At 70.6% G+C, this 111,888-nt stretch carries 103 protein-coding genes, 11 pseudogenes and 1 riboswitch (2 of these 115 only partly in view); of the genes and pseudogenes, 58 read left to right on the top strand and 56 right to left on the bottom strand.

Features of this window, described 5'->3' with window-relative positions:
• Positions 1-1,101: the 3' portion of an alpha/beta fold hydrolase gene (locus SNOUR_RS35340; RefSeq protein ID WP_067355270.1), read on the top strand. The gene continues 174 nt to the left of window position 1, outside the view; the window shows 1,101 of its 1,275 coding nt (coding positions 175-1,275); the start codon falls outside the window, past its left edge; the stop codon is at positions 1,099-1,101.
• Between the two features lie 183 nt (positions 1,102-1,284).
• Here the strand turns inward: SNOUR_RS35340 and SNOUR_RS35335 are convergent, their stop codons facing one another.
• Together SNOUR_RS35335 and SNOUR_RS47550 are read right to left on the bottom strand one after the other, a co-directional pair.
• Positions 1,285-1,518 carry a hypothetical protein gene (locus tag SNOUR_RS35335; protein ID WP_067355268.1) on the bottom strand — a complete coding sequence of 78 codons (234 nt, stop codon included), beginning with the start codon at positions 1,516-1,518 and terminating at the stop codon, positions 1,285-1,287.
• A 14-nt stretch (positions 1,519-1,532) separates the two neighbouring features.
• Entirely contained in the window at positions 1,533-2,198 is a 666-nt protein-coding gene (locus SNOUR_RS47550; RefSeq protein WP_067355265.1) for a hypothetical protein, read from the bottom strand.
• Positions 2,199-2,496: 298 nt separating this feature from the next.
• Here SNOUR_RS47550 and SNOUR_RS35325 point away from each other — a divergent pair, with 298 nt between their 5' ends.
• Positions 2,497-3,327: a LysR substrate-binding domain-containing protein gene (locus SNOUR_RS35325; RefSeq protein WP_312636183.1), complete on the top strand. Its 831-nt coding sequence runs from the start codon at positions 2,497-2,499 to the stop codon at positions 3,325-3,327.
• Between the two features lie 97 nt (positions 3,328-3,424).
• Here SNOUR_RS35325 and SNOUR_RS43670 read toward each other — a convergent pair whose 3' ends face one another.
• The gene (locus SNOUR_RS43670; RefSeq protein ID WP_079143074.1) at positions 3,425-5,155 is read right to left on the bottom strand and encodes a mycolysin; all 1,731 of its coding nucleotides are present in this window, start codon (positions 5,153-5,155) and stop codon (positions 3,425-3,427) included.
• 211 nt (positions 5,156-5,366) lie between these two features.
• Between SNOUR_RS43670 and SNOUR_RS49320 the strand changes: the two genes are divergently transcribed.
• The 3 genes from SNOUR_RS49320 to SNOUR_RS35305 all read left to right on the top strand — a co-directional run bounded on the left by SNOUR_RS49320 (position 5,367) and on the right by SNOUR_RS35305 (position 7,958).
• Positions 5,367-5,873 carry an ATP-binding protein gene (locus SNOUR_RS49320; protein WP_067355262.1) on the top strand — a complete coding sequence of 169 codons (507 nt, stop codon included), beginning with the start codon at positions 5,367-5,369 and terminating at the stop codon, positions 5,871-5,873.
• A gap of 329 nt (positions 5,874-6,202) precedes the next feature.
• On the top strand, positions 6,203-6,847 hold the full coding sequence (locus SNOUR_RS35310) for a DUF4328 domain-containing protein (RefSeq protein ID WP_376738560.1): 645 nt from the start codon (positions 6,203-6,205) through the stop codon (positions 6,845-6,847).
• Positions 6,848-7,367: 520 nt separating this feature from the next.
• On the top strand, positions 7,368-7,958 hold the full coding sequence (locus SNOUR_RS35305; protein ID WP_067355258.1) for a histidine phosphatase family protein: 591 nt from the start codon (positions 7,368-7,370) through the stop codon (positions 7,956-7,958).
• Positions 7,959-7,985: 27 nt separating this feature from the next.
• Here SNOUR_RS35305 and SNOUR_RS35300 read toward each other — a convergent pair whose 3' ends face one another.
• The 4 genes and pseudogenes from SNOUR_RS35300 to mmsA all read right to left on the bottom strand — a co-directional run bounded on the left by SNOUR_RS35300 (position 7,986) and on the right by mmsA (position 11,036).
• Positions 7,986-8,261: a hypothetical protein gene (locus tag SNOUR_RS35300; RefSeq protein WP_067355255.1), complete on the bottom strand. Its 276-nt coding sequence runs from the start codon at positions 8,259-8,261 to the stop codon at positions 7,986-7,988.
• Between the two features lie 166 nt (positions 8,262-8,427).
• Positions 8,428-9,180, bottom strand: a complete 753-nt coding sequence (locus SNOUR_RS35295; RefSeq protein WP_067355252.1) for a CbtA family protein — start codon at positions 9,178-9,180, stop codon at positions 8,428-8,430.
• Between the two features lie 21 nt (positions 9,181-9,201).
• A complete protein-coding gene (locus tag SNOUR_RS35290) occupies positions 9,202-9,423 on the bottom strand; it encodes a CbtB domain-containing protein (RefSeq protein WP_039638686.1) in 222 nt (73 codons plus the stop codon).
• A gap of 37 nt (positions 9,424-9,460) precedes the next feature.
• Positions 9,461-9,608: riboswitch (cobalamin riboswitch) on the bottom strand.
• Between the two features lie 68 nt (positions 9,609-9,676).
• Positions 9,677-11,036: pseudogene (gene mmsA / locus SNOUR_RS35285) on the bottom strand (CoA-acylating methylmalonate-semialdehyde dehydrogenase).
• 658 nt (positions 11,037-11,694) lie between these two features.
• On the opposite strand from mmsA, the gene SNOUR_RS35280 reads away from it, so the two are divergent.
• The 4 genes from SNOUR_RS35280 (at position 11,695) to SNOUR_RS35265 (ending at position 16,613) form a co-directional block, all read left to right on the top strand.
• Positions 11,695-12,285, top strand: coding sequence for a CAP domain-containing protein (locus SNOUR_RS35280; protein WP_067355249.1), 591 nt, complete (start codon positions 11,695-11,697; stop codon positions 12,283-12,285).
• A 79-nt stretch (positions 12,286-12,364) separates the two neighbouring features.
• Entirely contained in the window at positions 12,365-12,664 is a 300-nt protein-coding gene (locus SNOUR_RS35275; RefSeq protein WP_067355248.1) for a trypco2 family protein, read from the top strand.
• Positions 12,661-15,465 carry a trypsin-like peptidase domain-containing protein gene (locus tag SNOUR_RS35270; RefSeq protein ID WP_079143073.1) on the top strand — a complete coding sequence of 935 codons (2,805 nt, stop codon included), beginning with the start codon at positions 12,661-12,663 and terminating at the stop codon, positions 15,463-15,465. The genes SNOUR_RS35275 and SNOUR_RS35270 overlap by 4 nt, the downstream gene beginning before the upstream one ends.
• A 125-nt stretch (positions 15,466-15,590) precedes the next feature.
• Positions 15,591-16,613, top strand: a complete 1,023-nt coding sequence (locus tag SNOUR_RS35265; protein ID WP_159425977.1) for a DUF6801 domain-containing protein — start codon at positions 15,591-15,593, stop codon at positions 16,611-16,613.
• Between the two features lie 44 nt (positions 16,614-16,657).
• Here the strand turns inward: SNOUR_RS35265 and SNOUR_RS35260 are convergent, their stop codons facing one another.
• From SNOUR_RS35260 to SNOUR_RS35250, 3 genes are all read right to left on the bottom strand, one after another.
• On the bottom strand, positions 16,658-16,972 hold the full coding sequence (locus SNOUR_RS35260; protein ID WP_067355244.1) for a hypothetical protein: 315 nt from the start codon (positions 16,970-16,972) through the stop codon (positions 16,658-16,660).
• A 154-nt stretch (positions 16,973-17,126) separates the two neighbouring features.
• Complete coding sequence (locus SNOUR_RS35255; protein WP_067355241.1) at positions 17,127-17,876, bottom strand: PIG-L deacetylase family protein; 750 nt, start codon at positions 17,874-17,876, stop codon at positions 17,127-17,129.
• Between the two features lie 47 nt (positions 17,877-17,923).
• Entirely contained in the window at positions 17,924-19,918 is a 1,995-nt protein-coding gene (locus SNOUR_RS35250; protein WP_067355239.1) for a bifunctional serine/threonine-protein kinase/transporter substrate-binding domain-containing protein, read from the bottom strand.
• A 130-nt stretch (positions 19,919-20,048) separates the two neighbouring features.
• Here SNOUR_RS35250 and SNOUR_RS35245 point away from each other — a divergent pair, with 130 nt between their 5' ends.
• The gene (locus tag SNOUR_RS35245) at positions 20,049-21,692 is read left to right on the top strand and encodes an amidase (protein ID WP_067355236.1); all 1,644 of its coding nucleotides are present in this window, start codon (positions 20,049-20,051) and stop codon (positions 21,690-21,692) included.
• A gap of 202 nt (positions 21,693-21,894) precedes the next feature.
• On the opposite strand, the gene SNOUR_RS35240 is transcribed toward SNOUR_RS35245, so the two are convergent.
• The gene (locus tag SNOUR_RS35240; protein ID WP_067359044.1) at positions 21,895-22,437 is read right to left on the bottom strand and encodes a GNAT family N-acetyltransferase; all 543 of its coding nucleotides are present in this window, start codon (positions 22,435-22,437) and stop codon (positions 21,895-21,897) included.
• An 89-nt stretch (positions 22,438-22,526) separates the two neighbouring features.
• On the opposite strand from SNOUR_RS35240, the gene SNOUR_RS35235 reads away from it, so the two are divergent.
• Positions 22,527-23,231 carry a TetR/AcrR family transcriptional regulator gene (locus SNOUR_RS35235; RefSeq protein ID WP_099055747.1) on the top strand — a complete coding sequence of 235 codons (705 nt, stop codon included), beginning with the start codon at positions 22,527-22,529 and terminating at the stop codon, positions 23,229-23,231.
• Here SNOUR_RS35235 and SNOUR_RS35230 read toward each other — a convergent pair.
• The gene (locus SNOUR_RS35230) at positions 23,189-24,091 is read right to left on the bottom strand and encodes a helix-turn-helix domain-containing GNAT family N-acetyltransferase (RefSeq protein ID WP_067355234.1); all 903 of its coding nucleotides are present in this window, start codon (positions 24,089-24,091) and stop codon (positions 23,189-23,191) included. The two genes, SNOUR_RS35235 and SNOUR_RS35230, sit on opposite strands and share 43 nt — an antisense overlap.
• 102 nt (positions 24,092-24,193) lie before the next feature.
• On the opposite strand from SNOUR_RS35230, the gene SNOUR_RS35225 reads away from it, so the two are divergent.
• From SNOUR_RS35225 to SNOUR_RS35215, 3 genes are all read left to right on the top strand, one after another.
• Positions 24,194-24,709, top strand: a complete 516-nt coding sequence (locus SNOUR_RS35225; protein WP_067359043.1) for a GNAT family N-acetyltransferase — start codon at positions 24,194-24,196, stop codon at positions 24,707-24,709.
• Positions 24,710-24,892: 183 nt separating this feature from the next.
• Positions 24,893-25,525, top strand: coding sequence for a TetR/AcrR family transcriptional regulator (locus SNOUR_RS35220; protein WP_067355232.1), 633 nt, complete (start codon positions 24,893-24,895; stop codon positions 25,523-25,525).
• Positions 25,526-25,607: 82 nt separating this feature from the next.
• A complete protein-coding gene (locus SNOUR_RS35215; RefSeq protein ID WP_067355229.1) occupies positions 25,608-25,838 on the top strand; it encodes a methyltransferase domain-containing protein in 231 nt (76 codons plus the stop codon).
• A gap of 110 nt (positions 25,839-25,948) precedes the next feature.
• Here the strand turns inward: SNOUR_RS35215 and SNOUR_RS35210 are convergent.
• Positions 25,949-26,947 (bottom strand): annotated as a pseudogene (locus SNOUR_RS35210) (extracellular catalytic domain type 1 short-chain-length polyhydroxyalkanoate depolymerase); the annotation flags it as partial.
• 430 nt (positions 26,948-27,377) lie between these two features.
• Between SNOUR_RS35210 and SNOUR_RS35205 the strand changes: the two are divergent.
• Together SNOUR_RS35205 and SNOUR_RS46565 are read left to right on the top strand one after the other, a co-directional pair.
• Complete coding sequence (locus SNOUR_RS35205) at positions 27,378-28,205, top strand: 3-hydroxybutyrate dehydrogenase (protein ID WP_079143071.1); 828 nt, start codon at positions 27,378-27,380, stop codon at positions 28,203-28,205.
• A 125-nt stretch (positions 28,206-28,330) separates the two neighbouring features.
• Positions 28,331-28,495: a hypothetical protein gene (locus tag SNOUR_RS46565; protein ID WP_159425976.1), complete on the top strand. Its 165-nt coding sequence runs from the start codon at positions 28,331-28,333 to the stop codon at positions 28,493-28,495.
• 86 nt (positions 28,496-28,581) lie between these two features.
• On the opposite strand, the gene SNOUR_RS35200 is transcribed toward SNOUR_RS46565, so the two are convergent.
• The 3 genes from SNOUR_RS35200 to SNOUR_RS35190 form a co-directional block, all read right to left on the bottom strand.
• Positions 28,582-29,103 carry a MarR family winged helix-turn-helix transcriptional regulator gene (locus SNOUR_RS35200; RefSeq protein WP_067355223.1) on the bottom strand — a complete coding sequence of 174 codons (522 nt, stop codon included), beginning with the start codon at positions 29,101-29,103 and terminating at the stop codon, positions 28,582-28,584.
• A 175-nt stretch (positions 29,104-29,278) separates the two neighbouring features.
• On the bottom strand, positions 29,279-29,755 hold the full coding sequence (locus SNOUR_RS35195; protein WP_067355220.1) for a (2Fe-2S)-binding protein: 477 nt from the start codon (positions 29,753-29,755) through the stop codon (positions 29,279-29,281).
• Positions 29,756-29,772: 17 nt separating this feature from the next.
• Entirely contained in the window at positions 29,773-32,142 is a 2,370-nt protein-coding gene (locus tag SNOUR_RS35190; RefSeq protein ID WP_174717928.1) for a molybdopterin cofactor-binding domain-containing protein, read from the bottom strand.
• 272 nt (positions 32,143-32,414) lie between these two features.
• Here SNOUR_RS35190 and SNOUR_RS35185 point away from each other — a divergent pair, with 272 nt between their 5' ends.
• Both SNOUR_RS35185 and SNOUR_RS48645 read left to right on the top strand, forming a co-directional pair.
• Positions 32,415-32,870 (top strand): spore-associated protein A, encoded by a 456-nt coding sequence (locus SNOUR_RS35185; RefSeq protein ID WP_159425975.1) that lies wholly within the window; start codon positions 32,415-32,417, stop codon positions 32,868-32,870.
• Positions 32,871-33,213: 343 nt separating this feature from the next.
• Positions 33,214-33,534 (top strand): annotated as a pseudogene (locus tag SNOUR_RS48645) (serine hydrolase); the annotation flags it as partial.
• Between the two features lie 159 nt (positions 33,535-33,693).
• Here the strand turns inward: SNOUR_RS48645 and SNOUR_RS43655 are convergent.
• Positions 33,694-34,057, bottom strand: a pseudogene (locus SNOUR_RS43655) (zinc ribbon domain-containing protein); the annotation flags it as partial.
• Between SNOUR_RS43655 and SNOUR_RS46560 the strand changes: the two are divergent.
• Together SNOUR_RS46560 and SNOUR_RS35175 are read left to right on the top strand one after the other, a co-directional pair.
• Positions 34,038-34,178, top strand: a complete 141-nt coding sequence (locus tag SNOUR_RS46560) for a hypothetical protein (protein ID WP_159425974.1) — start codon at positions 34,038-34,040, stop codon at positions 34,176-34,178. The pseudogene SNOUR_RS43655 and the gene SNOUR_RS46560 sit on opposite strands and share 20 nt — an antisense overlap.
• 278 nt (positions 34,179-34,456) lie before the next feature.
• Entirely contained in the window at positions 34,457-35,137 is a 681-nt protein-coding gene (locus tag SNOUR_RS35175) for a hypothetical protein (RefSeq protein WP_067355214.1), read from the top strand.
• A gap of 132 nt (positions 35,138-35,269) precedes the next feature.
• Here the strand turns inward: SNOUR_RS35175 and SNOUR_RS35170 are convergent, their stop codons facing one another.
• Positions 35,270-37,615 (bottom strand): helix-turn-helix domain-containing protein, encoded by a 2,346-nt coding sequence (locus tag SNOUR_RS35170; protein ID WP_079143069.1) that lies wholly within the window; start codon positions 37,613-37,615, stop codon positions 35,270-35,272.
• Positions 37,616-37,778: 163 nt separating this feature from the next.
• Between SNOUR_RS35170 and SNOUR_RS35165 the strand changes: the two genes are divergently transcribed.
• The 3 genes from SNOUR_RS35165 to SNOUR_RS35155 all read left to right on the top strand — a co-directional run bounded on the left by SNOUR_RS35165 (position 37,779) and on the right by SNOUR_RS35155 (position 40,434).
• Positions 37,779-38,840 (top strand): AfsR/SARP family transcriptional regulator, encoded by a 1,062-nt coding sequence (locus tag SNOUR_RS35165; protein ID WP_067355212.1) that lies wholly within the window; start codon positions 37,779-37,781, stop codon positions 38,838-38,840.
• Entirely contained in the window at positions 38,837-39,562 is a 726-nt protein-coding gene (locus tag SNOUR_RS35160) for a DUF6585 family protein (RefSeq protein ID WP_067355210.1), read from the top strand. The genes SNOUR_RS35165 and SNOUR_RS35160 overlap by 4 nt, the downstream gene beginning before the upstream one ends.
• Before the next feature lie 125 nt (positions 39,563-39,687).
• The gene (locus SNOUR_RS35155) at positions 39,688-40,434 is read left to right on the top strand and encodes a cutinase family protein (protein WP_067355207.1); all 747 of its coding nucleotides are present in this window, start codon (positions 39,688-39,690) and stop codon (positions 40,432-40,434) included.
• A 191-nt stretch (positions 40,435-40,625) separates the two neighbouring features.
• On the opposite strand, the gene SNOUR_RS35150 is transcribed toward SNOUR_RS35155, so the two are convergent.
• Positions 40,626-41,459 (bottom strand): GMC family oxidoreductase, encoded by an 834-nt coding sequence (locus tag SNOUR_RS35150; RefSeq protein ID WP_312634632.1) that lies wholly within the window; start codon positions 41,457-41,459, stop codon positions 40,626-40,628.
• A gap of 500 nt (positions 41,460-41,959) precedes the next feature.
• Positions 41,960-42,124: a hypothetical protein gene (locus SNOUR_RS46555; RefSeq protein ID WP_159425973.1), complete on the bottom strand. Its 165-nt coding sequence runs from the start codon at positions 42,122-42,124 to the stop codon at positions 41,960-41,962.
• An 806-nt stretch (positions 42,125-42,930) separates the two neighbouring features.
• Between SNOUR_RS46555 and SNOUR_RS47545 the strand changes: the two genes are divergently transcribed.
• Together SNOUR_RS47545 and SNOUR_RS46550 are read left to right on the top strand one after the other, a co-directional pair.
• Positions 42,931-44,910 carry a hypothetical protein gene (locus SNOUR_RS47545; protein ID WP_067355206.1) on the top strand — a complete coding sequence of 660 codons (1,980 nt, stop codon included), beginning with the start codon at positions 42,931-42,933 and terminating at the stop codon, positions 44,908-44,910.
• The gene (locus SNOUR_RS46550) at positions 44,870-45,283 is read left to right on the top strand and encodes a hypothetical protein (RefSeq protein ID WP_159425972.1); all 414 of its coding nucleotides are present in this window, start codon (positions 44,870-44,872) and stop codon (positions 45,281-45,283) included. Before SNOUR_RS47545 ends, SNOUR_RS46550 begins: the two co-directional genes overlap by 41 nt.
• Before the next feature lie 232 nt (positions 45,284-45,515).
• Here the strand turns inward: SNOUR_RS46550 and SNOUR_RS35135 are convergent, their stop codons facing one another.
• A complete protein-coding gene (locus SNOUR_RS35135; RefSeq protein ID WP_067355202.1) occupies positions 45,516-45,725 on the bottom strand; it encodes a hypothetical protein in 210 nt (69 codons plus the stop codon).
• Between the two features lie 440 nt (positions 45,726-46,165).
• Between SNOUR_RS35135 and SNOUR_RS35130 the strand changes: the two genes are divergently transcribed.
• Both SNOUR_RS35130 and SNOUR_RS35125 read left to right on the top strand, forming a co-directional pair.
• Positions 46,166-46,744, top strand: coding sequence for a methyltransferase family protein (locus SNOUR_RS35130; RefSeq protein ID WP_067355199.1), 579 nt, complete (start codon positions 46,166-46,168; stop codon positions 46,742-46,744).
• A 210-nt stretch (positions 46,745-46,954) separates the two neighbouring features.
• Positions 46,955-47,908 (top strand): IS481 family transposase, encoded by a 954-nt coding sequence (locus tag SNOUR_RS35125; protein ID WP_067359039.1) that lies wholly within the window; start codon positions 46,955-46,957, stop codon positions 47,906-47,908.
• On the opposite strand, the gene SNOUR_RS35120 is transcribed toward SNOUR_RS35125, so the two are convergent.
• A complete protein-coding gene (locus SNOUR_RS35120) occupies positions 47,905-48,621 on the bottom strand; it encodes a hypothetical protein (protein WP_174717927.1) in 717 nt (238 codons plus the stop codon). The genes SNOUR_RS35125 and SNOUR_RS35120 overlap by 4 nt on opposite strands.
• A gap of 306 nt (positions 48,622-48,927) precedes the next feature.
• Between SNOUR_RS35120 and SNOUR_RS35115 the strand changes: the two genes are divergently transcribed.
• Positions 48,928-49,395: a YfbM family protein gene (locus SNOUR_RS35115; RefSeq protein ID WP_312634624.1), complete on the top strand. Its 468-nt coding sequence runs from the start codon at positions 48,928-48,930 to the stop codon at positions 49,393-49,395.
• A 186-nt stretch (positions 49,396-49,581) separates the two neighbouring features.
• Here SNOUR_RS35115 and SNOUR_RS35110 read toward each other — a convergent pair whose 3' ends face one another.
• Positions 49,582-50,595 (bottom strand): hypothetical protein, encoded by a 1,014-nt coding sequence (locus SNOUR_RS35110; protein WP_067355197.1) that lies wholly within the window; start codon positions 50,593-50,595, stop codon positions 49,582-49,584.
• A 273-nt stretch (positions 50,596-50,868) separates the two neighbouring features.
• On the opposite strand from SNOUR_RS35110, the gene SNOUR_RS35105 reads away from it, so the two are divergent.
• The 4 genes from SNOUR_RS35105 to SNOUR_RS35090 are packed head-to-tail and all read left to right on the top strand — an operon-like array spanning position 50,869 to position 55,946.
• Positions 50,869-53,052, top strand: a complete 2,184-nt coding sequence (locus SNOUR_RS35105; RefSeq protein ID WP_067355196.1) for a HAMP domain-containing protein — start codon at positions 50,869-50,871, stop codon at positions 53,050-53,052.
• Between the two features lie 4 nt (positions 53,053-53,056).
• A complete protein-coding gene (pgsB, locus tag SNOUR_RS35100) occupies positions 53,057-54,376 on the top strand; it encodes a poly-gamma-glutamate synthase PgsB (RefSeq protein WP_079143067.1) in 1,320 nt (439 codons plus the stop codon).
• On the top strand, positions 54,373-54,855 hold the full coding sequence (locus tag SNOUR_RS35095) for a poly-gamma-glutamate biosynthesis protein PgsC/CapC (RefSeq protein WP_067355194.1): 483 nt from the start codon (positions 54,373-54,375) through the stop codon (positions 54,853-54,855). Before pgsB ends, SNOUR_RS35095 begins: the two co-directional genes overlap by 4 nt.
• Before the next feature lie 20 nt (positions 54,856-54,875).
• A complete protein-coding gene (locus SNOUR_RS35090) occupies positions 54,876-55,946 on the top strand; it encodes an NlpC/P60 family protein (RefSeq protein WP_067355193.1) in 1,071 nt (356 codons plus the stop codon).
• Between the two features lie 191 nt (positions 55,947-56,137).
• Here the strand turns inward: SNOUR_RS35090 and SNOUR_RS35085 are convergent, their stop codons facing one another.
• Positions 56,138-56,794, bottom strand: a complete 657-nt coding sequence (locus tag SNOUR_RS35085) for a hypothetical protein (protein WP_067355191.1) — start codon at positions 56,792-56,794, stop codon at positions 56,138-56,140.
• Positions 56,795-57,460: 666 nt separating this feature from the next.
• On the opposite strand from SNOUR_RS35085, the gene SNOUR_RS35080 reads away from it, so the two are divergent.
• From SNOUR_RS35080 to SNOUR_RS35070, 3 genes are all read left to right on the top strand, one after another.
• Positions 57,461-58,324 (top strand): isocitrate lyase/PEP mutase family protein, encoded by an 864-nt coding sequence (locus SNOUR_RS35080; protein WP_039638656.1) that lies wholly within the window; start codon positions 57,461-57,463, stop codon positions 58,322-58,324.
• Between the two features lie 179 nt (positions 58,325-58,503).
• Positions 58,504-59,655: a bile acid:sodium symporter family protein gene (locus SNOUR_RS35075; RefSeq protein ID WP_099055746.1), complete on the top strand. Its 1,152-nt coding sequence runs from the start codon at positions 58,504-58,506 to the stop codon at positions 59,653-59,655.
• Positions 59,656-59,944: 289 nt separating this feature from the next.
• Positions 59,945-60,814, top strand: a complete 870-nt coding sequence (locus tag SNOUR_RS35070; RefSeq protein ID WP_067355190.1) for an SDR family oxidoreductase — start codon at positions 59,945-59,947, stop codon at positions 60,812-60,814.
• A gap of 7 nt (positions 60,815-60,821) precedes the next feature.
• On the opposite strand, the gene SNOUR_RS35065 is transcribed toward SNOUR_RS35070, so the two are convergent.
• On the bottom strand, positions 60,822-61,181 hold the full coding sequence (locus SNOUR_RS35065) for an ArsR/SmtB family transcription factor (RefSeq protein WP_067359036.1): 360 nt from the start codon (positions 61,179-61,181) through the stop codon (positions 60,822-60,824).
• A gap of 105 nt (positions 61,182-61,286) precedes the next feature.
• On the opposite strand from SNOUR_RS35065, the gene SNOUR_RS35060 reads away from it, so the two are divergent.
• Positions 61,287-62,462: an MFS transporter gene (locus SNOUR_RS35060; protein WP_312634603.1), complete on the top strand. Its 1,176-nt coding sequence runs from the start codon at positions 61,287-61,289 to the stop codon at positions 62,460-62,462.
• Positions 62,463-62,583: 121 nt separating this feature from the next.
• Here the strand turns inward: SNOUR_RS35060 and SNOUR_RS35055 are convergent, their stop codons facing one another.
• The 3 genes and pseudogenes from SNOUR_RS35055 to SNOUR_RS48640 all read right to left on the bottom strand — a co-directional run.
• Positions 62,584-63,507, bottom strand: a complete 924-nt coding sequence (locus SNOUR_RS35055) for a ketopantoate reductase family protein (protein WP_067355187.1) — start codon at positions 63,505-63,507, stop codon at positions 62,584-62,586.
• Between the two features lie 251 nt (positions 63,508-63,758).
• Positions 63,759-64,190 (bottom strand): 3-hydroxyacyl-CoA dehydrogenase family protein, encoded by a 432-nt coding sequence (locus SNOUR_RS35050; protein ID WP_312634598.1) that lies wholly within the window; start codon positions 64,188-64,190, stop codon positions 63,759-63,761.
• Between the two features lie 127 nt (positions 64,191-64,317).
• Positions 64,318-64,365: pseudogene (locus SNOUR_RS48640) on the bottom strand (hypothetical protein); the annotation flags it as partial.
• A 329-nt stretch (positions 64,366-64,694) separates the two neighbouring features.
• Here SNOUR_RS48640 and SNOUR_RS48635 point away from each other — a divergent pair.
• Entirely contained in the window at positions 64,695-64,985 is a 291-nt protein-coding gene (locus SNOUR_RS48635) for a hypothetical protein (RefSeq protein WP_067355186.1), read from the top strand.
• A 149-nt stretch (positions 64,986-65,134) separates the two neighbouring features.
• Here SNOUR_RS48635 and SNOUR_RS35040 read toward each other — a convergent pair whose 3' ends face one another.
• On the bottom strand, positions 65,135-66,289 hold the full coding sequence (locus tag SNOUR_RS35040; protein ID WP_067355183.1) for an ABC transporter substrate-binding protein: 1,155 nt from the start codon (positions 66,287-66,289) through the stop codon (positions 65,135-65,137).
• Between the two features lie 480 nt (positions 66,290-66,769).
• Here SNOUR_RS35040 and SNOUR_RS35035 point away from each other — a divergent pair, with 480 nt between their 5' ends.
• From SNOUR_RS35035 to SNOUR_RS35020, 4 genes are all read left to right on the top strand, one after another.
• The gene (locus SNOUR_RS35035; RefSeq protein ID WP_067355180.1) at positions 66,770-67,261 is read left to right on the top strand and encodes a DUF2975 domain-containing protein; all 492 of its coding nucleotides are present in this window, start codon (positions 66,770-66,772) and stop codon (positions 67,259-67,261) included.
• Positions 67,261-67,542 (top strand): helix-turn-helix domain-containing protein, encoded by a 282-nt coding sequence (locus SNOUR_RS35030; RefSeq protein ID WP_067355178.1) that lies wholly within the window; start codon positions 67,261-67,263, stop codon positions 67,540-67,542. The genes SNOUR_RS35035 and SNOUR_RS35030 overlap by 1 nt, the downstream gene beginning before the upstream one ends.
• 292 nt (positions 67,543-67,834) lie before the next feature.
• Complete coding sequence (locus SNOUR_RS35025) at positions 67,835-68,992, top strand: FAD-dependent oxidoreductase (protein WP_067355175.1); 1,158 nt, start codon at positions 67,835-67,837, stop codon at positions 68,990-68,992.
• Positions 68,993-69,125: 133 nt separating this feature from the next.
• Positions 69,126-69,395 (top strand): hypothetical protein, encoded by a 270-nt coding sequence (locus SNOUR_RS35020; protein ID WP_067355174.1) that lies wholly within the window; start codon positions 69,126-69,128, stop codon positions 69,393-69,395.
• Positions 69,396-69,574: 179 nt separating this feature from the next.
• On the opposite strand, the gene SNOUR_RS35015 is transcribed toward SNOUR_RS35020, so the two are convergent.
• Positions 69,575-69,922, bottom strand: a complete 348-nt coding sequence (locus tag SNOUR_RS35015) for a darcynin family protein (RefSeq protein WP_067355170.1) — start codon at positions 69,920-69,922, stop codon at positions 69,575-69,577.
• A gap of 96 nt (positions 69,923-70,018) precedes the next feature.
• Between SNOUR_RS35015 and SNOUR_RS35010 the strand changes: the two genes are divergently transcribed.
• Positions 70,019-70,747 (top strand): TetR/AcrR family transcriptional regulator, encoded by a 729-nt coding sequence (locus SNOUR_RS35010; protein ID WP_067355167.1) that lies wholly within the window; start codon positions 70,019-70,021, stop codon positions 70,745-70,747.
• Positions 70,748-70,789: 42 nt separating this feature from the next.
• Positions 70,790-71,479: a formylglycine-generating enzyme family protein gene (locus SNOUR_RS35005; RefSeq protein WP_067355164.1), complete on the top strand. Its 690-nt coding sequence runs from the start codon at positions 70,790-70,792 to the stop codon at positions 71,477-71,479.
• Between the two features lie 159 nt (positions 71,480-71,638).
• On the opposite strand, the gene SNOUR_RS47540 is transcribed toward SNOUR_RS35005, so the two are convergent.
• Positions 71,639-72,079 carry a hypothetical protein gene (locus SNOUR_RS47540; RefSeq protein ID WP_174717926.1) on the bottom strand — a complete coding sequence of 147 codons (441 nt, stop codon included), beginning with the start codon at positions 72,077-72,079 and terminating at the stop codon, positions 71,639-71,641.
• A gap of 926 nt (positions 72,080-73,005) precedes the next feature.
• Between SNOUR_RS47540 and SNOUR_RS46545 the strand changes: the two genes are divergently transcribed.
• The 3 genes from SNOUR_RS46545 (at position 73,006) to SNOUR_RS34985 (ending at position 77,335) form a co-directional block, all read left to right on the top strand.
• Complete coding sequence (locus SNOUR_RS46545; protein WP_159425971.1) at positions 73,006-74,337, top strand: DUF6801 domain-containing protein; 1,332 nt, start codon at positions 73,006-73,008, stop codon at positions 74,335-74,337.
• A gap of 200 nt (positions 74,338-74,537) precedes the next feature.
• Positions 74,538-74,660 (top strand): hypothetical protein, encoded by a 123-nt coding sequence (locus tag SNOUR_RS48630; RefSeq protein WP_312634587.1) that lies wholly within the window; start codon positions 74,538-74,540, stop codon positions 74,658-74,660.
• On the top strand, positions 74,657-77,335 hold the full coding sequence (locus SNOUR_RS34985) for an NACHT domain-containing protein (RefSeq protein ID WP_159425970.1): 2,679 nt from the start codon (positions 74,657-74,659) through the stop codon (positions 77,333-77,335). The genes SNOUR_RS48630 and SNOUR_RS34985 overlap by 4 nt, the downstream gene beginning before the upstream one ends.
• 269 nt (positions 77,336-77,604) lie before the next feature.
• Here SNOUR_RS34985 and SNOUR_RS34980 read toward each other — a convergent pair whose 3' ends face one another.
• The 6 genes from SNOUR_RS34980 to SNOUR_RS34955 form a co-directional block, all read right to left on the bottom strand.
• Positions 77,605-78,723 (bottom strand): serine hydrolase domain-containing protein, encoded by a 1,119-nt coding sequence (locus tag SNOUR_RS34980; RefSeq protein ID WP_067355153.1) that lies wholly within the window; start codon positions 78,721-78,723, stop codon positions 77,605-77,607.
• Positions 78,724-78,964: 241 nt separating this feature from the next.
• Positions 78,965-79,225 carry a hypothetical protein gene (locus SNOUR_RS34975; protein WP_312636293.1) on the bottom strand — a complete coding sequence of 87 codons (261 nt, stop codon included), beginning with the start codon at positions 79,223-79,225 and terminating at the stop codon, positions 78,965-78,967.
• Between the two features lie 190 nt (positions 79,226-79,415).
• The gene (locus SNOUR_RS34970) at positions 79,416-79,772 is read right to left on the bottom strand and encodes a transcriptional regulator (RefSeq protein ID WP_099055745.1); all 357 of its coding nucleotides are present in this window, start codon (positions 79,770-79,772) and stop codon (positions 79,416-79,418) included.
• Entirely contained in the window at positions 79,772-80,020 is a 249-nt protein-coding gene (locus SNOUR_RS34965) for a hypothetical protein (protein WP_067355150.1), read from the bottom strand. Before SNOUR_RS34965 ends, SNOUR_RS34970 begins: the two co-directional genes overlap by 1 nt.
• A 276-nt stretch (positions 80,021-80,296) precedes the next feature.
• On the bottom strand, positions 80,297-81,352 hold the full coding sequence (locus SNOUR_RS34960) for a methyltransferase (protein ID WP_067355148.1): 1,056 nt from the start codon (positions 81,350-81,352) through the stop codon (positions 80,297-80,299).
• Between the two features lie 216 nt (positions 81,353-81,568).
• Positions 81,569-82,366, bottom strand: a complete 798-nt coding sequence (locus tag SNOUR_RS34955; RefSeq protein ID WP_079143063.1) for a hypothetical protein — start codon at positions 82,364-82,366, stop codon at positions 81,569-81,571.
• A gap of 531 nt (positions 82,367-82,897) precedes the next feature.
• On the opposite strand from SNOUR_RS34955, the gene SNOUR_RS34950 reads away from it, so the two are divergent.
• Positions 82,898-84,271 carry an alpha/beta hydrolase family protein gene (locus SNOUR_RS34950; protein ID WP_312634578.1) on the top strand — a complete coding sequence of 458 codons (1,374 nt, stop codon included), beginning with the start codon at positions 82,898-82,900 and terminating at the stop codon, positions 84,269-84,271.
• Positions 84,272-84,365: 94 nt separating this feature from the next.
• Here SNOUR_RS34950 and SNOUR_RS43620 read toward each other — a convergent pair.
• The 5 genes from SNOUR_RS43620 to SNOUR_RS34920 all read right to left on the bottom strand — a co-directional run bounded on the left by SNOUR_RS43620 (position 84,366) and on the right by SNOUR_RS34920 (position 90,769).
• A protein-coding gene (locus SNOUR_RS43620) for an IS5 family transposase (protein WP_312634576.1) occupies positions 84,366-85,297 on the bottom strand; the annotation gives its coding sequence in 2 pieces (ribosomal slippage) (positions 84,366-84,959 and positions 84,962-85,297; 930 coding nt in all).
• Positions 85,298-85,643: 346 nt separating this feature from the next.
• On the bottom strand, positions 85,644-86,750 hold the full coding sequence (locus SNOUR_RS34935) for a hypothetical protein (protein ID WP_159425969.1): 1,107 nt from the start codon (positions 86,748-86,750) through the stop codon (positions 85,644-85,646).
• A 297-nt stretch (positions 86,751-87,047) separates the two neighbouring features.
• Positions 87,048-87,938 (bottom strand): trypsin-like serine peptidase, encoded by an 891-nt coding sequence (locus SNOUR_RS34930; protein WP_312634574.1) that lies wholly within the window; start codon positions 87,936-87,938, stop codon positions 87,048-87,050.
• A gap of 375 nt (positions 87,939-88,313) precedes the next feature.
• Positions 88,314-88,964: a response regulator gene (locus SNOUR_RS34925; protein WP_067355138.1), complete on the bottom strand. Its 651-nt coding sequence runs from the start codon at positions 88,962-88,964 to the stop codon at positions 88,314-88,316.
• Positions 88,965-89,062: 98 nt separating this feature from the next.
• Positions 89,063-90,769 carry a histidine kinase gene (locus SNOUR_RS34920; protein WP_067355135.1) on the bottom strand — a complete coding sequence of 569 codons (1,707 nt, stop codon included), beginning with the start codon at positions 90,767-90,769 and terminating at the stop codon, positions 89,063-89,065.
• A 594-nt stretch (positions 90,770-91,363) separates the two neighbouring features.
• Between SNOUR_RS34920 and SNOUR_RS34915 the strand changes: the two genes are divergently transcribed.
• From SNOUR_RS34915 to SNOUR_RS34900, 4 genes are all read left to right on the top strand, one after another.
• Positions 91,364-92,026, top strand: coding sequence for a DUF4097 family beta strand repeat-containing protein (locus SNOUR_RS34915; RefSeq protein WP_067355133.1), 663 nt, complete (start codon positions 91,364-91,366; stop codon positions 92,024-92,026).
• 112 nt (positions 92,027-92,138) lie between these two features.
• A complete protein-coding gene (locus tag SNOUR_RS34910) occupies positions 92,139-93,383 on the top strand; it encodes a serine hydrolase domain-containing protein (protein WP_067355130.1) in 1,245 nt (414 codons plus the stop codon).
• A 126-nt stretch (positions 93,384-93,509) separates the two neighbouring features.
• Positions 93,510-95,222, top strand: coding sequence for an amidohydrolase (locus SNOUR_RS34905; RefSeq protein WP_067355128.1), 1,713 nt, complete (start codon positions 93,510-93,512; stop codon positions 95,220-95,222).
• Positions 95,223-95,272: 50 nt separating this feature from the next.
• Complete coding sequence (locus SNOUR_RS34900) at positions 95,273-96,043, top strand: helix-turn-helix transcriptional regulator (protein WP_067355126.1); 771 nt, start codon at positions 95,273-95,275, stop codon at positions 96,041-96,043.
• Between the two features lie 140 nt (positions 96,044-96,183).
• Here SNOUR_RS34900 and SNOUR_RS48620 read toward each other — a convergent pair.
• Positions 96,184-97,014, bottom strand: a pseudogene (locus SNOUR_RS48620) (alpha/beta hydrolase).
• Between SNOUR_RS48620 and SNOUR_RS48615 the strand changes: the two are divergent.
• Positions 96,928-97,164: pseudogene (locus SNOUR_RS48615) on the top strand (TetR-like C-terminal domain-containing protein); the annotation flags it as partial. The pseudogenes SNOUR_RS48620 and SNOUR_RS48615 overlap by 87 nt on opposite strands.
• 93 nt (positions 97,165-97,257) lie before the next feature.
• On the opposite strand, the gene SNOUR_RS34890 reads toward SNOUR_RS48615, so the two are convergent.
• Positions 97,258-98,475 carry a cytochrome P450 gene (locus tag SNOUR_RS34890; protein WP_067359031.1) on the bottom strand — a complete coding sequence of 406 codons (1,218 nt, stop codon included), beginning with the start codon at positions 98,473-98,475 and terminating at the stop codon, positions 97,258-97,260.
• A 507-nt stretch (positions 98,476-98,982) separates the two neighbouring features.
• Positions 98,983-100,395 carry an MFS transporter gene (locus SNOUR_RS34885; RefSeq protein ID WP_312634569.1) on the bottom strand — a complete coding sequence of 471 codons (1,413 nt, stop codon included), beginning with the start codon at positions 100,393-100,395 and terminating at the stop codon, positions 98,983-98,985.
• A 412-nt stretch (positions 100,396-100,807) separates the two neighbouring features.
• Between SNOUR_RS34885 and SNOUR_RS34880 the strand changes: the two genes are divergently transcribed.
• The gene (locus tag SNOUR_RS34880) at positions 100,808-102,031 is read left to right on the top strand and encodes a glycosyltransferase (RefSeq protein ID WP_067355120.1); all 1,224 of its coding nucleotides are present in this window, start codon (positions 100,808-100,810) and stop codon (positions 102,029-102,031) included.
• Between the two features lie 138 nt (positions 102,032-102,169).
• On the opposite strand, the pseudogene SNOUR_RS49600 reads toward SNOUR_RS34880, so the two are convergent.
• Both SNOUR_RS49600 and SNOUR_RS34865 read right to left on the bottom strand, forming a co-directional pair.
• A pseudogene (locus SNOUR_RS49600) lies at positions 102,170-103,143 on the bottom strand (AraC-like ligand-binding domain-containing protein).
• 434 nt (positions 103,144-103,577) lie between these two features.
• Positions 103,578-104,075, bottom strand: coding sequence for an NAD(P)-binding protein (locus tag SNOUR_RS34865; RefSeq protein ID WP_312634562.1), 498 nt, complete (start codon positions 104,073-104,075; stop codon positions 103,578-103,580).
• A gap of 9 nt (positions 104,076-104,084) precedes the next feature.
• Between SNOUR_RS34865 and SNOUR_RS49315 the strand changes: the two are divergent.
• The 3 genes and pseudogenes from SNOUR_RS49315 to SNOUR_RS34850 form a co-directional block, all read left to right on the top strand.
• Positions 104,085-104,210: pseudogene (locus SNOUR_RS49315) on the top strand (HTH domain-containing protein); the annotation flags it as partial.
• A gap of 233 nt (positions 104,211-104,443) precedes the next feature.
• Positions 104,444-104,941, top strand: coding sequence for a cupin domain-containing protein (locus SNOUR_RS34855; protein WP_079143057.1), 498 nt, complete (start codon positions 104,444-104,446; stop codon positions 104,939-104,941).
• 279 nt (positions 104,942-105,220) lie between these two features.
• On the top strand, positions 105,221-105,763 hold the full coding sequence (locus SNOUR_RS34850) for a hypothetical protein (protein WP_067355111.1): 543 nt from the start codon (positions 105,221-105,223) through the stop codon (positions 105,761-105,763).
• Positions 105,764-105,892: 129 nt separating this feature from the next.
• On the opposite strand, the gene SNOUR_RS34845 is transcribed toward SNOUR_RS34850, so the two are convergent.
• From SNOUR_RS34845 to SNOUR_RS34820, 8 genes and pseudogenes are all read right to left on the bottom strand, one after another.
• A complete protein-coding gene (locus tag SNOUR_RS34845) occupies positions 105,893-106,390 on the bottom strand; it encodes a GNAT family N-acetyltransferase (RefSeq protein ID WP_067355108.1) in 498 nt (165 codons plus the stop codon).
• 226 nt (positions 106,391-106,616) lie between these two features.
• Positions 106,617-107,078 carry an SRPBCC family protein gene (locus SNOUR_RS34840; protein ID WP_067355105.1) on the bottom strand — a complete coding sequence of 154 codons (462 nt, stop codon included), beginning with the start codon at positions 107,076-107,078 and terminating at the stop codon, positions 106,617-106,619.
• A 597-nt stretch (positions 107,079-107,675) separates the two neighbouring features.
• Positions 107,676-108,284, bottom strand: a pseudogene (locus SNOUR_RS34835) (NAD(P)H-binding protein); the annotation flags it as partial.
• A gap of 35 nt (positions 108,285-108,319) precedes the next feature.
• Positions 108,320-108,496: pseudogene (locus SNOUR_RS49310) on the bottom strand (MmyB family transcriptional regulator); the annotation flags it as partial.
• Positions 108,497-108,584: 88 nt separating this feature from the next.
• Positions 108,585-108,872 (bottom strand): TNT domain-containing protein, encoded by a 288-nt coding sequence (locus SNOUR_RS46530; RefSeq protein ID WP_067355102.1) that lies wholly within the window; start codon positions 108,870-108,872, stop codon positions 108,585-108,587.
• 53 nt (positions 108,873-108,925) lie between these two features.
• On the bottom strand, positions 108,926-109,369 hold the full coding sequence (locus SNOUR_RS34825) for an Imm63 family immunity protein (RefSeq protein ID WP_067355100.1): 444 nt from the start codon (positions 109,367-109,369) through the stop codon (positions 108,926-108,928).
• Between the two features lie 171 nt (positions 109,370-109,540).
• A complete protein-coding gene (locus tag SNOUR_RS46525) occupies positions 109,541-109,729 on the bottom strand; it encodes a hypothetical protein (RefSeq protein WP_159425966.1) in 189 nt (62 codons plus the stop codon).
• Positions 109,726-110,160, bottom strand: a complete 435-nt coding sequence (locus tag SNOUR_RS34820; RefSeq protein ID WP_159425965.1) for a DUF732 domain-containing protein — start codon at positions 110,158-110,160, stop codon at positions 109,726-109,728. The genes SNOUR_RS46525 and SNOUR_RS34820 overlap by 4 nt, the downstream gene beginning before the upstream one ends.
• 255 nt (positions 110,161-110,415) lie before the next feature.
• On the opposite strand from SNOUR_RS34820, the gene SNOUR_RS34815 reads away from it, so the two are divergent.
• Positions 110,416-110,958 (top strand): DUF2231 domain-containing protein, encoded by a 543-nt coding sequence (locus SNOUR_RS34815; RefSeq protein ID WP_067355096.1) that lies wholly within the window; start codon positions 110,416-110,418, stop codon positions 110,956-110,958.
• A 268-nt stretch (positions 110,959-111,226) separates the two neighbouring features.
• On the opposite strand, the gene SNOUR_RS34810 is transcribed toward SNOUR_RS34815, so the two are convergent.
• Positions 111,227-111,742, bottom strand: a complete 516-nt coding sequence (locus SNOUR_RS34810) for a MarR family winged helix-turn-helix transcriptional regulator (RefSeq protein ID WP_067355093.1) — start codon at positions 111,740-111,742, stop codon at positions 111,227-111,229.
• A gap of 38 nt (positions 111,743-111,780) precedes the next feature.
• Between SNOUR_RS34810 and SNOUR_RS34805 the strand changes: the two genes are divergently transcribed.
• Positions 111,781-111,888, top strand: partial view of a DMT family transporter gene (locus SNOUR_RS34805; protein ID WP_067355091.1) — the 5' end (the start) only. 795 nt of this gene lie beyond the right edge of the window; 108 of the gene's 903 nt are visible here — the first part of the coding sequence; it begins with the start codon at positions 111,781-111,783; its stop codon lies beyond the right edge, outside the window.

Genomic DNA, 111,888 nt, shown 5'->3' with positions numbered 1-111,888 from the left:
CGCCCGTCGGCCGCGTCGCCCGGCTGGCTGGCCCACGCGCTCAAGACGCACCGCGTACTGCTGCTCGACCAGCGCGGAACGGGCCGTTCCACCCCCGTCACGGCGCGAGCCGCCGCCGCCTTCCGGGAGCCGGCCCAACTCGCCGCCCACCTGGCCCACTTCCGGGCGGACGCGATCGTCGCGGACGCCGAACTGATCCGTCGCGAGCTGTGCGGCGACACCCCTTGGGAAACCCTCGGCCAGAGCTACGGCGGCTTCCTCACCCTCACCTACCTCTCCCAGGCCCCGGAAGGACTCAAGGCGTGCTACGTCGCCGGCGGCCTGCCCGGCCTGTCCGCCACCGCCGACGACGTGTACGCCCGCACCTATCCACGAGTACGCGACCGGGTCCGCGACTTCTACGCCCGCTACCCCGACGACGCCCGGCGCCTGCGCCGCATCGCCGACCTGCTCGCGGCGCAGGACGTCCGCCTGCCCGACGGCGACCGGCTCACCGTCCGCCGACTGCGGACCCTCGGCCTCCTGCTCGGCATGGGCGACGGGTTCGAGCGCCTGCACTGGCTGCTCGACGAGGCTCTGGAGAACAACGACGGCGAAGGCGAGTTGACCGACACCTTCCGCTACCAGGTGATGGCCCTGACCGGTTTCACCGACAACCCGCTCTTCGCCGTCCTCCAGGAGACCTTGTACGGACAGGGCGCCGGCCCCACCGCCTGGGCGGCCTCGCGCGCCCTCGACACCCTCCCCGAATTCACCGAGGACGCCGACCCGCTCCTGCTCACCGGCGAGATGATCTACCCCTGGATGTTCGAGGACATCCGCGGCCTGCGCCCCTTCACGGACGCCGCCGACCTCCTGGCCCGACGCACCGACTGGCCGCCGCTGTACGACCCGGCCCGCCTCGCCGCCAACACCGTCCCGCTCGCCGCGATCGTCTACCACGACGACATGTACGTCGACGCCGGCCTGTCCCTGGACACCGCCCGGACCATCGGCGCCGCCCGGGTCTGGGTCACCAACGAATGGGAACACGACGGGATATCGGCCTCCGGCGACCGGGCCCTCGCCCGTCTGATGGACCTGGCGACCGGCCGCGCCTGACCCCACCGGCCGCGCCGCGCCTTCCGCCCCGCTCCGGTCCCGTCAGCCGTGTCCGGTGAAGCGCCGCCCCACCCCGAGCCTGCGCAGGTGGTCCACTGCCGGCCCGGGGTCGGAGCGTGGCGCCGGTGCCCCGTTCACGTGGGTGGCCGATCACGTCCGCCAGACCCTCAGGGGTGACCTACGTCACCCCTGACCCTTCTTCTGTTTGTACAGTTCGAGGTCCCTGTTCACGAACAGTTGGACATAGCCGCAGTTCCAGCAGATCAGCCCGGTCGCCGACTCGTTCGCCCAGCTCAGGTTCATGAACTCCATGCCGGAGCTGTTGAGCTTCACCTCACGGTCCCTGAACAGATCGCCCTGGCAGAAGCTGCACTTGATCCACACGCCCCCCAGGGCCGCGCGAACAGGCTTGGCCATGACTGCACCTTTCCTCATGGGGCGCCGGAGTGGCGCACCCGTCTCGTACACAGACTGCGCGGCGAGCAGCATAGGCATCTCCCCGGACCGGGCCATGGGCCGGGCCGGCCTGTTACGCGGCCTTGAGCCGCTACCCAGGTGACCGGGCTGCTGCTGCCCGCGGCCTGGATGAAGACCTTTGCGGGGATGGCTATGAGGTGTTCCTGGTTGTTGCCCGTGTCGAGGTCGCGGACGACGCTGTAGCCGGTGTAGGTGGCGCCGTTGGCCCGACCCTCCAGATATCCCTTCTTGCCCTGCGGGACGTCGATCTCGACGTCCGTTTCCCGGGTGCTCTGCACCTTGGTGGTGGAGGTGGTGGAGTAGCCGTAGGTGAAGCCGGCCTCGCCGCCGACCGATCCGTTGCCGCCGCTGATGCTGGGCGTGATCTTGCCGCCCACCTCCCCGCCTTCGGTCGTGCTCTTCTCGTCGGCCACGGACGCCGTGACCTTGTAGGTGAGCTTGCCCTCGCCGGTGAGACCGTCACTGGCTCCCCGCTGCGGGTACTTCTCGTCGAGCTTGAACAGCGGGACGGCGCTCAGGCCGATGAGGGCGGCGGCGGGGATCATGATCCGCAGCCGGCCGCAGCGGTCGGCGAGCAGGCCCACGACCGGAGTGCCGAGGGTGAGGATGACGCCGGTCACGGCCGGTCGAGGGGTGACCGAGGGCGTGGAGGAGCGTGGCCGCCAACACGATGCCCTCGCGGGCGATCGTGCCGAGCAGGTGCTCGTCGGGGGCGTGCTGGAGACGGCCGGGGTAGGAGTGCGGCAGCCACAGCGTGGGCAGGCCGAGGATGTCGGTGAAGACGTGGTTGGGCAGTGAGCCGCCGATGTTGGGCAGTACGCCCCGCCCCCTGGAGGTCCGATGCAGCTCATGCCGGTGAGCCTGGCGTACTTTCTCGAAGTCGCCCGCACCGGGGCGGTGAGCGAGGCCGCGTAGAACCTGCTGGTCGCCCCCTCGGCGATCAGCCGGCAGATCGCCAAGCTCGAAGCCGGGGTCGGCGTCCTGCTGTTCGTCCGGCATCCGCGCGGAATGACCCTGACCGACGCCGGCTCACGCCTGCTGGCCCATGCCCGCCGCAGCGAGGCCGAGTCCGCCGCGCTCCTGACCGAACTGCGCACGGGTGGCGGCGCGGACGCCCGCCACGTCACCGTGGCCCGCTCGGAGGGTTTCGCGCGCCGCCTCGTGCCGCACGCGATGGCAACCTTCAGGCACGACCACCCGGACGTCACGTTCCACCTCGACCGCGTGCCCCACCAGGAGGCGACCCGCAGGGTGGCCGGGGGAATCGCCGACATCGCCGTCACCTACGCGATGGGCCCGCAGCACGACGTGCGGGTCGAGTGCTCCGTCGCGGTACCGATGGCCGCCATCGTCCCGCCCGGACACCCACTCGCGGGCCGGGAACGGGTCGGCCCGGCCGAACTGTGCGCGTACCCGCTCGCGCTGCCCCCGACCGGAACGACCCAGCGCGACCTCTTCGACACCGGTGTGCAACTGGAGAACCTGACCTTCCAGCCGGCCCTGGTCTGCGACGCGATGGCCACGAAGTACGAGTTCGTCCGCTCCGGCGGCGGTATCGCACTCGTCGGCAACCTGGGCGATCCGGCCCCGGTCGCCGAAGGCGTCGTCTACACACCGCTCGACCAGCCGGTCTTCCGCCGCCGCGAAGCCCAGGTGCAGACGATGCCCGGCCGTCGACTCCCCTGGGCGGCAACACAGTTCACCGGGTTGCTGGTCTCACTTCTGCGCCCCGCAGAACCCATGTCATGACTGTCCGGCGTCGCGTCCCGACGCCGGCTCACCGGGACACGGGCCGGGCCGACAGTCGGCCCGGCCCCTGGGGCTGTCCGGCTGACAGCAGCCGGTGTCAGTACTGGATGGTGTGGTTGTAGAGGATGTTCTGGGCCGTCGAGCCGCTGTCCAGGCCGTAGTCGGGCCGGTCGTTGACGAAGTACTCGCGGAAGCTGGACTGCCAGGTCCGGGACATCATGGTGTTGCTCTTCATCCAGCCGCCGTCGACCTGGGACCACAGGTCGACCAGCGCGGTGGCCACGCGGGCCTCACAGGCGTCGCCCGGGTCGATGCCGTTCGTGGAGCGGTCATTGGCGAGGTTCATGGAGCTGCCGTTGCCCCAGAAGTACGTGGTGTCGTTGAAGGTGTGGAACGCCACCGCGTTGGCGAAGCCCTCGGTCCAACCGCAGCTGGTGGAGGAGGTGCGGTTGACGTAGTGGGGCGAGCAGTTGCTCACGTTCGGCCACCAGCCCTTGTAGAGCTTGCCCATGAGGGCGTGGCCCGCTTCGTGGACGGTGGTGTGCTCGGAGTCGGGGTCGTTGTCCGCAAGGTGGATCTTGTCTTCGCCGGTGCTCCAGTACGTGCCGTCGGTGGAGCCGGGGTACCACTGGACGGTGATCGGGGTGCAGTGGCCGTCCTGCTGGCTGCTTGCCCAGCAGTTGGTCGTGGAACCGCGGTTCCACCACAGCTTGTTGAGGGTGTCGAGGGCGTGCCAGGCACGGCTCTGACCGTCGTTGGCGTACACGTTGCCCAGGCTGGTGCTGGACGAGATGTTGTTCATCGAGTACGTGGCGGTGGCGTAGAGGTGGCCGCCGCCGTCGACCACCGACCACATCCGTCCGGCCTGGGTCTGGAACTCCACCCATGCCTGGGGGGTGACGGAGGCGCTCGGGGTGTAGCAGAGGTTGAACCTGCCGTCCCCGTTGCCGGTCATCCCCGTGGCGAGCCTCTGCGTACCGCTGTCAGCGGTCGGCTTGCCCCACAGGGTGACGTTGACGTTGCTGACCGGCTCGTCCCGGTTGGCCTTACCGTTCCAACTGCCGCCCTCGGCGGACTGGAAGCGGTTGCGGAAGGTGCCGCTGACGCAGACCTGGGCGTCGGACGTGGCCGCGGCGGTGGCGCGCGGGGAGGCCGGGGCCGAGGCAGCCGAGGCACGGACGGGGACAGGAGCGGGGGCAAGGGACTTCGGGGTGACCGGCCGTGCCGTGCGGGCGCCGGGCTCAGGGCGGTGGACCGGGGCCGCCTCGGCCTTGGTGACCGAGACGCCCTCGCCGGAGGATCCCTTGGACGTGCCGACGGTGAGTTCCACCGAGTCGTGCGCGGCGCGGCGCGGGTCGGGGCGGTCGATGTCGCTGATGTCCGCCTGGATCTGGGCGGGTCCGGCGGCGACGGCCTCGACCTTGAGCGTGACGCTGTGGGTGCCCGGGGTGAGAGCGAGCGTCTGGCTGGTGTGCTGGCCGAAGGCGTCCGTCGTGGGCTCGACGAAACCGGAACCCCCGCCGGATATTCGGAGGGCGGGCGGAAGTTGGACGGACAGGCCGGCGTGCTTGACGTCGGCCTGTGCCTGGACGTCCACCGTGAGGGTGGCCTGCTCGCCGACAGCAGGCAGATGGTCGAGGGAAGCGGTGACGCCGAGGCAGCTGAGCGGCGCCTCGGAGTTCTTGGCCGCGGGGCGGATCGTGCAGCTGCCGCCGGTCGGGATGGTCGTGCCCGCGAACGCGGACGGCACCACGACGATCGCCAGACAGGCACCTACGCCTGCCAGTGCGGTGAGAGCGGCGGGTCTCGTGACCCGTATTCGGGACATGGGCATGCCTTTCTGCGGCGCGCACGACCGCGGTCCGACACGACCGGATCCGGTGCACGCGAGCAGAGTTGTGAGGGGGGTTGGGGCACTGCGCCCGGGGCGCTGCAGACGTTCGACCACTGAATTAACCGTTGGTCAGAGCAACACCATGGGTAACAGTGGCCCGAACCATATACCGATGGCCTGCGCATGTCATCGCTCCGTGCGGAAGATGTGGATCAGGTGCGCGGCAGACGCGGACGAGCCGTTGTCGCCGACGGGGTCGCGCCTCGTCGCCCGCACCCGCCTCACGGATCCCGAACACATCGCCGAGTGGGACCTGCCGTCCCACCCCTCGGCCGTGGCGGACGCCCGCGCCGAAGTCACCCGACAGCTGACCGGCTGGGGGCTGGACGAGCAGGCGTTCACCACCGAACTGATCCTCAGCGAGCTGATCACCAACGCCATCCGCTACGCCCCCGGCCCGATCAAGGTCCGCCTCCTATACGACCGGACGCTGACCTGCGAAGTGACCGACACCAGCAGCACCTCACCGCTACATCGCCCGAGGCAAGGTCATCTGGGCCGAGCAGGCCGTGACCTGAGAGTCCGTGACCTGACCGAGGCAGGGCAGCGGCCGTGCACACCGGCTGGTCCACCGCGCGGCTGTCCGGCTCCGCCACCAGCCACGGCGCCGGCTCGGCGCGGCCCCGGCGGCTTCCCGGCGGCAGGGCCGTGACCGGCCCGCGGCCCCGTTCGTCCCACCGGCTCCGGCGGCCTTTCCCGGTGGCTCTCCGTGCACCGGCTCCGCATCCGCCCGGTCTCCCCGTCTGATGCGCCCAGAGGCGTACGCGCGTGCTGAAGGACCTCTTCGATTACAGTGGCCCGACGGTCCGCTCGGACCCCGCCCCGGACGCGACGGCGCGCCACGGTGAGAGCCAGCAGTTCCTCCTCCCCACGGGCCACCCCGAATCTCCGCCCTCGATGCCCGACGCTCGTCGAGGGGCGAGGCGGGTTCGTCGGTGTCGGACGCGACGGGCCCCACCTCCCCTACGAAAGGTTGACCGCGTGAACGATCGCATGGCACCGCCCGCCCTGCGCCCGATCCGGGGAGCGGCCCTCTGCGCCGTCGCCGCCCTTGTCCTCGCCGGCGCGACGTGGGCGGCCAGGGCCGTATGGCAGGTCCAGCTCGCCGCGGCCGGACAGCCGCCGTCCGGGCCGCCGGACCAGGGCGGCGGCCGGCACCGCCCGCTGACCGCGCTGGAGAACGCGTACCACGTCGTCAGTGCCGTGGGAGACGCGGTCACGGTGCTGTGCGCGCTCGCCTTCCTGGCCTGGCTGTGGCGCGTCCGGGACAACGCGCGCACCCTGTCGGGACAGCGCCCGCGCTACGCCTGGCCGTGGGTCTACGCAGGCTGGATCGTCCCCATCGCCAACCTGTGGATTCCCCGGGGGATCGTCGTGGACATCCACCGCGCCAGCGCCCCCGGTGAGCGCTTGCCGCGCGCCGTGAACTGGTGGTGGGGCCTGTGGCTGGTCGGCTTTCTGGGCGGAGCGGGCCTGTACGCCGGCACCACGGACGCCGCCATCGCCCGCGCCTATACGAACGCGGCCCTGCTGCTGGTGGTCGATGCGGCCGTCGTCGGCGCGGCCGCGGCCGGCGTCTTCGTCGTCCGCGCCCTCACCGCGGTACAGCAAGATCACATGCACTAGAGGATGAGGATCCTGACATCACGCCCGGCTCTCAGCCGTTCCATCCCCTTGCCCTTTGCCGTCAATCCGGGGTGAGTCGCGCGGACCAAGCCGGGTCTTCGTCGGTCTTCGGCCAGCCGTGTCCGAGGACCGACCGTTCGCCCCTTCGAAGCAGTCAGGCGATACCCGCATCAGTGAGCGCCCGACTCGTGGAGCGCTGCCGGGCCGCACTGGTCGAGGAACTCGGCGTTCACCCGAGGCTGGTGGTGCCGAGGTTCGCACGGGGCGCCGCACGCGACGGCCGTCGGGCCACCGCTCCGACGGGCGGAATCCGTACCGCCGCGGGCCGCGAATCCGCGCAACCCGCGAATGATGCGGATGCTACTTTTGCCGACACCCGAACGGCCCGGACGCGGAGGTTCGCGACGGTCCGCCGAGCGGCACGGGATCACGGTCGTGCGGGCCGCCGCGGGACACTCACCTACGTGCCGTATCCCGTGGCAGGACGCAGTGCCATGCCCGAAGCAGGAGGAGCCACCGCGTGACCAGCCGCATCACCCTCATCTCACCGGCGATCGGCCCGTCGCTGCGGCAGGGCCGCTTCGACGACGGCGGTTCGCTCGACGCCGGCGGAGCGGCACAGGCCAGGGCGGCGGCCGGTGCCCTGCCGGCCGCCGGCCGGGTCCGTGTCTCGCCCAGCGTGCGCTGTCGGGAGACGGCCGCGGCGCTCGGCCTCGACGGCGACCCGTCGGGCCCGGAGCTCGCGGGCCTGGACGTCGGCCGCTGGTCGGGGCGGACCCTCGACGACGTGGCGGCGGCCGAGCCCGAGGCGGTGGCCCGGTGGCTGACCGAGCCCGGCGCGGCGCCGCACGGCGGCGAGTCGGTGCGGGACCTGTGCGGGCGTGTCGCGCAGTGGCTGGACGCCTGCGGCCGGGCCGACGGCAGGACGCTCGCCGTGGTCGAACCGGAGGTCGTACGGGCGGTGGTGGTACACGTGCTGGGCGCGCCCGAGGAGGCGTTCTGGCGGATCGACGTGCCCCCGCTCACGGCCACCGAGGTCAGCGGTCGGTCCGGGCGCTGGAACCTGCGGCTCGGGCGCGCCCTCGCCTCCGGCGCGGAGCCCGGCAGCTGACGGCTGCGGCGGGTGTGCCGCGTGGGGTCAGTGGGCCTCGTCCCGGTGGCGGCGGAGCAGCTCCGCGATCGCGCGGCGCAGGCGGTCGGTGTCGGTGCGGCCGTCGGGGCCACCGACCAGGGCCTCCAGCTCCGAGAGCAGTCGCTCGGTCCGTTTGACCTGCTGGGCGAGCACCCGTACCCGCGCGCTCTGGCCGCCGATCTGGCGGCGGCTCGCGATCAGTCGCTCGTACTCCTCAAGGGTCAGCGCCACCGCCGCACGGCCGCCGAGGGTGATGTGACGCGGCTGGGGGGTTCTGGCCATACGGCTCCTCCGCTCGTCGCCTCCGGCGGCCCCGACCCGTGCCCCGATCGGGCGGGCCGGACCGGCCCGCCCGTGGTGTGTGACCGTGACCTCCGTCGTCGTGTCCGGCATAACGCAAAAGGGCCCTCGGAGAGTTCCGAAGGGCCCTTTTGTGTCCCAAACCCGTTCAGTTCGAGGCGGGAACCGTGTGTCCGGACGAGGCTCTCGCCGGCGCGGGATGCAGCTGCCGCTCGGCCAACTCACCGAAGAGCAGCCCGAATCCGCCCCACAGCACGGCCTGGACGGCCAGTGCGGAGAGCCGGAACCGCCACAGCAGGGCGGCCGGGAAGTCCTTCGGCACCTCGTTGACGACCGGCAGGAACTGGTACGCCAGCCCGATCACGACGACGAAGGCGGCCACCGCGACCACGGTCGCCCACCAGGTGCCCAGGCTGGGCGCGAGGCGCTTGCCCAGCTGGGTGGCGGCGACCGCCAGGAGGACGCTGAGCACCATCATCAGGAAGTACAGCGTGGTGCGCTTGCCGATGGTGTCCGGGTCGCCCACCGACGGCGGGTTGGCCGGGTACTTCAGGAACGGCACGACGTACACGGCCAGCAGTGCGGTGCCGGACAGCAGCAGTGCGGTGGCCCGGGGGCCGAAGCGTCCGACGCGGCCGAGTGCGAAGCAGAAGGCGAGGGCGGCGATGCCGCCGAAGGCCACTCCGTAGACCAGGACGCCGGTGGCGAGACCGGCGGTGGACTGCAGAGTGCGGGAGACGACCTCCATCTCGTGCTCGTGGGAGTGGGCCTCCTCGAAACCGATCGCGCTGTTGACGCTCGGCTCACCGAGGACGTAGGCGACGACGAGGGCCAGCACGCCGGCGCCCAGGCCGGCGAGCATGCCTCGTACGAGCAGATTTCTTACCGTTGCGGAGTTCATGCGGCTGGGGCGTCCCTTGCGTCAGTGGCAGGGGAAACCGAGCAGGTGGCGGGCGTCGTGGACCCACTCGTGCACGTCGGTGCCGCTGAACACGGACGTGGCGCCCTGCTCCGCGCCCACGAAGTAGAGCAGGACGAGCATCAGAACGCCGAAGAAGACCGCCCACGGAGCGATCGCCTTCAGCGGCAGCGTGGCGGGAACGACGGGAGTGGTGGATGTCGGCTGGGCAACGGTCTGCGCCATGGCAGAACCTCCTTCTGGGAGTTCGCGTCCCATCTCGGTGGTGCACAGGACGAGGGCCGCGGGTCTGACTCACGACACACCCCCGGGGGGCGTGTCGCACACAGTGGCGCGACCGTGCCGGATTTCCACCGGCTTCCGCTTCGCCGTCGTCGCTATCGAAGAGAAGGTACCGCGTGTCAGGTGCATCGCCAAGGCCGGGCCAACGCTCCTGCGCCGCACCCGACGGGTGCGGCCCGGCCGGTGGCTGGACGGGTCAGCGGTGGGTGAAGCGGGGCGGGCGCTTGTCGACGAAGGTCACGGTCTTGGTGCGGGTATAGAAGCGGATGGCGTCCGGTCCGTGCTGGTTGAGGTCGCCGAAGCCGGAGCGCTTCCAAGCCGCCGAAGGTGTGGTGGGCGACCGGCACCGGAATGGGCACGTTGACGCCGACCATGCCGGTGTTCACCCGCCGGGTGAAGTCGCGCGCCGTGTCGCCGTCCCGGGTGAACAGGGCGACGCCGTTGCCGAAGGCGTGCTCGCTGGGCAGCCGCAGGGCCTCCTCGTAGTCGGCGGCGCGGACGACGGACAGTACGGGCCCGAAGATCTCCTCCTGGTAGATCCGCATGTCCGGCGTGACGCGGTCGAAGAGCGACGCCCCGGCGAAGAACCCGTCCTCGTGGCCCGGCAGGGCGAAGTCCCGGCCGTCGACGACGAGTTCGGCGCCCTCGGCCACCCCCGCATCGACATAGGAACGCACCCGGTCCACCGCGTCCCGGCCGACCAGCGACCCGAAGTCCGCCTCGGGGTCGTCGCTCCGGCCCACCCGCAGCCCTCCGATGCGCTCCGCCAGTCGCGCGACGAGCGCCTCGGCGGTGGCCCTCGCCGACGGGGACGCGCCACGGAGACCGCCATGCAGCGCTCGTCCGCCGAGCCGTAGCCGGCACCGATCAACGCGTCCACCGCCTGGTCGAGGTCGGCGTCCGGCATCACGATCAGGTGGTTCTTGGCGCCGCCGAAGCACTGCGCGCGCTTGCCGTGGGCGGCGGCGGTGGCATACACGTGGGCGGCGATCGGCGTGGAGCCGCCGAAGCCGGGCGCCCCGACCCTGGGGGCCGTCAGCAGGGTGTCGACGGCTTCCTTGCCGCCGTTGACGACGTTCAGCACGCCCGGCGGCAGCCCCGCCGCCAGGAACAGTTCGGCGATCCGCAGCGGGACGGACGGGGCACGCTCGGAGGGATTGAGGATGACGGCGTTCCCGCAGGCCAGGGTCGGTGCCGCCGGCCAGAGCGGAATCATCGCGGGGAAGTTGAACGGGGTGATGCCGGCGGCCACCCCGATCGGGGCGTGCAGCAAGTGGACGTCGATTCCGGTGCCGGCATTGTCGGTGAACTCGCCCTTCAGCAGGTGCGGGACGCCGGCGGCGAACTCCACGACGTCCAGGCCGCGTTGGCCTCGGGCGCGTCGGCGATGGCGGCCTCGGTCTCACCGCGGGTGGCGAGCGGGACCCGGGCCTGGACCCCCGGCCGGTGTTGGGGTCGCATACGTCGCCGTAGGACCCCGAGGTTCCCGGGGTGTGGGTGCCGCCCACGAAGTGGGTGATGTCGCGGACGGGCTCATGGGTTCGTTCACGGACCATGGATTCCTGCTCTCGTCAGGTGGGATCCAGGGGATGGCGCGCTGACCGGGGCAGGCCCGCGCGTTGCGGGGCGTGCCTCAGTCGGTGGCGCGGGATCGCGTATGGCGCGAGGGTCGTCAGGCGGCGGGGGCCGCGGGGGCCCTCGTCCGCCGCCCCTTCCGCGCGCCACAGACACCACGGGACGCCACGCCGGACAGTCCGCGACATGCACGCGCGACGCGCCCCCGAACCCCGCTCGGCCCCGCTCCGCCCCCGCCCGTGACATCCGTCATACGGGCCGGCGCCGCGAACTACGGCGCATAGTAGAGCCCGCCACGGCGACAAATTGGGCTTTGTCCGCCTTGATCTGGCGATGACGCGCACATCGGGCGGCGCCCGCCGGCCTCCCTGACCCTTTCACCCATTCAACGGCGCACCACCGGCCCCTGACGTCACGCCAGACCCAAAGGGAGTCCGCGGGGAGCCGGGCAGCACGACCATCCGCCCGTGACAAGCCGGTACGGGGCCTACTACCACGGGTAGGAGAAAGCCCCATTGCCCCGGATATGCGGCGCTTCTCAGAATGACGGCCGGCGCGGCGCCCGCCCCACCCAGGCACCGGGAACGGGGCGGACCCGACCGTCCGACGGCGAACCGCAACGAACGAGCGAGGTCACGCATGAGCAAGCACCGCAGGACGCGGAACCACCGGCGGATAACGGTCGCCGCCCTCGCCGTGGCCGCCGTGGGCGTCCCCTCCGTCGCCATGGCCTGCCGCGGCGAACAGCCCTACGAGGCAGGGCACTTCCACCACCACCGGACGGGCGCGGTGTCGGCGGCACCCGCCTCGGCTCCGAACGCCGCCGCCTCCGCCGCCTCCGCCGCGCCGACCTCCGGCACGACGGCCCGCGTACTGGAACTCGTCAACAAGGAGCGCGGCAAGGCCGGCTGCTCCCCCTTGACCCTCAACGCAAAGCTGACAAAGGCCGCCCAAGCCCACAGCAAGGACATGGCGGACCACCACAACATGTCGCATACCGGATCCGACGGGTCCGACCCGGGTGCCCGGCTCACGAGCGCCGGCTACCACTGGAACAGCTACGGCGAGAACGTCGCCTACGGCTACACCACCCCGGAGAGCGTGATGGTGGGCTGGATGTCCAGCGCCGGCCACAAGCGCAACATCCTCGACTGCTCGTTCAAGGAGATCGGCGTCGGCCTCGCACAGCCCGGCAACTACTGGACGCAGGATTTCGGCACCGCCTCGTAGCCGCGACGCATCATCGGGCCACGGTCCTGGGTATCGGGTAACGGGGGTCGGTTGCCGGTGACGGGCAAAGGAGCCTGGCGTGATCGAGTTAGCCAGTGTGATCAGGGATCTCAGGGCGGAGCTGGAACAGGCGATCACCGCCGCGGAGGGTGAGGCGCTTCGCTTCGAACTGGGACCCGTCGAGCTGGAGGTGTCGGTCGCGCTGGAGCGGACGGCACAGGGCGGGGCGAAGGTGCGGTTCTGGGTGGTGGAGGCCGGGGCGGAGGCGACCGCCGGCGCCACCACGACCCAACGCATCAAACTGGCCCTGCAGCCGACCCTGGCCGGGACGAACGCTCACCCGTTCGTCTCCGGCCCGGCCGACGCCCACGAACAGTGACTCCCGCGCCGAGCGGGACCGGGGAGCCGGCGGGACTCGACCCGGCACGGGCGGTCCAGATCATCACCACCCGCCCCTCGGGCGCGGGCCGGCGCGGCTCGGGCTACCGGATGACCGGGGACGTGGTGCTCACCGCCGCGCACGTGATCGGCGACGCGGCATCGGTTCAGGTGCGGTTCGTCCATCAGGACGGCAGCGTGCGGGACGTGCCCGGCGAGACGGTCTGGGCGGACGTCCCCGCGGACATCGCCCTGCTGAAGATCGCGGACGGGGCGGGCCCCGACGAGCGGTACGCCGTCGAGGTGCCGCCGGTGCGATTCGCCCGCGTCGGGCAGCCGGTGGACTGCGCGGCGCTCGGGTTCCCGAGGTTCAAGCTGCGCCGCGACGCCGCGTCGCCGGAGCGCGATCCCCTCGCCTCCTACCGGGACACCCACCACGCACTCGGCCAGGCCGTCCCGCTGTCGAACCAGCGCCAGGGCACCCTGGAGATCGCCAGGCTGGCGGCCCCGGAGCACGACCAGGCCCCGGACCGTTCGCCCTGGGAAGGGATGTCGGGGGCCGCGGTGTGGAGCGAAGGGTGCCTGATCGGCATCGTCAGCGAGCACCACCGCTCCGACGGGCTCGGCAGACTCACCGCGCGCCCGGTGCACCGCTGGTACGCGGGGCTGTCCCCGGCCCGGATCGGCGAGTTGGGCGAGCTCATCGGCCTGCCGCCCGATGCCGACCGACTCGACCGGCTCCCCCGCCCGTCCCCACCGCCGCCCGACGGCCCGCCGGAGCTGCGGGAGGCGGTCAGGAAACTCGCCGCCACGGTCCACGACCAGTGGGACAGGGAGGAGCGGCGGCGCAAGGTGCACGACCCGATGCCGCTGACCGTGCGGTTCCGGCTCGCGGACGCGGGACTGTTCGACCACTGGGCCAACATCCGCCGGTCCGCACCCGGAACGGACCCGGGCCCACTGCCGCTGGCCGGCCGACTTCAGCACATGGTGCGGGTGTACCGGTCCGTTCCGTCCGCTCGGCTGGTGGTGCTCGGTGCGGCCGGTTCGGGCAAGACGATCCTCACCCTGCGCTTCGTCCTCGACCGGCTCGGCGACCGCTCCCCCGACGACCCGGTACCCGTGATCTTCGGCCTGGGCGCGTGGGACCCCCGGAGCACCTCGCTGCGCGACTGGATGTGCGACCAGTTGGTGCGCGACTACGGCCTGGCGGCCCGGGACCCCGACATGCCCGGGCGCAACCTGGCCGGCGCCCTGGTGGACACCGGCCGGATCCTGCCCGTCCTCGACGGGTTCGACGAGATCGCAAGCGGCCTGCAGGGGGAAGCGCTCGACAAGCTCAACGCCACCACCACTCCGCTGCTGCTCACCAGCCGCCCCGCGCAGTACGCCCAGGCGGTGGCGGCGACCGACGTGCTCAGCGCCGCGGCCGTCGTCCAGCTGGACGACCTCACCCTCGGCGACCTCGCCGACTACCTGCCGCGCGCCAGTCGCCCCGGCGTGGACGGCGGGCTGCACGGCACGGTGTGGGAACCCGTCCTGGCCAGGCTCGGCACCCGGCCGCGCGACCGGGGCGCCCACAACGTCGCCACGGTGCTCACCACCCCGCTGATGGTCGCCATGGCACGCACCATCTACAGCGACGCGCCCGGCCGGGACCCTTCCGAGCTGCTCGACACCACCCGCTTCCGCACCGCCGACGACCTGCGCAAACACCTCCTGGCCGCGTTCACGCCCACCGCCTACCACCGCCCGCCGACCGACAGCGACCCCGCCACCGGCCGTCGCCGCCGACGGCACTGGGACCCCGAACGCGCCCACCACTGGCTCGGCTACCTCGCCGCGCACCTCACCCGACTCGACACCGCCGACCTCGCCTGGTGGCAACTGGGCACCACCCTGCGCCGCTCCACCCGGGTGCTGGTGGTCGGATTCCTCGCCGCGCTGTCCTTCGGCGTCACCACCGCGGTCGGCAACCTCCCCGTCGACCTGGTCGCCACCTCGCACGGCGCCCGGTTCGCGCTCGTTCGTGGGCTCGTCGTCGGGCTGCTGCACGGGCTCGTGGTCGGGTTCGCGTTCGGGATGGTGTACGCGTTCATCTCCCGGGGTGCGACGGAGCCGTCGCGGTTCCGCGTGCGGCTCTTCGGCAGGGGGAGACGGAGGCGTGCGCGGTTCCTCCCCCGGTTCACGGTCGGGCTCGCCTTCGGCACCCCGATCGCGCTGGTGTTGGTGCTGGTGGACAGGGGGGTGGTCGGGCCGCTCGGACTGGCGGACGGGCTCGACGGCGGCCTCCTGGGGGCGCTCATGTTCGTGCCCGGCGCCGGGCTCGGGATCGGACTGGTGTTGGGCATCGTTGCCTGGCTCGAAGTGCCCAGTGACATCAGATCCGCCGTCCGCCCCGCCGCGCTGCTGAACGACAACCGCAAGAACGTGGTCTTCCACATGCTCGTGTGGGCACTCGTCTTCGGACTGGCGGCCGGGGTCGCCAACGGGATCGTCGAAGGGCCGATGCGCGGGTTCCTGGCCGGTCTGGTGTTCGCGGGCGAAGCGGCCTTCGGATGCGGGCTCGGCTACGGGCTCAGCTGGACCGCCTGGGGGCAGTGGGTGGCGCTGTCGCGCATCTGGCTGCCACTGACCGGACGCGTGCCGTGGGCTCTGATCGCCTTCCTCAACGACGCCTGCGAGCGGGGCGTGTTGCGTCAGGCCGGTGCGGTATACCAGTTCCGCCACGCCGAACTCCGGGACCATCTGGCTCAGACCTTCCGGGAGCGCGACGACCAACGTCCCTTCCTGGACAGCTGAGTTCGCGATACTCGCCTACCCCGGTGGCCGATCCGATGACGGGTTGGTTCCGGGCGGTGACACGGCTATGACACGGCGGACGGATGCTCGTCGTACAGACACAGCTGCCTTATGGGGGAGGCAAGATGATCAGTGCAGAAGGAAGCCGACACCGGCGCGGTGCGGCCCGCGCCGTCCTGAGGGGTCCGGTGGCCCGTCGTGTCGTCACCGTGGCGACGACGGTGGGGGTGGCCGGCGGAATCGTGGGAGTCACCGGCGCCGCCCCGGCGGCGGCGGATCCGGTGTCGCGCACGCTCGCCTACACCTGCTCGATCCAGTCGTTCACTCAGACCGCAAGGGTGCGGATCGACGCGGACGTCCCCACCTCGACCGCGGTCGGGCAGCCCACCCCGCGGTTCGTCATCCGCGCCGGGGCGCCGTTGGGTTCGGCCGTCACCAGCGGGCTGAACTGGCTCGGCGTGAAGAGCGTCGAGGGCCGGGCGGACGCCCAGGTCCGCGTGGTCGCGCCGCACGGCGGCGGAACCACCACCGTGCCGTTCCAGGTTCCCAGGACCACCGTCCCGGACTCCGGTTCGCTCGTCGTCCGGGCGACCGGCACCGCACCGTCGCGTACCTTCGACCGGCCGGGCAGGGCGCAGATCACCGTGGGCGACCTCGTCCTGCACGTCGTGCCCAGGGAAGCCGACGGCAAGGTGTTCCGGGGCCCGATCGACGTGCCGTGCAAACTGGCCCCGCGACAGAACGACGTGGTGGCGTCCTTCGCCATCACGGCGAACCCGTCGGCCGGCTCGACGACGACCGGGAGCAACGGCTCGGCCGGCTCCGACGCCGCCGGGCCCGGGTCCGCGGCGCACACCGGGCCGTCCACCACCGACGGCACGCCCGGCTCGAGCGCATCCGGCGCTCCGGGCGAGGCGGGCGGCGCGGCCGGCCCGAACTCCCGTGACGGGAAGTCCAGTGGGGCTCGGCACCCGGAGGGCGGGGAGCGGTCCGGCACGAGCGCGCTCGGCGCGGCCGTCCCGTCCGGCAGCACCACCGCGATCGGCAGTCAGCACACCCGGAGCCTGGTCCTGCTGGCCGTGGGAGCGCTTGCGGTGGGGGCGCTCGCCCTCGTCTTCGCCCTCCGCTTCCGGGCGCGCCGCAAGTAGACGCCGGCGCCGAGGAGCGCAACGCCAGGCAGGCGCGCGATGGCTCACCCTGCCTGGCGTTCCTCCTGCGCGAGCGGCCCCTCGCCCGTCTCCTCGCCCAGCCCCTCGCCCAGTCCTTCGGCGACGTTCCGCAGGGCCTCCACGGACTCCATCATGAGGTGAGCCACTTCGGCGTACGCGGCCGCGACATCCGGCCGGTCGGCGGCCCGCGCGCCGTCCCGTCGGCTCTCGACCCCTGGCAGGATCCGGTCCGTGAGGTGCTTGAGGTAGCCGGCCAGATCCGACACCTCCACGTCGTCGGCGCTCGCGGAAGCCTCCTGGGCCGTCGGGTCCACGGACCCCTTCGCGCTGTTCGGCATACCAGCCTCCCCCTGAGTGTGCGCGGCGCGGCGCCCGCACCGAGACCGGCACCTTAAGCACCGCAGAGGCCCCAACTCGCCCACTTCAGAGGGGAATTGTCGTGATCCATATGCGGCGCACCCGTCGTGCCGGGGGCGCCGGGCCGGACAGACCCTAGCCTGCCCGGTGCGTGAACCCCGGGCACCCGTGGTGGATGTACCACTCGGTGGACAGCAGGCGGGCCCGATCGGCTGGGGGGAGGCCGGCGATGCGCCCCGGCAGGGCACCGCGCTCGACCTCGGTGCGGTGGGCCAGTACGGCGCCGAGCTTCTGCTCCAGCCACGGGCTCACATCGACGGTCGCGGTGACCCACTCGTCGGGGACGCTGTATCGCGCCCGGCCTGCCCTGACGAGGCGGTCTCCCAACGCCCGTGCGGCGGAGTGCGGGTGCGTGGCCAGGTGGAGCGCGCTCGGCTGCCAGGGGGCGCCGGCGTCCGGGTAGAGCTGTTCCCATCCGGCGGCCTGGACCGCGAGCGTGGTCACCCGGTGCGTGTGGCGGTGGTCCGTGTGGCCGGTCAGTCCGCCGTAGGCGTCGTGCGTGACGACGATGTCGGGGCGGAACTCCCGGATGTGTCCGACCACGAGCCGCACCGACTCGTCGAGCGGCGCCGCGCAGAACCGGGCGCGGCCCGGGGCCGACTGCGGCGCGCCGGCATCGGCGTAGCCCAGCAGGCGCGGGGCGCCAGCCCCGAGGATGCGCAGTGCGTCGGCCAGTTCCGCGGCGCGCCGGGTCTCCGCCGCCCAGGTGGCCGTGACGACCGCGGTCCGCGCCCCGGCGGCCGCGTGGCGGGCGAGCAGCCCGCCCGCCGATAGGGACTCGTCGTCCGGGTGGGCGAACACCGCCAGGAGGCTCGGCAGGGACATGGCCGGTCGGTCACCTTCCACGACGGGGCAGACGGGGTGCGGCGACCCTACCGCCCGCCGTTGACGACGGCCCGCGGCACCGCCCCGCCCTCGACGTGCCACTGCTTGAGGATCTTCGCGTACGCGCCGCTCGCGATGAGGCGGTCGAGCGCCTCCCGCACGGCGTCGCGCAGGGCCGTGTCGGTCTTGGCGACGGCGATGCCGAAGGGCACCGGGTCGAGCTGTGGGCCGCAGAGTTGGAGGGCGCCGCCGCCGGAGTGGGTCGCCGCGGTGTAGGCCGCGACCGCGAAGTCGTCGAGGCAGGCGAGCGAACGGCGTTGGGCGACGTCGGCGTAGACCTCGTCGGGTGTGTCGAACTTGCGCAGCGTCAGCTGCGCGGGGAACTGCCGGCTCACCTCGTCGAGGTAGCCCTGTGCGACCGAGCCGCGCTGGACCGCGACCGGCTTGCCCGAGAGGTCCGCCACCTTGCGGATGCCCTCCGGGTTGCCGTTGCGGACGACGAGCGAGAGCCCGGACGTGAAGTAGTCGATCAGGTCGACGCCGCGGCGCGTCGTCGAGCCGGTCGCGCGCCCCTCCTGACGGTCCTTGGTGTCGACCACCGCCGACATGACCAGGTCGAACCTGCCCGCGTCGAGGCCGGTGAGGAGGGAGTCGAAGGCGGCGTTCTGGAACGTGCAGCGCACGCCCAGTTCGCGGCCGAGGGCCTCGGCCAGATCGACGTCGAGACCGGTGGGCCCGCCGTTGCCGACGAACTCCATCGGGGCGTAGGTGAGGTCCGAGCCGACGGTGACGGTGCCCTTGTCGCGTATCGCCTGTGGCAGCCGGCCGTCCGGTTGCCCGGTCCCGCCGGGCTTGGCCGCGGCGCCGGCACCATCGGTGCCCTGCGCCCCGCCGTCCGGCCGGAGCGTCCAGGCCAGTGCCCCGCCACCGGCGACGACCCCGGCGGCGGTCAAGGCGGCGAGCATCCGGCGGCGGCTCGGCCCCGTGGCCGGGGGCTGCCCCTCCGGTGGCGGTGGTGGGCCGGGGCGGTGGGGCTGCCGGGGCGGAGCGGCGGACGGCGGGGGTTGCGGGGGATCCGTCATCGTGCGGGTCGGCAGTCCCTCGAAGCCGACGCTCGCGGGTGCCTGGGCCGGGGGCGGCGGCGTGGCGGTGTCCTGGGCGCGGGGGTCGCCGAGTTGGCTGGACAGCCGGCGGAGTTGTTCGGTGATCGGTTCCGGCAGCCAGTCACCGTACGGGCCCGGTGCGCCCACCCGCGCCACCAGGTCGGGGAGCGCGGGCCGCCGCCGCGGCTCCTTCGCCAGGCATGCCGCCGCCAACTCCTTGAGCGCGTGCGGAAGGTGGTCGATCTGCGGCTGCTCGTGCACGGTGCGGTACATCAGGACCTGCGGTTCGGCGCTCCCGTACGGGCCGTCGCCGGTCGCCGCGTAGACGATCACGCCGCCGAGGGCGAACACGTCCGCCGCCCCGGTGATGTCGGGGCCGGTCATGACCAGTTGCTCGGGCGCCATGAAACCCGGGGTGCCGAGGGCGGTGCCGGTCACGGTCAGCGCGGTGTCCGCGGCGGAGTGCGCGATGCCGAAGTCGATGACCCGTGGGCCGGCGGCGGTGAGCAGGATGTTGGACGGCTTGAGGTCCCGGTGCACCAGACCCTGTTCCTGCACCGCCGACAGGGCCTGGAGCAGTCCGGCCGTGAGCAGCCGCACCGTGTGCTCGGGCAGCGGCCCCCAGTCGTGCACGGCGGAGCTGAGCGGGAGGCCCGGTACGTACTCGGTCGCCATCCACGGCACGTCGTCCTGCGGCGCGGCATCGACCACCGGCGCGACGAACGGTCCCCCGACCCGACCGGCGGCGGCCACCTCGCGGGCGAACCGCTTGCGGAAACCGTGGTCGTCGGCGAGTTCGGACCGCGCGGTCTTCACCGCGACCGTCCGGCCGTCGCCCGCGCGGCCGAGATAGACCCGTCCCATCCCGCCGCCACCGAGCAGCCCGATAATGCGGAACGGTCCGATCTGTCGCGGATCGTCCTTTGCCAGCGGTCGCACCCGTACCCCCCGTACCAGCAGTTGCGTACCGCAGTATCCCGCAACCGCGCGGGTGCGCTGACGGGAGGGCGACGCGAAAGGCCCTTGTGCCGGTCCGGCGGCCTGTAGTGCGCTGATTTTCATGAGGAGCATGAGGAAGCGGAGCATTGCCATGGTGGCCGCCGTGTTGGTCGCCGGCTCCCTGTGCGCGGGCGCGCCGAATCCGCGCGCGCAGGCGGCCGGTGGCGGCGCGGACGACCGGCGGACACCGGAGGATTCGGCCACCGGCACGGGGTCGGCGGGCCCGGAGTCCACGCATCGGGAGTCCGCGCGCCTGGGGGTCGATCTGGACACCGTGACGATTCCGGAACTGCAGGCCCGTATGGCGGACGGGTCGCTGACCTCGTCGGCGCTGACCGCCGCCTATCTGCGCCGGATCGAGGCCGTCGACCCGAAGGTCAACGCGGTGCTGCGCACCGACCCGACGGCCCTGGAGCAGGCGGCGGCCAGCGACGCCCGGCATCGCCGCGGTGCGGCCCGCGGCCCGCTCGACGGCATCCCCGTGCTGCTGAAGGACAACGTGGACACCCACGACCTGCCCACGACGGCCGGGTCGCTGGCGCTGGCCGGCCGACCGCCGCAGCGCGACGCCGTCCTGGTGACCCGGCTGCGCGACGCGGGCGCGGTGCTCCTCGGCAAGACCAATCTGTCCGAGTGGGCGAACTTCCGTGCGACCAAGCCGACCTCGGGCTGGTCGGCGGTCGGCGGGCAGACCCACAACCCCTATGTCCTGGACCGGAACCCGTGCGGGTCGTCCGCCGGTTCGGCCGCCGCGCTGGCCGCGTCCCTGGCGCAGGTGGCGATCGGCACCGAGACGGACGGCTCCATCGTGTGCGCGGCCGGCATGAACGGGGTGGTCGGCCACAAGCCCACCCTGGGACTGGTCAGTCAGGCCGGCGTGGTCCCGATCTCGGCCGAGCAGGACACCGCGGGGCCCATGGCACGCCATGTGGTCGACGCCGCACTGACCCTGTCGGTGCTCACCGGTGGCGACGCCCGGCGGCCGGGCGATGCGGCCGACCTCCTCGGCTCCCCGGACGAACTGAGCCGCGCCGGCACGCTGCGCGGCAAACGGATCGGCCTGTGGCGGCTGCCCGAGCTGGGACCGGCCGTGGATGCCGTGACGACCCGGACCGCGGCGAAGCTGCGCAGCGCGGGCGCCGAGGTCGTCGAGGTGACGCCGCCGTACCAGAAGCGCCTGGCGGAGCTCGAATTCCCGGCGCTGCTCTCCGAGTTCCACCGGGACATCGACGCCTATCTCACCACCCGCGACGGGCCGCGGGACCTCGCCGGGCTGATCGCGTTCAACCGGGCCCACCCGGCGGAGCGGACCTGCTTCGCCGGCCAGGAGCTGTTCGAGCGGGCCCTTGCCGCGCCGCCCACCACCGACCCGCAATACCGCGCCGCACGGGCCGAGTTGCGGGATCTCTCCCGGCGTTCGATCGACGAGACCATGGCCGCCCATCGGCTGGACGCGATCGCCGCGCCGACGAATCCACCGGCCTGGACGACCGACTGCGCGCGGGGCGACAACGACATCGTCCCGTCCTCGACCCCCGCGGCCGTGGCGGGCTACCCCTCGCTGTCGGTGCCCGCCGGGTTCGTGCACGAGTTGCCGGTGGGTCTGCTCCTGATGGCCGGTGGCCACCAGGACGGCCGGCTCCTGGCGCTGGGGGCCGCGGTGGAGCACCGGCTGCACGCCTGGCGGGCACCGCGCTATCTGCCGACGGTGTGAGCCGACCGCCGTGCCCGTCATCCCCCGATGACTGGGCGGACAGGCCCTAATACTGCAACGGTGTTTGTGCTGATGGTTGGGCCGTTTTATGGGCTGTGGCCGCGTCGTTTGTAGTGGCTGGTGCGGGCTTGGCCTTGGCGTTTACGGGGTCATGAAGACCGCGGCGCCGCCCCGTCGACCGGCGGGGCGGCGGGCGGTCGCCTCAGCCCGTCCACTCGTCCGCGAGGACCGACCAGACCTCGGTGTCGTGCCGGACTCCCCCGTACGGGAACTGGCTGCGCAGCACACCGTCGCGGCGCATGCCCAGGCGGCGGGCCGCAGCGACGCTGCGCTTGTTGGCCGGGCTGGTGCGCCATTCCACGCGGCTCATCCCGCGCTCGCGGAACGCCCAGTCGATCAGGATCCGGCTCGCCCGGTGCACCAGTCCACGGCCTTCGCCGGCCGCTTCCAACCAGCAACCGATCTCGCAGACCCCCAGCGCGGCATCGAACTGCGGGAACATCACGCCGCCGACCAGCACGCCCTCCAGCCAGATGCCGTAGATCCGCGCACCGTCCTTGGCCTGGCCGTCGGCGTAGCCCTGGAGGACGTTGATCGCGGACGCCAGGTCCGTGCTCCGCGTCGCCCACGGGATCCAGGGGTCCACGGTGGGCCGGGCGCGATCGATGTGGTCGAGGAACTCCTGTGCCTGCCAGGGCTCCAAGGGCCGCAGCTCGGCGCTGTCATCAAGCGGCAAGGCGAACACGGGGTCCTCCATCGGTCGATCGCTCCGCCAGCGCGTCGGCCGGCGGACGAAGGTGCATAACAAGCGTTCGGTACGTATTCTAGATGCTTATGCCGCCCGCTCCCGTCGATCACGAATCCCGCCGCGAGGACGTCTCCCAGGCGGTGTGGCGGGTACTGGCCGCCAAGGGGTTCGGCGGCCTGACCCTGCGCGCCGTGGCGGCCGAGATGGACGTCTCCACCGGCCTGCTGATGCACTACTTCCCCACCAAGCGGGCCCTGGTCGTCCATGCCCTGGAACTGCTGGAGAAGAGCAGCGCGGAACGCCCCCGACGGGCCCGCCCGCGCGAGGGGCTCGCCGCGCTCCGCGCCGTCCTGTTGGACTTCCTGCCGATCGGCCAGGAGAACACCGCCCGCAACCGGATCTGGGTCAGCTCCTGGGACCTGGCCCTCGCCGACCAGGGGCTCCACGCCGACCAGGCGGAACGCTACGTCCGCATCCGCGCGGCGGTCCGCCCCCATCTGGAAGCCGCCATGGCGCTCGACGAACTCCCCGCCGGCGCCGACCTCGACCAACTCGCCACCATGGCCGTCGCCTTCGCCCACGGCTTGGTGGTCCAGGCACTGTTCGACCCCGAGCGCTTTCCCCCGAAGGCGCAGACCGCGACGGTGGACCGCTTCGTCGACGCGCTGCGCGCCCCGGATGCGGCCGACTCCGAGCATCCGCTCGACCACGGCCCGGGCGGCGATCCGGCCGCCGCCGCGCGCCCTCCTCACGCGGACGGCGACCCGGCGATCCGCTTCTCGAACCAGTGATGGGCGTAGCGCTCCTGGTTGAACGCGGCGACCTCCTCGAAGCCGCAGGCGCGGTACAGGCCGATCGCGGCGGTCAGCGCCCGGTTGGTGTCGAGGCGCAGCCGGTCGCTGCCGTGTCGGGCGGCCCGCTCCTCCAGTTCGGCCAGGAACCGGCGACCGAGGCCCAGGCCCCGGGCCTGGGGAGCGACCCACATGCGTTTGACCTCGGCGGGCGCGTCGGCCGGGAGCTTCAGGCCGGCGCAACCGACGGGTTCGCCGTGCAGCCGGGCGACCAGCAACAGCCCGTGCGGAGGGCCGAGTTCGCCCGCGTCGGGCAGCAGGCTCCGTGCGGGGTCGAAGCCCGTCTCGAACCGCTCCTGCAGTTCGGTGAAGTAGGACCGCAGGCAGTACTGGGCATCGGGGTGGTCCGGGGCGACGGTCTCCAGCGCGACCGTGGCGGCGGTCAGCAGTCGGTCGACGTCGGCCATGGCGGCGACCAGTCGGGCGCGCTGGTCGGCGTTGAGCGGCTCCAGCAGGGAGCCGGCCAGCTCGTCGCTGCGGTGATCGAGCACGGCGCGCTCCGCGCGGCCCGCGTCGGTGAGGCGAGCGGTGCGCATCCGCCGGTCCTGGTGGTGCGGTTCCACCGTCACCAGGCCCTCCCGTTCCAGGGAACGCAGCAGCCGGCTGACGTACCCGGAGTCGAGCCCCAGTCGCTCGCGCAGCCGGCGCACGTCCCGGCCCTGCTCGCCGATCTCCCAGAGCAGCCGGGCCTCGCCGACGGGTCGGTCACGGCCCAGATACCGGTCGTGCAGCACGCCCACCCGCTCGGTGACGGCGCGGTTGAACCGCCGCACCTGCTCGATCTCCGTCGCGTCAGCCATTCTCTGACTCTAGTCAGAGAAAGCTGGGGGAAGCGAACGGCCCGCATCCGGGATCGGGAAACCGCCTTGCCCTCGACGATCGCCCCGGGCAGGGTCTCCCCCATGACGACACCCTCCGTGCGCCCCCTGGAAGTCGAGGACTGGGCCCGCTATCGCACGCTCCGCCTGGCAGCGCTGGCCGATGCGCCGCAGGCGTTCGGCTCCACCCTGGAGCGGGAGCAGGCATTCACCCAGGAGCAGTGGCGTGCGCGCCTGGCCCGCGGCGGCCAGTTCCTCGCCGAGGACGGGGACGAGGCATGCGGGCTGATCGGCGTCGTCCCGGAGGCTCCGGGCATCGCGCAGGTCGTGTCGATGTGGGTCCACCCCTCGGCGCGCGGGCGCGGGACCGGTGACCTACTGCTACTGACGGCGTTGCGCTGGGCACAGGACCACGGCTTTCCGCGGGTGGAGCTGTGGGTGACGGAGGGCAACGCACCCGCGGAACGACTCTATGCCCGCCACGGCTTCCAACGGACCGGGCGGGTGCAGTTGGTGCGGGAAGGGGAGCCCGGGAGGGAGTTCAGGATGGCACGCTCCGGGCCCGCCGGGGACGACCGCGCCGGGGACGCGACGGACTGACCGCCCGGCCACCGACGACGTGGCACGGCCGAACAGCCGCCGACCGGGGAGCCGTTGCCCCAGGCACGCCGATGACGGACAAGAGCCGCCTATACGACACATCGCCCGAAGGGTGCGCGGCGACGGTTGTACCATGTCAGCCGCACGGGAAAGCTCGCGGAGAGGCCCGCACGGAAACCGACGATGCCGAAACAGGTGGATCATCGCGAACGCCGCGAAGCGATCGCCCGAGCACTGTGGCGGGTGGTCGAGCAACGCGGCGTCACCCAGCTCTCGCTGCGCGAGGTCGCGCGCGAGGCGGGAATGTCCCACGGCCAGTTGCAGCACTACTTCGCCACCCGCGAGGCGATGCTCACCTTCGCGATGGACTTCGCCGCCGAGCAGACCACGCTGCGCGTCGATCGGGGCCTGGCCGAGCTCGGCGACCGTCCGCACCCCCGCGACGTGCTCCGGGTGATGCTCACGGAACTGCTCCCGCTGCACGCCGACGCCCGCGCGACCAGCCGGATGAGCGCCGCGTTCGTCCTGGAGGCGCTGCACGACGAGAACATCCGCGCGCGGGCGCGGGACGGCATCGCCCAAGGGCGGGCCGCCGTCGAGCAGTTGCTCCGCCGGGCCATCGCCGACGGGTACGTCCACCCCGACCGGGACCCGGTGGTCGAGACCCATCTGCTGCTCGCCCTCACCGGTTTCACCACCCTCCTCGAACTGCAGGTGATCGAGCCCAAGGACACCCTCACGGCCATCGATCAATATCTGGACCGCCTCTTCGTCGAAGACACCGAAGGCGCCGAGGACGCTCACGGCGCCGGATGACGGGGCGGTCCGCGCCCACCACAGCGGCACCGGCGGCCACGCCGCCGCCGGTACGGCGATCGGGATCGACCGCGACCAGGCGATGGCCGACGCGGCCCGGGCCCGCACCGCCGACGAGGTGGTGCGCAACGCGGCCGTCGGCATACAGCTGCCCCGTCTGGCGGCCGAGAGCGGTTTCACGGTGCCCTCGGTCGTCCCCGCCACCTCGGTCTTCCGGGACGTCCGGGTCGCCGACCAGATCCTCGGGCTGGCACGCACCACGCGGCGCGCCGTCACCGCCGGCTACTTCACCCAGGACGCGGCGGAACGCTGACTGGCGCACCTCGCCGAAGGGCCCTTCCTCGCGGCCGTGACGTTCTACATCGCCGTGGCCGAGGCATAGCCGCCCCCGCGGCCTCGCGCCGCACCACCCCTGACTCAGCCCAGGCCGAAGAACCGCGCCGTGTAGTAGCTGGAGCAGATCGCGTCGAGGTAGTAGGTGCCGGTGGTGCCGCACTGGTCGGCGCCCGATCCGGGATCGACGGGGAGGCCGTGGCCCATTCCGGAGATCGTGTAGACCCGGACGGCGGCCCGTCCACCGGCGTCGTCGTAGCTGCTCTCGGTGGTGCCGCCGGGGAGGCCGCGGGTGCTCGACGGTGTCTGGCCGATGCCCCAGACATCGGTCCACTGGTCCCTCAGCTCGGTGGCGTTCACCGGACGGACGGTGAAGTCCGCGGTGCCCTGCCAGATCGCGACGCGCGGCCAGGAGCCGGAGTAGCCGGGGTGGGCGCCGCGGACCTTGTCGCCCCACTGGGCGGGCGTGAGGTTCTGTCCGCCGAACTGGCAGCCGGATGCCTGGACTTGACTGGTCGCACAGTGGGCGGGCAGTCCGGCGTCGATCGAGCCGCCGGCGAAGACGTCGGGGTAGTCGGCCAGCAGGTCGGCGGTCATGCCCCCACCCGCGGACAGGCCGGTGACGAAGACGCGGTGGGAGTCCGAGCCGAACTGCGCCACGGCGTGCCGGACCATCTGGACGACGGACGCCGCCTCGCCGTTACCCCGGGTGTCCTTGGTCGAGTCGAACCAACTGAAGCACGAGAGCGGGTTGTTGACCGCTCCGGTCTGCGGGAGGACCAGCGCGAAGCCGTACCTGTCGGCGTACTTGGGCCAGCCGGAGTGCGCGTAGTAGTCGTCGGCGCTCTGGGTGCAGCCGTGCAGGGCGACGACGAGGGGCGCGCCCGGCGGTAAGTCGGCCGGCGCGTACTGGTACATCTCCAGGTTGCCGGGGTTGGGACCGAAGTCGGGGACGCGTTGGAGTCCGCCGGCCGCGGCCGCCGCGGGCGGTACGGTCGGGGCGAGGAGGCCCAGGCACGCGGCGAGGGCGCCGAGCACGACGGCGACCCTGAGGCGGACGAGATGACTGCGGGGCATGGACAGTTGCATGGGGGGCTCCCGGATCTGCGGACGGCGGACGGCGGACGGCGGACGGCGGACGGCGGACGGCGGACGGCGGACGGCGGATCTGAAGGGGACGGATCTGAGCGAGCGGACCTGGAGGGGAGCGGTGCGCGGTTCGGCGTCCCGCCCGTGTCCCGTCCTGCGGGATGCCTGTGTGGGCGCCGCTTGGCCTGCCTGTGCCGGACGTTACGGGTCGGGGTGGCGGGCGGGTAGGGGCGGTGGGCACATGGAGGCACCGGGGCCTGTGGCGGCGCACGCCATTGCGGCGCCGCACCGCCCGCGACGGGGCGGCACGCCCCCGCGGCCGTCCGGCCCGCCATCGCCCCGGAGATGGCCGCGCACACCACCTCGCCACGGGGGAATGTGTGGGGTGACCCCATGTGCCGACCGCCGCGCCGTTCCTATCGTTGCGGCCATGCACACCAGTCACCGCCCCGGCGAGGGGCCGTACGCGGCGGGCGTGGCGCGCGACGCCGCCGATCGGGGAGCGGCCGGCGCCGGATGCCTGGCCGGGCGGACCGCCATGGTCACCGGGGCCGCCAGCGGCATCGGGCGGGCCTGCGCGCTGGCGCTCTCCGCCGAGGGGGCCTTCGTCCACGTGGTGGACCGCTCCCGGGCGGCGGCCCAGCAGCTCGCCGAGGAGATCGGCGGCGCCGCGCACATCGTCGACCTGTCCGTCCCGGAGGCGGTGGACACCCTTCCCGACGACGCGGACGTACTGGTCAACAACGCCGGACTGCAGCACGTCGCCCCCCTCCACTCCTTCCCGCCGGAGCGCTTCGCGTTGATGCAGCGGGTGATGGTGGAGGCCCCGTTCCGCCTCCTGCGCCGCACCCTGCCGCGGATGTACGAGCGCGGGTGGGGGCGGGTGGTCAACATCTCCTCCGTCCACGGGCTGCGTGCCAGTCCCTACAAGTCGGCCTATGTGGCGGCCAAGCACGCACTCGAGGGCCTGAGCAAGGTCGTCGCCCTGGAAGCCGCCGCGCACGGTGTGACCAGCAACTGCGTCAGCCCCGGCTATGTGCGTACGCCGTTGGTCGAGGAGCAGATCGCCGCCCAGGCCCGCACCCACGGGATCCCGGAGGACGAGGTGGTCTCGCGCGTGATGCTGGAGCGCACGGCCCTCAAGCGCCTGATCGAGCCGGAAGAGGTGGCCCGGGCCGTGGTGTGGCTGTGCACCCCGCACGCCGACGGCATCACCGGCATCTCCCTCCCCCTCGACGGGGGTTGGACCATCCGCTGACCCCTCCTGGAGCGGGGGACGTGCCTGTCGTCAGGCGGGCGAGCGGTGTACACGGGCGCTCCGCGACATGGCGGGTCGCAGCGGTGAACGGGCCGCGCAAGGGAGCGACGCGGCACCGCGGTGCGATGGCGCGCCACGGGTCGGAGAAGATCCGCGGACGACGCGTCGTGGGGACGGTCACCCTCCACCATCTGCTGCACGCGCGACGGCACGACCTGGCCGAGGAGCACCACCGGCAACGCCTGCTCCCGGGCTACCGTCGACGTGCCCCGGACGCCGTCCCCACCTGAGCCTCACGGGGCCTTCGTCGCGGCGAGGGCCCCGTTCGCGCGTCGGCGCGTTCGCGCCGCGGTCGGCGCTCCGGGAAACAGGCCGGTCAGTACCGCTCGGTCAGCGAATCGACGGCCCGTTCGCCGGCCGCATCGGTCAGGGCGCGCAGCCCCCGCACCAGCTCGGCACGCCGGTCGGCCGGGAGACTGGCCACGATGGCCTGGATCTCCTGGTGCCGGTGGGCCATGACCTTTTCGACCAGGCGCCGGCCCTGCGGCTTGAGGCCGAGGATGACCTCGCGACGGTTGTCGGGGTTCAACCGACGGTCCACGAGGCCGCGGGCCTCCAGCTTGTCGACCATGCGCATCGCGGTCGAGGGGTTCACGTCCAGCCCCGCGGCGAGCGCGACCAGTTTGACCGGCCCCTCGCCGTGCAGGACCACCAGGGTGCGCAGTTGCGGCAGTGTCAGCGTCGGTTCGGTCTCGGCGAGCGCCCGCGCGGACAGCGCGACGAACAGCCGGGACGCCGTCATGACGGCCGCGGCGACCTCCTCCACGGTCTCGTGCAGGTCGTCCGCCGGCGGCCCGGCCGGAGTTCGCTGTCGGCCGCCCCGCTCTTGTCGCACCATCCCGCTTTTGTACCGTTCCCTCGGGTGCCGCCGGAGAGCGAGCCTGCCCGTTCGAACGACCAGGCGAAATCATGTTTGCGATTCAACCAACATTTTGATTGTGATCTACGGGCCGCACCTGTCGGCCTGGCCGCACGGGCGGGCACCCGTCCGCTACCCGATCGCCTGGTAGGCCCTAGAAGTGCTTCGCGCCCTCCACGATGGCCTCGCGGATGCGGTGGTAGGTACCGCAGCGGCAGACGTTGCGGATCTCGTCCAGGTCGGCCTCGGTGATCTCGCGGCCGGTGGCGCGGGCCTGCTTGACCTTGGCGACCGCGGCCATGATCTGGCCCGGCTGGCAGTAGCCGCACTGGGCGACGTCGTACTCCAGCCATGCCTCCTGCATGGGGTGCAGGTCCTTGCCGACGGTGGCCGGCAGTCCCTCGATGGTGGTGACCTCGTCGTCCGGCCGGACGTCCTTGAGCGGCACCGAACAGGGGTTGAACGCCTTGCCGTTGATGTGACTGGTGCATGCCTGGCAGACGCCGAGGCCGCAGCCGTACTTCGGCCCGGTCACGCCCAGGACGTCGCGCAGCACCCACAGCAGCCGTACGTCGTCCTCGACGTCCACCGTGACGGGCTTGCCGTTGAGGATGAAGGTGTGTTGGGGCACGGTCGCTCCTTGCGCTACTAGTAGGCGCGGTCCAGGCCGTCGGTCGGCGATTGCGGGATCGGGGGCACGGTCGGCAGCGGCTCGAAGCCGAGCGGACCGGAGTGGTTGATCGGGAACGTCGTCGGCATGGTGCCGGTGGCCTCGCCGTACGCGCAGGCGACCGCGGCCGAGGCGGCGCCGACCGCCAACTCCCCCGCACCGCCGGGCTTGCCGGTGGTCGGCGGCATGACCACGATCTCCAGCTCGGGCGGGGTGTTCCACTGCCGGGTGTAGAAGTAGTTGTCCCAACTGCCCTCCAGGAACGCGCCGTCCTTGAGGTGCAGGCCCGAGCTGAGCGTGATCGCGATGCCGTCCATGATTCCGCCCATCATCTGGGCCTGGAGGCCCTTCGGGTTGACGGCGAGGCCGACGTCGACGGCGCAGACGACCTTGGTGACACGCGGTCCGGTGTAGGCGTCGGGGACCTTCCGCCCGGTGGTCTCCGGCCGGCAGTCGATCTCGGCGAGCACGGCGACGACCCCGTGGTACTCGGGGTGCACGGCGATGCCCTGCGCCACGCCCGCGGGCAACTTCCGCCCCCAGCCGCCGAGTTCGGCGACCTTATCCAGGACGGCCCTGGCCCGGTCGTTCTTGACGAGCTGCTGGCGGAAGCGCAGACGGTCCTTGCCCATCTCGTCCGCGAGCCGGTCGATGATCAGCTCCTGCGCACACCGGACGTTGGGCGAGTAGATGTTGCGCATGCTGCCGGTGTTGAAGCCCTTGTCCACCTCGTTGAGCAGTTGGGTGGTGAGCCCGAGGTCGTAGGGCGACTGCTGGGTGAGGGTGAAGATGGTCTCGGAGAAGGTGAGGTCACCCACCGGCAGCTTCGCGGCGGTCGCCGTGATGATCTCCCCGAGGCCGTGGCCGAAGTCGGTGGATACCGAGGTGTGACGCTGTTCGTAGGTGAGCACCTTGCCCAGCGCGTACGAGGCCCGTATGCGCGAGGTGGCCATCGGATGCGTACGGCCCTGCCGGAACTCGTCGGTGCGGTGCCACATGAGCTTGACCGGCTTGCCCATCGCCTTGGAGATCTCGGCGGCCTCGAGGGCCGCGTCGAAGAACAGCTTGCGGCCGAACGAGCCGCCGCCCTCGGTGACATGCACCGTGACCGCGTGCGGCAACAGGCCCAGCTTCGCCGCGATCGCCCCCTGGGCGACGATCGGCGACTTGAGCGCCGCCCAGATCTCCGCCCGGTCCGCCCGCACGTCGGCCACCGCGCAGTTGGGTTCCAGCGCGCTGTTGCTGGCGAAATGGAAGGTGAAGGAGCCCTCGACGGTCTTGGCGAGCGGGCCCAACTTCGGTACGGCGAGCGGGAGTTCGGCCGCCCTCAGCTCACGCAGGACGGTCTCGTCCGAAGCCCGCTCCGCCGTCCCCGGCCCCCAGATGACCTTCAGCGCGCGCACCGCGTCGATGCACTGGCCGAAGGTCCGCGCACGGACCGCCACGCCCGTCGGGATGGTCGCGACATCGGTCACGCCCGGCATCGCCCGTACCGCGTCGAGGTTCTGCACGGACCGCACCGTGCCGTTGATCGTGGGCGGTCGGCACACCATGGTCGGCGCCGCGCCCGGCACGTGCAGGTCCATGGCGAACTGCTTGCGGCCGGTCACACTCTCCAGCGCGTCCACGCGATTGCGCGCGGTGCCGATGACCGAGAACGCGGAGCGCGGCTTGAGGTCAGTGGCCACCCGTAGGGTCTTCAGGCTCGCGGCCTTCTCCGCCAGCGAACCGTAGGTGGCGCTCCGGCCGTTCGGGGCGGTGATCACCCCGGCCTTGCTGGTCAGCGTGGAGAGTTCGGCGCCGAGCTGCTCGGCCGCGGCCGCCAGAAGGCGCTTCCTGGCGATCGCGGCGGCGACCCGGATCGGCGTGTAGGTGGAGATGGTGGTGTTGGAGCCGCCGGTGAGCTGGTTGAAGAGCAGCTCCGGGCGCGCGTCGGCGAGGGTGACGCGGATCTTCTCCAGCGGCAGGTCCAGTTCCTCGGCGATCAGCATCGCGGTGGACGTGGTGATGCCCTGGCCCACTTCGGCGCGCGGCAGCGCGAACGAGGCCGTGCCGTCGGCGTGCACGTGGATGGTGATGAGTCCGGACGTCGGCAGGGCCGCCGTCGTGAGCATGTCGTTGAGGTCGAACAGCTCGGTCACCTCGGGGAGCGAGCCGACCGCGGCCTGCGCCGGGGTGCTCCCGGCCACCGCGTCGCCCAGTTGCGCGGCGACCGCGAGGGTGGGTGCCGCCAGGACGTAGCCGAGGAACCTCCGTCGGCCGATCCCGGCGGGGGCGCCCGAGGCGTCCGGGTCCCCGGCGCCGGCCTCGTCGTGCTCCGGTGGCAGACGATCCTGAACGTCCATCATCTGTCCTCTCGTGGAGCATCGTTGATCGGCCTACCGGATGGTAGCGAAAGCGTGCTCACGACAAAACACGAGGGACGACACCTCCGTCCGCGCTGCCTGTGGCCGTGCCTGTCGCCCGGACGCGGCCCTCCGAGGGGCGGCGGAAACGCCCGGGGTCCGCCGTGCACCGCATACCGGGTTCCAGCCAGCGTTGGCCGAATCGCCCCTGCCGTACCGCTCCGCGTCGCCTTAGCTTTGAGCCTTTGAAGATCGTCAGGAAGGCGAGTCGAAGAATGGCACTGGGCGACAGAATGAGACGGTTCTCCGCTTCCTCCGCGGGGCGTCGACTGGCAACGTTCGGCACGGTCGCGGGCATCGCCGCGGCATCGGTCATCGCGGTCCCGGGTACCGCCGACGCGGCGACGGCGGGGGCCTACAACGGCGTCTGCGGCCCGGGTTTCGTGGTCATAGACTCCCTGCCGGTCGGAAACGAGGGCACGGTGTACCTCACGTACCAGAAGTCCTCCGGGAGCAACTGCGCGGTCAGCGTCCGCAAGGGGACGGGCGGGCCCATCCCCATGGCGGTCTCCCTCGCGCGCTCCGACGACTCCTCGACGCGGATCTCGGACGAGGGCGACTACACCACGTACGCCGGTCCGGTGTGGGTCAACGCCCGCGGGGCGTGCGTCGACTGGGGCGGCGTCGTCGGCGCGGGCTACAGCCACCGGGAGAACGACCACTGCGGCTGAGAGCCGCTGACCGCTGCCTCAAGGTGAGTTGACGGGACATCAGGTGGGTGGTGCCGGGCACCGCCCCCTTCGTCCTCATCGCCGAACGGACGCTTCGCGCCCCGGGCACGGGGGCTCCGAGGTGCACCATGAGCTGCATGAACGACATGAACGACATGAACGACATGAGCGGTGCCAACGGCATGAGCGGCATGGGCGACCGGGATGGTGCAGTCGGCGTGGTCGACGGGGATGCGGTGACGTCGCGGCACGACGGGGAGGTCCTGGAGCGGGGCGGCCGGCCCGGGGATGCCTGGGAGGGGGTCGTGGGCCCGCTGTTGGACGGGCGGGGCCCAGCGGCGTCATGGTGCGGCGCGGCACGGTCATCGCCGCGTGGGGCGATCCAACCCGCGCCGAGATGGTGTTCAGTGCCACCAAGAGCGTGCTGTCGCTGGTGGGCGGTGTCGCGTTCGACGACGGGAAGCTGCGCCTGGACGAGCCGGTCGCGGAGTCGGTGGACCTCCCCCAGTTCGCCGACCCCCACGGACGCGCGATCACCTGGCGCCACCTCCTCGACCAGACCAGTCAGTGGGAGGGCGAGTTGTGGGGCAAGCCGACGTGGGCGGACGCGCAGAGCACCCGCGAGGGCACCGAGTCGGCGGGCGGGCCTCCCGGTGAGGGCTGGGCCTACAACGACGTCCGCGTGAACCTCACGGCGCTCGCGCTCACCGTACTGTCCGGCAGGGGCGAGGAGCGGATGAGGTCCTTCCACTCCGTGATCGGGCGGCTGTACTTCTTCTCGATCGAAGGGAATTGACTTCCGCTCACCTTCCCAGAAGGAGGTGATTCCCACCACGGTCGGCTGACCGTCTCGGTGGGCTCCTGCTTCAACGCGCTGTGCCGGAACATGTTCCGGTCCTACCTGCGCTCCACGGGCCGTCACCGCCAGTCCGGCGGCCTTTGCGACGTTGACCGCCGCGTTGTGTCTCTGTCCAGGCAGGCGCCACAGGCCCCACACTTCCACTGTCGGATGTGCAGGGGCTTGGGGCCGTCCTTGACGCCGCAGGCCGAGCAGACCTGCGAAGCCGGCTCGAACCGGCCGATCTTGATGAACGTCCGGCCGTACCGTCCGGCTTTGTACTCCAACATGTTCACGAACGCCGCCCATCCGGCATTGTGTGGACGGACTTGGCCAGGAGTGTGCGGGCGGGCTGCCGGGCGCACGGCCTCGCCGCGCTCCTGATCGACGGCCCGCTGCGGGGCCTGAACCCCACCCAGGCCGACGACGCCGCCCGGCACGTCATCGACATGATCGAACGCGGGATCTGAACCCGACCACCGCCACGCACCGGACTGCCCACCCCCGCCCCCGCCCCGCAGGACAGGGCAGGGCGGAGCAGGGCAACGGGAGCGTTTCATCGGCATTTCAGCGCTTTCCACGATGATCCAGATGTCACCGCCGAGAACCCCCGGGCACCAGGCGCCGGAGGAGAGGCGGAAGGTACCGGAGCAGAGAACGCACCGCGCCCTTGGGCGCCGTCGGGGAGGGGCGTAGCGCCGGCGGACGTTGTCGACCGACCGCTCAAGAGCCAGTACCGAGGTTGGATATGGCCCCTGAAGAAATCGCCGCCACGTTGAATGATTGGTCGTTGACGTTCGTCGGGGCCGCTTGTGGCGAGGTCGCCCGGATTCCTCAAGAATGGCGGCCGATCGCCTTTGCGGCCGGCCCGGAAGAGCGTCGGCGGCTGGCATTGTCGCTGTGGAACCAGGGATTTCTCGACCTCGTCCCCGAGTTCGCCGAGGTGTTGAACACACGCTGCGTCGATGTGCGCGTCTGTATCACCGACGACTCCCCCGTTTTGGTTTATGTCCTGGAGACGGAGGACCGGGAACTGGTTTCCTGGGTCGGCTACGATCCCGGCACTTTCGAGGAACCGGAATTCTGGGAGAGTTTCCCGGAAGCGGTGCAGGTGTTCCTACGCGAGGTTCATGCCGGGTTCGTCTCGCAGCGCAGGGAGGCGTTCGGCGTGGCACGGCCCGTCGACATGCGCACCGTCGTCGAGTTGGCGGGGCTTCCCGACGGCGACGCCGACGGGGAGGGCCGAGCGCGCATTTCAGCGCGGCGCCTGCTGAAGATCACGACCGATGGCGACCGTCTGAAGTACTGCCTGTCCCCGGATCTCGCGGTGGGTGAGGTCGCGTTGGTCTACGGCGGGGCGATCGTCCCGAAGGACCTCGGTCAGGAACTGGACGATCTGCTGATCTCGCGCTTCGCCGAACCCTTCTGACCGGAAGGCGGGGAGTGGGGAGCGGGGAGCGGAGACCAGAGAACAGCAACGGGACACCGGGAAGCGGGGAAACGGGGAAACGGGGGCCGGAACCCCCGGTGGTGTGCGGGGCCCCGCGCCGCGTCCGGCCGGTCAGGGGTCGCCGGTTCCCCGTTCGGTCGGCTGGCGGGGGCGCGGTGACCGGTAGGCGCGGGCGAGGTGGTGCTGCAGGCGGGCGTGGCGGAACTGGTAGACCGCGCCGGCCTGGCGGAGCACGCCGCGCTGGTAGGCGTCCTCGAGGAAGGTGACGATGGACCAGGGCAGCCGGCCGGTCAGCGGCAGCCAGATCCGGGAGAAGACCGTCCACTGGCCCCAGCAGGTCAGGCTGAACATGTAGCCGAGGGCGCCGCCGAGAGCGCTGATGACACCGAGTTTGAGCGCGGCCGTGACGTTCCAGACGACCGGGCCCAGGAGCGCCGCCATGGGCCGTACCGCCAGCATGGAGCCGAAGCCGACCAGGATGCCGAAGGTGGGCGCCCAGAGTAGGACTTGGGTGACGACCGTCCGGCCGTTCGTCCGCAGGAGGCCGACCGGGTTGACGGCGGACCGGATGTCGAGCGGGGTCTCGAAGAGGGTCAGCAGGCCGAAGGTGGGGCCGGCGGCCAGCGCGAACATCACGCCGTAGATGAGGCCGTCGCCGAGGCTGCCGGACAGGACGAGGGGGATGCCGACGTGGAACCGGAGGCCGTTGACCACCCCGCGGACGAAGCCGTAGCCGATGCCGAACACCAGCCCGCAGAGCACCCCGATGGCCAGGCGGCGAAGGGGGCTCCGTCCGGTCCGCCGTTCTCTGCCGAAGATCTTCATGCGCACGCCGGACGGTTCCACGGCCGTGTCCTTGGCCGCGACCATGAACCAGTAGGCGATGCCGAAGAGAAGCCCGCCGAAGAGCCCCGCCACCAGCCCGTCCGCGAGTTGGAAGGCGACGGAGTCGAAGAGGGTGCCGACCACGCCGTCGACCAGCCCGATGGCCACACAGATCACCAGCGAGGTCACCAGCGTGCGGGGTATCCGGCGCAGTCCGTGCCCCAGCCGCCACCACTCCAGGTCGGGGGTGTCGAGGCGGGTCAGGTGGTGGGCCAGATAGCCGAGCCAGTACTGGGCGCGTTCCGGGTCGAAGGTGCGGCGCGCCCCGTTGCCGGGAAGGTGCCCGGGCCGGGGGCGGTAGACGGTGGCGGTGAAGTTGTCGAGGAGGTGGTCCTCCAGTTCCTCGGGGGTGCGGAAGCGCCGGGTGTCGAGGAGCGCGGCCGGGTCGTGGTCGGGGGTGTCGCTGTAGACGGCGCGGGCGAGGGTGACCATCAGCGGAGTGGTCAGCACCGCGGCGAGGTTGGCGGCGGCCTGGCTGTGCGGTCGCTCCCGCAGTTCGCTCAGCACGGGATCCCAGGCGGTCGCCGAGGGGCGGCCTCCGCCGCGGGCCTTGCGGGTGGTGCGCGGCAGGTAGTCGGCCAGATCGGTCAGGCCGAGATCGGTGAGTTCCACCGCGGCGGCGGAGGTGAGCACGTCGGTCTCCGCCACCGCGGCGGCGTACTCGGACGGGCGGCTCGTCAGCAGCAGCGGCAGGGTGGTGGCGTTGAGCGCCTCCAGCGCGGGGCGGCGCAGTCCGTCGGCGATCTCGTCGAAGCCGTCCAGCACGGGGAGTATCCGGCCGGTCTCGACCAGCGCGGCGGCCAGGCTCGACCCGCCGGGTCCCGCGGCGGCCAAACCGGGCTGGTCGCGGGTCAGTTGCGCGGCCAGCCAGTCCCGGAGGGTGATGGCGGTCGGGTCCCACGAGCCGATGCTGAAGATCACCGGTACGGCGTCGGCGCGGCCCCGCGACTTCAGGTGGTCCAGCACGAATCGCACGGCGAGGATCGACTTCCCGGAACCTGAGCGGCCCAGCACCACCAGCCGCCCGGACGGGAGCCGCCGATACACGTCCACGATCTCGTCCAGTTGCCCGCTCAGGTCCAGCGGGCCGTGCGTCCCCCCGGCGGGCAGTCGACGGATGTTGGCCCAGTGATCGGTCAGTTCCTCGGCGACCGGCCGCCAGCGCACCGGCAGCGGGTAGGGATCGTGGACCTGCCGCTGTTCCTCCTCGCGCTGCCAGCGGGCGGCGACCGTCTGCGCGACCTGCTCGGCCACGTCGGCCAGGGTCTGGTGCAACGCCGACCCCGGTGGGCCGCCGGCGGCCGGTTCGGGGGGCGGCGTCGAGTCGTCAGGGCGGCCGTCGTCGACGGTCCGGTGGACGGCGGCCGCCAGCAGCCGCTCGCGGTCCTCGGGGCTCAGCCCGAGCGCGTCGGCCAGCAGCCGCACCGTGGTCACCCGTGGGTCGGCGCGCTCGCCGGTCTCCAGCCCGCGAATGGTGCGCACGCCCACTCCGGCACGCTCGGCCAACGCCTCCTGCGTCATCCTCGCCTCGCGCCGCAGCCGTTTCAACAGGGCGCTGAACTCACTGGTCACAGATCACGGCCCTTCCCCCTGCCCATCGGTTTCCCCAGGTGAGGGACTCTAGCGCGGCCACCGGCCGGATACGGCCGGTCTGCTGGCCTGTCCGACGGACCGCTCCGGGACCAGCGTCGACGGCAACGCCCGACCGCTTCACGTCACGTCAGGAGAGCCCGCGATGCCGACCACCGCGACCCTCGGTCAACCGACCGTCCCCCCGCTCACGCACAAGGAGCGCGAGGTGCTCCACGCGGTCGGCTGCGGCCTGACGAACACCGAGATCGCCGACGCCCTCACGCTGTCCGAGGGCGTGGTCGACGGACACCTCGCCCGGATCCTCGCCAAGCTCGAACTGCGCGACCGGGCCGCCGCCATCGTCCACGCCTTCGACTGCGGGCTGGTCGTCCCCGGCCGCGGCCCTCGTGTGCCGGCGAGCCCGGAGCCGCGGACCGCCCTGCGCGCGGCACCCGAGCCGCAGGTGCGGATCTCCGTTCTCGGGCCGGTGCGGGCCTGGCGCGAGGGGCAGCCGGTGGACCTGGGGCACCTGCGCCAGCAGGCCGTGCTGGCCTCGCTGTCGCTCTGCTCGGACCGGACGGTCAGCCAGGAGGAGCTGCTGGACGGGGTGTGGGGGTTGGAGCCGCCGATCACGAAAGTGGTGCCGGTGTACATCTATCGGCTGCGGAAGATCCTCCGCTCGGAGAACGCCACGGACTCGGTGATCCAGCGCGACCGATGCGGCTACCGGCTGGTCCCCGGCGCGGTCGAGGTGGATGTGGCGCGCATGGAGCAGCTGGTCACCGCCGCCGGGGCGGCCGAGCGGGCCGGCGAACTGGCCGAGGCGGTCGGCATCTGTACCCGGGCGTTGGACCTGTTCCGCGGGGAGCCGTTGGCCGGGCTGCCGGGCCCGTTCGCCGAACTGGAGCGGCTGCGGCTGACCGAGCGCCGGATCGCCCTCGTGCAGCGCAAGCTGGACTGGCAGCTGCAACTGGGCCGGCACTCCGAGGCGATCAGCGAACTGTGGGCCCTGGCCGTGGCGCAGCCGCTGAACGAGCCGGTCGCCGCGATGCTGATGCGCGCGCTGTACCGCACCGGCCGGCAGGCCGACGCTCTGACCGTCTTCGAACGCACCCGGCGGCGTCTGGCCGACGAGTTGGGGGTGTCGCCGAGCCGACTGCTCAGGCAGACGCACCAGATGATCGTGCGCGGCAGCGACGCCCGCCTCGCCCCGACCACGCCATGACCACACCGACGCCGCGCACCCGCGGTGAGGAGCTGCTGTTGGCGCGGATCTCCGCGGCGGCCGGCCGCGCGCACCTCGGTCGACGGCTCGCCACGTATGCGGCGACCGTGCTCCGGGGCCCCGCGCAGGGCGGCCCGATCCGGGCGATCCGGCTCCTGCCGGCCCTCGCCCGGTACGGCAGATCGTCCGCGCCGAAGGTGTGCGCGAACGCCCGACTGGACCTCTACGAAAGCGGAATGACGGTGGCCGTCAAGGGGCGGATTCATGTCGTCCGTTACGACGCCACCGCCGTGTTCCAGAACAGCGCCCGGCCGCGCGGCATCTCGGCGCTCGTCGGAACCGCCTGCACCTATACGCTCACCGACGTCGAGCGGAAACGCATCGTGCTGTATCGCAGACCGGAGGACGGCGAGGCGGCGAAATGGGGGCCGGCGATTCAACGGGCCATCGCCCATGCCCAGCTTCCGCGGGCCTGGGCGGCCCTTCGCAAAGGCGAGCACCTCGCCTTCGGGGATATCTGGTTGACCGCGGAAGAGGTCGGTTCGGGAGAGTTTTCCGTGCAATGGCCCCAGGTGCAGCAACTCGCAATGAAGAACGGGGCCATCACGCTCACCATCCGCGGAAAGCACCACACACTGACCCCAACGGGGTCCAAGATGCCGAATCTCTACCTGTTCTCCGCGCTCGCCGAACGCCTTCGAACGGAAGCGCTACCGGAATGACCTCGACCGATCCCCGTCGATTCCGTAAAGCATCCAGCGGTTTCATCCCCATTCCAACGCCAGCGGATAACGTCTGCTCGTGGCACAGCAGTTGTGCCCGAACCAGCTCGAGGAGAAGCAGAGCGATGACCTTGCTCAGCACATGGAAGAAGGCGGTCGGTGCGGCGGCGGCCATGGTGGCCGTCACCGCCGTCACCCCCACCGTCGCCCACGCCGATCCGGTGCGCCACTACTACCTGGAGGTCGGCGGCACAGGCTCGGCGGCGCCGTCGCCCGACTGCACCTCCACCTACGCCTTCGCCAACAAGCACCTCAACGGCGGCATCCCCGTACCGGTCTGCTACCCGGCGAGCGCCGGCCCCTGGCTCAACGGCCACAACGCCCCCGACGTCAACGCGCCGAGCTACGACGCGAGCGTGCGCGAGGGGTACCGCAACCTGCTGGCCGCCGCCGAGGACACCCACCGCCGCGACCCGAACGCCCGCCTCACGATCGTCGGCTACTCGCAGGGCGCACAGGTGGCGGACCAGGTGCTCCAGACGATAGCCGGTGGCGGCACCGACATCCCCCGCTCGCAGGTGAACGGCATGCTGTACGCCGACCCCATGCAGCCCGGCACCGGCATCTGGTCCCGGGTCCCGAAGGGTTGGAGCGCCCTCGGCTTCACCTCGACGGGCGCCGGCCTGACGAAGTTCGACGGCGTCCCGGTGCAGCGCTTCTGCATCCGCACCGACCTGGCGTGCGACGCCACCTCGCTCCAGTCCATCCCCGGCTTCCTGAACCAGCACCCCAAGTACTGGCAGGACGGCAACATCATGACGCAGACCATCGGCCAGGACGGCGGCGACGGCATCAGGTGGTACGACGCCTGATCGGCCGTCAATCAGGCGCGACCGTGGGCACGTCGATCGACGAGTGCCGCGGAGAAACGCGCTCGCGCGCGCTCGGCGGGCGGTCCCCGCGCTGTTGATCACGCACGTCCCGGAACCGACGGCGGGTGCCTCGGTTCCGGGACGTGTGCGTGCGATCGTCCGCGGCCGGTCGGCCGTCGGTCAGGAGGGCGTCATCGCACGGCTCCCTCGGCGCCGTTGTCGTCCTTGCCGGCGCTGCCCGTGATGAGGTCGGCCGCCTTCTCCGCGGCCATGATCGTGGGCGCGTTGGTGTTCCCGCGCGGCACTGTCGGGAACACCGAGGCGTCGACGACCCGCAGGCCCGCCACGTCGAACACGCGCAGCTCGGGGTCGACCACCGCGCCGATCGCGCAGGTCGACGTCGGGTGGTACAGCGTATGTCCGGACCGCTGCGCCCAGGCCAGGAGCTCCGCGTCGGAGTCCGAGGCCCGCGGTGTGTCGGCGAACGGCCCCGTGGCGACGTCGGTGATCGCCCGCTGCGCCGCGATCTCCAGGGCGATCCGGATACCGGCGACGATACAGTCCCGATCCTGGGCCGTCGTCAGGTAGTTGTGCACGATGCGCGGCGCGGCGTCCGGGCGCGCGGAGCGCAGTGTCACGTTGCCGCGGCTGGTGGGGGCGAGCACGCACGGGCCGAAGGCGAAGCCGTGCTCGGCGGCCGGGCCGAGCCCCTCCTGGCGGTAGAGCGCGGCGGCGGCGTGGAACTGGACGTCCGGGGCGGCCAGACCGTCCCGGCTGCGGAAGAAGCCGCCGGTCTCGCCGAGGTTGGAGGTCAGCGGGCCGCGCCCCGCGCTCTGCAGCAGCGCGGCGTTCTCCGGGCTCGCGGCGCTGATCAGGGACTCGACCTCGGTACGGAAGTCCAGCAGCGTCATGTAGTGGTCCTGCAGGCCCTCGCCGACCGGCAGATCGCGCACCACGTCGATGCCGAAGGCGGACAGTGCGGCGGCGGGCCCGATCCCCGACAGCATCGCCGCCCAGAGAAGCATCTGCGCGACGTCCTGCTCGCGGTAGGAGTGGACCAGCGTGCCAACGGCCCGTCCAGTTCGTCTCCGCCATATTCGGACAGGTCGAGTCGAGCCGATCCGGGAGCGCCTCGCTCTGGATCGCGGGGGTGTCGACGGCGGAGATGCGGAGACCCAGAGGTGCGGATATTCGGAGCTGGGGAGATGTCGAACGGCGTGGGGAACCGCGCCGGGAACCGCGTCCGGGCGACCTGAAGGAACGTCAGAATCAGGCGCGCGCCTGCGACTTCCGGGGCACGAGACCTACGGAAGCCGCCGTGCACACGGGCAGCCCACAGCTCCGGCGTTGTGGTGACCCGTGTCGGTTTCCCTGGGCGCAGCGGGTGTCGCCGGACGGTTCGGCGACGGCCCGACGCCCGGCGCGAGCCGCATCTTGCGGTGCGCGCCGGGCACGAGGAGGACCAACAGCCCAGGAGGGCGTCGCCCTCGCAGTCAGGCGAGTGCCATGACGGCGGATCGAGCTTTCAACGGATGATGACGACGACGTTGCCGCCGCGCCCCCGGAAGGGACGACGGAAGTAGCCGTAGTCGTCATCGTCACACCAGCCCCAGTCACCGCAGCCACCGCCGCGTACGTAACGACCCCGATCATTCACGCGGTAGCGGGGGAAGAGTGCCTTGAAGGTCATCTTCGCCTCCTGTGCATCGAGCCTTGCCGCAACCCTTCCCGGATCGTCTTTCCGGTGGCGATTCAGTGCGCCCGCAAGGTGGGTCCATCAGGCTCGCCCAGACGGAACGCCTGGCTACGACGCTCTCGACACTACGTCGCCCCAACGTCGCAAACAAGGATTTTTTTGAAAATTCAGGAAAAAGGTGCATTTCGCTCTTGACGCGGCGCACCAACCGTTGCGTGAAGCAATAGCCCGCGTCCTGCACGGTGATGGCTGTGGCAGCCCCACGTGTCGGTTTCATCATCACACCCGCGGTCGCGTGACGCGACTCGATGTTCACCATGCGTGCCTGGCAGGCATGGAGCTCCCCCTCCGGTGACCGCCGGCCTCCCGCACGGCGGCCCGGCCGACCGGCTCCCCCGGGTCACGCGCGGCCGTGGGCCGCCGACCATGGCGAGGGCCGCCGCTGCCGGCCTCGACGCCCAACAGCCCGCGATTTCATCCCCATTTCACTCACACTCCCTACCCTGCGGCGAGGCGGATGGCCTTGACATGTCGGGGAGTTGGGGTCAGCGGAGGCAGCGGGATCTGCGACGGGGGCGGTCTGGCAACACCAGCCGCGTCGTCCGCGGCCTCGTGATCGCGGACGCGAAGAGGGGTGCCGCGCCGGGTGCGGACAGGCTCCCCGGCGCGCGGCGATCTGGTGCCCGAGCCGGCCGTGCAGAACAATGAACCTCCGCTGCTCGCAGGGCAGTTGGGGAATCTAAGAGCGCCGGTGGCGTGACGGCATCGCTGCGTCGACACCGACGGCCTAGGGGGAATCCATGACGGAGCCGACACGCCAGGACGGCCAGTGGCCACCGCAGGAGGGGCAGCCGGGAAGCCCGGAAGGGCCGCCGGAGCCCGGCCGGTTCGGCCCGCCACCCGGCACCTTCGGGCCTCCACTGCCACCGCAGGCCCCGCACGTGCCTCCACAGGGCTTCCCCTACGGCCCCCCGGCCTCGGAACCGGCGACCGGCGGCGGCCCGGCGCAGCGGCTGCTCCCGTCGGGGCGGCGCGGGCGTTTCCTCCTCTTCGGCTCGGTCGGAGCGCTGGTCCTGGCGCTGGTGGCCGGAGTACTGCTCTGGAACACCACCTCCGGCTCGCGCCAGCCGGCGGCCAAGCAGAACCTGGAGCCGTTCCAACAGGCCCTGGCCGTGCTGGCCGCGGCCCCCGGACTGCAGTACAAGGACTCCTCTTCCGCCGGTCTCAGCACACGCGACATCACGGTCACCGCCTCCGGCAGTCGCTACGGCACCACGGGCTACGGCAGCCGGCCCGACCGCGCGATCCTGCACGTGGGCGGCAAGACCTTCACCCGCAGACAGGACTCGTCCGGCGCCACGGACGCCGGCAAATGGGCCGCCGGGGACGGCAGTTCCGGTTCGGCTGACGACGTCGTCAAGCGCACACCGTCGCCGGCCGTGCTGGCGATGCTGCTCTCCGGGCTCCTGGACGACATGGCCGACGCACCGTCGCCCGGCGCATCGATCCAGCAGCGGCCCGCCACGGTGAACGGCACGGCGGCCCTCGCGGCGGACACGCCGGCGGGCCGACTGCTCATCACCGCACAGAAGCCGTACCGCGTGCTGCGCCTGGAGCCCTACGGGCCGTCGCGGTCGACCGGCGGCTCCACCGAGGGGACGCGACCACTCTCGGCGGCGATGAGGCCGATGGCGGCGCGGGATTCCCACGAGGAGCCGCCGCGGACCCCGACGGTCACCGAAGGCCCGCTCGCGGGGAGCGACTCCCAGGGCATGGACCTGACCCCGGTCACCGGCGATGCCGTCGAGCCGATGTTCAGCAACCTGGAGAAGCAGACCAAGGAGCTCAGCGACGCCACCGACAGTGGCATATCCCTGGCCCTCAACGGCTCCGGAACCGTGAAGTGCAGCTCGGGCGGGTGCACCGCCAACAGCGGCTTCGTCGGCCAGATCACCACCAGCGCGAAGAGCCGCCTCACGGGCGGCCAGGTCACCGCCGTCATGACCGCCTCCTTCAGCATCGACGGCAGGTCCGCCGGCCGCTGCACCAGCTCGCCGAGCTCGTTCGCCGTCGCCGGCACCTCCGTCTCCGGCAACCTGTCGTGCTCCGATCCGGGCGCCGGCCCGGTCTTCGCGTCGGTCGAGGCCCAGAAGAAGGCCGATGCCCAGGCCCGTTCCCGCGCGAACGGCGGCCGGCCGGTCCAGTACCGCATCCCCTACAACGCCCAATGGCTGATCACCGCCCGAGCACTGGCCACCGTCGAGGTCCAGAAGCTCGTCGACGGCGTGAAGCGGGAACGCGACAACACGGGCTGCAGCAAGTCCAACGGCTTCCGCCCCAGCACCAGCCTCTCGACCGGCGGATTCCACGCGTACCACGCACAGGCGGGCACGGCACGGACCCTCGCCCAGGACGGCGACGACGACCCGGGCTCCTTCTCGAACCTGATTCCCGAGGACAAGCCCGACTGGTTCAAACCGATTCCGCCGAAAACCGCGCTGGAGCGATCCGGAAACTACCTCTACGTGGTACTGGAGAACGGCGATCTCGTCATCGGCAAGAGAACGGCAGGGCATATCAACCTCGCCCGTGGCAACCCGGTGCTGGCCGCCGGCGAGTTCAAGACCAAGGGCGGCCAGGTCGTCTATCTCGACAACAAGTCCGGACACTACCGGCCTTACGGGGCACGCGCGCAGAAGGCGGCCGTCGACGCATTCAACAGAAACGGACTCAATGCGGATGGGAAGTACAACGCCGCCTGGGGAAAGCCCGACTGCTGATCCCCTCACACGCTTTCAGAGCATCGTTCAAGATATCCTGGATTCCGCCGAACGTTCATGCGGAGTCGAGGCTCTTGAAGCGAATCTGGAGCGCGCGCTTGAGTTACTGCGAAGTAACCCCGACTGGCAGCCGCAATTCGAGGCAGAGCTCGTCTCGTTGATCGATACGATGCGGGAAGGCGTCGTCGAACTGGTCTCCTTCGTCATGCACGAGTTGCGGTGGCCCGCGGTGGAGGAAGCCATTTCCCGCCGCATCTCCGCGCCCTTGAGGGACGTCAGTCATCTTCGACTCTACGAGGCGATGCTGGAAGCGTTCTCCGATTCGTGGCGCGACCGCGATCTGTACGCGAGATTCGAGGCCGAGAGGGGGTAGGAGCCTCAGGGGCGGGCTGCGGAGCACGGGCCCGACGCGCCCGCCCCACCAGGGGCACAGACCCGTCAACAACCACCACCCCATATGACAACGTCGGCCTTCAAGACCATCATCAGGTCTTGAAGGCCGACGTCACGCAGAACCCCGAATCACCCCACATCCAGCCGGGGTGGTTGCGGGTCCCATCGGCCGAGCACCGCGCTATAGCCGCGTCTCAGCCGCGGGTGGTATCTCAGTGACCGATCGGGCCCAGGGGGATGTCCGAGACAGTGATGCTGAGGGACTTCACGGAGCCGCCGGTCAGGATGGGCAGGCCATTCGGGCCCGGGGCGAACGTGGCGGTCAGGCCATTCAGGGAGCCGCTGACGGAGAGACCACCCGCGACGTTGTCGAGGTCGTCGTCGGCTATCTCGCGGGTCTCAATGCCGGAGGTGTTGCTCATGATGATGAGCGTCCTTTTTCTCTAGAAGTGAGTCGCAATGCGTGGCGCACTGCAGCGGGAGCCCCTTGAACGACTCCCGCCATGCTTTAGATTGCACGCTCGCGCGGGTCGAGAAGAACGAAACGGCACACCCTTCACTCACCGCACACACCAGGTTTTTAAACGGAAGGCAGAATTCACACAGGGCCCAGGATTGGTCGACAGCATCAGGGCACGACTGCCGTGTCCCGCTACTCTCGGGTACCCCCCTGATCGCGCCCGACGGGGACCGCTTCGGGGGAATAAAGGACGAAGAAACCGGCGCCCGGGACGGTATGCGGGGGGCTCTCCACCCGCTCTCCACCCATGAGTTGAGCCGCTCCACCCGCTCCGGGTGCGATGGTGACATCGCACGATCCCGTGGCGAGGTACGGGATCCTGGACGGCCGGGAGGTGCCCTGATGCACCACGTCATCAACACCGCACTCACCCTCACTCTCTGGGTCTGGGCGGCGGCCGAGATCCTGCTCCAGATCCGGCAACGGACCCGCAGTGCGCGAACCGAGCGCACCGAGTGGCTCAGCCTGCTGATCTTCACGGTGCTGATCGGCGGCGGAATCGCGCTGGCGGCGCCGCTCCGGCACGCGTTGCCCGGCCTGTCCTACTCCACGGACGCGCCGGCCCTGGAAGTCACCGTGCTTCTGGTGGCCTGGGCCGCGGTGGGCCTCCGCCTGTGGGCCATCGTCACGCTGGGCCGCTTCTTCCGCGGCACCGTGCACATCCAACACGGCCACCGGGTCGTCAGCTCGGGACCGTACCGCTGGGTACGACACCCCGCCTACACCGGCATCCTGATCGCCGGCCTGGTTCTCGCACTCCGCACCGACAACGTCGCCTCCGCGCTGGTGCTCACCGCGTGCGCTCTGATCCCGGTGGGGTACCGCATCCACGTCGAGGAGCGGATGCTGCTCGACGCCCTGGGCGAGGAGTACAGGTCCTACGCCGCCCGGACCCGCAGGCTCGTCCCCGGCATCTGGTGACGCTCCCGTAGCGCCCACACCGCCCGGACACCGAACGGCGGATCACGGAGATGCCCCGCCGCCTTCAGACCGCCGTCAGCAGCGCCCTAGGCTGTTCTGTCCGGGGAGGTTGTGGACGGGTGAGCCAGGTCTCGGCTGGGGGATCTTGAACGGGTGAGGGCCTTCCGGTTCGGTGTGGATTGCGACGTCTACACCGACAGAAAGGCCCTCATGCCCCACCGTAATGCACCCCTGACCGAGACCGGACGCCTGCGCCTGGCCCGCTGTGTGGTCGAGGACGGCTGGCCCCTGCGCAGAGCAGCCGAACGTTTCCAGGTCTCCCCGACCACGGCCCAGCGATGGGCAGACCGCTACCGCGAGCACGGCCAGGCGGGCATGGCCGACCACTCCAGCCGCCCGCACCGCAGCCCGGGACGAACCCCGACCCGCACCGAACGGCGGATCATCAAGGTCCGCCTCCTGCGCCGGTGGGGCCCCGCCCGCATCGCGGGCCTGCTCCACCTGGTGCCGTCCACCGTGCACCGCGTCCTGACCCGCTTCGGTCTGGCCCGCCTGTCCCACCTCGACCGTGCCACCGGCCGTGCGATACGCCGCTACGAGCGTGAACGACCAGGAGAGTTGGTGCACGTGGACATCAAGAAGCTCGGCAACATTCCCGACGGCGGCGGCCACAAGGCGCTCGGCCGGCAAGCAGGCCGCAAGACCCGCTCGAACGCCGGCTACAGCTACATCCACACCGCCGTCGACGACCACTCCCGCCTCGCCTACAGCGAGATCCACACCGACGAGCGCAAAGAGACCGCCACCGCCTTCTGGCAACGCGCCCAGGCGTTCTTCACCCAGGCAGGGATCACCGTCGAGCGGGTCCTGACCGACAACGGCTCCTGCTACCGCTCACACGACTGGCGGGACGCGCTGGCAGCGGCCGGGATCACCCACAAGCGCACCCGGCCCTACCGACCCCAGACCAACGGCAAAGTCGAACGCCTCAACCGCACCCTGCTCGACGAATGGGCCTACGCCCGCCCCTACCGCTCGGAAACCGAACGACGCGAAGCCTTCCCACAATGGCTACACACCTACAATCACCACCGCGGACACACCGCACTCGCAGGCCAACCACCCGCCAGCCGCGTCCCCAACCTCACAGGGCAATACACCTAGCTCACGAACTCCTCCGCCCCGTACCTCACCCGTGCCGTCGCCCAGTCGACGCCGAGCCCGGTGACGAACTTCCGGGCCAGGGGGAGGTCGTCGAGCGGGGCGATCAGGACCAGCCGTCCGCCGGTGGTGACGGAGCCGCCGCCCAGCCGGTCGCGGGCGGCCGGATCCGCCACCAGCGCGTCGTGGAGGCGTCGGGCGTCGATTCCCGGCGCCTCGATGTCGACCGCATTGGTGTCGGCTGCCGTCCGTGGCAGGTAGCGGAAGGTCAGTACCGACTCCTGGTGGTACTGCTTGGCCAGCACACCGGCGATGTGGTGCAGCCCGTCGGCGGAGACACGGTTCACGTCGAACTCACGCGACCGCTCGTACGTCGCCTTCTTCAGCTCCGATGACCAGAACACCCCGTCCAGAAGCCGGGAGTTGCCGGTGCGGGCGTGATGGGAGCGGATGACGTCCCGCACCTCCCGGTCGAATCGGATCAGTCGCGTCCTGAGTCGCGGGTCGGCCGGGTCGGTGATCTGGTCGGTGTTGGTGGTGGCGAAGATCTCCGCCTGGACAGCGGCACGGGCCGGCACCGAGGCCGGCGCAGGGGCAGACGTGAACGTGAACGTGGACGTGGACGTGGACGTGGACGCAGCCTGGGCCGTGCCCGTACCAACCGCGCCCGATGCCATGACACAGACCATCACCAGAATGCCGAACCGTGGCTTCATAGCCCGCCCCTCGTCTGTCGCTCCGTCACACCGCGCCGATGGGCACGGCGTGATCACGGTAGGGACGCACGCCTATGCCTCGCCTGAAATGCTCAGCACTGACCAATTCTGTTGCACGCCCGACCGGTTGCTACCACTTCTGATCCGGGCCACGCGACGGCACGCACGCGATGCGATGCCCGCCTCGCCCCGGTGTCCACATCCCCGTGCGGGCCGTCGGCGCGGACTGTCAGTGGGGCCTGGAACACTCGTTCGTCGTAGCGATGGATCGATCTCGACTCGATGATGGGGGCTGCCTTCATGGGCATGGTCATCTCGTTCACGTGCGTGACGCCGGAGGAGCTGGACAGGGCGGAGCAGGACCCCGAGTGGGCGCGGGATCTCCTCTGGAAGATCGACGAGCTCCGGCCGGACAACCCCGAGGCGTACCTCGACAAGGCATGGGCCGGCCTGGAGTTCCTGCTCGGCGAGGCCGACGAGCCCCTTGAGTTCCTGATGGACGGTAACCCGATAGACGACGAAGGCTCACTGTTCACCTGGGACGTCGAGAGCGTCCGGGACACGGCGAGGAGGCTGCGGGCGCTGCCGTGGGAGCGGCTGGTCACCCATTACGACCCGGTTCGGATGACCGAGGAAGAGGTGTACCCCGACATCTGGGATCCCGAGGACGAGGACGAACCCGAGTATCTGAAGGGGGCCTACGAGACGTTGGTGAGCTTCTTCGAGGCCACGGCCCGCTCGACGTCCGCGGCGCTGATGAGCTTCAGCTTCTGACGGACCGAGTCGGACATGGAGCGAGGCGTCGACCGTCGAGGGTCCGCGTCCTCGTCCATGTGGATGTCGATGCCGAGGAGCGGCAGGTCGGCGGAGGCGAAGGTCTGCGCATCGGCCAGGTAGAGGTGGTCGTCCGGACCGTCGTCGGCCTCGTCCGGACAGGCGTCGGCGTCCCCCGGGCCGCCGTCAGCGCCGTCCCGTCGTCGGATCGTGCCGGGTCCACTCGCGGGTGAGGGTCTGCACGGCGGATGCCGCGCGGTCCAGCCGTCGGTTGTCCGTACGGACGGAGTTGGCGAACTCGACGTGCAGGAACGGGATATGGCGGTCGGCCGCCGCACGGCCCTGGACGTTCTCGGTGCCTTCCAGCGGGCAGGAGCGGAGCCAGGCCCGGCACACCTGGAAGGCGTCGTCGGTCAGGGCGTTCGCGAGGGCCCGGCCGTCGGCGCGGCCGGCGCTTCCGATGCCGGGCGAGGCGATGACGTCGTAGCCCGGGGCGGAGTCGTCGGCGAAGCCGTGCACCTGGATGCCGGGGAAGCCGCGGGCGGCCAGTTCGTCGCAGACGGCGTCGAAGACGGTGTCGCGGCGGTGCGCGACGTCGGCCGCGCCGTCGCGGCCGGCGCGACGGTGTGCGCCCGCGATGACCAGGACGCCCCCGGGGGAGTTCAGCAGCACGCGCGCGCCGAGCAGTTCGGTGTGCCGGTCGGCGACCGGGTGCGGCACCTGGACCGACCAGCGCACCGGCACGGAGAGGTCGATGTAGACCCGGCCCCAGCCGCGGGGGGCGGGGTTCCGCGTCGAACGGTCGGAGATCTCCGCGTACGGGCGGTGCGTGGCGGCGTCGACTTCGACGCGCAGTTGGTAGTCGATGCTGTTCAGCCGTTGCGCGGCCGCGTCGCGCCGGCCGTCGAGGACCAGTCCGACGGCTTCGGCCATCGTCCGCCGGTCGTCGCGGCGGGGCTGCTGGTATCCGGTGTGCTCGGAGAACCCGGCGGCGTAGGCGGCGATCCGGCGGTCGAGCCGGACCGGCGGTGCCCCGCCCGGCTCCGCCGCATCGCCGGGCCGGGTCGTCGCCCCGGCGTCGTGCGCGGCGGAGCCGCCCGTACGGCCCGAGCCGCCGCAGGCGACGAGCGAGGCGAGCAGGGCGAGCAGGACGGCCGCCGAAGCGGCGAGGGTCGTGGGGGACTTCCGGTGCGCAGTCATGGCCACACCAACGATACGGGGAGCCATCCAGTCGCCTGTATGCACCTTTTTGTCATGATTCACAACGCCGCTCCGGAGAGCAATTTCACTTTTATTGAGAAATCCACAACCATTTCTTTACTCTGCGGGTCGCACGTGTCCGGGGCGCTTCCGCGCACCTCCGGCGTACCTCCGCATGGGGCGGTGGACGTGCGGATTCAGGATTGGTGAAAGGAGCACGGGGTGGCCGCTTCGCGTCCGAAGCGACGACACAAGGTCCGCCGACGAGCAGACATGTCCCTCATCGGCGGGATACGTCCACCGATCGCCGTGCTGTCGGCCCTGGTCCTGTCCCTCGCGGGCATCACCGCACTCACCCTCGGCACGCCCGACGACGGCCGGGTGCCGGAGGCCGTGCGCCTCTCCCAGCAGTACGTCGCCGAGGACGCCGCCATCGCGCTGCGCGCCTCGCTCGACGAGTCGCGCACCGACCTCACCCGGACCGCCGCCCTGTTCAACCAGGGCCCGCCGGCGTCGCCGGACACCGTCCTGGACAAGGTCGGCAGCGTCTACCAGAAGTGGCGCGGCACCGCCGTCATCGAGATCAGGTCCGGCAAACTCCTCGGCGCACGCGGGGAGAACGTCCCGCTCGCCGCGATCGACCGCACCCGGCTCGACGGCGCGGACGGCCTCGCCCCGCGCGTGGTGCGCCTCCCCGACGGCCAGTCCCGGCTGCTCACCCTCGCCCTGCTGTCCTGGGACGGACGACCGCAGCAACTCCTGATCGGCGCGAGCAGCCTGAACGTGCCCGGCGTCACCCTCGGCGCGCACCGCGCCATCGGTGTGGTCGCCGCCGACGGACGCGTGGTCGGCAGTCGCGGCGCGCTGGGGGACGCGGCGGACCGGGAACGGCTCACCTCGTTCGGCCGGACCGCCGCGGAGCGGGCGAAGCAGAACCCGATCAGCGCCAAGCAGCCGGGCGCGGGCGGCTACCCGGGCGTCAGCGGCCACCTCGCCGCGGGCGCCTCGGAGGGTGGGCAGTCCGTCGCCGGCTACGCCTCACTGGCGGGCGCCACCCCGGGCGAGTCCGCCGGCGCCGCCGGGCTCGGCCTGACCGTCGTCACCCAGGTCCGCGTAGCCGCCCCGGCCGGGCAACTCGCTGGTCCGGCCTTCGGCCTGGCCGCCGCGGTCGCCCTGCTGCTCATCGGCGGCCTCGCGGTGCTCCTGCTGCTGTCGACCGTGCAGCACCCGCTGATCCGGCTGTTCCTGGAGAGCCGCCGCCTCACCCGCGGTGACCTGGCGCGCCCCGTCACCGTGCCGCGGTCCGGCGAGGCCGCACGGATCGGCGCGGCCCTGGAACGGCTGCGCCGCCAACTGCGCGGCGCCCCGGCCGAGTCCACCGCGGAGCCCGCGCCGCGCCGGCACCGCTTCGGCGCCCGCGCCCTGCTCGCCGTCGGCGCGGTCCTGCTGCTCGCCTGGTCGGTGCCGCTGATGCTGCTGCTGAACCGGGCCGACGACGGCGTCCGCATCCCGACCCAGACCGTCCGCGACCAGAAGACGCGCACCGCGACACTCGGCGACCGGATGCGCCGGGCCCTCGACGAGGGACACGCCGACCTCGCCGCCGTCGCCGACCTGATGGGCGAGCCCACCTCGCCCGACGCGATGCGGACCGTCCTGGCCCGAGCGGCACAGGACCACCCACGCTACGAGTCGCTGTTCGTACTCGGGCCGGACGGCGAGGTCCTCGCCAGGGCCGGCCGCGCCCCCCACACCACGCCGGGCAAGGGCCCGTCCGACAAGCCGTTCCAGGTGAGCGGGCACGGCGGCGCCAAGCCCGTCGTCACCGCCACCGCCGAGATCCCCGGCCGCCGCGGCACCGCCGTGGTGGGCGAGTTCCGCATCGACTTCCTCAACGGACTCCTCGGCCGCCCGGGCCTCGGCGAGGTCCGCGTGGTCGACGCCGAGGGGCGGGTCATCGGCAGCAACACCGGTTACCGGGCCTTCCAGCGACGGCCCGACCACCTCGCCCCGCTGCTCGCGAAGAAGGAGGCGTCGGCCGCCGTGCAGCGGGACGGCGGCACGGTGCGGATCGTCGCCGCCGCGCCGTTCACGGGCGGCGGCGCGGCCCAGGACCTGACGTGGACGGTGGTCAGCTCGCAGCCCGCTGCCGCGCTCGCCATCCCCGAGTACACCCGGCAGAACCACACGGTGCTGGTCGGCCTGCTCGGCGTCACCGCGGCGGCCGCCTGTCTGGGCTGGCTGCACATCGTCGTCGTCCGACCGTTGCGCGCCCTGGCGGTGCACGCCGAGCGGCTGGCGGACGGCGACCGCAAGACCGTGCTCTTCCCCCGTCACCACGACGAGGTGGGCGCCGTCACCCGCAGCCTGGAACTGATCCGCCAGCAGCTGCAGAACCAGCAACGCCCGCACGACGGAGCCCCGCGCGCCTCGGCCGCGGCCGGAAGGACCCCCTGACACCGTGCTTTTCCTCTACACCGTGCTCGTGGTGTGCGGTGCCGTGCTGCTGATCGCCGGAATCGTCGAACAGCGGCGGCACTTCGCCAACCTCGACCGCATCCCGACCCGCGTCCTGGTCAACGGCATCCGTGGCAAGAGCTCCATCACCCGCCTGTGCGCGGGCGCGCTGCGCGGCGGCCGGCTCACCACCGTCGCCAAGACCACCGGCACCGCCGCCCGCTTCATCCACCCCGACGCCACCGAGGAGCCCGTCTACCGCAAGTTCGGGATCGCCAACGTCGTCGAGCAGATCGGCATCGTGCGCCGCGCCGCCGCCTACCGGCCGGACGCCCTGGTCATCGAGTGCATGGCGGTGATGCCCGCACTGCAGGAGATCAACCAGTCCAAGCTGATCCGGTCCACGATCGGCGTGCTGTGCAACGTCCGTGAGGACCACCTCGCCGAGATGGGGCCGACCCTGGACGACGTGGCGCGTTCGCTGTCCCGTTCCATGCCGGTGGACGGCATCTGCGTGACGGCGGAGAAGGACCGCTTCGGCATCCTCCAGGAGGAGGCCGAAGCGCGGAACTGCCGGCTGGTCTACGCCGACCCGGACACCGTCAGCGACGAGGAGCTGCGCGGCTTCAGCTGGTTCACCTTCAAGGAGAACGTCGCCATCGCGCTGACCGTCGCCGAACTCCTCGGCGTGGACCGCCGCACCGCGCTCCAGGGCATGTACGACGCCCCGCCGGACCCTGGCGTCCTCTCCGTGGAGCGGTACCGCACACCCGAGGGCAAGCGGCTCCGCTTCGCCAACGTCTTCGCGGCCAACGACCCCGAGTCGACGCTGATGAACATCAACCAGCTGCTCGACCTGGGCGCCATCCACCGCCCCCTCCACGTGGTCGTCAACTGCCGCCCGGACCGCGTCGAACGCAACGGCCAGATGGGCGAGTTGATCCCCGAACTCGACCCGGAGCAGGTCTTCGTCATCGGCCACCCGGCCAAGTCCGCCATCGACGCGATCCCTGCCGCCTTCCGGGACCGGGCCGTGGACCTCGGCGGGGACCGGCGCGATCCGGAGGAGTTCATGGGGCAGTTGCTGGACCGGCTCGGCCCCGACTCCTCACTCGTCGCCATCGGCAACATCCACGGCCAGGGCGAACTGCTCCTGGAGCACCTCGCGCGGCTCGCGCCGGACGAGGGCCCCGCCGACCACACCGGCGGGATCACCACCCCGCACGACGGCACCACGCCGCTGTACACACCGCACCTCGCCCCCGACCAGCGCCGTCCCCAGGCGCGCGAGGAGTGGCACACCCTAGGAGAACAGCACCGTTGATCCCCTCCGTCCTCACCCCCGAGATCGCCGCGATCGGCATCGCGATCGGGCTGCTCTTCTCCCTGATCTGCTATCTCACGACCAACCTCTCCCCCGGCGGCATGATCACCCCGGGCTGGCTGGCCCTGACCCTCGTCGAGGACCTCCAGCGCGCCGCGATGGTGCTCGGCGTCACCGCCCTCACCTACCTCGGCACGCTCCTGATGCAGCGGTACGTGATCCTCTACGGCAAGCGGCTGTTCGCCGCGGTCGTGCTGCTCGGCGTCACCCTCCAGGCCACCGTGATGATCGTGCTCTCCCTGGAGTTCCCGCTGATGTACGCGAACCAGACCCTCGGCTTCATCGTGCCGGGCCTGATCGCCTACCAGTTGGTGCGCCAGCCCAAGGGCCCGACCCTGCTGGCCACGGGCTCGGTGACGCTCATGGCCTATGTCGTCCTCACCGCCGGGATCCTCCTCGGCGTCATGCCGTCCGCCTGATCGCCCGGGAGCCCCACCGCATGCCCCTCAAGAAGCGCCCCCTGCTGCACGCCCTGACCGTCCTCTCCCTCGTGGCCGGCAGTGCCTACCTCACCGTGGAACTGCGCAGGGACACACAGGACAAGGCGCCCCGGGCCCAGGCAGTCACCGACACCCCGCTCACCGGCCCGGCCACCGACCGGCAGCGGGGGCAGACCTGGGAGCGCCTGAAGAACCCCGACCGCAGCGTGCTGCGCGGCGAGGGCGGCCAGGTCCTGGCCACCTTCACCGACCGGTCCCGAACCGCCACGCTCAAGGGCCCGTCGCGCACCTTCGACGAATCCGCGAACACCGCGACCCGCGTGGTCACCGAGGACTGGGTGCGTCTGATGCCCCGGGCGTGGCGTGCCGGGGCCGAGGAGGAACGCTGGTTCCAGGACTGGTTCCGGAAGTACCGGGGCAGCCAGGAGGACGATCTCTTCGCCGTCGCCTTCCAGTACGTCGCCGGGGCACCCGTCAAGAAGGACCCGCAGGGCATCCCGTACGCCGGCGACGCCAAGTTCGGCCCGGTCAACCCCGACCTGACCAGGCACCGCGGCACGCCGCTGCTCGAACAGTCGGACTTCTTCGACTACCTGGGCATCCCCTACACCTTCCGCGACGGCACCGCCAAGCGCCCCGAACCGGCCCGCTACCGCGCCGTGGACTGCTCCGGCTATATGCGGCTGGTCTTCGGCTACCGGGCCCGCTACCCGCTCGCCCCCGTCGACGGCAGGGGCGACGGCCTCCCCCGCACCGCGAACGGCATGGGCCGCTCCCACCTGGGCACCGACGTCATCCCGCTGTCCGGCCCTGGCCCCTGGTACGCACGCCCGCAGAACATCGACGTGCTGCAGCCGGGCGACCTGGTGTTCTTCAAAATGGATCGGCACACCGGCGAGCGCCTGGACCACGTCGGCCTGTACCTGGGCCCCGACACCGAGGGCCACAAGGTCTTCATCTCCAGCCGCAAGGAGGTCAACGGCCCGACCATCGGCGACACGGGCGGCGTGTCCCGACTCGACGGCAACGGCTTCTACGCCCAGTTGCTCCGCAACGCAAAGCGTCTCTGAAGCCCACGCCCACGGCCGGGAACCCTCCCCGCCGGCCCCGGTCCTGCCCCACACCCCCGTAGCGGGTCAGGACCGGGCGGGCCGCGCACCGGGAGGGACAACGATCAGCATCGCGTGTCACACCACCGGCTGTCGTGAGCGCACGATCCACTCGTGCTGCGCAATGCGTAGCCTGATGACGGCCTCGGGTGTCAGCCCTGGGGCGGCGGCAGCAGGTCGGCGTGCTGAACGGTGTATCCCCCCTTGGTGACCGGGGCGTAGGGCGCCGGCGCCATACAGGTGCCGACCTCGGCCTCCGGCGCCGTGGCGGTGCCGCCCGGCAGCAGGTTCACACCGTTCCACGAGAATCCCACCCGGTCACGGGAGCCACCGTGGTCCCTGCCGGCGTTGTCCTTGCCGCCGTCGTAGACGCTGAACCCCATCCGCTTGCCCACCCAGGGCGGTCCACCGGGGCTGACCTTGGTGATGACGGCGGTCAGGGTCGCGGTGTGCGGGCCGGTGACCAGGCAGTCCACCCGTCCCTCCGAGGTGTAGGTGACATGGCGTTGGGCCGAGTAGTGGGAGATCTTCACCGTGCCGCGGGCGTCGGTGGGCAGGCCGGTGGGGATGCCTGGAAGCGGTCTGCTGTAGGGCGCGGCGGACGCGTCGAAGGTGAACGAACGGATGTCGTCGTCCTTGACGTACGGCAGCGCGAACTCGGCGCTGCCGGTCACCTTCGCGTAGGCGGGTCCTGACCGCGGCCTCTTGCCGCTGTCGTCGGCCGACGCGACCGACGCCGTGGCCACGGTGCCCAGCACGGCGAGTGCCGCCAATGTTGCTGCCATCTTGCGGTAGGGCGAAGAACGCATGGAATTCTCCTGGGAGTTGAGGCGCTTTGGGCAAGTGCACCGCGGCAGAACCATCGTTCACGAAGGACGCCTTTCCACTCATCCACCTGCGGTCGCAACTGCAGCGCCCTCGCCTCACCCTCCAGACACCGCATGACATCGGCCGTAGGTCGCACACCGGGGCCGGTGAAGTCATCCGCCGTAATGCCCCTGCACCCACGGTCTTCCGACGGGTCGTCACCGAAGCGGCCGCGAACCCGATGCCGATGGCGTGGCACGACCCCAACTCGACGGCCCCACCTGCGGAAAGGCCATCTGTCGACAGCCCCCGACAGTCGCTGGGTTTCCCTGGCATTCACCGTCCGCCACACCGTCGCCGCCGTTGCCCCAAGGGGCCTGCCGGGCCGCCGGAGAGCCGCCCACCGAACGGCTCAAAAGCGATGCCCATCAGCGGTCATTACCAATTCATGGTTGCGCCATTACCAATCCTTTTCCTAGCCTTCTGACACGGAGGGCGCAACGCCGCTCACCGAACGGGCCAGTTCAGGCATAACAAAACCGGGGGCACGCCAGATCGGCGTGCCCCCGGTTGGTTCGGCCCGTGAACGCATCGCACCGACCACCGCTTTGGCAGGCAACGGGTCGGCCGCGACGCGCAGTCCACGCGACCACGCATCGGAGGGTACCGTGAACCACCCCAACCGATTAAGAGCCGCGATCCAGGCGGATGGCACCACCCCGCTGATCGGCGTCTTCGACATGTTCTCCGCGTCCCTGGCGGCGCGCCACTACGACGGGATGTTCGTCTCCGGCTTCGGCTTCGCGGCGTCCCACTACGGCCTGCCGGACATCGGCTTCATCGCCTGGCCCGACATCGTCGCCTTCGTACAGCGGCTCCGGATGGCCTTTCCGCAACAGCATCTGCTGGTCGACATCGACGACGGCTACGTCGATCCGGAGACCGCGTGCCATGTCGTCCAGCAGTTGGAGGCCATCGGCGCCTCCGGGGTGATCCTGGAGGACCAGCAGCGTCCGCGGCGTTGCGGCCACGTCGACGGCAAACAGGTGCTGCCGCTGGAGGAGTACCTCGCCAAGCTCGACCTGGTCCTCCGCTCCCGCCGGGACCTGGTCGTCGTCGCCCGCACCGACGCCACCGAAGAAGAGGAGATCCTGCGCCGGGCCAAGGCCCTGGCCGCGACCGATGCCGATGTGATCCTCGTGGACGGCGTGCGCAGCGTCGACTGGATCCACAAGGTGCGCCGCGTCATCGGCGACAAGCCGCTGCTGTTCAACCAGATCGCGGGCGGCAAGTCGCCCCGGCTGTCGCTGACCGAGCTGCAGCAGCTCGGCGTCGACGTCGCGATCTACAGCACGCCCTGCCTCTTCGCCGCCCAGACCGCCATCGACCAGGCACTGGCCGAACTGAAACAGGCCGACGGGCGGCTGCCGGAACACGTTCCGGGTGCCGTCGGCGTCAGCGAGTGCCTGACACTGCTGGAGCAGAACATCAGCCGCCACCACGACCGGGCCCCGGCCGAGGCCACGCACTGACGCCCCTCGGACGCACCGACACCGGCCCGGGCACCGTCCCGCACGCGCCCTGAGGCCCGGACAGCGGGGCCGCGCCGGCACCCCGACCGACCGCCCGGCGCGGCCCCCTGTCCGCTACTCCCGCTCTACTCTGCCCTGCCCTGCCCACAGCGCACCGCTGCCGTCCCCCGGAGGAAACCGTGCCGCACCATTCCCCCGGAACCACCGCCCCGGTCCCGCGCGGCCTGCTGCGCCGCGTCGACTGGTACATCGTCGCGCTCTTCTGCGTCATCGGCCTGGCCGCCGTCGCCCCGGCCGACGGGGCCGCCGCCGAGGGCGTCTCGCTCACCGCCCGCCTGGCGGTCGGTCTGCTCTTCTTCCTCTACGGCGCCCGACTCTCCCCCCGAGCGGCCCTGGACGGCGTACGGCACTGGCGGCTGCACCTCCCCGTCCTCGCCCTCACCTTCCTGGTGTTCCCGGCGGCCGGACTGGCGGTCGGACTGTTGCCGGAGACCGTGCTCAGCTCCGAACTGGCCGCCGGTGTCCTCTTCTTGACGGTGCTGCCCTCCACCGTCCAGTCCGCCATCGCCTTCACCTCGATGGCCCGCGGCAACGTGGCCGCCGCGATCTGTTCGGCGTCGTTCTCCACCGTCCTCGGCGTGGTCCTCACCCCGCTGCTGGCCGTCACCCTCATCAGTCACACCGGAAGCGGCCCCGGGCCGGGCGCCCTCGCCATCACCCCCGACCGGATCGTCGACATCGCACTCCAACTCCTCATGCCCTTCCTCGCCGGACAGGCACTGCGCCGCTGGATCGCCGACTGGCTGAGCCGCCACCGGGCACTGACCACCCTGTGCGACCGCGGCTCGATCCTGCTCGTGGTCTACTCCGCCTTCAGCCACGGGATGACCACGGGAATCTGGCACCGCGTCCCGCCGCCGCGACTGCTCCTGCTGGCCGCGATCTGCCTGGCGCTGCTCGGCCTGGTCCTGTTCCTGGCCGACGGCACCGCGCGGCTGATCCGCCTGCCCCGCACCGACCGGGTCACCGCCGTCTTCTGCGGTTCCAACAAGAGCCTGGCGAGCGGCCTGCCGATGGCCACCGTGCTCTTCCCACCGGACCGCATCGGGATCACGGTGCTCCCGCTGATGCTCTACCACACCCTCCAACTGGTGCTCTGCGCCTACTTGGCCCGCCGCTGGCAGCCCCCACCGCCCGCCACCACCGCACCGGAAACGGCCGCCTCAGCCGTTCCTGCAACCACAGCAACCACGGTCGCCGGCAAGGCCCATGAGGGAACGTCAGCGAAACGGAGTGGTCGCCGGGGGCTCGCCCCATCGGACAGACCTTAGGTGGGTCGGGTCAGCGGGGCAGCACGCCCTGCCGGCCGCTGCGTCCTGTCCGCGTCCGTGCGCCGCCGTCGGCAGGCGCACGGACGCGGACAGGAGAGTCGAGACGTGGTCAACCCCGGAAGCACCCCTATTCTCCCGCCGGTGCACGGGGCAACGGGCCGCAGATTCTGGGGTGTCAGGGCCTCGGCGCCCTTCGTTAACGTCGGTCGCGCACTTTTCTCTTGATTTCTTTCATCGGTCCCGATGGGCGTGCAGCAGCTGCGCGGTGTCACAGTGAGGGCGAGAAGACATGGTTGAGAAGGCTGGGTCGGCGCGCGGAGTCGTACTGATCACCGGGACGTCGTCCGGGATCGGACTGGCCTCCGCGATCGCAGCGGCCCGGGCGGGCTACACCGTCGTCGCGACGCTGCGCGACCCCGATCGCGCCGGCGCGTTGCGGACGGCCGCCGACCAGGCCGGGGTCACACTCGACATCCGTCGCCTGGACATCACCGAAGAGACCTCCCTCACCGAGACCGTGGCGGAGGTGGCGGCGGCGTACGGCCAGTTGGACGCGGTGGTGAACAATGCGGGCGCGGGCAGCGTCGGGACGTTGGAACTGCTGACGATGGACCAGGTCCGCGCCGCCTTCGAGACGAACTTCTTCGGCACGATCGCGGTCACCCGGGCCGCCCTGCCCCATCTTCGGGCCAGCCGGGGGCGGTTGGTCACGATCGGCAGCATCGGCGGGATCGTCGGCCAGCCGTTCAACGAGACCTACTGCGCCGCCAAGGCCGCGGTCGAGGCGTACTTGGAGAGCCTGGCACCGGTGGCCGACACGGTGGGGGTGGCGGTGTCCATCGTCGAGCCCGGCCCAGTGTCGTCGTCGTTCGTGGACAACATCGATCTGGACCGCCCCGCCATGCTGGCCTCGGCGGGCCCTTACACGCCCGCGTTCGGCAACTACCTGGAGTACACCCCCGCGATGCTCGCGTCGGCACAGACCCCGGAGGAGGTCGCGGCGACCGTGCTGGACGTGCTGGCCGACCCGGCGCCGCCGTTCCGAATCCAGACCTCGCAGTTCGCGAAGGAGTTCGTGGCCGGGAAGTTGGCCGACCTCGACGGTTCGACGGTGGTGTCCACCACACGGAAATGGCTGGGTGCCGCGTCCGCCGAATGACCGGCGCTCACACCCGCTCTTCCCGGGCCTCGGCTTGGCCCCCGTCGCGCTCGGGGGCCCCGAGGATCGCCTGCAGCAGGCCGGGGAAGCGGTGCTCCATGTCGTCGCGGCGGACGCGGACCACCCGCTTGCGGCCGTCGGCGACCGTTCTCGTCAGGCCCGCCTCCCGCAGCACCCGGTAGTGGTGGGAGATGGTCGGGTTGCTCAGGCCCAGGTCCACCCGTGCCACCAGGATCGCGCAGTCGATCGGGTCGACGGAGTCGTAGAGCGCCCGCATCAGCGTGCGCCTCCCGGGGTCGGCGAGCGCGCTCAGGATGACCGTCAGGTCGAACGAGTCGACGGACGGCTCGGGCAGTGTGCGTGGCATCCGCAGACCCTCCATTCTTTGACCGTCATCGAATCATAGACTACCTTCCACGATATGACGATTCCACAATCATCGAATTCATCGCCGACCTGGCGGTTAGTCATCTTGGCCATCGGCACGTTCGTGCTCGGTGTCGACGGATTCGTGTTGCCGGGACTGCTCCCCGACATCTCCAAGGACCTGGTGGTGAGCACCTCCACCGCCGGTCAGCTCACCACCGCCTTCGCCGTCGCCTACGCGATCGGCTCGCCCGTCATCGCCACGCTGACGGGCCGGATGGACCGGCGCCTCGTCATCGGTGCGGGCATGATCGCCTTCCTGGTCGGCATGGTGCTCCAGGCCGCGGGGCCGACCTACGCGGTCGTGCTGGTGGGCCGGGTCGTCGCCGCGCTGGGCGCAGCCGCGTTCCAGGCCAACGCCTTCGCCGTCGCCGGGGTGTTGGCCCCGCCCGAACAGCGGGCCCGGGCCTTCGCGGTGATCGGTGCGGGGCCCAGCCTCGCCGCGGTCCTCGGCGTGCCCTTCGGGCTGCTGATCGGTCAGATGTGGGGCTGGCGCGGCACCCTGTGGACGATCGTCGTGTTGGCAGCGCTGGCCGCGGTGCTCGCGGGCATCGCCATGCCGTCGATGACGCTGCCCGCGACGACGATGCGGGAGCGGCTCGCGGTGCTCGTGAACCCGCGCATCCTCATCCTCCTCGCGGTGAGCGCCCTGGTGCTCGCGCCCACGTTCCTGATCTCCTCCTACTCCGCGGCCATCGTCGGGGTCAGCACCTCGGGCAGCAGCAACGCGATCCTGGGCGCGCTGTTGGTCTACGGCGCGGGCTTCTTCCTGGGCAATCGGCTGGTCGGCAAGTTCGCGGACCGGTTCTCCTCGCTGACCGTGCTCACCACCGGGCTGGGCATCGTCACCCTCGGATCGGCCCTGCTGGCCGTGGTCCAGCACTGGTTCGTGCCCACCCTGGTGGCACTGTTCATCCTCGGCCTGATGGGTTCCGCACTGTTCATCCCGCAGCAGAGCCGGGTCTTCGTCGCGGGTGGCGACGTGGCCACCGTCGCCCTGAGCCTGAACGGGTCGATGAACTACGTCGGCACCGCGCTCGGCGCCGGCATCGGCGGTGCGGTGCTCTCCGTCGCCGGTGTGCTCTGGCTGGCGCCGGCCTCCGCCGTCATCGCCGCGCTGGTGGCGGGCTTCGCGCTGCTCACCGCGCCCGAGCGCAGGGCGGCGAAGGAGCCCGCACCCGCACCGGCCCAACAGACCGAGCTCACCCCGAACGAGGCATGACGCCCGGGTGATCGTGACCCGTCACGGTCACCCGGCGCAGCACGCCCGCGCAGATCGTGTTCGACGGTCTCCGGGGGCCGTCACGTTCCGGCGGACCGCCAGACCGCCCGAACGCCGCCGCTCAGCCGGCCGACAGTTCCGTCACCAGGCGCTCCAGGAGCGGTACGGGAATCCCGTGTCGCTCTGCCGCGCGCAGCACGGCGCCCCCGATCGCGTCGAGTTCCAGCGGGCGGCCCGCCTCCGCGTCGCGTTGCATGGACGACTTGCTGCCTGCCGGAAAGGTGTCGTAGCGCGCCAGGAGTTGAGCGGCATCCCCCGGCCCGCCGCAGGACCGGCTCACCGCGGCGGTCTCCTCGACCAGCGCCGCCAACTCCGCGCGCCGCTCGGACCGGACGTCGCCGATCGGCAGGCGGTAGCGGGTGGTGAGGAGGGCGAAGGGAGCCAGGAAGGCGAGTTTGGCCCACAGGACGGCGTTCTCTTCGGGCATCACCCGGGTGTCCACGCCGGCGGCCGTGAGCAGCGCGGCGAGCGGGGCGAGACGGTCCGGCGCACCGGCCACGTCGATCTCGACGAACGGACTGCCGTGCACGATTACTCCCGGCGCGGTGCGGGTCGACTCGACGCGGATCACGGCCGGCACCACCCGCCGCGCGCCGTGGCGTGCCCGCAGGGTGTCCAGGTGCTCGATGCCGTTGAGCAGGGGCAGTACGAGGCCGCCGTCGAGGAGACCGGGTGGCACGCGGTCGAGCGCCGTGTCGAGCGCGGTGTGCTTGACCGACATCAGGCACAGGTCGACCGGTACGCGCAGGAGGGTGTCCGCCTCGACCGGGACGGTGAAGTCGCCGAACTGCCCACTGTGCACCCGGATTCCGCCGTGCTGCAGGGTGTGTGCGGTCTCGTCGCCGGCGAGGCAGATCACCCGGTGTCCGGCGCGGGCGAGCAGCGCGGCGAGGAGTCCACCGACTCCTCCGGGGCCGAGTACGGCCACGGTCGAGCGGGACGGGGGCGGGGCGGGGACGCCGGTGAGCGGACGGGTGTCCGACATGGGTGGGGCTCCTCTCAGCTGGTGGGCCCCTGCGGGTCGGCACCCGTCGGCCGCCTCCACCGGTCCGGACGCGGCAGGAGGGGCGCGACGGGTTGCCGCCCTGGGCCCGGAACGATCATCGATGAGGAGCGAAAGGGCGTCAATCCTCGGGATTGCTTGCCCGTTCCCAAGGGATTCCTTGGGAACAGCGGGCCCCGCAGGTCGTGTTCGACGGCCTGCGGGTGTTCCTGCCCCGCCGTCAGGAGTGCAGCTCACCGCAGATAGGAATGGAACCCGCGGCCGCCCTTCCTTCCCACGTGGCCCTGCTGCACCAGGTCCGTGAGCAGCGCACGGGGCGTGTAGCGCCGGTCCGCCGGACATTCGAGCAGCACGTGCAGGGAATCCGGCACGGTGTCGAGTCCGATCAGGTCCGCGGTGCGCAGGGGTCCCATGGCGTGCCCGAAGCACTCCTGGAAGACACGGTCCACGGTCTCGGCGTCGGCCGTGCCCTCCTCAAGGACGGTCGCCGCGTCGTTGATCGTGGCCATCAGCACCCGGTGGGAGACGAAGCCGGGGGCGTCCCGCACCACGATCGCCTTCTTGCCCAGGGCGGTGAGCAGGTCCAGGGTCCGGCGGAGGGTGTCCTCGCCGGTGCCGGCGCCCCTGATCACCTCGACGGTGTCCTTGAGGTGCGCCGGGTTCATGACGTGCGTACCGATGACGTGGCCGGGGCGGCGGGCGGGGGCCGCGCAGCAGGCAAATCAGGCGGACGTCCTCGCGCATCCGCCGCGGGCCGGCCGCCAGCGCCTCCGGGGCGCGGTCCACGACCACCACGTCGAAGCCCGCCTCGGAGGCGCACAGCGCGATCCCGATGCCCATGGTGCCCGCGCCGACGACGCCCACCGTGCGGCGCCGGGCCCGCTCCGCGACGACCCGCACCGGACCGTCCTCAGCGGCCGGCGGCTCCGGCGCCGCGTAGTGCAGCAGGAGCCGCCCCGCCGTCCGCTCGGCCACCTCGAAACCGCCGAACCGGAGGTTCACCGGCATCACGCGGTTCACGTCGGTGGGGACGAACTCCGCGGCGGGGCGGCGCCCGGCGGCGAGCGTCTCGCGGACCACGTGGCCGATGAAGGCGGGGCCGACCCCGCGCGACATTCCAGGCAGGTCTCGGCCATGCCGACGCAGCCCCAGGCGACGGTGAAGCGCCCGTGGTCGAGGGCGGTGGCCACGACGTGCGACAGGCCGGGCCCGGGGCGCGCGACGACGTTGTCGCGGGGGACCCGGACCCCGTCGAGGCGCAGGTGCGCGATGTGCGCCGCGCGCATGCCCAGTTGTCCCGTGACGGGTTCGCGGGTCAGGCCGGGGCGGTGGCCCTCGCGCCCGGCCTGACCCGACTCGCGGACGACCTGACGACCGGCCGCTGGCACACCCGCTACGCCGAACTCCTCACCCTCGACACCATCGACGTCGGGTACCGACTCCTGGTGTCCGACGCCTGATCCACACCCGGGAGCTCAACGGCCCTCACCATATGGGAAGTTGACATCCCGCACGGTGCCGGCACGGTGCCGGGGCGAGCCGGCCGGCCGTGCGGCGCCGCCGCCGGGAGAAGGCGGCGGCACCGCGTCGGCCCTGGTTCACGTCGCGGTCATCCGGAGACGGCCTGGCCCCAGCTCTGGGATATGACGAACCTGGCGCTGCTCTGTTGGGACTCGGTGGGGAAGGTCGGCGTGCCGGTGACCTTCGGCAGCTTCGCCGCCGCGGCCTGGTCGAGCGTGCCGGCTTCCTTCATGGCGGTCATCAGGGCCGGGCGGGCGTATCCCTTGAGCCTGAGGTTCTGGCCCTCGGCGCTGTACAGGTACTCCTGCCACAGGCGCGCGGCCGCGGGGTGCGGCGCAGTCTTGTTGATGGCCTGCGAGTAGTACTGGGAGAACTGGCCGTCCGAGGGGACCGCGACCGTCCAGTCGAGGCCCTTGGACTTGAAGTCGTCGGTGTACCCGGTGTTGAGGTAGTCCCAGTCGATGCTGATCGGCGTCCGCCCCTTCTCGATGGTGGCCGGGGTGGAGGCGACGGGCGTCAAGTTGCCGTTCTTCTTCAGCTTGGCGAAGAAGTCGATACCGGGCTGGATGTCGTCGAAGGAGCCGCCGCTGGCGAGGGCGGCCGCGTACACGGCACCGAACGCCGAACCCGACTTGCCGGGGTCGCCGTTGAGCGCGACCTGCCCCTTGTACTGCGGCTTGAGCAGATCCTTGAAACTGGTCGGGCAGGTCCGCACCCGCTTGGCGTCGCAGCCGAAGGAGATATAGCCGCCGTAGTCGTTCGACCAACGGCCGATCGAGTCCTTCTGGTCGTCGGGGATGTCGGTGAAACCGGCGACCATGTACGGAGCGAGCAGCCCCTGCTGGGCGGCGCTCTGCGCGAAGGAACTGCCGAGGTCGAGGACGTCGGGCGCGTTGTCCTGGCCCTTGCGCGAGGTGACCGCGCTGATCTCGTCCTGGCTGGCGCCGCCGGGGTTCTCGACCTCGACCTTGACGCCGTACTTCTTCTCGAAGCCGTCGATCAGGGCGCCGTAGTTGGCCCAGTCACGGGGCAGCGCGATCGCATGCAGCGTGCCCTCCTTCTTGGCCTCCTCAGCCAGGGCGTCCATGCCGCCGACATCCTTGGCCGTGGTCGCGGCGGCCGCGCTCCGTCCGCCACCAGCGGCCGAGGTGGCGGAGTCCGCGCCACAGGCACTGAGGGTGAACACGGCGGCGGTGGCGAGAACACCGGTGAGGACGGCGGTTCTCGGCAGGGGGACGGTCACGGTCTCTCCAGGGGTACGCACAGAGGATTGAGGGGTTTCCTGTGGGGCCACACAGGGGATGCACGTGGGGGGTGAGCACCTGTCCGATGTCATAGCTGAACAAGCTGGCGCCTTAGTAGGCCCAACTATGGTGTCCGTCAGGTAAACATTGGGGAAACTGATGACCCCATTTCCCTCGCGATCACAGCTCGCGGGAGCCATCGCCGCACCTCACCCGGGGCGCACCCCGCCCGGCCGCCGATCTTCACCGGGACGACACAGCGGACACCCCGACACCGCAGGGCTTCACGACAGGGCCCGATTACTACACGCTCGCCCGATATCGGCTTGAACCGGCCACGACCCACGACCCACGACCCGCGTCCGCCCCCCTACCCCCTCCCCCGGACAGGACCGCCCGAGGTCGTTTCGACGCACGCAACTTGCCACACCTATCGATAATCAATAGATTTCCATCGTGACTCGATTGAAGGAGTGGCGTTGGGAAAGCTGACAGTGCTGGGGCTGCGCGCCGTGATGGTGACGCTGCACGCCGGATCGGTGTGCGCCCAGGCGGTGATGGTGTTGATGCTGACGGGCGCCATCCAGGAGACCGTCCTTGCGGACCGCCGGGCTCCGGTCCTCCTGATCGCGTTCCTGGGCGTCGTGACGGTCCAGGTCGTGCTGGTCTGCGTGTGGCGGCTGGTGACGATGGTGCAACGCGGAACCGTGTTCTCCCACGCCGCGTTCCGCTACGTCCATCTCGTGATCGGCGCGTTCGTGGCGGCCGCGCTCCTGGTGTTCGCACTCGGGGCGGTCCTGGCGTCGGGCCACGTCGTCCCCCCGGGCGTGGTGGCCCTGCTGGGCGGGGTGTGTCTGGCGGTCTTCGGGATCGCGCTCATCGTGCTCGTACTGCGGATGCTGCTCGCCCAGGCCGTCGCACGCGACGCCGAGGCGTCTCAGCTGGGGGCCGAGTTGGCCGAGGTGATCTGATGCCGATCGTCGTCGACATCGACGTGATGCTGGCCAAGCGGAAGATGTCCGTGGGCGAACTGGCGGACCGGGTGGGGATCACACCCGCCAACCTGGCTGTGCTCAAGAACGGCCGCGCCAAGGCGGTGCGCTTCACCACGCTCGCCGCACTGTGCGAGGTGCTCGACTGCCAGCCCGGAGACCTGCTGCGCTGGGAGCCCGACGGCCCCGGGGATGGGAACGGGAACGGGACCGCGCAGGAATCCGGGGCTTCCGTCCCGGCCGGTTCCTCGCCGCAGTAGCCGTGGCCGCGGTAGCCGGCCGGCCACCCGCACACGCCCGCCGGCTACGACGCCCCCGGCCGCCCCTGCCGCGCCATCCGCTCCACCTGATCTTCAACAAGCTCCCCCCGTGACGACCGGACGACGGCGCCCGCACACCGCACCCCTCACACCGCGCCCCGCGGCCGGGCCGTCGCCTTACCGTCGCCTGCCGCCAGTCGGCGCCTGCCGCGCAGCGAACGCACCGAGCGCACTGAACGCACCCATCGCACGGACGCACCGATCACGGACACCACAAGGAAGCGAGCAGACCATGACGACAGCACGCCTCTCCTGCCGCCCCGAGGGCACCGACAGCGCCGACGTACTGGTGGTCGGGGCCGGACTGGCCGGACTGAACACCGCCACGCTCCTCGCCCGACAAGGCCACGACGTGCTCCTGGTCGAACGCCGAACCAGTCTTGCCGGCGCGATCCGCACCACCGGAATCTTCGTACACAAGACACTCGACGACTTCCCGCTGCCCCCCGACTGCCTTGGGCCACCGATCCGACGCGTGGTCCTCTATCCCCCGAACCTCCGCCGCCCGGTCAGCCTCACCAGCCCGCGCGACGAATACCGGGTCGGCGACATGGCACCGCTCTACGAAGCGTCGGCCGCCACCGCGCTCGACGCCGGCGTACGGATCGCACTGGGCACGCGCTACACCGGCCGACAGGGCAACACCTTCCACCTGGCCGGACGCGACGGGCCGACCGCGGTCCGGGCCCGCTTCGTCGTGGGTGCCGACGGGGCCCGCTCAAGAGTCGCCCGCGACCTCGCTCTCGACCGCAACCACCACCTGATCGTCGGCGCCGAAGAGGTCTTCGAACTCCCCGGAAGCGACCAGCCACCGACATTCCACTGCGTGCTCGACCCCTCGCTCGCCCCCGGCTACCTGGCCTGGGTGATCAACGACGGGCAACACGCCCATGTCGGAGTCGCAGGCTATGCCGACCGCTATCCGGACGGTCTTCGCCGGGCCATGGAGCGGTTCAGCGCCTCGGCGCCCGGACTGAGAGGCGTCCAACGTCCCGAAACGGTGGAGCGGCGCGCAGGCCCCATACCCGTCGGCGGCCTGCTGCGCCGGATCAGCTGCGCCGACGGGCTTCTCGTGGGCGACGCGGCGGGCGCGGTCTCCCCACTCACCGCCGGCGGTCTGGACCCGTGCCTGCGACAGTCGAAACTCGCAGCCGAGATCCTCGACGACGCACTGCGCACCGGAACACCGGAAACGCTCACCCACTACGACGGAGCCGCACTCCGCCCCCGCTTCCGCGGACGACTCACACTGCGCCGGCTCTTGGCCCAGGTACGGACGCCGACCACGGCGGCAGCGGCATTCACCCTGCTGCGCACACCGTTCGGCCGGGCCGCGGCAAGCCGAGTCCTCTTCGGCGACAGATCCTTCCCCGACCCCACACCCACATGAACAACTCACCGAGCGAGAGGCCAAGTTCATGCCCGCGTTCCCCATATCAGCGGCCACGAAGCGCATCACCATGACGGCAGGGCTGCTTGTCACCTGTGGACTCCTGTCGGCCTGCGGTGCCACGAGCACTGACGTGACGTACAAGGCATGGACCGAAGGAGGCACCCTCAAATCCGTCCGGCACGACTACATCGACGGCCCCAACGGAGCGGTCAGCGTGCCGGCCAAGGTGAGCGGAGCCACCTGGAGCACCCAGGAGGACGGCGGGCACACTCCACGCCTCGAAGTCGTACCGACCGGCAGGAGCGTGGCGCACTGCCTCCTGACGGAAGGCGACGACCACGTTCTGGCCCAACGCAAGGGAGACCCCGGCCAACCGGTGGCGTGCTCTGCCCAGCGGTAGCACAGGCACCGCGCGCCGCTGCGGGACCGTCATCGCGGACCATCCCCGCCGCGCGCGACGCTGACGCAGCGCCCCGATCCGAAGCGGCAGGCTACGCCGGCTTGCGGTAGCGGACGTACTCGTTCTGACGCCGGAACCCCAGCTCAGTCGCCGGGGCCGCCGGCATCCCTCACGCACGATCACCGGGATGCGATCCGGTGCGACAGGGCCTGCTCGTACGCCTGGAAGCCGTCCTCGACGCCGAGGAAGATGTCGGCGAAGGTGAGGTAGCCCTCGCTGATCACAGGGGTGTCGCGCAGGGCCTCGATGAGGAAGTAGTACGCGCCCAGGTCCTCGGTCTCCAGCACGGCGAAGTCCGAGACCCGCCCGGTGAACGCCTCGGCGTCGAAGAAACGGGCCGTCACACGGTCCGCGTAGGCGGCGAAGACCGGCTCCAGATGCGCCGCACGCATCGCGTTGCGCTGCTCGCGCGACAGTGCCAACCACCGCTCGGTGACTGTGTAGGTGAGGACGATGCCGTACTTCATGAGGTTCCCCCGAAGAGATTGCTAACACCGTTAACTTTCGGGAGAAGGTAAAGTGATAGGCGTTAACTTTGTCAAGCGGAAGGCGGACGGGTCGCCGTGCCGAGCACTCCGGGAACCCCCACAGGCAGGCGCCGTCACCGCGTCCGCGAAGAGGCGCTGACCGAGATCCTGAGCACCGGCAGACGGCTCCTGGTCGAGGAAGGCCCGGCCGCCGTCACGCTGCGGGCCATCGCCCGCGAAATGGGCATGACCGCACCCGCCCTCTACCGCTATTACGCCGCACACCGGGACCTGATCCAGGCACTGGCCTCGTCCCTCTACGACGAGTTGGCCACGACCCTGGCAGCGGCCCGCGACCGCCACCCCGCCTCCGAACCGGGGCGGCAGCTGGGCGAAGTGTGCCGCGAGCTGCGCCGCTGGGCACTGGCCCACCCCCAGGAGTTCGGGCTGCTGTTCGCCAAACCGCTCACGGACGCCGACACCGCACCCGGCTCCGCCGCACACGACCCCGGCTGGCGCTTCGGAGGCGTTGTCCTGGACCTGATGGTCCAGCTATGGCGCCGCGGAAACATCAAGTCACCCGCCGACCTCGACCCGGCCTGGACCGTCCAGTTGGAGGAGGTGCGCGAACACCTCTCCGGCGAACCCGTGCCCCTGGAGGTCATCTACGTCTTCGTCTCCTGCTGGGCCCGCCTGTACGGAGCCGTGGCCGTGGAGGTCTTCGGCCACCTCGACTTCGCCCTGACCGACCCCGCCCCGCTCTTCGACCACACCGTCCGCGACATCCTCACCGCACTGGGAGAGCCGCGGACCGCTCCCCGCTGAGAATCGGCAGAACCGCGGGAGGCGCCGATAGGGTGGCAGATCATGGACACGGGGACAGAAGCAGAAAACACGATGGTCGCGGTCCCGCCGGGACAGGTGACGCTGTCGGACCGGCGGACGCAGAGAGGTTGGCACGTCGAGGTCGCACCGTTCCAGCTGTCGGCGTTCCCGGTCACGCAGTCGCGGTACGCGCGGGTCACCGGTCGGCGGCCGAGTAGCGCCCGAGGCGACCGGCTGCCCGTGGAGGGCGTCTCGTGGTGGGACGCGGTCCAGTTCTGCAACGCGCTGTCCCAGCGTGAGGGGTTGACGCCCGCGTACCGCCTCGACACCACCGCCGAGACGGCCGAATGGGACGGTTTCGCGGACGGGTACCGACTGCCGACCGAGGCCGAATGGGAGCACGCCTGCCGTGCGGGTACCACCGGCCCGCGGTACGGCCGGCTCGACGAGGTCGCCTGGCACCAGGGCAACTCCGGTGGGCGGATCCACCCTGTTGGCGACAAGCAGCCCAACGCCTGGGGCCTGTACGACATGCTGGGCAACGTGTGGGACTGGTGCTGGGACGTCTACGACGCCGAGGTGTACGGCACCTACCGGGTACTCCGTGGTGGTGGATGGGCCGACGAGCACTGGAGCTGCCGGGCATCGGTGCGGCGGCGCAGCCACCCGACCTTCCGGATCGACGACGTGGGATTCCGCATCGCGCGCTCCGCACCGCCGCATCGGCTGTGACCGTCTCATGCGGGACTCCGGCCTGGTGCGACTCGGCCGCATGCGTCACCGTCACGCGATCCGGCCCTTCGGTGTGGCGGAGTCGCGGGCCGCTCCGCCACACCTTCGAACCATGGACTTACCCGGCCTTTCAGCTACGCCCGCGGTAGGCCGTGGGCGTCAATTCCCCTTCTGCTGACGCTCGTCGGTTGCGCCCGTGTCGTCCTTGCCGGGTACGGCCTGTGGCGGGGCGTGGGGAGCCTTCCGCTGCTGGGGCTGCTCCACTTTCTTCTTCGAAAGGAAGACCCCGGCGTTGCGCACCTGGCAGGACTTCTTCTCCGCATCGGTCATCGGTCGCGTCTTGAGCACCACCGAGTTCTTGACCCCCTCGGTGTCGTTGGGGGCGGGACTGGTGATGGTGTCGGGCCCCAAGTACCAGTAGTAGTGGCCGTCCTGGGGATTGTCGTAGTGCGTCTGCCAGTAGCCCGTGAGTTCGCGCATGACCTGGGCCCGGGATATCCAGCCGACCTCGCCGGGCTTGACGGTCATCTCCAGGCTGGCGCTGTCCGAGTGCTGCGTCATCCACGTGTGCCCGTACTTGGCCTCCACGCTCGCTTCCACGACTCCGGCGATCTTGCCCCGGCCTTGATGGACACGTCGAACGAGTCCGTCGACCCGACGGTGTCGCTCCAGGTCAGCGTCTGCTTCGCAGGCGACGTGGTGCAGTTCCACATCGTGTCGGACACCTGGTGGTAGCCACCGAGATATGCCTTGCCGATCGCCGGACCCTCCGACTCGTGCCGGTACGGGCCGTTGAACGTGCACTTGCCGGAACCGCTCGCGCAGTCCTTCAGGACCCGATCGCCCGTCATGGCGGAAGCCGGCAGCGCCGCCAAGCCGATCAGTGCGGTGCACGTCACACCGACGCCGAGGATGCGCCAACTCCAGCTGCGTCAGTGCTACGCGGGCGCTGTACCGCCAGCAGACGAAGAAGCGGTTGACAGTGCCGCAGCAATGGCCCTGGGGCGTACTTCAGGAAGCGTGGGCGGACGGCCGGCGACCGAAGCAGCGGTCTACGACGACCTCGTCCGTGAGATACGACATGGAGCGTAGGGCCCGGAACGCCAACCGCCGGAGCCGGACCCTGTTGTGCGGATCCTCCGACAGCGGCTCCATCGTCGGGCCAGGTGGCCTGAGTTGCCGGCGGAGCAGCGCGGTGCACAAACATCGACAAGCACAGATGCACGGTTCCCGATGTTTAGTCAGCCATGAAGGGCGATTCCTGGAAGACGCTTACCAGCGAGGTGTTTTGGGGCGTCTCCGAGCGGTGCGCCGAGTTCCTCACGGAACCAAAACCGCCTGAGCCACGTCTTCCCATCAACGTAACGTGCCCCGCTGGCCGAGATCGTCCGGGCGCCGCAGATCCGGCACGGGTCACGCGATCTGAGTAGCATGCCGAGCTTCGGCAAATGAGAGTCGTTCCATAATCGCACATCCGAACGATGAACGGGGGCTAACTCATGAGCATCAGGTGCGGCAGGCCAAGGATGAGGATCATCCTTGCGGTCGCCACGGCTTCAGCAATGGCAAGCGGGTTGGTGGGCGTTGTCGGAGCCGGAACGGCCGCGGCGCAACCGCTCTCACACGCATTCGGCTACACATGCTCGTCGCCGCTGCTCGGCGCTCAGGCATTCACAGTGGAGGTCGAATCGGGCATCCCGAATTCGGTCGCGGTGGGCGCGCCCAGCAGGACCCTCACCGTCAACGCGGTGGCGACGGTGGGCGCGAGTTTCACCCGGTGGCTCGCCATGGCCGGCATGAAGACCCTCGGGGGCACGGTGGACGCGAGGGCCCATGTGGCCGCACCACAGGACGACTTCGACGTCACGGTGCCCTTCCATATGGCGACGGCCAACGTCCCGGCGTCCGGCTCCTTCAACGTCACGGCAACCGCCAGCGCGACCACCCCCACCTTCAGCCATCCCGGCAAGGGGACGATCACCGCCGGCGGCCTCACCCTCCACCTCGTCGCGTCGAACGCGAGCGGCGGCCTGGTACTGAAGGGCGACGCGCCGTGCACCCTGAACCCCGGCCAGAGCAATGTCGTGGCGTCCTTCGACGTCACGAAGCCGAGTTCGGCGCCCTCCGCCACACCGAGCCCTTCGTCCGGATCGGCGGCCTCCGCCACTCCGAGGCCGACGACCGGATCGGTGGGCGTCGCCGGGCCCAAACCTTCGGTGTCCGAGGGCACCACCGGCCCCACCGCCCACAGCGCGATCACGCCCGGCAACCCGAGCCCCAGGGCCTCCAACACCCCGCCGGTGACGCACTCCACCCATGCGAAGCCGAGGTCGACCGAACCCACGATCGTCAATAGGGCCTCGGCCGACGGGCCGGACACCAAGGATCTCATCCTGTTGGCCGTGGGCGTGCTCGCCGCATGCGCCGCCGCCTTCGGCCTCGGCGCGCGGCTGAAGAACCACCGCCGCACCGGTGACGACGGAGCGGATCAGCGGTACATCGATCCGAAGCACGGCTTGCTCATCGAAGGCATCACGGACGGCATCAAGGACGGCGTCAAGGACGGGAAGGTCGACGCCGGTTGCCACGGGGAGAGCTCGAATGCCGCTGTCCCCCAGCATCGAGGGCGCGGCGGTAGGGCAACATCGCACGGCAGCATGGGAAGGAAGGTCACGGACGGCCGCAATGTTGTGACGGCACGTCATGTTCCGCACCAGGCAGGGCGTCATGGCGTCGGCGCGCGGACCTGCGGTGGCACCGATCTGAACGGCCAACTCCAGGACTTGCTGCAAGGAGAAGATGTCAGTGTCGTGACCGACGAGAAGCCCGGCACCGAGTACGTTCGACAGGTGCGGTGAACGACCACCGTCTGTGTGGCGGAGGCTCGAACAGGGCAGCAGGCAGGCATGGTTGCCTGCCTGCTGGATGTGGCGAGAACGGCCGCTGAAAACCGACTGTCGGCGCGAACGGGGAGGTTCCTCTGTTGACTGAGATCGGCCCTTTACCCGGCCGAACCGTGCCTGCGGCTGAAGCAGTAGCGGGTACGTACGGCGTCGGCGTGCCGACCGGGGACGAGAACGCACGGGCCGTACAGGCCACCGGGGCGCGCAGTCTCTCCGTCGCGGACCATGCCGGGTTCATCGCCACCGGCGATGGCGCGACGAACATCCGGCACTGGTGAGCGTCGTGCCGGATCCACAGGAGTCGGGGCCCGCTGCCCGTGCCGCTGACCAGTCGGGCGGTAGAGGGCCGATCACGATCGGGGACGTCTCGGGCATTGTCGCTATCGGTGACCACACGGTCAACGTGCTTTTCAACAAAGGGTTTTCCGCTGAGGGCGCGCTGACAGAGTTGGTCGAGAAACTCGTTCATGCCGTGCGCGCCGAGCGTCGCTCCGTTGATGACGCGTTGGCCGACAAGGCCGATCTGCTTGCCGGTGATGTCCGTGCGCGCCTGCAGTATGAAGTGGAGCAACTGGGGCTGGCGGATCGTGAGTTGCCCGTGCGCTGGCAACCGGACGAGATCACGGCCGCCCTTGAGCAGGCGAAGTCCCGCTGGCTGATAGTGCTGGGGCGGGCAGGCTCAGGGAAGAGCGTCCTGGCCCTACGGTTCGCACTGGCCCGCCTGGAAGCGCGTCCTGACGCCGGCAAGGCACCGGTGCCGGTGATCTTCAGCCTCGGATCATGGAATCCCAGCACTACCTCGCTGTGGGACTGGTTGATCGCCCGGTTGGAGCGTGATCAGCCCTATCTCGCCACGGCAAGCCCCAGCGGTAAGACGTGGGCCGCCGCGCTGGTGGGTGCCAACTACGTGCTGCCGATCCTGGACGGGTTCGACGAGATCGCCACCGGTTTGCGCGAACGTGCACTGAAAGCACTCAACAGGTCCACCTTGCCGCTGCTCGTGACCAGTCGTCACAAGGAATTCGATGCCGCCAGGAGAGAAACCAAGGTTGTGCCCTCCGCCGCCGCTATCGAATTGGTCGACCTCGACCTGGACGACTCCATCAAGTACCTGCAGGAGGCAACCGACACAACTCTCCCCGACAGTCCGGACGTTGCTCCCCAGACCGGGTGGGCTTACGTCCTCAGTGAGTTGCGCCACCGTCGCCACACACCGAACGTCGCCAATCTCGCCGCCGTGCTGACCACCCCCTTGATGGTCACACTTGCCCGATACGTTTACGAATCCGAACTTGACCCGTCGGACCTGTTGAAACCTGGGAAGTTCGGCACCCGAGAGGCCCTTGAAAGGCACCTCTTGGATGCCTTCATCCGTACCGCCTACGAGCGCTTTCTCAGCGACGAGCCCACTGCACGAGAACACCGGCGCTGGGACGTCGAACGGGCCCAGCACTGGCTCGGCTACCTCGCCGCACATGTGACGGAACTCAACACGCCCGACATCGAATGGTGGCGGCTGGGGACCACCGTGAAGCTGCGCTGGCGCATGCTGTGGGTCGGGATCACGGTCGGAATCGCGTCCGGACTCGTGGCCGGGCTCCTGTTCGGGTTCGAGGCGTGGCTCATGTACGGGCCCGCGTACGGGCTGAGGTCGGCAGGCATCACCGGCCCGGTGGACGGTCTCGGGCTGGGCCTGACCTTCGGGCTCATGCACGGGTTCGTCACGAAGATGAAGGTCGGCGGCCCGAAGTTCGAACCGTCGCTCATGGAGGTCAGGCTTCAGGGCTGGGCGAAGAACGGGACGAAGACACGACTGCGGGAGAACTTCCGCCCCAGAGTCATGGGCGGGCTCGCCGGCGGTCTCCTGTTCGGACTCCTGTGGGCGCTCGGAGCTGCGGCCATTTCGGCCCTCCTGGGTTTTTCCGGGTCCGCAATCGCGCTGAATTCTGGGGTGCTGCTTGCGGCGGGGACCGGCCTGGGGCTCGCGATGGGACTCATCGCCGCGATCGGAGCCGGGTTCGAGACCGTCATCCCGAGAGAGAAGCGCGCCCACCCGTCGGACCTGTTGAACACGAACCGCGCCACCGTGCTCAAGCAGACACTCACTATCGGGCTCGTGATCGGGGCCGGGTACGGGATCATATTCGGGCTCGCGACGAACAGTGCCCTGTCTGGACTCGGGGCCGGGCTGGCGGCCGCATCCGTCATCGCGCTCGGGGTCGGCACCATGACCGCCTGGGGGCGTTGGGTGGTCCTGGCCCGAATCTGGCTGCCCCTGGCGGGATGGTTGCCGAGGGACCTGGACGCGTTCCTGCGGGACGCCTGCAAGCGAGAGGTCCTGCGCCAGGTCGGCACGGTCTACCAGTTCCGCCACGCCCAGCTCCGGGACCACCTGTGCGAAACCGCCGACACCCCGCCCGAGCGCATCGTTCACCGCACCAGCAACCTGGACCGCCTCTTCAACGTCACCGACACCGATGGCGACGGCTACGTCGACGGGGCCGACTACCAGCGGATCGTCGATCGCTACCGAACCGCCTACCAACTCGCCCCGGACGCCCCCGAGGTGAAGGCTCTGGCGTCCTTCTACCGGGAGTACTGGACCGGGCTGCAGCGCCACGCGAAGACCCACGGCCGCCTGTCCCGCGAACAGCACCGCACCGCTGCCGGCGCGACCACCGCGGACCCGGCTCTGCGCGAACCGGTGGCGGTCTTCGGAGCGACGGTGTTCGAGGTCATCGACGCGGACCGCGACGGCTGCATCGGCGAGCGGGAGCTGACGCGCTACCTCGAAATGTGGGACCTCGCCGGGGACGCCTCGCGCGTACTGGGCCAACTGGACACCGACGACGACGGCTGCCTCAGCAAGGACGATCTGAGCCGCGCGATCAACGCGTACTTCCACTCCCCCGACCTGGGGGGCACGGGCAGCGTGTTCTTCGGCGTCGGGTAACCCCCAGGGGCAGCTCCGGCTACGACACGCGTCCGACGACAACTCCGCGCCACACCCTGCCAGTCGACCCGGTCGACCCGGTCGGCCCGGTCGGCCCAGTCGATCCGGTCAGTCCGGTCGACTACCAAGCCTTCAAGGACTCGATCGAGGTGCTGGCCCCCGAGGACGTGGCAGCGGCGATCGCCTTCGCGTACCAGCAGCCGCAGCGCGTCACCCTGCGCGAACTGGTGCTCGCGGCCACCGCCCAGGCTGCATGACCTGCGGCCCGGTCAGCCGTACATCGCCACACGGTAGAGAGCGGCAAGCGCGTCGTCGATGGGGTGGAGCTGCGGCGTGCCCGAGGAGTCGAGCCTGTGCCACCGTTGCAGGTTGACCGCGACGGCCATCTGGCGCTCGCCGTCGGCACGGATCATGGCTAGCGCTCCGGCACCCCACACCGTGCCGCCGTGGCCCCAGAAGGTGCTCTGACCGGCGGCTTCCATCGGGTACAGGCCGAGGCCGTAGTCGATCGTCTTTCCCTCTTGGGAGACGACCGGGACGGTGCGTTGCATCTGCGCCAGCGACGACGGACTGACGATCTCGCCCGCCAGCAGCATGCCGAAGAAGCGGTTGAGGTCCGCGACCGTAGAGATCAGCGAGGCGGCCGGCCCGACCCATGACATGTCGTGGACGCTGTAGTCGCGCGGCGGGTCGATCATGCCGAACCACGCCTCGTACATCTGCGAGTGCGGCCCGTCGACGTATGGAGTGGTGGGGAGTTCGGTGTCCCGGAGCCCGGCGCGTTCGATGACGTTCCGGGTGATGTACTGCTCGGCCGGAGTGCCGGTTACGTGTTCCAACAGTGCGCCGAGGAGCAGGTAGTTGGTGTTGGAGTACAGCCCCGGAGTGCCACCCGGGGCGCCGGCGGGAGGTGCGGTGACCCCCATCTCGATCAGTTCGGTGGAGTGAAACCGCGTGAGCCGGTGGTCGTCCAGGCTCGCCGGCCTGGTGTCCGCGAAGGGGGGAAACCCCTTGAGGGACGGGTAGGCGTAGGGGAGGTACTCGGCCAGGCCACTGGTGTGGTTGATCAACATCCGGACCGTGATCGCGTCACCGCGTTCCCCGGGAACCAGCTTCGGAAGGTACCGGCTGATCGGCGTGTCCAGACCGATCTGGCCGCGCTCGACCTGCTGCAGCACGGCGGCGACGGTGAAGGTCTTGGTGATGCTGCCGACGCGATGCTGCATGTCGGCGGTGACGGGGCGACCGGTGGCGACATCGGCGACCCCGGCGGCGCCGCGCCAGACCTCGTCGCCGTCGCGCACCTCGGCGAACAGGCCGGGCATCCCGGCGCGGTGGACGTCTTCCATGGCGGCGTTCAGCTTCGCGGGATCCAGTGGATTCCTCACAACATGCGTCCTTTCGTATGCCCCGGGGCGGGTTCCACGTAGGTCGCCTGACCGGGGTGACAGGGCACGAGCAGCAGCACGCCGCCCCACATGCCGCCGGGGCCCTCGGCGCACTCATGCCCTCATTATGCACGCAGTGCGTGCAACACCAAGCGCATAAGTTGGACCTCTGACGTCGCACCTGACTGGTCGGGTCTCCGCGACATCCGTCCCGACTGTCCCAGGCAGGCCGCCAAGCCCTTTATTCCTTACGGGAGATGATGTACTGCGTGACGGCCGTGGACCCGGCCAGGATCACGGCGGCGATCGCGAGCATGCCGGCGGCGGGAGCCAGCAGCTTCGCCGAGTCGGAGGTCGTCGCCATCAGGTTGAAGAGCCGATTGACCGGCGGCATGCCCTTGACGAAGAGCGTGACCATCACCAGCGCGAGGGCGGCCACCAGCGCATACCCCTGCCGCCTGAAGACCAGCCGCGAGCAGAGTACTCCGATGGCGATGCCCACCAGTGCGCAGGTGAGTTGTCGGTCATGATCACGGCCAGCACCCCGTGGGCATCGGCGTCCAGCCCTGACCACGGCTCGTCGAGTACGAGCAGCCCCGAACCGTTCCCACCCGTGAACGCGACGACCTCGCCCGCAGGGGCCTGCACGTCGACGTCCCTGAGGATCCAGTCACCCCTGCCATAGCGCTTGCTCACTGCTTCGAGGCGTAACAAGCTGACTCCTCATCGGGTGTGGCCGTGTCATCCGGCCGCGTGCAGGCCCGCGCTGCCGCCACGACCCTCTCCAGGGCCGAGGCGTGCCGCTGAAGTGCCTGCCGCCCATGTGCGGTGAGTTGCAGGTGGGTGTGGCGTCCGGTGCGGTTCCGTGTTTTGCGTACCTCCACATAGCCGGCCTCTGCCAGCGCCGCGACCTGCTTGGACAGGGCCGAGTCGCTGGTCCCGACCGTGTCCCGTACGAAGCCGAACTCCGCCCAGTCGGCCGGAGCCAGCAGCGCGACGACCGAGAGCCGGGCCGGTACGTGCAGGAACTCGTCGAAGTCCGGATCCATCAGCCGTGGTCGTCCCGGCGGGTGATGGCCTTGACGATCGGGCGGGCCGCATAACCGGCCACCAGGGTCGCCACGGCCGCGACGGCCCCGGCGATCACACTGGGCTCCGGCAGCTCCAACAGCCGGGCGCAGACCACCGCCGCCACGAGGATCAGGGTGACAACTCCCCCCAACCACAGGGAGAACGTCCACTGGGCGCGGGACGGCTTCCGGTGGACCGGCGCCCGCCGCTGGTGCACGTACAGCATGCCCGCCATCAGGCCGCCCGCCGCCAGGAGGGTGAGGGTGCGCCAGATCGACGGCCGCGCCGAAACCGAACACGGCCAGCTCGGTGACGCGCCCGTAGGGGAGCGAGGAGCCGTGGCGCACATACGAAAAAAGGTGGGCGCCTTGGGGGACCCGGCTACCGAGAGCATTCAGGCGACCCGTTCGTCGGGTCCAGCCGCTCGGAGGGGAACGGGAGTTGCTCGCCGCCGCTCGCGGGCCGCACCGGTGGAAAGCCTGCTCCGCGGCTCCGCGTTCTCTCAGGCAGGGGCCAGCTGCATCAGGGTGACCGGGGCCTGCGGCAGGTGCAGTGCTTGGAGTCGCAGTCCGGCGCGGGCGTAGAGGCCTTCGAACTCCGCGCGGGTGCGGACCCGGGCGCTGCCCATGCACATCTGGAACAGGTCGACCGTGCGGCCCATGTGGAAGGGGTGCCCTGACGGGCCGGGGTCGGTGTCGGTGTCGGTGTCGGTGTCGGTGTCACGGTCCGCCAGGCAGTCGAGGACGAGGACCCGCCCGTGGTTGGGGAGCACGGCTGCCACGTTGCTCAGCAGCCGCACCGCGTGCTCGTCGTCCCAGTCCATCAGCACGAACGACAGCAGGTAGGTGTCGCTGCCCTCGGGGACGGCATGGAACATGTCACCGCCCTCCACGGAGCACCGGTCCGCCAGGCCCGCGTCCGCCAGTGCCTGCCGGGCGTCGGCGACGGTGCTCGGCTGGTCGAAGAGGGTGCCGCCGATGTGGGGGTTGGCGGTGAGGATGGCTGTCAGCACCTGTCCCCGGCCGCCGCCGACGTCGACGATCCGGTGTACGTCCCGGTAGTCGTAGGAGAGCGCGGTGGGGATCTGGAGAGCCTTGGCCACAGACACCATTCCGGCGTCGAACACCCGCCGCTCCTCGGGCTGTTGGTGCAGCCAGTTCCAGTAGTAATCGGTCCCGAGGACGTTCTTGATGGGGGTGGCACCGGTGGAGACCGCGTGTTGGAGTTGCTCGAAGACCCGCCACATCCACGGCTCGCTCTGCAGCACCGCGAGGTCCCGCATCGACCGGGGGTGGTCGGTACGGAGGTGCTGGCCCAGGTCGCCGAGGGCGAACAGGCCGGGCGAGACCTCGCGGATGACCCCGACACCGGTCAGCGACCTCAGCAGTCGGAGGAGTCCTTGCGGTTCGCAGTCGGTTCGGGCCGCCAGGTCGTCCACGGTCCGGTGCTGATCGCCGAAGGCGTCCGCGATGCCCAGTCGTGCGAACACGCCTACGGCCTGGCCGATCCAGAACCACAGGGTGATCTCCACCAGCCGCACCGCGGCCGGATCGTGCACCTGTCTTCCGCTGTCGTGTGACCGACTTCCGGCATTCGTCGTGGTCATCGATTCATCGCCGCCTTCCCGACACGCAATAGGTTTCAAAGCCGAGACGTGCATGTGCCTTTGGTGGGGACGGTCTCACCGGTGGATATCGGTGACCGTGCCCCTTGTCTGCCACGGCGTGCGCCTCCGCCGGCGCCAGCCCTGGCCCTACCCGAAGGATTCCGAATTTCACACGTGCATCAAGAAGGAGCGGACTTCGCTGGCCATTTCCTCCACGGATTGGGCCATGAACAGCTTTCCCTGGTAGGTAGAGATGTCGTAATCGGATTCGATCATTTCCTGGATGGAGAACTTCTCGACCGGGTAGGTGCCGAGCTTGTCGAGTTCACCGGTCGACGAGAGGAGGGCCGCCCCGTACGCCTTGGCCTGGCCGTCCTCCTGCACGAGCCCGGTCTCCATCGTGAACCAGAAGACCTGGCTGATCGCCTGGAGTTCCCGCGCACAAGTGGCGTTGTTCGTGGCTTCGCCGAAAAGCCGGTAGAGGTCGGCGAAGAGCGGGTCGGAGAGCATGACGACGTGCCCGACGAGTTCGTGGAGCATGTCGGGTTCCGGGCTGTAGTGGGGCCGGCTGGGGCAACGCAGGTACAGGGCCGTCGAGAAGATGTCGGCGGCGAAGCGCCCGTAGAAGTCCGTAACGGGGGTGAGCCCGTCGACCGGAAGCAGTTGGAATCCCGTGGAGTTGTTGAGGCGCTGTCCGAGGTCGTCGATCCTGGGCGCGCGGTCGGCGGGCAGCGGCAGGCGATTCTTGGCCTGGAGGTAGCGTGAACTGGCGACGCGGGGGTGCATGGCGTTGAGCTTCGACACCATCGTGCCCCATAACAGGTCTTCCTCCGCGCTGTAGGCCACCGGATGCGAGTTGAGCCCGCCCGCCCTGCGGATCGCCTCCGATATTTGTTGCCTGCGTCTGGCGCAGGGCTCATCGAGCCGGCCGCCTTCCGCCACATGGTGCTCATTCGCGCGATTCATGGCTGATCACCGACTCCTGTTCCACTGATTCCAGGGGCTTGGCGAACGGAAGAATTTCCCACCGGGGGCGCTCGACAGAAGGATCTCCCGATGGGTGCCCTACTGCCTCATCAGGCGACCGATGGAGTGAAACCCGTTCCCGCCGCCTCCGCCTTCTCACGTACCCGCGTTCGCCGCGTTCGACTATTCGGGTGTCCGTCACAGGTGCAGCGCGGCGCAGCGCCGTCCGTGAATTACCCGTTGGCGAATCCTGGACGCGTGGACGACGAACGCAGGGCCTGCCCGGGTCCCTCCCCCGGTCCACCTCCAGCTCCTCATCGCTCTTCACATGGAGCGCGGTCCGAAGAGCCTCCGGATGTGCGTCGTTCAGCCGACGATCTCGGGCCGCAGCTTTCCTCAACGGGGGCTATCCCCAACACAGTTGACGGGTCTGCTGGATGGGCCGCCGTCGCGATGCGAAGCAGGATCGTCGAGGAGTACCCCGACCGAGGCTTTCGGGAGGGAGAAATTCTTGAAGATCAGGGGGGCGGTATGCGGGTCCGGTGGGCTGTGTGGCTGATGGTGGTGCTGGCTGCCCTGGCGGCAGCAGGCGGGGTCGCCGTGGCGCGTCCCGCCGGGCAGGGCACCGAGGAGAGCGTGGCGTTCCGCAGTGGGGACTTGACGCTGCACGGTACGGTCACGGTGCCTGGCGGGGCGGCAGGGCGGCGGCCCGGGATCGTGCTGGTGCACGGTTCGGGTCCCGAGAAGCGGGCGAACTACCGGGCCGAGGTCCAGGCCATGGCACGAGTCGGGTTCGTGGTTCTCAGCTACGACAAACGCACCACGGGCTACTCGCAAACACGGCGGTCCTACGCCCGACTCGCCGACGACGCCCTGGCCGGCGTCCGGCTGCTGAGCAGGCGTGCCGATGTGGATCCCCACAAGGTCGGGCTCTGGGGGTTCAGCGAGGGCGGCTGGGTCGCGCCGCTGGCGGCCTCGCGCTCGACGCAGGTCTCGTACGTGGTGCTGGTCGGCGCATCGGGGGTGTCCCCGGCCAGGCAGTCGGCGTGGTCTCTGGAGAACAAACTTCGGCACGAAGGCATCGGGGGATCACCGCTGCGGAGCATGTCGGTCACCGGGACGCGGTTGCTCACGGATGCCGGTCTGTTCCCCGAGGCGGATTACGACCCGCTGCCGGCGCTGCGGCGGTTACGCCAACCCGTGCTCGCCATGTGGGGAAACGACCAGCAGTCACCTCCCGCGGAAAGCGCCGGCGTCATCGAGAAGGCGCTGCGCGACGGCGGCAACACCGATGTGACGCTCCGCTTCTTCCCGCACGCCGACCACAAACTGCACGCCTCACCCGACGGTTTCCAACGGGGCAGGCAGCTGACGCCCGGCTACGTCGACACCATGGCGTCCTGGGTAGCAGGACAGGGGCACCGGGCCAACGACGCTCTGCCCCACCAGGTCCGGCAGAGCCGGGCTCTGGCCCCTCTCCGCGGATACCAGTCATCCGCGGCACAGGCCGTAGGCGTCCTGTTCATGGTCGTTTCGTTCGCCGCGTACCTGTTGGGGGAACTGGTGCGGCGCCTGCGCGGGCGCCCTTGCGCTGCCGGGGCCGGCCGGGCACCGCGATGGCTGGCCACGACCGGACTGGCCACCGTGCTCGGCTTGCTGGGATACCTCGGCCTCGTGGCGACGACGCTGACCCCCGGCCCGGTGCTCGGCAGCCGTCCAGTGCTCTGGCTCGTCCTGCAACTCCTGACGGCCGGGACGGCACTGGCGACCGCGGCCACTGCACTGGGCTGGTGGCGGGCCAGGGCCTCGGCAACGGGCCGGACCCACGCCCGCCTCGGGCTGCTGGCGCTCGCCGGCGCGGTGTTCGTTCCCTGGGCACTGTTCTGGGGCCTGATGACGCCGTAGTCGACGCACTTCGAGGACGGCCGGGTAGACGGGCGCGAGCACACGACTCCCCGTCCCGCTACGGGACTTGAACGTCTAGGACTTGTCCAGCCGATCAAGTTCGTAGCCAGATGGTGAGGGCTGCCGCTGTCGCGGTGCCGAGGTAGACGTAGCCGCGCTTGTCGTAGCGCGTGGCGACGGCCCGGGACTGTTTCAGGCGGTTGATCGTCCGCTCGACTGTGTTGCGCCGCTTGTAGCGGTCCTCGTCGAAGCCGGGTGGCCGTCCGCCCCGTGTGCCTTTGCGTAGGCGGGCGGCCTTGCTGTCCGTCTTCTCCGGGATCGTGTGCCGGATACCGCGGCGCCGCAGGTACTCGCGGCACGGTCCGTTGCTGTAAGCCTTGTCGGCCGCGAGACTGTCCGGCTTCTTGCGGGGCCTGCCCGGCCCGATCCGCGGCACGCGGATCTTCTCCAGGACGGGCTTGAACTGGGTGCAGTCAGCCCGCTGGCCTGCGGTGACGATCAGGGACAGCGGGCGGCAGAGACCGTCCGCGCTCAGGTGGAGCTTGCTGGTGAACCCGCCCCGCGAACGGCCCAGGCCCTCACCTGCAGCACCACCTCCACCAGGCGGGCGGCCAGGCTCTGCCACGGCGCTTCGTCCTGGTGTTCCGCCAGTTCGGCCCCCTTTGACGCGGGGGCCGGCGGCGGATCGGTGCGGGCGCCGGCCGCATGCTGATGCGCGCGGACGATGGTGGAGTCCACCGAGATGTCCCAGTCGATCTCACCCACCGCATCGGCTGCGGACTGGACCTGCTGGAGCAGTCGCTCCCAAGTACCGTCGGCGGACCACAGGCGATGGCGTTCATAGACGGTCTTCCATGGGCCGAACCGTTCCGGCAGGTCACGCCACTGCACACCGGTTCGCACCCGGTGCAGAATCCCGTCGATCACCTGTCGGTGATCCCGCCACCGCCCACAACGCCGGTTGCTGACCGGCAGGAACGGCCGCAGCCGTTCCCACTCAGCATCCGTCAGATCACCCCGCCCCATGTCCACATCAACGACCTCAACGCGAAGTAGTCACATGATCGGCCGGACAAGTACTAGTGCAGCTCCGCCGAGCCAGCCAATGAGCCCGACTAGGCAGTGCCCGACTGGTCGCATGACGGGAAGGTGATCACGTCGTTGCGGCCGGTGCGGTCCGGGGAGATCTGTCGGATCGGGAGTAGGCGCGCCTGGAGCCGCACCTGCCGAAGAACGGAGGAAGGGGAGGGCGTTGGAACAGCCACTGCGAAGTGGGACCGTCTGGCGGTGACGGCCCCGACGCCACAGGGAGTCGAGGCCGTCACGCGCGGCATCCCGGAATGCGGGCAGCAGGCCGAGAGAACCTGCTGCGTCAGGAAGCGGGCTTGTCCCAGATGATCAGGACGTAGCCATTGCCGCCGCGCTGCCCGTCTGTGCCGAACAGTCCGCCATGCCCGGCCTGCCCACTGCCCTCGGGGCGGCGGTTGATCCCGACCCCGCCGCGCCCACCCTTGCCGCCGTCGCCGCCCGTACCGCCCATACCACCGGCGCCGCCCAGGCCCACGTACTCCGGGGGTGCGATGTCGGTGTATTGGGGCTTGCCGCCCTGGCCGCCCGTGCCGCCGGCGGCACCCTTGCCGGGTTCACCGGCCTCTCCGCCCGGCTGGCCCTGCAGGCCGATGCTGCCGTCGCCGCCGTGTGTGCCGACCGTGCCCGGGTTGCCGTTCTGGCCCTGACCGCCGGCCCTGGAGTCGTAGCAGGCGCCCGTGACTCCCTCGCCGACGGTCCCGCAGGCCGCTCCGCCATTTACGGGCTGGGCTTCGCCGCCACTGCCGGGCGCACCGGCGTCACCACCGCGGTAGCGGTAGGGGGGCTCCCAGACGCAGTTGCGCAAGGTATGGCCGGCGCATCCGCCCTTGCCGCCGTGTCCGCCGGCGCCGGGATGGCCGGCGGAGCCGCCGTTGACGGAGAGCAGCCAGCGGCGGGACTCGATGTCGGTGATCTGGGAGCCGCCGCCGATGCCGCCCGCGCCGGGGCGGTAGGCGTCCTGCCCGGCCTTCCCGTTCTCGTCCTCGGAGCCCGCCCCGCCATGGCTGCCCACCCGGGCGGCGGTACCGGCCTCTCCGCCCGTACCAACAGCCACCTTCAGCTTCTGCCCGGGGTGCACCTTGACCCGGCCGAAGGCGTAGCCGCCGCTGGAGCCGCCGTTGCCGCCCGCACCGCCGCCGCCACCGCCACCGCCACCACCACCGGGATGCCGGGCGTTGGTGGCGAGGCTCACAGCGGTGCCGCCGCCACCGCCGCCACCACCGCCGGTGGAACCACCGGCGCCACCGGCGCCCGCACCCCACACGTACATGGTGATGGACTTGACACCAGCCGGCACGGTGAACTCGTGGTACCCCCAGTCGTTTGTGAACTCTGTACGGCAGGTCTTCTCCCCGCACGTCGTGCCGTCCGCCTGAGCGGGCGGCGACACGGTGCACAGGCTGCCCGCCGCCAAGGGCGCGACGAGTAAGGTTCGAAGCACATGACGAATCACGACCAACTACCTCGTTCTGTAGGCCAGTTCACTCCAGTCCAGCCAGTCAAGAGCCAAGTGCGAGCCCCGCAGATCTCCTCCGCGCATTAACCACCCGAACGAGCGATGTGCACCACAAAGTGCTGGTCCTGGCGCGCCCGAGACCACGACCCGGGCACAGCCGTGCGTCCCGATGGCCGGTACTGGACCACACCGAAGTCACTCTGGATCCGTACATGATCGGACGGACAGAACCTAGGACATCTGTCCCTGGCGCTCCTCTCCGACGGCCTTGTCGTAGAGGGATTTGATGGCGTCGTTGAAGTAGGGGCTGTAGGAGGTGTCGTCGGTGTCACCGCCGGTCTGGTAGCCACCGATGACACCGATGACCTCGCCGGTACGTGTGGCGCGGTTGAAGTGGGTCAGCCAGGGGCTGCCGCTGGTTCCGCCGCTGTAGCCGGTGCAGTCCACCTTCATCTGGTCCGTCTGGAACTTCGTGGCCTTGTTGACGCACGAGATGGGGTCCTGGCCGCTGGCCGGATAGCCGGTGATCCGCACGTTGTTGTCGTAACCGGCGTTGTAGCCGAAGCTGTTGGCGCCCAGTACGTCGGCGATCCGCTTGCCGTCGAGCTTGCCGACGATGACGAACCCCACGTCGTATCCGGGGTCGGAGGACTGCGCCCAGTGGTCGTCCACCACCATCTTGGTGATCGGCCAAATGCCGTTGGGGGTCTGCCCGTCGCGGTAGCCGGGGACGAATGCCAGGTCCGTCTGGTAGCCGCCGTCCTTGCCGGTGTGGATGCAGTGTGCCGCGGTGATCACCACGGACTTGCCGGGGCTGTCCACAACGCTCCCGGTGCAGAAGTGGTCGCCGTTGCCGCCGTGACCGAACACCGCGCCCACCCGGGCGTTGGACGTGGTCGGCGGTGGGGTGTGCGAGATCCCCGGCTGGTGGCGGAAGGACTGTGCGCCCCGCATCCGTTGCGCGGACCAGGCATGCGCGGCCCCGGTGGCACCTGCGAACGGCGAGGACGAGGGGATCGCGGAGACCAGAGTGCCCTGTGCCGGTACGTCGCCGGTGACGCAACCCGACAAGGCAGCCAGACCGGCGAGCATGGCGACTGTTACAGCAGACCTATGGCGCATGGTGGGATGGTAGGCACCTACCGTGCAGTTCAGGGGCGCTTGGCCACTGCTACTGGTGTTCCCCGGAGAGCGCTGGTGCGCCCCGACTTGGCGACTTCGCGCCCTGCCGACCGCCGCTACGCCACCGGCAGGCTTGTCTCTTCCGTCCTCGGCGATCGCGAGTTCGCGCCGCGACCGGCGAATGCGGTGTGGACGACGGGTGCACCGTGGGCGGCGGATGCGCCGTGGGCGGCGGATGCGGTGTGGACGGCGGATGCGCCGTGGGCGGTATGCCCGGCGTCGGCCCCCGCGTGCGGCCTCGGCAATCGCCGGCGACGGCCGCACGCGCACGGTGAAGGCGCGCCAGCCGGCCGGGTGCCGGGCCGGCGGGCGAACTCAGCTCGTCAGGCCCGCGTCCCGTGCCAGGAGTGCCGCCTGTACCCGGTTCGCGCAGTCCAGTTTGGCCAGGATCCGGCTCACGTAGGTTTTGACCGTTGCCTCGCTCATGTGGAGTCGCTGCCCGGCGTCCGCGTTGGAGCGGCCCTCGCCCAGGAGGGCCAGCACCTCCAGCTCGCGTTCGGTCAGCGTCTCCAGCCGACGGCGCTGCTCGGCGCGGAGCGTGGTCCGGCCGGACGCCAGCGAGTCCACGACGTGGCGGGTGGCGCCCGGCGACAGGTACGCCTGGCCGGCGGCCGCGGCGCGCACCGCGCGGATGAGTTCCGCGGGTGCCGAGTCCTTGAGCAGGAAGCCCGCACTGCCCTCGGTCAGCGCGTGCAGCACGTTCTGCTGCGCGCCGAAGGTGGTGAGGATCAGTACGCGGGTGTCGGGGACGGTCCGGCGTAGTTCGGTCAGGGCCGTCAGCCCGTCCATGACCGGCATCTGGATGTCGAGCAGCGCCACATCGATCCGCTGGGCGCGGGCCAACTCGACCGCCTCACGGCCGTTGGCCGCCTCCGCGATCACGTCGATGTCGTCGGCCGAGGTGAGAATCATCCTGATGCCGGCCCGGATGAGCGGCTCGTCATCGGTGATGAGAACCCTGATCACATCTCTCCTGCGCTGTCCCGAGCGGTCATCCTGACATCATCCCCGAACGAGCCCACCCGCATGAGCCACCCCTCCGCTCACCACGAAGCCGGTCTCCGTCAGCCCCTGACCTCGAAGGACTTCTTCTCGATCAGCCTGCCATCCTTGAAGCAGAACCGGAAAACCGGGTCCTTGTACCAGACGCTCCCGGTCTCGGTGGACCTCAGGGCGAGGCACTTCGCCCCCTTCGGCTCAGGCGGCGCGCCCTTGTCCAGACCGTCGGCCAGGAACGAGTCGCCGTGCGGCAGTCTCGCACGGACCTCTGCCTCGGACTGGCCCACCTTCACCGCGTCGTACTGCTTCGGATCGATCGTGGCCTTGTCCGACTCCCCTACCAGGAAGAGCGCGGCGAGGACCCCGGCGACCATCAGCAGCACCAGGACCACTGCCGCGACCCCGCAACCGATCGCTATGCCGCTTCGCTTCTTGTTCTTGCTCATTGCCCTGAGCAACTCCTTCGGCAGACCGCTCCCGTCGATGACCAGGTCACCCTCGCCCGTAGCGCCCGCCGGGTTCTGCTCCCGAAAGTCGTGTGTCGGATCGACGAACGTTGTCGTCGCTTCCCCGGCGGCGCGGCTTGGGGCGCCGCCCTCCGGCGGGGTGTAGGGCAGCACGCCGGCCAGTCGGAAGCCGCCGTCCGCGGTCCGGCCGGTGTGCACCATGCCTCCGACGAGTCGGGTCCGCTCCCCGAGTCCGGTCAAGCCCTGGCCGCCGCTCACCACGCTTCGTCGGCCATCCGCTGTCCCTGGGGCGGCGGCGTTGACGACCTCCACCACCAGGGCATCCGGCTCGTAGCGCAACTCGATGGCGATCGAGGCGCCCGGGGCGTGCTTGTGGGCGTTGGTCAGGCCCTCCTGCACGACGCGGTACGCCGCGTGATCAGCGGTCGGGGCGAGCGGGCGCGGCTCGCCGGAGCGCCGCAGCTCCACGGTCGTACCCGCGTTCCGGGACGCCGCCACCAGGCCCTCGATGCCGGCCACCCCGCGCGACGACGCCATCACGTCCTCCTCCCCCGTGGCCTGCAGGGCTTGGGAGGCACTGTCCTGCCGGGGATTCTCGGTGCCGTCCCGGAGCAGTCCCACCACCTCGCGCAGCTCGTGCATCGCGGCCACCGATGCCTCGCGCAGCACGCCTACGGCCTCCCGCTGCCGTCCGGTCAGCTCCCGATCCACCTCCAGTGCGCCGGCGTGCACCGAGATGAGCGTGAGCTGATGCCCGAGGCTGTCGTGCATGTCCTGGGCGATGCGCTGACGTTCCCGCATCCGGGCTTGTCCGGCGATCATCGCGCGTTCGCGCAGCAGCTGGGCGTTGTACTCCCGAAGGGTGTCCGCCAGCGTGCGGCGCTGCGACCAGTAGCGACTGATCAGGCCGGGGCCGACGAGCACGACCAGCAGGAACGGGGCGGCGAAGGCGAGGAAGAGCAGTGCGGGGGACGTGACCTGCAGGAGCCACAGGCCGAGGGAGAGGACGTACGCGGTGGCGAAGGTGAGGGCCGCCCTGCCGACCCCGCTGATCCGCCGTCCGGCCGACCATGCGGCGACCAGAACCAGCGGGCCCAGGCCACCGAACTCGACCGAGCCGATGGCGGTGATCAGAAGCACCGCCGCGGGCAGGACCCGGCGCGACAGTGACAGCAGCACAGCGGCCAGGGCCACCGCCACGATCCGTACGGTGCCGCCGCCGTCCAGGGCCTCGACAGCCGCCGCGAGCAGCCCGAGCACCACGCTCAGCAGCAGTTCACCCGCGAGGCGCCCAGGAGTCCACATCCCAGGGGCGAACAGCGCCCTGCCCGGATCGGTCAGTCGCTGGGGCGCCGTGCGCAACCATGCCGCCAGCGCTCGGCGAGCCGACACCACAGGGCCTGTACGTTCCACACGAGTCACGCGGCCACGTTAGGCAGCCATGGCCGGAAACCGCACCCGCCATTGGTCGCGACGGCCCACGACGAAAGTTGACCGGACGCAGCCGACCGTCACCACCGCCGTCCGGAAAACCGCGCATACGGCAGAGCAGGCGCATCAGCACACCATCCCCGAGCCGAGCGATCAGCACGCCAACCGCCAGCACCGCGGCAGCCGAGGCGAGCGGCCCGCCGGCTTCGACAAGCGCTTCACGCGCGCACCTGAGGAACTCGTGCGCCGGCGGGCCAAGTGCCTCAGCCATAGCGTTCACCTTCAATTCATTGCAATGATCGGCCACTTGGTCATTGCGTTAGCCGAGAGGGCGTTGCAACGATTTCCATCAATCCACCTGCAGCGATGCTCCTTTCACGCAAAGAACTCGTTGCCGGGGCGCGGAAAGCAACGTAGCGTTTCCATCGTTCGGAAACAGCCCGACCGTAAACGCAAAGGGAGCACACCATGCAGAAGTTCGACACCCCCACCCCGATCTCCGCCGTCCTGAACATCCCCGCCGGGCGCGTCCAGTTCATCGCCGCGGAGCGGGCCGACACCGTGGTCGAGGTCCTGCCCGCCAACGCCTCGAAGGGCCGGGACGTGAAGGCGGCGGAGCAGACCTCGGTGGAATGCGCCGACGGGGTCCTGCGGATCGTGTCGTCGGCGCAGGACCAGTACTTCGGCCCTTCGGGATCGGTCGAGGTGACGGTCAAGCTGCCCGCCGGTTCCCGAGTTGAGGCCAAGACCGCCAGTGCCGAACTGCGGACCCTGGGCCGGCTCGGCGACGTCGTCTTCGAAGGCGCCTACCGCCAGATCACGTTGGACGAGACCGCCGGCCTGCGCCTCACCGCGGTCGACGGCGATGTCGAGGTCGGCCGGCTGGGCGGGCCCGCGGAGATCAGCACCGCACGGGGCGACATCCGCATCACCGAGGCCACCGGCGGCAAGGTCGCGCTCCACACCCAGTCCGGCCACATCACGATCGGCGCCGCCAGCGGCGTCTCGGCCGCCCTGGACGCCCACACCACCCACGGCCGCATCAGCAACGCACTCAAGAACGACGGCACCGCCGACCTCGACATCCGCGCCACCACCTCCCACGGCGACATCACCGCCCGCAGCCTCTGACCACCCACCCACCCAACCACCCACCCAACCACCAACCACCAGTCACCAGTCACCAGTCACCAGTCACCAGTCACCAGTCACCAGTCACACGCATCTCACAAGGAGCCACACCATGTCCCTCGACATCACTCCCGGTCAGCACGGCGGCTTCTCCGAAACCGGGCTGCGCAGGGTGCGCGACGTGTTGGCGCGGCACGTGGAGTCCGGAAGGATTCCCGGACTCGTCGCCCTGGTCAGCCGGGGCGGTCACGCGCACGTCGAAGCGATCGGCACGATGCGCCATGACGGCGGGGCACCCATGCGCCGTGACACGATCTTCCGCATGGCCTCGACGTCCAAGCCGGTCACGATGGCGGCGGCGATGGTCCTGCTGGACGAGTGCCGACTGCGGCTGGACGACCTGGTCGAGCCGTGGCTGCCCGAACTCGCCGATCGCCAAGTGCTCAAGCGGGTCGACGGCCCGCTGGACGACACCGTCCCGGCGCGGCGGCCGATCACCGTACGGGACCTGGTGACCTCCACCTTCGGCCTGGGCATGGATCTGACGTCGCTGGGCACCCCGATCATGGACGCGGTCTTCGAGCGGGGCATCTTCAGCCAGAGCGCGACGGCGGTGGCCGCGCCGGACGAGTGGATGCGTCAACTGGCCACGCTGCCGCTGATGCACCAGCCCGGAGAGCAGTGGCAGTACCAGATCAGCAACGACCTGCTCGGTGTCCTCGTCGCCCGCGTCACCGGCCAGTCGTTCGACACGTTCCTGCACGAACGGATCTTCGGCCCGCTGGGCATGAAGGACACCGGCTTCCACGTGCCTGCCTGCAAGATCGACCGGCTGCCCCCCTGTTACACGCCCGACCCGCAAACCGGGGAGTTCACCGTGTGGGACGAGGCGGCGGGCGGGCAGTACAGCACGCCTCCGGCGTTCCCGTCAGGCGGCGGTGGACTGGTCTCCACCGTCGACGACTACCACGCCTACTTCCGCATGCTGCTCAACGGCGGGATGCACGAGGGCGAACGCATCCTGTCCCGGTCCGCCGTGGAACTGATGACCACCAACCGCCTCACCCCCGAACAGAACGCCGCCCGCAACGACCTGGCCCGCAACAACGTCCACATCTCCTTCGGTCAAGGCCAGCACGGCGGTTGGGGCTACGGCATGGCGGTACGCACCTACCGCGGCGACTACGCACCCATCGGCCAGTTCGGCTGGGACGGCGGCACCGGCACCACCGTCTACGCCGACCCGCGCAACGGGCTCGTCGGCGTCCTCCTCACCCAGGTCGGGCTGTCCCTCCCCGCCCCGGCACAACTCATCCACGACTTCTGGACCACGCTCTACCAGGCCATCGACGACTGACAGACAAGGGGAGGCGAGCGCGTATCGGTGGGATGACCGATGTGCGCTGGTGGGGGCGTGGTTCATAGTCCTCGGGAGATCGTTCGCGGGTGGCCTCGGTGCGCCCGGTTTTTGAAAGGACCTTCCATGGACGCGTACGCGGATCTGGTGTTTCTCGACGGACGGGTGGTCACGGTCGATGCGGAATTCTCCGTAGCCTCGGCACTCGCGGTGACCGGCGGGATCATCACTGCCGTTGGCGGGCGGGACGACGTCGCGCCGCTCATCGGGCCCGACACCCGCGTCGTCGACCTGCACGGAGCGACGTTGCTTCCCGGCATCAACGATTCCCATCTGCACGGATGCGCCTTCGGCATGTCGACGCCACCGCTCTCCGTCGACCTCGGCCATCCCGCCGTGTCCTCCCTCTCGGACGTGGCCGAGGAGGTACGGGAGGCCGTCGGGCGCGTCCCGGTCGGGCAGTGGATCACGGGGCACGGCTGGGACACCGGTTACCTGGACGAGTGCGTGTCCGACCCGTCGCGGCTGCCCTCGCGGCACGACCTCGACGCCGTCAGCCCCGACCACCCCGTCGTCCTGTACTCCTTCTCCGGTCATGCCACCTGGGTCAACTCCAAGGCGCTGGAACTGATCGGGATCGACCGGCACTCCGTCGCGCCGCCCGGCGGGGCCATCGTCGTGGACGAGGCCGGTGAGCCGACCGGGCTCCTCCACGAAGGGGCCCAGGCCCTCGTCCAGAACGCGCTGCCGCCGCTGAGCCGGCAGGAGCGGACCGATGCGATCAGGTCGACCCTCGCCACGCTCGCCCGGCTCGGCGTGACCAGCTACACCGAGCCCGGGCTCGGCCCCGGCGGCGACGGCATCATGCGTGGCGCACTCGGCGCACAGACCCTCGACGTCTACCGCCAACTGCTGGCCGACGGCGAACTGACCGCCCGCGTCGGGGTCCTGCTCCTGCCCACCGGAATGGCCAGCACCGCCGAGGAGTTCGCCCGCGCCCTCGCCACTCTCACCGCCCCAGGCGAGGCCGCGGACCCCGCCCCGGGCCGCCTGACGATCCACGGGGTCAAGATCTTCGCCGACGGCATCGTCCCCAACAAGACGGCCTGGATGAACGAGCCGTACATCGGCGGCGGCTGTGGATCCCTGTGCGTCGGCGGCGAGACCGACAGCGAGAAGATCGCCGAGATCGACGCCATCATCCAGCACGCCCACGCCGCCGGGCACCAGATGGGCGTCCACGTCACCGGCGACCGGGCCATCGACACCGTCACGGACGCCTTCGCCGCGGCCATGGCCGAGCACCCGCGGCCCGACGCCCGCCACTACGTCATCCACGGCGACTTCCTCACCGCCCACAGCATGAAGGTGCTGGCCGCGCACGGCTTCGGCGTCAACATGAACCCCACCATCAAGTGGACCGTCGCCGACATGGAGGAGGAGTTCGTCGGCGCCGAACGGGCCGCGTACGCATGGCCCTACCGCGATGCCCTCGACGCCGGCGTGCGCGTCGCAAGCGGGTCCGACGCCCCCGTCACCTCCCCGGACTGGCGCCAGGGCGTCGCCACCATGGTGTTGCGCGAGTCGAAGGCCGCCGGCCGGGTCAGCGGCCCCGAGCAGCGCATCGGGCTCGCCGAGGCGCTCCGTACGTACACGATCGACGCGGCCTGGCAGGACTTCGCCGACGACTGGAAGGGCTCTCTGGAGCCGGGCAAGGTCGCCGACCTCTGTGTCCTCGACGGGGACCTGCTCACGGCCGACCCTCACGACATCCCGACGATGCCGGTCGTCCTGACCGTCCTCGACGGGCAGGTCGTGCACGACGCCCTCCGCAACTGACATGACCCGTCGCGATTGACGTATTCCGGGCGCATGATCATCCTTGGGGGGTGGCAGCGCAGCGGAGCACGGCGGACATCCTGGATGCGGCCGTCCACGTTCGCGAGGCCGCCAGAAGCGCCACCAGCGGCGCCACCGGGCTCGACGCGGTCCTGGCGGCGCTGTCGGAGGTGATGGAGTACGACCACGCCTCCCTGGCCCGATGGGATCCGCGCTGCCGGCGCCACACCACCCTGGCCGGGAGCTACCCGGACGAGGCCACCGCCTACATCGAGACCCGCCTCCACCACGACCCGGTGTTCGCCGTGCTGCACAGCCCGGCCCGAGGCGGTCTCTGGCTCAGGGACGTCCCCCGTCACCTCCTGGCGGCATCGCCGGGCTTTACGGAGGTGCTCTCTCCCCTGGGCATCGAGGACGGCGTGGCCCAGTGCCTGTTCACCGCCGACGGCCGGTACGTCGGCATGCTCAACGTCAGCACCCGCCGACCGCGGCGCACGCCCGACCCGGCGCGCGCCGTGGTCACCCTGCTCACCGAGGCCCTCGCCGCGGCCGTCGCCCAAGGAGGCCCGCCGCGCGAGGAGGCCACCGCGACCGACCCCGCGGCGGACGCGCGGCGACCCGGTGGGCTCTCGCCCCGGGAGGTCCAGGTGCTGGCCGAACTGACCACCGGCCGCACCAACAGAGAGATCGCCGAGCGGCTGTGCATCGCGCCGCGCACCGTGGGGACCCACATCGAGCACATCCTCGCCAAGCTGGACATCCCCAACCGCGCGGCCGCCGCCGCCCGAGCCGTCGCCTGGGGAATCGGCCCCACCCGCTGACGCGCTCAACGCGCCCTCCGGGCACGGTCCGAACTTCCTGTTCGGCTACCTGTCGATCGGCTCTCCGTTCGTCACGTCGCGAGGTCCTCGGAGCGGTCGAGGATGCCCCGGCCGTGTGATCCTCGACCAGGCCGACGCCTTCACCGTCCCGCGGATGCCCGGAGCTGATGCTTGAGCCGGGTGTACAGCTCGGTGACGGCCGCGTCGGCTGCCGGGGAGACCGGGAAGAGGTTGAGGAAGCCGTGGATCAGCCCGGCGTAGGTGCGGGCGAAGACGTCGACGCCGGCGTCTTCCAGGGCCTGGGCGTAGGCGTTGCCCTCGTCGCGCAGGGGGTCGTACTGGGCGGTTCCGACGATGGCGGGGGCGAGGCCGGCGAAGCTGTCGGCGCGCAGCGGGGAGGCTTTGAACGAGCCGCGCAGGGCGCGGTCTTGGCCTACGTAGAGGTCTTACAGGTCCAGGACGTCCTGGGTGCCGAGGAAGTAGCTGTTCGCGTTCTCGGTGCGGGACGGGTGGTCGCCGACGAAGTCGGTGGCGGGGTAGACCAGGAGCTGGGCGACGAGTGGCCGGCCCTCGTCGCGGAAGGTGAGGGCGACGGTGACGGCCAGGTTGCCTCCGGCGCTGTCACCCGCCACGGCGAGGCGGTCGCGGCGGCAGCCGTAGTCGTCGATGTGCTCGGCGATCCAGTGGGTGGCGGCCAGGCGGTCGTCGTAGGCGGCGGGGAAGGGGTGCTCCGGCGCCAGCCGGTACTCGACGGCCACGACCACGGCGTTCACGTCGCGGCACATCCGCCGGGTGACGTCGTCGTGGGTGTCGAGATCGCCCGCGACGAAGCCGCCGCCGTGGAAGAAGACCACCGTGGGGAAGGGGCCACCGCCGTCCGGCCGGTGGGTGACGTGCGCGCGGACCTCACCGCGCTGTTCACGGCGCTGGCCCGATACCTCGCGACGCCGGCCGGCACCGCGCTGCTCCACCTGGGCACCGTGCGCGGCGAAGACGACTTGGAAGAAGGGCGGCGCTCCTACTGGAGCACTCGCCTTGAGCGTGCCGAAGCCCTGGTCCGCCGCGGCATCGACAGAGGAGAACTGGCCACCGACACCGACCCTCACCCCACGGTCGAGGCCATCACAGGTCCCCTGCCGGCGCGGGTGCTGCACGCCGTACGGGCGGGTGCACGTCGCACGGCGGCGGAACTTGGGAAAACGGCCTCGAAGGGATCACGCATCCCAGGCGACCGGGAGGCTGTGCACCCCGAAGACATCAGCGGTTTCGGAGTGCAGGTCGATCGCCTCGGGCGGTACGTCCAGGCGCAGCGTGGGGAAGCGGTTGACCAGCGCGGGGAAGGCCACCCGCATCACGACACGGGCCAGTTGCTGGCCCGGGCACTGGTGTCTGCCGTGGCCGAAGCCCAGGTGTCCGATGGCCTGCCGCTCGATGTCGAGAGTGTCCGGTTGGGGGAAGCGCCGGGGATCGCGATTGGCGGTGTGGAGCGAGAGGAGCACCGTGGTACCGGCCGTGATGGTCTGGCCGCCCAGTTCGACGTCCTCCAACGCGGTTCTCATGAAGGTCTTGGCGACGGAGAGATACCGCATCAGTTCCTCGACGGCCTTGTCGGCGATCGCGGGGTCGGCGTGCAGCGCAGCCCATTGTCCGGGGTGGCTGAGCAGGGCGAAGGTGCCGAACGCCAGCATGTTCGAGGTGGTGTCGAGCCCGGCCGCCAGCAGAAGGAAGCCGGCACCGGTCAGTTCCTCATCGGTCAGGTCGCTCTTGGTCAGGTCGCCCAGCACATCGCCGGTGGGGTGGGCGCGCTTGACGGCCACCAGCCGCGCGATGTACTCCCGGAGCGCGGTGTAGGCGGCCAGTTGCTCCTCCGCACTCGCATCCCCGTTGAAGAGCCTCGCGGACTGTTCCTGGAAGGAGCCTCGGTCCTGGTACGGCACCCCCAGCAGCTCGCAGATCATGATCGCGGGGATGGGCTCGGCGAACGCGGTCACCAGGTCTGTCGGCGGCCCGTCCTGCTCCATGGCGTCCAGGTGGTCAGCGGTGACCCGCTCGATGCTCTCCGTGAGCATGCGCATCCGCCGGACGGTGAACTCGCCGGCCAGCAGCTTCCGGTATCGGCTGTGCTGCGGCTCGTCCATGAAAGTGAACTCGCCCGGTGCCACCGGAGGAACCACGACGTCGCCGATATCCACGTACGAATCGAGTGTGAGCCCACGGACGCACATGAACCGCGAGTCGGCCAAGACCGATCGGACGAGGTCGTAGCCGGTGACCAGCCAGCCCTGGCGGCCGCCGGGCAAGAGACATCGGCTGATGGGGCCGTGCCGGCGTGCACGCGTCAGTTCCTCGGGCGGGTCGAAGGGGCAGCCGGGCTGACGCGCCACCGACAGCACGCTGACGGTGTGTACGGGTTCTGCCCCGTTCGGATCCATCATCATCCCTCTGCTGGATGGCTTGTACGTTGACTCGACGGGCCGCTACCCAGGCGGCCCGTTGCCCGGGCACGAGTCCACCTCGGCCCGTCCCGCAGGCATCCCGCGCCGGCCATCGATTGCACACGAGGCGTCGAAGAACGGATCGCCGCACATCGAAGCGATCAGCGGCACGCTCATCGTCCACCTCCTCTGGGTCGCCGCTCGAACTCAGGGTCGCCGCTCGAAGCCGGCAGCATCGATGTCAGGACAGCGCCGGGAAGCACCTCACCGATCTGCTGAACCCTCACCCCTACCGTGGCCGTTCACCGCGTCCACAGCACCTGACGCGCGCCTGAACGAGTGAGCCGGCGCCACAGCCTGTCGGAGCCCACCCGCATCCGCAGGTTCTGCCGCGTGGCGGCGGTGGGGACGGCGGCAGCCGGCGCGCCAGGCCATGGGGCGTCACCAGCGCGATGCCCGGCCGGTGAGAGGTCGTACGGCACGAGCGCAGGGGAATGCCGGCGGTCAGCGCACCACGCTGTCCGACGCCGAGGGCACCGGCTCTTGCGATCGCCGAGCGCGCCGGCGGCGCCGGACCCACCTCCACAGGACCAGCAGCAGGCAGGCCGCCAGGCAGCCGGCTCCGGCCACGGCCAAGGGCCCGTTGTCGCCGGTCGCCGCGGTGCCGCCGGGGTCGGTCGCGGGGCCTGCGGCGACCACGCCCAGCCCGGCCGCAACCGTGATGACCGTCTTGGTCAAGCCGGATGCCTCACCGGCGCGTTCGGGCCGGATGACGCCCTGGGTGGCGGTCAGCGTCAGGGCGTTGCCGACGCCCAGCGCCGCCCCGCCGGCGGTCACCGCCGCGAGATACAGCGGCAGTCCGGAGACGAACGCCGCGCCCAGCAGGACCACCGCGCCCACTCCCAGGCTCGTCGCCATCACCGGTACGGCGCGTGCGCTGGTCACCCGGCCCGCGAAGGGGCCGGCGGCGGCCATGGCCCCGGCGGGGGCGATGAAGGCCACCCCGGCCGTCAACGGCGTCAGCCGCTGGCCGTCTTGGAGGGAGAGCGGTACGACGAAGAGGAACACCACGGTCGCGGCGTTGGCCACCGCGCCCGCCGCGGTCAGCGCCACGAAAGCGCCGTTGCGGAACAGCGCGGGCGCGATCAGCGGATCGGCCGTGCGGAGTTCGATCCGTGCGAAGGCCACCAGCGCCAACGCCACCAGGCACAGCGCGCCGAGGCCGGCGGGGGACGTCCAGCCCCATACCGGGCCACGGTCGACGAAGAGGGCCAGGGCCGCGATGGCGGCGGTCCCGGTGGCCAGCCCCGGCCAGTCGACGCGCCCGGAGACCGTGGTGTCCCGCGACTCCTGGGCCCGACGGGCGCAGATCGCAGCCACCACACCCAGCGGCACGTTGAGCCAGAACACTGCCCGCCAGGACACCATTTGGGTCAGGGCACCGCCGACGAAGGGGCCGCAGGCGGTGGCCAGTCCGCCGATGCCCAGCGCCCACCCCGTGGCCCGGCCGCGCACGGCGGGCGGGAAGACGTTCGTCAGGAGCGCCAGTCCGGCCGGCATGATCGACGCGCCGCCCGCGCCCTGTACCACGCGGGCCGCCACCAACGCCGGCAGCGAGGGCGCCAGTGCGCACCACAGCGACGCCAGTCCGAACAGCGCCAGTCCCCCGACCAGCAGGCGGCGCCGGCCGAACAGATCGCTCATCCGGCCCGCGCCCAACATCAGTGTGCCGCACGACAGGAGGTACGAACCGACCGCCCACTGCAACTCCCCGCTGGATACGCCGAGTTCGTCCCTGACGTGCGGCAGGGCCAGGTTCAGGGCGAACGAGTCGAGCTGGATGCAGAAGACACCCAACGCGACGGAGACCAGCGCCCAGCGGGCTCCGTTTCGCCCCTCGACTTCCCACACGGTCACAGCACTCCCTTCCCGCCGCCTCGCCAGGCGATGGCGTCATCTCATGAACATCTCTGGCTGCAGAGGGTTGGGGATTGCTTGCGCCGGAAGTGGCTGCGTCCAGGAGGGCCGACCCGAGAAGGAGCAAGGGGCTTCAAGCCGTGCGCGGAGCCTGCGCGGAAACCCATCGAGGCTCGGAGCGCCGCAGACGCTCAAGGCGCGAGAACGCGAAAGCGGGAGTGGTGACTTGCGTGTGCTCGTCCGTCAGCAGCGGACCAGAGCTGGAAAGGGAAGCAGCCGCTCTTTCCATGATCAAGATATAGCGCACAGGGGGGCTTGCCGCAAGACCCCGGGGGTGCCGCAGAATCGCCCTCCTGACCCGGAACCCCGAGGCCAGGCCGAGCGCGGAATCCCACGAAACGAGACTCACTACATGCGTGTGCTGTTGATGGCCTACGGGTCGCGCGGAGACGTCGAACCGCTGGTTGCGGTTGCGGTGCAGTTGCGGGACCTCGGAGTGGACGTGCGGATGTGCACGCCTCCGGACTTCGCGGAGCTGTTCGACTCCGTCGGCCTCCCGCTGGTGCCGATCGGCGAGCCGGTGCGCCCGTTCGTGAAGGGGGTGCTCACCGGGAAGACGAAGGCTCCCGCGGAGGGGCTGCCCGCACGCGCGGCGGCGATGACCGCCACGACGTACGAGGCGGTCGTCACGGCGGCCGAGGGATGCGACGTGATCCTGGCGACCGGTCTGCTCCCGGCCGCGGCCGGCGCGAGCACGGCGGCCGAGCACCTGGGCATCCCTTACGTGTTCGTCGCCTACTTCCCCTCCTACCTGCCCTCGCCCCACCACCCGCCGTTCGAGCGGCCGGGCCGGCCGTTCCCGCCCGGCGTGACCGACAACCGCATGCTGTGGGACCTGGACACCGAAAACATGAACGTGCTGTTCGGGACCGGTCTCAACGCCCACCGGGCGTCCATCGGCCTGCCGCCGGTGGACCACTTCCGCGACCACGTCCTCACCGACCGCCCCTGGCTGGCCACCGACCCGGTCCTCGGCCCGTGGCAGGAGCCGGCGGACCTCGACGTGGTGCAGACCGGCGCGTGGTTCCGGACGGACGACCACCCGCTGCCGGCCGACGTGGAGGCGTTCCTCCACGCCGGCGAGCCGCCGGTGTACGTGGGGTTCGGCAGCATTCCCCTGCGCGACGCGGACGACGTGGCCCGGGCGGCCATCGAGGCGGTCCGGGCGCAGGGCCGCCGGGTGCTTCTCTCCCGCGGCTGGGCCGACCTGGCCGTGGCCGACGACCAGGACGACTGCTTCGCCGTCGGGGAGGTCGACCACCACGCCCTGTTCCCGCGTGTCGCCGCCGTCGTCCACCACGGCGGCGCGGGCACCACGACCACGGCCGCCCGGGCCGGTGCGCCCCAGGTGGTCATACCCCAGCTGGCGGACCAGCCGTACTGGGCCGGCCGCGTGGCCGACCTCGGCATCGGGGCGGCACACGACGGCCCGAACCCGACCTTCGAGTCCCTGTCGGCCGCGCTCGGTATCGCCCTGGCTCCCGAGACCCGAGCCCGGGCAGCAACTGTGGCCGGTCAGATCCGCGCCGACGGGGCGGCGGTGGCCGCGAAGCTGCTGCTCGACAAGGTCGGCTGAGAAAGGTGCCCGACCAGCAGGCCCTGGAGGCCCGCCACCCGACGGTGGCGGGCCTGGTTCCGCCCCGCGCCCGGTGTACGGAGGTGGGCGCCAGTGGCCGCCGGCCGCACGCTGGCTGCACAACCGCGTCGGCGATGTTCACTCCTGGCCGCGAAGAGCCTCATGCCGCTGCTCCCTCGGCGTGGTGCCGTAGGCGGCGCGATAGGCGCGGCTGAAGTCGGTCGCCCGGGGGAAGCCCCAGCGGGTGGCGATGGCGTGGATGGGGACGGCCCGGAGTGCCGGGTCGGTGAGCTCGCGGTGGGCCGCCTCCAGGCGTAGACGACGGATCCACGCGGCGACCGTGGCGTCCTCGTCCCGGAAGAGACGGTGCAGATAGCTGGTGGAGATGTGGTGGCTGGCGGCGATCGCGGCGGGGGTGAGCTGCGGATCGTGCAGGTGCTCCCGGATGAACGCCTGGATGCGCAAGATGAGGGTCTGGCGGTGCGTCTCCGGCGGGAGGCAGTCGCCTGCTTCGAGCAGGTGGGCGAAGAGCGCAGCCGTCAGATCGGCCAGGACCACGCCCAGTCGGGGCCGTCGGCAGGCTGGTAGGGGGTGGTGTCGTCGGTGATCTGGGTGAGGAACCGTGCCAGGAGGGCGCCCATCCCTTCCCGTCCCGACACCGGCACCCCCACTATCCGGCGGGCCACGTCGCGCGGTAGCGACACCATGGTCTTGGGAAGCTCCAGCGCCACCGTCGTGACCGTGGCCCCGCTGCTGTGCACGTCGGCCGGCAGCGAGGAGGAGTTGAGGAACAGGTCGTACGGCTGGTACTCGGTTTCCCGGTGCGCCCACGCACCCGCACCGGTGCCGCGTACCACGAGTGCAAGGTGGTACGCCTCGGGATCGGACTGCCGGATCAGCTTCGGCGTGCGCCGGAAGACCAACGGAAGATAGGTGGCGGACCACACGGTGACGGCGCCGAGGTCCACCACACGCTGGCATGCCCGGAAGTCATCGGCGTGGTCGCTGCGCAGCTCCATGGGAGCGTGGGTACGCCCCAGGATCTCGGCCCAGTAATCGAACCGCTCGGCCGCGGGCACATCGTCGCTGCGGAACACCGTCTCGTCCAACAACCCTCGTTCCCCGTTTCTCAAGTCGTGGGCCACAGGGCTCCCACCAGGCAGGCGGTGCACCGAGTGCTGGACATCCCGGTTCCATACCGCGGCGGATGGGAGCGCGAAACACCCGCGATCTCAACTCCTGGCAGGAGCAAGCCCGCTCCGGGCCCGAGAGACGGCACACCGCCCCACGGACGCAACGCGAGCAGTCGCCAGTCACACGAGGCTTCGGACACTTCCCGGGTGACCGAGGTGACCGAGGTGAGAGAGCTGGCGGTGGTGACTGCTCGCCCTCGCGCTCGCGGCGTGCTCGGCGGTGCGTGTCATGATCACTATGGTGCCCGACGAACCCACGAGCGGCGCGTCCGGTACCACGGCAGGGGACCACCACCGCGCGTATCCCCGCAGGTCGGCGTCGACCAGCCACCCCGGCACGCAGACGTCCATCGTCAAAGACGTCGGCGCAGTCGAGCCGCCGGCCCGATCGCGGACGCGGTCCGCCCCAGGTGCAGATCACCGCCGACCGCCTCGGCGAGCAACGTGCGCAGGGTGATGCGGTCGATATCGACGCCGGAATCACCGCTGAGATCCGGCCCGTGGCCGAGGAACCGGCCCCGCCGGTCCCAGAACGCGTCGCGGTCGCGCAGCCGCAACGCCGAGGCCGACGCCAACAGACGCTCCATGATCTCCGGCGCGACCAGTTCCCGCAGTGCCGACTGCGCCCGCTCGTCCAGGGTGATGTGGTAGCCGCCCGTCGCCGCGACCTCGGCGTCCCGATCGAACGCCGCCACTTCGAAACCCCGGCGACGCAACCCCGCGGCCAACGCGACCCCACCGATCCCGCCACCCACCACAACCACACGCATGTCGTCCCCTTTCACCGCCAGTTGCCTTCGCGGACCGACGATGACACCGGTAGTGGACACCGAGTGGCCGGGACCGGCCATGATAGGGCGATGGCGAGCACCTCACGACGGGCATTGCGGCTGTTGTCCCTTCTCGGATCGCGCCGGCAGTGGCCGCTGCGTGAACTGGCCGGCAGGCTCGGGGTCAGTGAGCGCACCGTCCGCCGCGACATCGAGACGCTGCGCCAGCTCGACCACCCGATCACCACCGTCCACGGCCCCGACGGCGGCTATCGGCTCGGCGCCGGGCACACCCTCCCGCCGCTGCTGTTCAACGACGATCAGGCCCTTGCCGTCGCGGTGGCCCTGCAGACCGCGCCCAGCACGGTGTTCGGCCTGGGAGACGACGCGGCGAGGGCGCTGGCCACCCTGGAGCAAGTGATGCCCGCTCCGCTGCGGGTGTCCATGCGATCCCTGCGCCTGACCAGGCTTCAGAACTACTGGGAGTTCCCGGCGCCACCCATCGACTCGACCGCGCTCACCGCCGTGGGGGCCGCGGTGCGCCACCGTCGCGTGCTCGCAAGGTGGGCCTGGCGGCGCGGGCCGCCGGCGCCAAGACCCGCTTCCACAAGGCGATGTCGGAGTCCTTCTACGTCCTCTCCGGGGAGCTGGAGCTCGTCAACGGCGAGAAGTGGGTGACGGGCCGCGCCGGCGACTTCCTGTACGTGCCGGTCGGCGGCCTGCACGCCTTCAAGAACGTCACGGACGAACCCATGTCGATGCTCATGCTCTTCTCCCCGGGCGCCCCGCGCGAGGAGTTCTTCGAAAGGGTCGCGGAGATGTCGCAGCGCGGCAGCGAGGAACTCAAGGAGTTCCGCGTCCGGCACGACAGCTATTTCGAGGAGGACTTCGGGGCAGGCTTCGGGGCGGGCTTCGGGGCGAGGGACGGCGCGGTGGACCGCCGTTGAGGATCTGAAGGGCTCGCACGACCGCCCGTCACCCGTCCCCCATCGCGTCCACCGTGCCCACGACCGCGTCCGGGACGGCGCACGACTGCAGCCACCACTGCAACCGCGACCGCGACCGCACCCTTGAATCCACGAGTCCGCCGGGCGCATCGTCGCGGAGGATGACTGCGCTTCCGCCGCTGGCCCGATCAACACCGCGCCAGTCTCGTGCCGGCGGCTCATACAAGTGTGCCGCTCAGGCTGACGGACGGCGTCAGACGGTGACTGAGGATGGGTCACATGAACTTTCACGTGCCCTCCTCGCCCACCAAATCAGCACCGACACCTGCCCGTTGGGCGGTCTGGGCCGCACATCTGACCACGCTGGTGGTGCTGCCCAGTGGGCTGTGGCGCATCGCCATGGTGCTCGGATTCCCCGCCGGTTACACCGCGGCGGGCTTCGTGCCCTACGAGACGCTCGGGTCCAAGGCATGGATGCTGACGCTCAGCGTGCTCTGCGAGCTGGTCGCCTTCCTGACGATCGGCCTGGTACGACCGTGGGGCGAGGTCATCCCGCGCTGGATTCCGCTGGTCGGAGGGCGCAGGGTCCGCCCCATGGCCGTTGTCGTCCCTGCCGCCCTGGGCGCAGTCGTCCTGACCGCGCTCTGGGCCAACGTCCCCTGGTGGTGGACGTATCCGCATCCGGACATGACGTCCACCGGACACCTGCTCGTCGGCGTTCTCTATCAGCCGCTGGTCCTCTGGGGCCCGCTGACCGCAGCCGTCACGATCTCCTACTACCGTCGCCATCGCGCCGCACAGCGCCGGGCATCGACCGCCTGAAGGTGTGCCCGCGAAGGCCGGGCGGCCGTCTGCCCGCCAGGGCGGCCGGCCATCAATTCCGTTAGCACGGCGGCGAGCTGCGGCTGGTCGCGTCGCGGGCCGGGAGACGACAGGAGTCCCCTGGAAGTCTCAGCACACTCGCTCGTATTCGACCTGGTCAAGGGAGTTCCCATCGCCGAAGTCGTGGGTGCGTACGGTGCCGCGCTCGGTGAAACCGCACTTGGTGTAGAAGTGACGGGATCGTGGAGTGTCGCGCAGTGTCCACAGGTGCACCTCGCTGAACCCGTCGTTGCGCAGGTGGCGCAGTGTCTCGGTCATCAATGCGGCGGCGACGCCACTGCCCCAGCTGTCGGGGTGACTGGAGAACGTGAGAATCTCGGCAAGACCCGGCCGAGTCGAGGACAGGCTGAAGGCGGACATCGCCAAAGGACGGCTGTCGTGTTCGGCTAGCAGGATCGCCCCTGCTCCCTGTGCGAGCCTTTCGTGCCACCGTGTTCGCCTGCTCTGGACCGCCCGGGTGGCGAACTCCGGGGCGAAGAAGGGGGCGTAGGCCGCCTCCCAGGCTGCGGCGTGGATCTCGCCGAGGATGTCCCCGTCGTACTGGCCGGCGCGACGAACTGTGAACATCCGAGCAGCCTATCGACAATGCCTTCCAGGCGGCTTCGATTCAGACGCTGCGATTCAGACGCTGCCGGGCACCTTCAAGAATTCGAGGTGCCCGCCATCACTCTGTACGGACGGGGTGCAGCGCGCAGATACGCCACGTCACTCCACTCCCCTGCTGTGTGCCCCGCTCGCCCGGACGAACAGAGAGGGGGATCCGGGCTCGTCGAGGAGCGGACGAGCGGCCCGCTCAGCGGTGGTTGGTCGCGGCGGTCGTGAGTGCCGTGTCGGCGGCGGAGAGGATCTTGCCGAAGACATGGGCGACGACGGGCTTGGCGAGTGCCCGGGTGAGGGCGGCGCCGACGAGAGGGAGGGGGACCTCGAAGGTGGTGGTCCAGGCGACGAGGGTGCCGCCAGGCACCTCGGTGAAGGTCATCCGGCCCAGTTCGTGCCGAGCCGGCGGGAAGCTGCGTTCGACGACGTAGTCGAAGTCATACGGCGGGTTGTAGGTGGTGATCCGTTCGCGGAACCAGCCGATCGCCCATGTGTGCAACCGGACGGCGCCCGCTCCGTAGGGTGCGCTCTGTCCCGGTCGGGCCAACCGCGCCTTGAGGACGAACGGTGTGCGGGTGTAGTTGGTGGTGGTGGCGCACCAGTCGAATACGTCGGCGAGCGGCGCCGCGATGACGCGTTGCACGGTCAAGGTTTCCATGACCCGTCCCTTCTCGTGGCCGGCGGGCGCTGGCGGGCGCGGAACGACGGCCGCGCCGAGGTCGCCGGGATTGCGCCTCTGTTCTCCAGAGAGACCCCGCAGGGCCCGCAACTGTGACGCCGCCTCAAGTGACGTGCACCACTTCGCATTCGAGGTGCCGACCGCGGATCGGGGTGGCGCGTCGGCGAGGCGGGCGCATCCAAGGTGAGGTACGCATCAGGCCACGGTCAGTCGAGTCAGGATGCAGTTCGTGAGCCCGCCGTGGGTGATGGTTCGCCGTCACGACTGCGCTCAGCAAGAGCAGCTCGGCCGCGATGCCGCAAACCGGTGGGCCGAAGTTGGCGGACAGCAGGCGGGGTTGGCCGGCGCAGCCGTGGTTGGCCGGCGCAGCCGTGCGAGCTTCAGACGTGGTCTCGGTGCGGTCGACGGTGCGCGGCACTGCGTTGCTGGCCCTGCGGCGGTCTGTTCCGTACGGCCCGGCCTGAGGGCTCGCGTGGCTCGGAACCTCGCGCGCTGACGGCGGCGGCGATGCGGAGGTGGGCGCCTCGTGCGGCCACCTCCGTACGAGGCGCCCGGGTGCTTCGGTTGAGTTGTGTCTCAGCGGAAAGCGGCGATGTGGCGGGCGACCCAGCTGCGGAAGGGGCGCGGGGCGCGGCCGAGGACTCGTGCCACGTCCGGGCTGATCCGCAGTTCGGCCGGGTTCGGAGCGGAGATGATGTCCAGGGTGTCGTCGGCGAGTTCCACCGGTACGAACCGGGTCATGGTCGCCTTGGCCTCGTCGCGGGTGAGTTCGTGGAACCGGACGGGCGAGCCGAGCACGGCGGCGATCGCCTCCGTCTGCTGACGCGGCGTGATCACCTCCGGCCCGGTCAGCTCGTACACCCTGCCGGCGTGCCGGTCGTCCAGCAGACAGGCCGCCGCGACCTCGGCAATGTCCGTCGGGTCGATGACCGGCACCCCTACGTCGCCGAAGGGCGCGGCGACCGTCCCTTGCGTGCGGACGGACTCCGCCCAGGCAAAGGCGTTGGAGGCGAAACCGCCTGGCCGCAGGACGGCCCAGTCCATGCCGGACTCCCGCAACGCGTCCTCCACCGCACGCATCGCGACCCGCGACGGGCCGAACGGCCTGGTCGCCACGCCCTGCGAAGAGCGAGGGGCCGCTTCGCGTGCCGGCGATGACAGGTCGGCGTCCGCAGATCCCGCGGCCGGTGGCCGCGCTCATCGCCGGCCAGGTGCGCGGTCCACAGCTCGGTGAATCCCTTGCCGGGGACGACGAGTTCGCCGAAGAAGCCCAGCAGATCCCGGTCGTCGGGAAAGCGCCTGGCGGACCGCCGCAGAACAACCGTCGCATGCCTGGCCCGGCGGTCCCAGTTCCGGATACAGCTCACGCCGGCGCGATCATCTGCCTCCGAAGCCATCACACCAGCAGGCCACCGCATTGGCTGCGTACAGGGAAACCAAGGACGCCAACCGGTTCCGTTCCGGTTCATCGGCGTTGGATTTCGATCACCGCACGCGTTCCTCACGGATGTAGCCCTGGTCGATGAGCCACTGCACCGAGATGCCCTCCGGGAGCATGAACTGTGTTCCGCCGCCGGGCTGGCCGAACCAGGGTGCGACCTTGCCGCCCTGGATGACGCCGTACTTGTCGGTGTCCTCCTGGGTCCACGGTCGGATCCAGCTGTACACGTGGTACCCGCACGCCAGATAGGTGGGAGGCAGGGAACGCTGGGCGAATGGCGTCCCCTCCGGGTGCGCGAACCTCCCCAGTGGACTCCCGAACCGGTCCCACACCTCCGCTCCCCCCGCCGACCGCTCCTGCCGCTGCTTCCTGCGCCGCCACAGCCTCACGACCGCCCCCCGACCGGATAGGCGTCCACGTCCTGAAGGCGCACTCCCGGACACTGTTGCGGGATCTGCGCCCGGAACCTCTCCGCCCACTCGGGTCGGACCAGCCCCAGCAGTTGGACCTGCCTGGCCAGCCACCCCACCCGGGTGTCGCTGCAGCCAGGCAGCAGACCGCGGTGGTCGAGCTCCCAGCGGGAGGCGGCATCACGGGTGGTGTGCAGCGCCGCCCAGTACAGAAACTCGTCCAGGTCCCCGGTTGCGCGGCGCTCCACTTCCTTGTTGCGCTCCAGCACCACCCAGTGGACGGCGTCGTCGTGGACTTCGGCATGGGGGTAGCCGGCATCGTGCGGGCCGTCGCCGACGACGTCCGCACCGTCGAGCCCTTCGACGCCCGACAGCATGCTCCGGACGGCGGCGTAGACACCCTCACGAGTTATCGTCATGCGGACGATTATTCCATCGCGCATGAGCCCACTCAATGTGGACTCGACCACACGACAGCTGGCACGCACTCGCTCCACCCCGGGCGGATCGAGGCGAGCCGCCTGAGAACGTGAGCCCCTCGGTGCGAGCGCTCTTGTTCACGGTGGCGGCGGGGCGGCCGGTCGTTCCGGTCAGGCGATCTCGTTGCGCGACTTACCCCCAGCTCCCCAGCCCCCCGGCTCCTCGACATGCAGGCGGCGCGCGGCTTCGCGGTCCCGGTCGGCGAGCGCCGGTCGGCTCAGCCATCGTTGGAGCTCGCCCTCCGTCGGCATGCCGACGGCCCGGCAGAGGGTGCTGCCGGGCCATCGAGGCGAGGTCACTTCTTCGGACAGAGATGCGTCCGCACGGCGGCGAGAATCTGCTCAGCCTGCGCGGTGGTGAACTCCCTCGCCCCGCTGAATCGTTGGCGGGTGATATCCACCTGCTTGGCGTGGTCCTTGGGAAAACTGTGGACTGTCCCGCAGGTGTCCCGACCGCGACTCACCGCCCGGTCTTCCTTGCCGTTGACGATGGCCGGCGAGATGGCCTCCAGCGCGCGAATGTACTTCGCCCGCGTGGCCGCGTCGGGCTTGGGCGGAATCCCGCGATCTCGCTCCGCATCCTGAATCGCCTTGTCCGGAGATGCCGTCGCCGCCGGCGTGCTCAATACAGGCGGCTTCGCGTCCTCGACCTTGACGCCGTCCGAGCTGGCGCACGCGGCGAGCGCCCCAGCCAGGGCGAGGGTGGTTAAGGCCATGACTGTGCGCTTCACTTTCGATCTCCCGAGCAGATGACTACTGACGACACAGATGTGACCGTCAAGAGCGCGTGAAGGTTGTGCGCTTGCGGTGTGGAGCTAACGTGCACGGGCCGGCCCCGCTCTCCTTCCCGCCCGCGGGGACCGGTCAGGGATGCGAACGGCTTCATTTGCGGTCCGCGGGTCACTGTGGCCTCGGGGCGACTTCAAGCGTCTACATGCCTGTAGTAGATTGCGCGCCGCCAGCTACTACGGAAGCAGGGAGAGGCCATGGGACCTACGTTGATCAACGGGATACCCGCGCATGTGCTCTTCGTTCACGTCGTGGTCGTGCTCGTGCCGCTCACCGCGCTGGCACTGCTGGCCTGCGCTGTCCGGCCCCAGCTGGCCCGGCGGTTCGGACTTGCCCTGCCGGCGCTGGCCGCGGTGACGCTCGTCAGCGTGCCGATCACCACCCACGCGGGAGAGTGGCTCAAGCATCACGTCGCCGGCGATCCTCTGGTACGCCAACACGCAGAGCTGGGCGACGGCCTGTTGCCTTGGACGGTGGGCCTGTTCGCGTTGGCGGTGGCTCTGTGGTGGATGCAACGCGGCACCAAGGCTGCTTCCCAGGCCGACACTTCCGCAGTCACCGGGGAGGTGCAGCCGGGAACACGCGCACGAGGTGCGCTCAAGGCCGCGGCCGTGGTGCTGTCACTGGCGCTGGGGGCCGGCGCGGTCGTGCAGACCTACCGCATCGGGGATTCGGGAGCCCGGGCCGCCTGGCACGACAACTTCTCCACCGCACGCACGCCTGAAGCTGGAAGCCGCTGAAAAGCCGGTCACGGCCGAAGGCGACAACGGACAGCAGCTCGTCGAGCAGGACTTCGCAGGGAGGATCGGGCGCGATAGGTCCAACAAGCTTGTTCTTGACGGCCGTTGGGTGCACGGAGCTCCGCGGCTCCCACCGCACCCCGAGCGCTCTGCGCTTCAGTGCGAACCCAAGGGGCCCGGCGTGCTTCAGGTCGGCGTATCCGCGGTTCGGGTGAAGCACGAGGGTGCCGAGTGAGTCGAAGAGCTTCGGCCGTGCGATTCAGTGGAGTCACTTCGGTGCGCCAGAAGGCGGCTCGACGCGTGCCAGCCAGGCGGTGAGCAGTGGTTCGAGGCGCGCGGCCTCGTCGGGGCCGAGTTCGTCGAGTATGCGGCGTTCGTTGTTCATGTGGTCGGTGAAGGCCCGGTCGATCAGCTCCCGCCCCGCCTGGGTGAGTGCGACGACGCGCCCCCGGCCGTCCTCGGCGGACCGGCGTCGGGTGACCAGCCCGTCGCGTTCGAGCCGGTCAATGCGTTTGGTCATCGCGCCCGTGGTGACCATGGTGAACGTGGCCAGCTCGCCCGGGGCGCGCTCGAAGGGGTGCCCGGCCCTCCGGAGAGCCGCCAGGACGTCGAACTCCCCCTCGTTCAATCCGTAACGCCGGTAGACCAGGCATAGCTGCTCGGTCAGAAGACCGGCGAGGCGATGGAGCCGGCCGATCACGTCTTGGGGACTCACATCCACATCTGGACGCTCGCGAGCCCACTCGGCCTGAATGCGGGCGACGTGATCCTCGTAGTCGTTCATGACCCCATTGTACCTTCCAGGGAAGCTATATTCCTTCCATGGAAGCTACAATGCGATGGACACTGGTGACGGCGATCGCCCCGGTCGCTTGGGGGACGAACTACTTCGTCACCCACGAATACCTGCCCACCGACCACCCCCTCTAC

Origin of the sequence: Streptomyces noursei ATCC 11455 (assembly GCF_001704275.1) — a bacterium.
Classification (GTDB): domain Bacteria; phylum Actinomycetota; class Actinomycetes; order Streptomycetales; family Streptomycetaceae; genus Streptomyces; species Streptomyces noursei.
The sequence above is the reverse complement of the archived record's forward strand: the minus strand, read 5'-3'. Positions and strand labels throughout refer to the sequence as shown.

Excerpts from the sequence above, each read along its gene's own strand:
- SNOUR_RS35090 (WP_067355193.1), top strand. The coding sequence starts at position 54,876 with ATGCCCCTCAAGAAGCGCCCCCTGCTGCACGCCCTGACCGTCCTCTCC.
- SNOUR_RS35290 (WP_039638686.1), bottom strand. The coding sequence starts at position 9,423 with ATGGCGCAGACCGTTGCCCAGCCGACATCCACCACTCCCGTCGTTCCC.
- SNOUR_RS35300 (WP_067355255.1), bottom strand. The coding sequence starts at position 8,261 with ATGGCCAGAACCCCCCAGCCGCGTCACATCACCCTCGGCGGCCGTGCG.
- SNOUR_RS35005 (WP_067355164.1), top strand. The coding sequence starts at position 70,790 with ATGGACACGGGGACAGAAGCAGAAAACACGATGGTCGCGGTCCCGCCG.
- SNOUR_RS35055 (WP_067355187.1), bottom strand. The coding sequence starts at position 63,507 with ATGTCGGACACCCGTCCGCTCACCGGCGTCCCCGCCCCGCCCCCGTCC.
- SNOUR_RS34965 (WP_067355150.1), bottom strand. The coding sequence starts at position 80,020 with ATGCTGTACGTGCACCAGCGGCGGGCGCCGGTCCACCGGAAGCCGTCC.
- SNOUR_RS35025 (WP_067355175.1), top strand. The coding sequence starts at position 67,835 with ATGACGACAGCACGCCTCTCCTGCCGCCCCGAGGGCACCGACAGCGCC.
- SNOUR_RS34920 (WP_067355135.1), bottom strand. The coding sequence starts at position 90,769 with ATGTGGACTCCTGGGCGCCTCGCGGGTGAACTGCTGCTGAGCGTGGTG.
- SNOUR_RS46555 (WP_159425973.1), bottom strand. The coding sequence starts at position 42,124 with ATGACCTTCAAGGCACTCTTCCCCCGCTACCGCGTGAATGATCGGGGT.
- SNOUR_RS46545 (WP_159425971.1), top strand. The coding sequence starts at position 73,006 with ATGAGGATCATCCTTGCGGTCGCCACGGCTTCAGCAATGGCAAGCGGG.
- SNOUR_RS47545 (WP_067355206.1), top strand. The coding sequence starts at position 42,931 with ATGACGGAGCCGACACGCCAGGACGGCCAGTGGCCACCGCAGGAGGGG.
- SNOUR_RS35185 (WP_159425975.1), top strand. The coding sequence starts at position 32,415 with ATGGCACTGGGCGACAGAATGAGACGGTTCTCCGCTTCCTCCGCGGGG.
- SNOUR_RS35065 (WP_067359036.1), bottom strand. The coding sequence starts at position 61,181 with ATGCCACGCACACTGCCCGAGCCGTCCGTCGACTCGTTCGACCTGACG.
- SNOUR_RS35190 (WP_174717928.1), bottom strand. The coding sequence starts at position 32,142 with ATGATGGACGTTCAGGATCGTCTGCCACCGGAGCACGACGAGGCCGGC.
- SNOUR_RS35070 (WP_067355190.1), top strand. The coding sequence starts at position 59,945 with ATGGTTGAGAAGGCTGGGTCGGCGCGCGGAGTCGTACTGATCACCGGG.
- SNOUR_RS34810 (WP_067355093.1), bottom strand. The coding sequence starts at position 111,742 with ATGAACGACTACGAGGATCACGTCGCCCGCATTCAGGCCGAGTGGGCT.
- SNOUR_RS35335 (WP_067355268.1), bottom strand. The coding sequence starts at position 1,518 with ATGGCCAAGCCTGTTCGCGCGGCCCTGGGGGGCGTGTGGATCAAGTGC.
- SNOUR_RS35105 (WP_067355196.1), top strand. The coding sequence starts at position 50,869 with ATGTCCCTCATCGGCGGGATACGTCCACCGATCGCCGTGCTGTCGGCC.
- SNOUR_RS35215 (WP_067355229.1), top strand. The coding sequence starts at position 25,608 with ATGGCCGACGCGGCCCGGGCCCGCACCGCCGACGAGGTGGTGCGCAAC.
- SNOUR_RS49320 (WP_067355262.1), top strand. The coding sequence starts at position 5,367 with ATGTGGATCAGGTGCGCGGCAGACGCGGACGAGCCGTTGTCGCCGACG.
- SNOUR_RS35110 (WP_067355197.1), bottom strand. The coding sequence starts at position 50,595 with ATGACTGCGCACCGGAAGTCCCCCACGACCCTCGCCGCTTCGGCGGCC.
- SNOUR_RS34905 (WP_067355128.1), top strand. The coding sequence starts at position 93,510 with ATGGACGCGTACGCGGATCTGGTGTTTCTCGACGGACGGGTGGTCACG.
- SNOUR_RS34815 (WP_067355096.1), top strand. The coding sequence starts at position 110,416 with ATGGGACCTACGTTGATCAACGGGATACCCGCGCATGTGCTCTTCGTT.
- SNOUR_RS46550 (WP_159425972.1), top strand. The coding sequence starts at position 44,870 with ATGGGAAGTACAACGCCGCCTGGGGAAAGCCCGACTGCTGATCCCCTC.
- SNOUR_RS34865 (WP_312634562.1), bottom strand. The coding sequence starts at position 104,075 with ATGGCCGGTCCCGGCCACTCGGTGTCCACTACCGGTGTCATCGTCGGT.
- SNOUR_RS34930 (WP_312634574.1), bottom strand. The coding sequence starts at position 87,938 with ATGCGCCATAGGTCTGCTGTAACAGTCGCCATGCTCGCCGGTCTGGCT.
- SNOUR_RS34950 (WP_312634578.1), top strand. The coding sequence starts at position 82,898 with ATGCGGGTCCGGTGGGCTGTGTGGCTGATGGTGGTGCTGGCTGCCCTG.
- SNOUR_RS34825 (WP_067355100.1), bottom strand. The coding sequence starts at position 109,369 with ATGACGATAACTCGTGAGGGTGTCTACGCCGCCGTCCGGAGCATGCTG.
- SNOUR_RS35265 (WP_159425977.1), top strand. The coding sequence starts at position 15,591 with ATGATCAGTGCAGAAGGAAGCCGACACCGGCGCGGTGCGGCCCGCGCC.
- SNOUR_RS34915 (WP_067355133.1), top strand. The coding sequence starts at position 91,364 with ATGCAGAAGTTCGACACCCCCACCCCGATCTCCGCCGTCCTGAACATC.
- SNOUR_RS35125 (WP_067359039.1), top strand. The coding sequence starts at position 46,955 with ATGCCCCACCGTAATGCACCCCTGACCGAGACCGGACGCCTGCGCCTG.
- SNOUR_RS35165 (WP_067355212.1), top strand. The coding sequence starts at position 37,779 with ATGCCGACCACCGCGACCCTCGGTCAACCGACCGTCCCCCCGCTCACG.
- SNOUR_RS35220 (WP_067355232.1), top strand. The coding sequence starts at position 24,893 with ATGCCGAAACAGGTGGATCATCGCGAACGCCGCGAAGCGATCGCCCGA.
- SNOUR_RS35155 (WP_067355207.1), top strand. The coding sequence starts at position 39,688 with ATGACCTTGCTCAGCACATGGAAGAAGGCGGTCGGTGCGGCGGCGGCC.
- SNOUR_RS35260 (WP_067355244.1), bottom strand. The coding sequence starts at position 16,972 with ATGCCGAACAGCGCGAAGGGGTCCGTGGACCCGACGGCCCAGGAGGCT.
- SNOUR_RS35030 (WP_067355178.1), top strand. The coding sequence starts at position 67,261 with ATGCCGATCGTCGTCGACATCGACGTGATGCTGGCCAAGCGGAAGATG.
- SNOUR_RS35015 (WP_067355170.1), bottom strand. The coding sequence starts at position 69,922 with ATGAAGTACGGCATCGTCCTCACCTACACAGTCACCGAGCGGTGGTTG.
- SNOUR_RS34955 (WP_079143063.1), bottom strand. The coding sequence starts at position 82,366 with ATGAATCGCGCGAATGAGCACCATGTGGCGGAAGGCGGCCGGCTCGAT.
- SNOUR_RS35245 (WP_067355236.1), top strand. The coding sequence starts at position 20,049 with ATGAGGAAGCGGAGCATTGCCATGGTGGCCGCCGTGTTGGTCGCCGGC.
- SNOUR_RS35150 (WP_312634632.1), bottom strand. The coding sequence starts at position 41,459 with ATGCTTCTCTGGGCGGCGATGCTGTCGGGGATCGGGCCCGCCGCCGCA.
- SNOUR_RS35160 (WP_067355210.1), top strand. The coding sequence starts at position 38,837 with ATGACCACACCGACGCCGCGCACCCGCGGTGAGGAGCTGCTGTTGGCG.
- SNOUR_RS43670 (WP_079143074.1), bottom strand. The coding sequence starts at position 5,155 with ATGTCCCGAATACGGGTCACGAGACCCGCCGCTCTCACCGCACTGGCA.
- SNOUR_RS34890 (WP_067359031.1), bottom strand. The coding sequence starts at position 98,475 with ATGGATCCGAACGGGGCAGAACCCGTACACACCGTCAGCGTGCTGTCG.
- SNOUR_RS35130 (WP_067355199.1), top strand. The coding sequence starts at position 46,166 with ATGCACCACGTCATCAACACCGCACTCACCCTCACTCTCTGGGTCTGG.
- SNOUR_RS35255 (WP_067355241.1), bottom strand. The coding sequence starts at position 17,876 with ATGTCCCTGCCGAGCCTCCTGGCGGTGTTCGCCCACCCGGACGACGAG.
- SNOUR_RS35230 (WP_067355234.1), bottom strand. The coding sequence starts at position 24,091 with ATGGCTGACGCGACGGAGATCGAGCAGGTGCGGCGGTTCAACCGCGCC.
- SNOUR_RS35050 (WP_312634598.1), bottom strand. The coding sequence starts at position 64,190 with ATGAACCCGGCGCACCTCAAGGACACCGTCGAGGTGATCAGGGGCGCC.
- SNOUR_RS35295 (WP_067355252.1), bottom strand. The coding sequence starts at position 9,180 with ATGAACTCCGCAACGGTAAGAAATCTGCTCGTACGAGGCATGCTCGCC.
- SNOUR_RS34880 (WP_067355120.1), top strand. The coding sequence starts at position 100,808 with ATGCGTGTGCTGTTGATGGCCTACGGGTCGCGCGGAGACGTCGAACCG.
- SNOUR_RS35205 (WP_079143071.1), top strand. The coding sequence starts at position 27,378 with ATGCACACCAGTCACCGCCCCGGCGAGGGGCCGTACGCGGCGGGCGTG.
- SNOUR_RS46565 (WP_159425976.1), top strand. The coding sequence starts at position 28,331 with ATGGCGCGCCACGGGTCGGAGAAGATCCGCGGACGACGCGTCGTGGGG.
- SNOUR_RS34850 (WP_067355111.1), top strand. The coding sequence starts at position 105,221 with ATGAACTTTCACGTGCCCTCCTCGCCCACCAAATCAGCACCGACACCT.
- SNOUR_RS35135 (WP_067355202.1), bottom strand. The coding sequence starts at position 45,725 with ATGAGCAACACCTCCGGCATTGAGACCCGCGAGATAGCCGACGACGAC.
- SNOUR_RS35280 (WP_067355249.1), top strand. The coding sequence starts at position 11,695 with ATGAGCAAGCACCGCAGGACGCGGAACCACCGGCGGATAACGGTCGCC.
- SNOUR_RS35235 (WP_099055747.1), top strand. The coding sequence starts at position 22,527 with ATGCCGCCCGCTCCCGTCGATCACGAATCCCGCCGCGAGGACGTCTCC.
- SNOUR_RS35115 (WP_312634624.1), top strand. The coding sequence starts at position 48,928 with ATGGTCATCTCGTTCACGTGCGTGACGCCGGAGGAGCTGGACAGGGCG.
- SNOUR_RS35175 (WP_067355214.1), top strand. The coding sequence starts at position 34,457 with ATGGCCCCTGAAGAAATCGCCGCCACGTTGAATGATTGGTCGTTGACG.
- SNOUR_RS35085 (WP_067355191.1), bottom strand. The coding sequence starts at position 56,794 with ATGCGTTCTTCGCCCTACCGCAAGATGGCAGCAACATTGGCGGCACTC.
- SNOUR_RS34840 (WP_067355105.1), bottom strand. The coding sequence starts at position 107,078 with ATGGAAACCTTGACCGTGCAACGCGTCATCGCGGCGCCGCTCGCCGAC.
- SNOUR_RS35225 (WP_067359043.1), top strand. The coding sequence starts at position 24,194 with ATGACGACACCCTCCGTGCGCCCCCTGGAAGTCGAGGACTGGGCCCGC.
- SNOUR_RS35120 (WP_174717927.1), bottom strand. The coding sequence starts at position 48,621 with ATGAAGCCACGGTTCGGCATTCTGGTGATGGTCTGTGTCATGGCATCG.
- SNOUR_RS35200 (WP_067355223.1), bottom strand. The coding sequence starts at position 29,103 with ATGGTGCGACAAGAGCGGGGCGGCCGACAGCGAACTCCGGCCGGGCCG.
- SNOUR_RS34910 (WP_067355130.1), top strand. The coding sequence starts at position 92,139 with ATGTCCCTCGACATCACTCCCGGTCAGCACGGCGGCTTCTCCGAAACC.
- SNOUR_RS34970 (WP_099055745.1), bottom strand. The coding sequence starts at position 79,772 with ATGGATCCGGACTTCGACGAGTTCCTGCACGTACCGGCCCGGCTCTCG.
- SNOUR_RS34845 (WP_067355108.1), bottom strand. The coding sequence starts at position 106,390 with ATGTTCACAGTTCGTCGCGCCGGCCAGTACGACGGGGACATCCTCGGC.